The 97,355-nt window shown below is 41.6% G+C and carries 89 protein-coding genes and 11 pseudogenes; 51 read left to right on the plus strand and 49 right to left on the minus strand.

Going from position 1 to position 97,355, the window contains the following annotated elements:
* The 6 genes from F7734_RS14490 to F7734_RS14515 all read right to left on the minus strand — a co-directional run.
* Positions 1 to 682 (minus strand): hypothetical protein (locus tag F7734_RS14490; protein WP_155745380.1); only part of this gene is annotated, 682 nt, incomplete at its 3' end.
* Positions 683 to 688: 6 nt separating this feature from the next.
* A complete protein-coding gene (locus tag F7734_RS14495; RefSeq protein ID WP_155745381.1) occupies positions 689 to 1,135 on the minus strand; it encodes a hypothetical protein in 447 nt (148 codons plus the stop codon).
* A 45-nt stretch (positions 1,136 to 1,180) separates the two neighbouring features.
* A complete protein-coding gene (locus F7734_RS14500; protein ID WP_155745382.1) occupies positions 1,181 to 2,611 on the minus strand; it encodes an SIR2 family protein in 1,431 nt (476 codons plus the stop codon).
* Between the two features lie 23 nt (positions 2,612 to 2,634).
* Positions 2,635 to 3,486 carry an effector-associated domain EAD1-containing protein gene (locus F7734_RS61985; RefSeq protein WP_207714100.1) on the minus strand — a complete coding sequence of 284 codons (852 nt, stop codon included), beginning with the start codon at positions 3,484 to 3,486 and terminating at the stop codon, positions 2,635 to 2,637.
* Between the two features lie 156 nt (positions 3,487 to 3,642).
* On the minus strand, positions 3,643 to 4,269 hold the full coding sequence (locus tag F7734_RS14510; RefSeq protein ID WP_155745455.1) for a CBS domain-containing protein: 627 nt from the start codon (positions 4,267 to 4,269) through the stop codon (positions 3,643 to 3,645).
* 67 nt (positions 4,270 to 4,336) lie between these two features.
* Positions 4,337 to 4,912 (minus strand): Hsp20/alpha crystallin family protein, encoded by a 576-nt coding sequence (locus tag F7734_RS14515; protein WP_155745383.1) that lies wholly within the window; start codon positions 4,910 to 4,912, stop codon positions 4,337 to 4,339.
* Between the two features lie 255 nt (positions 4,913 to 5,167).
* Between F7734_RS14515 and F7734_RS14520 the strand changes: the two genes are divergently transcribed.
* From F7734_RS14520 to F7734_RS14530, 3 genes are all read left to right on the plus strand, one after another.
* Positions 5,168 to 5,638: a DNA-binding protein gene (locus F7734_RS14520; RefSeq protein ID WP_155745384.1), complete on the plus strand. Its 471-nt coding sequence runs from the start codon at positions 5,168 to 5,170 to the stop codon at positions 5,636 to 5,638.
* Positions 5,635 to 7,449 carry a pyridoxal-dependent decarboxylase gene (locus F7734_RS14525; protein WP_207714101.1) on the plus strand — a complete coding sequence of 605 codons (1,815 nt, stop codon included), beginning with the start codon at positions 5,635 to 5,637 and terminating at the stop codon, positions 7,447 to 7,449. The genes F7734_RS14520 and F7734_RS14525 overlap by 4 nt, the downstream gene beginning before the upstream one ends.
* 255 nt (positions 7,450 to 7,704) lie before the next feature.
* Positions 7,705 to 7,863, plus strand: a complete 159-nt coding sequence (locus F7734_RS14530; protein ID WP_155745385.1) for a hypothetical protein — start codon at positions 7,705 to 7,707, stop codon at positions 7,861 to 7,863.
* Between the two features lie 247 nt (positions 7,864 to 8,110).
* Here F7734_RS14530 and F7734_RS14535 read toward each other — a convergent pair.
* A pseudogene (locus F7734_RS14535) lies at positions 8,111 to 8,302 on the minus strand (putative PEP-binding protein); the annotation flags it as partial.
* Positions 8,303 to 8,950: 648 nt separating this feature from the next.
* Between F7734_RS14535 and F7734_RS14540 the strand changes: the two are divergent.
* Positions 8,951 to 10,228 carry a hypothetical protein gene (locus F7734_RS14540; protein ID WP_155745386.1) on the plus strand — a complete coding sequence of 426 codons (1,278 nt, stop codon included), beginning with the start codon at positions 8,951 to 8,953 and terminating at the stop codon, positions 10,226 to 10,228.
* Here the strand turns inward: F7734_RS14540 and F7734_RS14545 are convergent, their stop codons facing one another.
* A complete protein-coding gene (locus F7734_RS14545) occupies positions 10,229 to 10,390 on the minus strand; it encodes a hypothetical protein (RefSeq protein ID WP_155745387.1) in 162 nt (53 codons plus the stop codon).
* Positions 10,391 to 10,470: 80 nt separating this feature from the next.
* Here F7734_RS14545 and F7734_RS61990 point away from each other — a divergent pair, with 80 nt between their 5' ends.
* Positions 10,471 to 10,656 carry a hypothetical protein gene (locus F7734_RS61990; protein WP_155745388.1) on the plus strand — a complete coding sequence of 62 codons (186 nt, stop codon included), beginning with the start codon at positions 10,471 to 10,473 and terminating at the stop codon, positions 10,654 to 10,656.
* Positions 10,657 to 11,019: 363 nt separating this feature from the next.
* Here the strand turns inward: F7734_RS61990 and F7734_RS14555 are convergent, their stop codons facing one another.
* Both F7734_RS14555 and F7734_RS14560 read right to left on the minus strand, forming a co-directional pair.
* Complete coding sequence (locus tag F7734_RS14555) at positions 11,020 to 11,934, minus strand: ATP-dependent Clp protease proteolytic subunit (protein ID WP_155745389.1); 915 nt, start codon at positions 11,932 to 11,934, stop codon at positions 11,020 to 11,022.
* A 67-nt stretch (positions 11,935 to 12,001) separates the two neighbouring features.
* Positions 12,002 to 12,199: pseudogene (locus F7734_RS14560) on the minus strand (NADH-quinone oxidoreductase subunit L); the annotation flags it as partial.
* A 17-nt stretch (positions 12,200 to 12,216) separates the two neighbouring features.
* On the opposite strand from F7734_RS14560, the pseudogene F7734_RS14565 reads away from it, so the two are divergent.
* Positions 12,217 to 12,315, plus strand: a pseudogene (locus F7734_RS14565) (radical SAM protein); the annotation flags it as partial.
* A 129-nt stretch (positions 12,316 to 12,444) separates the two neighbouring features.
* Here F7734_RS14565 and F7734_RS14570 read toward each other — a convergent pair.
* The gene (locus F7734_RS14570; protein WP_243146888.1) at positions 12,445 to 12,726 is read right to left on the minus strand and encodes a peptidoglycan-binding domain-containing protein; all 282 of its coding nucleotides are present in this window, start codon (positions 12,724 to 12,726) and stop codon (positions 12,445 to 12,447) included.
* Positions 12,727 to 13,468: 742 nt separating this feature from the next.
* Between F7734_RS14570 and F7734_RS14575 the strand changes: the two genes are divergently transcribed.
* The 5 genes from F7734_RS14575 (at position 13,469) to hpt (ending at position 19,779) form a co-directional block, all read left to right on the plus strand.
* A complete protein-coding gene (locus F7734_RS14575) occupies positions 13,469 to 14,875 on the plus strand; it encodes an NB-ARC domain-containing protein (RefSeq protein WP_155745390.1) in 1,407 nt (468 codons plus the stop codon).
* Positions 14,876 to 15,373: 498 nt separating this feature from the next.
* Positions 15,374 to 16,651, plus strand: a complete 1,278-nt coding sequence (locus F7734_RS14580) for a hypothetical protein (protein WP_155745391.1) — start codon at positions 15,374 to 15,376, stop codon at positions 16,649 to 16,651.
* A gap of 442 nt (positions 16,652 to 17,093) precedes the next feature.
* Entirely contained in the window at positions 17,094 to 17,285 is a 192-nt protein-coding gene (locus F7734_RS14585) for a hypothetical protein (RefSeq protein WP_155745392.1), read from the plus strand.
* Positions 17,286 to 17,446: 161 nt separating this feature from the next.
* Positions 17,447 to 19,105 (plus strand): adenine deaminase, encoded by a 1,659-nt coding sequence (ade, locus tag F7734_RS14590; RefSeq protein ID WP_155745393.1) that lies wholly within the window; start codon positions 17,447 to 17,449, stop codon positions 19,103 to 19,105.
* Between the two features lie 146 nt (positions 19,106 to 19,251).
* A complete protein-coding gene (hpt, locus tag F7734_RS14595; RefSeq protein WP_155745394.1) occupies positions 19,252 to 19,779 on the plus strand; it encodes a hypoxanthine phosphoribosyltransferase in 528 nt (175 codons plus the stop codon).
* A gap of 5 nt (positions 19,780 to 19,784) precedes the next feature.
* On the opposite strand, the gene F7734_RS14600 is transcribed toward hpt, so the two are convergent.
* A complete protein-coding gene (locus F7734_RS14600; RefSeq protein WP_155745395.1) occupies positions 19,785 to 20,078 on the minus strand; it encodes a hypothetical protein in 294 nt (97 codons plus the stop codon).
* A 14-nt stretch (positions 20,079 to 20,092) separates the two neighbouring features.
* Here F7734_RS14600 and F7734_RS14605 point away from each other — a divergent pair, with 14 nt between their 5' ends.
* A complete protein-coding gene (locus tag F7734_RS14605) occupies positions 20,093 to 20,332 on the plus strand; it encodes a hypothetical protein (RefSeq protein ID WP_155745396.1) in 240 nt (79 codons plus the stop codon).
* A gap of 90 nt (positions 20,333 to 20,422) precedes the next feature.
* On the opposite strand, the gene F7734_RS14610 is transcribed toward F7734_RS14605, so the two are convergent.
* Complete coding sequence (locus F7734_RS14610) at positions 20,423 to 23,248, minus strand: cation-transporting P-type ATPase (RefSeq protein WP_155745397.1); 2,826 nt, start codon at positions 23,246 to 23,248, stop codon at positions 20,423 to 20,425.
* 1,072 nt (positions 23,249 to 24,320) lie between these two features.
* On the opposite strand from F7734_RS14610, the gene fusA reads away from it, so the two are divergent.
* Positions 24,321 to 26,366: an elongation factor G gene (fusA, locus tag F7734_RS14615; protein WP_155745398.1), complete on the plus strand. Its 2,046-nt coding sequence runs from the start codon at positions 24,321 to 24,323 to the stop codon at positions 26,364 to 26,366.
* Positions 26,367 to 26,445: 79 nt separating this feature from the next.
* Here fusA and F7734_RS14620 read toward each other — a convergent pair whose 3' ends face one another.
* The 5 genes from F7734_RS14620 to F7734_RS14640 all read right to left on the minus strand — a co-directional run bounded on the left by F7734_RS14620 (position 26,446) and on the right by F7734_RS14640 (position 30,795).
* A complete protein-coding gene (locus F7734_RS14620; RefSeq protein WP_155745399.1) occupies positions 26,446 to 26,685 on the minus strand; it encodes a hypothetical protein in 240 nt (79 codons plus the stop codon).
* 288 nt (positions 26,686 to 26,973) lie between these two features.
* Positions 26,974 to 28,044, minus strand: coding sequence for a Photosystem Q(B) protein 1 (locus F7734_RS14625; protein ID WP_155745400.1), 1,071 nt, complete (start codon positions 28,042 to 28,044; stop codon positions 26,974 to 26,976).
* Positions 28,045 to 28,322: 278 nt separating this feature from the next.
* Positions 28,323 to 28,649: a protease inhibitor I42 family protein gene (locus F7734_RS14630; RefSeq protein WP_166481918.1), complete on the minus strand. Its 327-nt coding sequence runs from the start codon at positions 28,647 to 28,649 to the stop codon at positions 28,323 to 28,325.
* 494 nt (positions 28,650 to 29,143) lie between these two features.
* Positions 29,144 to 29,608 (minus strand): hypothetical protein, encoded by a 465-nt coding sequence (locus tag F7734_RS14635; RefSeq protein WP_155745402.1) that lies wholly within the window; start codon positions 29,606 to 29,608, stop codon positions 29,144 to 29,146.
* 101 nt (positions 29,609 to 29,709) lie between these two features.
* Positions 29,710 to 30,795 (minus strand): C1 family peptidase, encoded by a 1,086-nt coding sequence (locus F7734_RS14640; protein ID WP_155745403.1) that lies wholly within the window; start codon positions 30,793 to 30,795, stop codon positions 29,710 to 29,712.
* A gap of 665 nt (positions 30,796 to 31,460) precedes the next feature.
* Between F7734_RS14640 and F7734_RS14645 the strand changes: the two genes are divergently transcribed.
* From F7734_RS14645 to F7734_RS14670, 6 genes are all read left to right on the plus strand, one after another.
* Entirely contained in the window at positions 31,461 to 31,928 is a 468-nt protein-coding gene (locus F7734_RS14645; protein ID WP_155745404.1) for an Hsp20/alpha crystallin family protein, read from the plus strand.
* Positions 31,929 to 32,015: 87 nt separating this feature from the next.
* Positions 32,016 to 32,702, plus strand: coding sequence for a helix-turn-helix transcriptional regulator (locus F7734_RS14650; protein WP_207714103.1), 687 nt, complete (start codon positions 32,016 to 32,018; stop codon positions 32,700 to 32,702).
* Between the two features lie 553 nt (positions 32,703 to 33,255).
* Complete coding sequence (locus tag F7734_RS14655; RefSeq protein ID WP_155745405.1) at positions 33,256 to 33,621, plus strand: hypothetical protein; 366 nt, start codon at positions 33,256 to 33,258, stop codon at positions 33,619 to 33,621.
* Positions 33,622 to 33,693: 72 nt separating this feature from the next.
* Positions 33,694 to 35,286 (plus strand): M36 family metallopeptidase, encoded by a 1,593-nt coding sequence (locus tag F7734_RS14660; protein WP_155745406.1) that lies wholly within the window; start codon positions 33,694 to 33,696, stop codon positions 35,284 to 35,286.
* A 100-nt stretch (positions 35,287 to 35,386) separates the two neighbouring features.
* Positions 35,387 to 35,902, plus strand: coding sequence for a hypothetical protein (locus F7734_RS14665; RefSeq protein ID WP_155745407.1), 516 nt, complete (start codon positions 35,387 to 35,389; stop codon positions 35,900 to 35,902).
* A 96-nt stretch (positions 35,903 to 35,998) separates the two neighbouring features.
* The gene (locus F7734_RS14670; protein WP_155745408.1) at positions 35,999 to 36,535 is read left to right on the plus strand and encodes a hypothetical protein; all 537 of its coding nucleotides are present in this window, start codon (positions 35,999 to 36,001) and stop codon (positions 36,533 to 36,535) included.
* A gap of 196 nt (positions 36,536 to 36,731) precedes the next feature.
* Here F7734_RS14670 and F7734_RS65275 read toward each other — a convergent pair whose 3' ends face one another.
* Positions 36,732 to 37,070, minus strand: a complete 339-nt coding sequence (locus F7734_RS65275) for an ATP-binding cassette domain-containing protein (RefSeq protein WP_279239716.1) — start codon at positions 37,068 to 37,070, stop codon at positions 36,732 to 36,734.
* 141 nt (positions 37,071 to 37,211) lie between these two features.
* Positions 37,212 to 38,375, minus strand: a pseudogene (locus F7734_RS14680) (IS630 family transposase).
* Between the two features lie 276 nt (positions 38,376 to 38,651).
* Between F7734_RS14680 and F7734_RS14685 the strand changes: the two are divergent.
* Entirely contained in the window at positions 38,652 to 38,843 is a 192-nt protein-coding gene (locus tag F7734_RS14685) for a hypothetical protein (protein WP_155745409.1), read from the plus strand.
* 108 nt (positions 38,844 to 38,951) lie between these two features.
* On the plus strand, positions 38,952 to 39,161 hold the full coding sequence (locus tag F7734_RS14690; RefSeq protein WP_155745410.1) for a hypothetical protein: 210 nt from the start codon (positions 38,952 to 38,954) through the stop codon (positions 39,159 to 39,161).
* Between the two features lie 578 nt (positions 39,162 to 39,739).
* Here the strand turns inward: F7734_RS14690 and F7734_RS14695 are convergent.
* The 3 genes from F7734_RS14695 to yedE all read right to left on the minus strand — a co-directional run bounded on the left by F7734_RS14695 (position 39,740) and on the right by yedE (position 42,916).
* A complete protein-coding gene (locus tag F7734_RS14695; RefSeq protein ID WP_155745411.1) occupies positions 39,740 to 40,285 on the minus strand; it encodes a tetratricopeptide repeat protein in 546 nt (181 codons plus the stop codon).
* 106 nt (positions 40,286 to 40,391) lie between these two features.
* Positions 40,392 to 41,282, minus strand: a complete 891-nt coding sequence (locus F7734_RS14700) for an NAD(P)H-hydrate dehydratase (protein WP_166481919.1) — start codon at positions 41,280 to 41,282, stop codon at positions 40,392 to 40,394.
* Between the two features lie 2 nt (positions 41,283 to 41,284).
* Positions 41,285 to 42,916, minus strand: a complete 1,632-nt coding sequence (gene yedE / locus F7734_RS14705) for a YedE family putative selenium transporter (protein WP_155745412.1) — start codon at positions 42,914 to 42,916, stop codon at positions 41,285 to 41,287.
* A gap of 690 nt (positions 42,917 to 43,606) precedes the next feature.
* Between yedE and F7734_RS65280 the strand changes: the two genes are divergently transcribed.
* The 4 genes from F7734_RS65280 (at position 43,607) to F7734_RS14720 (ending at position 46,806) form a co-directional block, all read left to right on the plus strand.
* The gene (locus F7734_RS65280) at positions 43,607 to 43,729 is read left to right on the plus strand and encodes a hypothetical protein (protein ID WP_279239717.1); all 123 of its coding nucleotides are present in this window, start codon (positions 43,607 to 43,609) and stop codon (positions 43,727 to 43,729) included.
* A gap of 665 nt (positions 43,730 to 44,394) precedes the next feature.
* Positions 44,395 to 45,957: a M6 family metalloprotease domain-containing protein gene (locus tag F7734_RS14710; RefSeq protein ID WP_155745413.1), complete on the plus strand. Its 1,563-nt coding sequence runs from the start codon at positions 44,395 to 44,397 to the stop codon at positions 45,955 to 45,957.
* A 71-nt stretch (positions 45,958 to 46,028) separates the two neighbouring features.
* Positions 46,029 to 46,241 (plus strand): hypothetical protein, encoded by a 213-nt coding sequence (locus tag F7734_RS14715; protein ID WP_155745414.1) that lies wholly within the window; start codon positions 46,029 to 46,031, stop codon positions 46,239 to 46,241.
* A 142-nt stretch (positions 46,242 to 46,383) separates the two neighbouring features.
* Positions 46,384 to 46,806 carry a hypothetical protein gene (locus tag F7734_RS14720; RefSeq protein ID WP_155745415.1) on the plus strand — a complete coding sequence of 141 codons (423 nt, stop codon included), beginning with the start codon at positions 46,384 to 46,386 and terminating at the stop codon, positions 46,804 to 46,806.
* Positions 46,807 to 47,913: 1,107 nt separating this feature from the next.
* Here F7734_RS14720 and bchE read toward each other — a convergent pair.
* The 6 genes and pseudogenes from bchE to F7734_RS14750 form a co-directional block, all read right to left on the minus strand.
* Positions 47,914 to 49,482 (minus strand): annotated as a pseudogene (gene bchE / locus F7734_RS14725) (magnesium-protoporphyrin IX monomethyl ester anaerobic oxidative cyclase); the annotation flags it as partial.
* Between the two features lie 15 nt (positions 49,483 to 49,497).
* A complete protein-coding gene (gene hemN / locus F7734_RS14730) occupies positions 49,498 to 50,895 on the minus strand; it encodes an oxygen-independent coproporphyrinogen III oxidase (RefSeq protein ID WP_155745417.1) in 1,398 nt (465 codons plus the stop codon).
* Between the two features lie 18 nt (positions 50,896 to 50,913).
* Positions 50,914 to 51,672: a heme oxygenase (biliverdin-producing) gene (locus F7734_RS14735; RefSeq protein WP_155745418.1), complete on the minus strand. Its 759-nt coding sequence runs from the start codon at positions 51,670 to 51,672 to the stop codon at positions 50,914 to 50,916.
* A 644-nt stretch (positions 51,673 to 52,316) separates the two neighbouring features.
* Positions 52,317 to 52,619, minus strand: a complete 303-nt coding sequence (locus F7734_RS14740; RefSeq protein ID WP_155745419.1) for a peptidoglycan-binding domain-containing protein — start codon at positions 52,617 to 52,619, stop codon at positions 52,317 to 52,319.
* 258 nt (positions 52,620 to 52,877) lie between these two features.
* The gene (locus F7734_RS14745; RefSeq protein WP_155745420.1) at positions 52,878 to 53,645 is read right to left on the minus strand and encodes a pentapeptide repeat-containing protein; all 768 of its coding nucleotides are present in this window, start codon (positions 53,643 to 53,645) and stop codon (positions 52,878 to 52,880) included.
* 208 nt (positions 53,646 to 53,853) lie between these two features.
* Positions 53,854 to 54,180 (minus strand): annotated as a pseudogene (locus tag F7734_RS14750) (metalloregulator ArsR/SmtB family transcription factor); the annotation flags it as partial.
* Between the two features lie 198 nt (positions 54,181 to 54,378).
* On the opposite strand from F7734_RS14750, the gene F7734_RS14755 reads away from it, so the two are divergent.
* Positions 54,379 to 54,603, plus strand: coding sequence for a hypothetical protein (locus F7734_RS14755; RefSeq protein WP_155745422.1), 225 nt, complete (start codon positions 54,379 to 54,381; stop codon positions 54,601 to 54,603).
* Between the two features lie 28 nt (positions 54,604 to 54,631).
* Positions 54,632 to 54,979 (plus strand): hypothetical protein, encoded by a 348-nt coding sequence (locus F7734_RS14760; protein ID WP_155745423.1) that lies wholly within the window; start codon positions 54,632 to 54,634, stop codon positions 54,977 to 54,979.
* 79 nt (positions 54,980 to 55,058) lie between these two features.
* Here F7734_RS14760 and F7734_RS14765 read toward each other — a convergent pair whose 3' ends face one another.
* Positions 55,059 to 55,295 (minus strand): pentapeptide repeat-containing protein, encoded by a 237-nt coding sequence (locus F7734_RS14765; protein WP_243146889.1) that lies wholly within the window; start codon positions 55,293 to 55,295, stop codon positions 55,059 to 55,061.
* A gap of 212 nt (positions 55,296 to 55,507) precedes the next feature.
* On the opposite strand from F7734_RS14765, the gene psbA reads away from it, so the two are divergent.
* The gene (psbA, locus tag F7734_RS14770; RefSeq protein WP_155745425.1) at positions 55,508 to 56,590 is read left to right on the plus strand and encodes a photosystem II q(b) protein; all 1,083 of its coding nucleotides are present in this window, start codon (positions 55,508 to 55,510) and stop codon (positions 56,588 to 56,590) included.
* 100 nt (positions 56,591 to 56,690) lie between these two features.
* Here the strand turns inward: psbA and F7734_RS14775 are convergent, their stop codons facing one another.
* On the minus strand, positions 56,691 to 56,912 hold the full coding sequence (locus F7734_RS14775) for a hypothetical protein (RefSeq protein ID WP_155745426.1): 222 nt from the start codon (positions 56,910 to 56,912) through the stop codon (positions 56,691 to 56,693).
* 178 nt (positions 56,913 to 57,090) lie between these two features.
* Between F7734_RS14775 and F7734_RS14780 the strand changes: the two genes are divergently transcribed.
* On the plus strand, positions 57,091 to 57,648 hold the full coding sequence (locus F7734_RS14780) for a hypothetical protein (protein WP_155745427.1): 558 nt from the start codon (positions 57,091 to 57,093) through the stop codon (positions 57,646 to 57,648).
* 197 nt (positions 57,649 to 57,845) lie between these two features.
* Positions 57,846 to 58,067, plus strand: a complete 222-nt coding sequence (locus F7734_RS14785; RefSeq protein ID WP_155745428.1) for a hypothetical protein — start codon at positions 57,846 to 57,848, stop codon at positions 58,065 to 58,067.
* A 116-nt stretch (positions 58,068 to 58,183) separates the two neighbouring features.
* Here F7734_RS14785 and F7734_RS14790 read toward each other — a convergent pair whose 3' ends face one another.
* The 5 genes and pseudogenes from F7734_RS14790 to F7734_RS14805 form a co-directional block, all read right to left on the minus strand.
* Positions 58,184 to 59,296: a CHAT domain-containing protein gene (locus tag F7734_RS14790; RefSeq protein ID WP_155745429.1), complete on the minus strand. Its 1,113-nt coding sequence runs from the start codon at positions 59,294 to 59,296 to the stop codon at positions 58,184 to 58,186.
* Positions 59,297 to 59,350: 54 nt separating this feature from the next.
* A complete protein-coding gene (locus F7734_RS65285) occupies positions 59,351 to 59,485 on the minus strand; it encodes a hypothetical protein (RefSeq protein ID WP_279239718.1) in 135 nt (44 codons plus the stop codon).
* A gap of 226 nt (positions 59,486 to 59,711) precedes the next feature.
* Positions 59,712 to 59,858, minus strand: a complete 147-nt coding sequence (locus tag F7734_RS14795) for a hypothetical protein (RefSeq protein WP_155745430.1) — start codon at positions 59,856 to 59,858, stop codon at positions 59,712 to 59,714.
* Between the two features lie 139 nt (positions 59,859 to 59,997).
* The gene (locus F7734_RS14800; RefSeq protein WP_155745431.1) at positions 59,998 to 60,183 is read right to left on the minus strand and encodes a hypothetical protein; all 186 of its coding nucleotides are present in this window, start codon (positions 60,181 to 60,183) and stop codon (positions 59,998 to 60,000) included.
* A 453-nt stretch (positions 60,184 to 60,636) separates the two neighbouring features.
* Positions 60,637 to 60,879, minus strand: a pseudogene (locus tag F7734_RS14805) (coproporphyrinogen III oxidase); the annotation flags it as partial.
* A gap of 102 nt (positions 60,880 to 60,981) precedes the next feature.
* Between F7734_RS14805 and F7734_RS14810 the strand changes: the two are divergent.
* Positions 60,982 to 61,101: pseudogene (locus F7734_RS14810) on the plus strand (6-phosphofructokinase); the annotation flags it as partial.
* 394 nt (positions 61,102 to 61,495) lie between these two features.
* Positions 61,496 to 62,263: pseudogene (locus F7734_RS14815) on the plus strand (Photosystem Q(B) protein 1); the annotation flags it as partial.
* Between the two features lie 100 nt (positions 62,264 to 62,363).
* Here F7734_RS14815 and F7734_RS14820 read toward each other — a convergent pair.
* On the minus strand, positions 62,364 to 62,969 hold the full coding sequence (locus F7734_RS14820) for an NUDIX domain-containing protein (protein WP_243146890.1): 606 nt from the start codon (positions 62,967 to 62,969) through the stop codon (positions 62,364 to 62,366).
* A 993-nt stretch (positions 62,970 to 63,962) separates the two neighbouring features.
* Here F7734_RS14820 and F7734_RS14830 point away from each other — a divergent pair.
* From F7734_RS14830 to F7734_RS14845, 4 genes and pseudogenes are all read left to right on the plus strand, one after another.
* Positions 63,963 to 64,625 (plus strand): phosphoribosyltransferase, encoded by a 663-nt coding sequence (locus F7734_RS14830; RefSeq protein WP_155745432.1) that lies wholly within the window; start codon positions 63,963 to 63,965, stop codon positions 64,623 to 64,625.
* A 186-nt stretch (positions 64,626 to 64,811) separates the two neighbouring features.
* A complete protein-coding gene (locus tag F7734_RS14835; protein WP_155745433.1) occupies positions 64,812 to 65,969 on the plus strand; it encodes a hypothetical protein in 1,158 nt (385 codons plus the stop codon).
* A 105-nt stretch (positions 65,970 to 66,074) separates the two neighbouring features.
* Entirely contained in the window at positions 66,075 to 68,441 is a 2,367-nt protein-coding gene (locus tag F7734_RS14840) for an ABC transporter permease (protein WP_155745434.1), read from the plus strand.
* Positions 68,442 to 68,447: 6 nt separating this feature from the next.
* Positions 68,448 to 69,503 (plus strand): annotated as a pseudogene (locus F7734_RS14845) (HlyD family efflux transporter periplasmic adaptor subunit); the annotation flags it as partial.
* Positions 69,504 to 69,974: 471 nt separating this feature from the next.
* Here the strand turns inward: F7734_RS14845 and F7734_RS14850 are convergent.
* Positions 69,975 to 70,736 (minus strand): ABC transporter ATP-binding protein, encoded by a 762-nt coding sequence (locus F7734_RS14850; protein WP_243146891.1) that lies wholly within the window; start codon positions 70,734 to 70,736, stop codon positions 69,975 to 69,977.
* A gap of 226 nt (positions 70,737 to 70,962) precedes the next feature.
* Here F7734_RS14850 and F7734_RS63450 point away from each other — a divergent pair, with 226 nt between their 5' ends.
* The 3 genes from F7734_RS63450 to F7734_RS14865 are packed head-to-tail and all read left to right on the plus strand — an operon-like array spanning position 70,963 to position 71,745.
* Positions 70,963 to 71,268 (plus strand): type II toxin-antitoxin system RelE/ParE family toxin, encoded by a 306-nt coding sequence (locus F7734_RS63450; RefSeq protein ID WP_347566204.1) that lies wholly within the window; start codon positions 70,963 to 70,965, stop codon positions 71,266 to 71,268.
* Positions 71,255 to 71,566: a helix-turn-helix transcriptional regulator gene (locus F7734_RS14860; protein WP_155745435.1), complete on the plus strand. Its 312-nt coding sequence runs from the start codon at positions 71,255 to 71,257 to the stop codon at positions 71,564 to 71,566. Before F7734_RS63450 ends, F7734_RS14860 begins: the two co-directional genes overlap by 14 nt.
* 14 nt (positions 71,567 to 71,580) lie before the next feature.
* Positions 71,581 to 71,745: a phosphoribosyltransferase gene (locus tag F7734_RS14865; protein ID WP_155745436.1), complete on the plus strand. Its 165-nt coding sequence runs from the start codon at positions 71,581 to 71,583 to the stop codon at positions 71,743 to 71,745.
* A 47-nt stretch (positions 71,746 to 71,792) separates the two neighbouring features.
* Here F7734_RS14865 and F7734_RS14870 read toward each other — a convergent pair whose 3' ends face one another.
* The 3 genes from F7734_RS14870 to F7734_RS14880 form a co-directional block, all read right to left on the minus strand.
* Positions 71,793 to 71,984 carry a hypothetical protein gene (locus tag F7734_RS14870; RefSeq protein ID WP_155745462.1) on the minus strand — a complete coding sequence of 64 codons (192 nt, stop codon included), beginning with the start codon at positions 71,982 to 71,984 and terminating at the stop codon, positions 71,793 to 71,795.
* 59 nt (positions 71,985 to 72,043) lie between these two features.
* The gene (locus F7734_RS14875; RefSeq protein WP_347566205.1) at positions 72,044 to 72,319 is read right to left on the minus strand and encodes a XisI protein; all 276 of its coding nucleotides are present in this window, start codon (positions 72,317 to 72,319) and stop codon (positions 72,044 to 72,046) included.
* A 266-nt stretch (positions 72,320 to 72,585) separates the two neighbouring features.
* On the minus strand, positions 72,586 to 73,281 hold the full coding sequence (locus F7734_RS14880; RefSeq protein ID WP_155745437.1) for a phosphoribosyltransferase: 696 nt from the start codon (positions 73,279 to 73,281) through the stop codon (positions 72,586 to 72,588).
* A 62-nt stretch (positions 73,282 to 73,343) separates the two neighbouring features.
* Between F7734_RS14880 and F7734_RS14885 the strand changes: the two genes are divergently transcribed.
* Both F7734_RS14885 and bchD read left to right on the plus strand, forming a co-directional pair.
* The gene (locus tag F7734_RS14885; protein WP_155745438.1) at positions 73,344 to 73,502 is read left to right on the plus strand and encodes a hypothetical protein; all 159 of its coding nucleotides are present in this window, start codon (positions 73,344 to 73,346) and stop codon (positions 73,500 to 73,502) included.
* On the plus strand, positions 73,499 to 75,517 hold the full coding sequence (gene bchD, locus F7734_RS14890; RefSeq protein ID WP_155745439.1) for a magnesium chelatase ATPase subunit D: 2,019 nt from the start codon (positions 73,499 to 73,501) through the stop codon (positions 75,515 to 75,517). Before F7734_RS14885 ends, bchD begins: the two co-directional genes overlap by 4 nt.
* Before the next feature lie 295 nt (positions 75,518 to 75,812).
* Here bchD and F7734_RS14895 read toward each other — a convergent pair whose 3' ends face one another.
* Positions 75,813 to 76,157 (minus strand): hypothetical protein, encoded by a 345-nt coding sequence (locus tag F7734_RS14895; protein ID WP_155745440.1) that lies wholly within the window; start codon positions 76,155 to 76,157, stop codon positions 75,813 to 75,815.
* A gap of 883 nt (positions 76,158 to 77,040) precedes the next feature.
* On the opposite strand from F7734_RS14895, the gene F7734_RS14900 reads away from it, so the two are divergent.
* The 5 genes and pseudogenes from F7734_RS14900 (at position 77,041) to F7734_RS14930 (ending at position 83,049) form a co-directional block, all read left to right on the plus strand.
* Positions 77,041 to 78,984 (plus strand): alpha-amylase family glycosyl hydrolase, encoded by a 1,944-nt coding sequence (locus tag F7734_RS14900; protein WP_155745441.1) that lies wholly within the window; start codon positions 77,041 to 77,043, stop codon positions 78,982 to 78,984.
* Positions 78,985 to 78,989: 5 nt separating this feature from the next.
* Positions 78,990 to 79,190 (plus strand): proline racemase family protein, encoded by a 201-nt coding sequence (locus F7734_RS65290; protein ID WP_155745442.1) that lies wholly within the window; start codon positions 78,990 to 78,992, stop codon positions 79,188 to 79,190.
* Between the two features lie 241 nt (positions 79,191 to 79,431).
* Positions 79,432 to 79,686, plus strand: a pseudogene (locus tag F7734_RS14915) (sodium-independent anion transporter); the annotation flags it as partial.
* Between the two features lie 769 nt (positions 79,687 to 80,455).
* Complete coding sequence (locus F7734_RS14925; protein ID WP_155745444.1) at positions 80,456 to 81,670, plus strand: calcium-binding protein; 1,215 nt, start codon at positions 80,456 to 80,458, stop codon at positions 81,668 to 81,670.
* Positions 81,671 to 82,002: 332 nt separating this feature from the next.
* A complete protein-coding gene (locus F7734_RS14930) occupies positions 82,003 to 83,049 on the plus strand; it encodes a cyanophycinase (RefSeq protein ID WP_155745445.1) in 1,047 nt (348 codons plus the stop codon).
* A gap of 441 nt (positions 83,050 to 83,490) precedes the next feature.
* Here the strand turns inward: F7734_RS14930 and F7734_RS14935 are convergent, their stop codons facing one another.
* From F7734_RS14935 to F7734_RS61995, 5 genes are all read right to left on the minus strand, one after another.
* The gene (locus F7734_RS14935; protein WP_155745446.1) at positions 83,491 to 86,136 is read right to left on the minus strand and encodes a cation-translocating P-type ATPase; all 2,646 of its coding nucleotides are present in this window, start codon (positions 86,134 to 86,136) and stop codon (positions 83,491 to 83,493) included.
* A gap of 1,193 nt (positions 86,137 to 87,329) precedes the next feature.
* Complete coding sequence (locus tag F7734_RS14940) at positions 87,330 to 87,761, minus strand: TPM domain-containing protein (RefSeq protein WP_155745447.1); 432 nt, start codon at positions 87,759 to 87,761, stop codon at positions 87,330 to 87,332.
* A 412-nt stretch (positions 87,762 to 88,173) separates the two neighbouring features.
* On the minus strand, positions 88,174 to 89,106 hold the full coding sequence (locus F7734_RS14945) for a CoB--CoM heterodisulfide reductase iron-sulfur subunit B family protein (RefSeq protein ID WP_155745448.1): 933 nt from the start codon (positions 89,104 to 89,106) through the stop codon (positions 88,174 to 88,176).
* Entirely contained in the window at positions 89,103 to 89,483 is a 381-nt protein-coding gene (locus tag F7734_RS14950) for a hypothetical protein (RefSeq protein ID WP_207714104.1), read from the minus strand. The genes F7734_RS14945 and F7734_RS14950 overlap by 4 nt, the downstream gene beginning before the upstream one ends.
* A complete protein-coding gene (locus F7734_RS61995; protein ID WP_207714105.1) occupies positions 89,483 to 89,662 on the minus strand; it encodes a 4Fe-4S dicluster domain-containing protein in 180 nt (59 codons plus the stop codon). Before F7734_RS61995 ends, F7734_RS14950 begins: the two co-directional genes overlap by 1 nt.
* Positions 89,663 to 90,275: 613 nt before the next feature.
* Here F7734_RS61995 and F7734_RS14955 point away from each other — a divergent pair.
* The gene (locus F7734_RS14955) at positions 90,276 to 90,761 is read left to right on the plus strand and encodes a rhodanese-like domain-containing protein (RefSeq protein WP_155745449.1); all 486 of its coding nucleotides are present in this window, start codon (positions 90,276 to 90,278) and stop codon (positions 90,759 to 90,761) included.
* Between the two features lie 29 nt (positions 90,762 to 90,790).
* Here the strand turns inward: F7734_RS14955 and F7734_RS14960 are convergent, their stop codons facing one another.
* Both F7734_RS14960 and petC read right to left on the minus strand, forming a co-directional pair.
* Positions 90,791 to 91,810: an NAD(P)/FAD-dependent oxidoreductase gene (locus tag F7734_RS14960; protein WP_155745463.1), complete on the minus strand. Its 1,020-nt coding sequence runs from the start codon at positions 91,808 to 91,810 to the stop codon at positions 90,791 to 90,793.
* A gap of 41 nt (positions 91,811 to 91,851) precedes the next feature.
* Positions 91,852 to 92,385 carry a cytochrome b6-f complex iron-sulfur subunit gene (gene petC / locus F7734_RS14965; RefSeq protein ID WP_155745450.1) on the minus strand — a complete coding sequence of 178 codons (534 nt, stop codon included), beginning with the start codon at positions 92,383 to 92,385 and terminating at the stop codon, positions 91,852 to 91,854.
* A gap of 350 nt (positions 92,386 to 92,735) precedes the next feature.
* On the opposite strand from petC, the gene F7734_RS14970 reads away from it, so the two are divergent.
* The 4 genes from F7734_RS14970 to F7734_RS14985 all read left to right on the plus strand — a co-directional run bounded on the left by F7734_RS14970 (position 92,736) and on the right by F7734_RS14985 (position 96,582).
* A complete protein-coding gene (locus F7734_RS14970; RefSeq protein ID WP_155745451.1) occupies positions 92,736 to 94,067 on the plus strand; it encodes an FAD-dependent oxidoreductase in 1,332 nt (443 codons plus the stop codon).
* A 346-nt stretch (positions 94,068 to 94,413) separates the two neighbouring features.
* The gene (locus F7734_RS14975) at positions 94,414 to 95,106 is read left to right on the plus strand and encodes an MBL fold metallo-hydrolase (protein WP_155745452.1); all 693 of its coding nucleotides are present in this window, start codon (positions 94,414 to 94,416) and stop codon (positions 95,104 to 95,106) included.
* A gap of 67 nt (positions 95,107 to 95,173) precedes the next feature.
* Positions 95,174 to 95,719 (plus strand): rhodanese-like domain-containing protein, encoded by a 546-nt coding sequence (locus tag F7734_RS14980; RefSeq protein WP_155745453.1) that lies wholly within the window; start codon positions 95,174 to 95,176, stop codon positions 95,717 to 95,719.
* The gene (locus F7734_RS14985; protein ID WP_155745454.1) at positions 95,716 to 96,582 is read left to right on the plus strand and encodes a sulfite exporter TauE/SafE family protein; all 867 of its coding nucleotides are present in this window, start codon (positions 95,716 to 95,718) and stop codon (positions 96,580 to 96,582) included. The genes F7734_RS14980 and F7734_RS14985 overlap by 4 nt, the downstream gene beginning before the upstream one ends.
* Positions 96,583 to 97,355 lie beyond the last annotated feature (773 nt).

Below are 97,355 nucleotides of genomic sequence, written 5' to 3' on the forward strand. Positions count from 1 at the left end.
CTAAATAATTGAGATAATTATCTCGAGTAGAAATCAATAAATTAACAGGAAGCTCAGTTAACACCTTATTCAATTCTTTTTCCCACAAAGGATGAGATTCAATATATTGCTCAAAATGGTCAAATATAATTAATTGATGTTTGTTTTGTAAATCTCCTATTTTATCTCGATGTTGCTTTACCCTCTCATAAAGCGAATCGCAATCCCAAGTATCAAAAATAATAGCTGGGCAGAAAAATGACTCTGAAGAGCTTGAGTCCTCGCTACTGATGCTTTTCCTCCAAGAAGGAATGAGCCCTTCTTGTATCATTAAGCTTTTGCCCGCAGATTTATCTCCCGTGAGTATTGTTAAACGACAATTTCTCAAACACTGAATAAAGTTGTATCTCTCAATAGGTTTCTCAATCGCTTCTTGGGCTGAATTGATGTCAAGAGGTGGTAATTCTATGTTACGGATTGGATTGTAAATATATTTTTTAAATTGTCGTTCAATTTTGTAAAATTCATCTGAACGAATGCTAATTAAAAAATTTACAGTTAAATCTACAGAGTTAATGATTTGAGCAAATTCTTGTACAAAAGGATCTTTTTCTTGAGGATACTGCTGAAAGTATTCTTCAAATTGATCTAAGATAATAAAAATTTGACCATTCCATTTTTCTCCCCCATTGATTTTTGTCAAAACTTTTTAATCACGATAAATAATAGATGGCAAAGCATATTTTTTGTCTTTTGCATCTTGCTCAATTTTAAGTTGAATTTCTTTCATTTTCTTTTTTAAAGATTCTAAAGAAACTTTCATTAATTTGGCAACCGATACTTGAACCTCCTCTAATAACTTAATTGACAAAGAGGGTAAATTTTCCTCTTGCCAGTTTCTGAAGATAACAACAACATCCTTTGGCATTCCAATATCTTGATTATTAATTTTTTGTTCCGATAATAGATATAAGTGATTAAAAACACCAGCTTGGAGAAGAGAGCTTTTTCCAACACCGCTTTCCCCATAAAGCACAGTCAGTTTATTGGCTCTTAAACAATCAATAATTTTCTGCCGCCACATTTCTCTTCCAAAAAACAATATTGCATCTTCTTGCTCGTAAGGTTTTAAACCTAGATAGGGTTTGTAACTCATAATTTGATCTCAATACAAAATTTTACGAGAGAAAATTGAAAAGGCTTATTTAGAAAAGTATTTTTCTACATAATTCTGTAATTCACTCAATAAATAATCAGAAGAACATTTATCGAGGAAAGTTATTCCCATTTGTTTCCATATGTCTGTATCACGCATATTGCCAGGTTTCAATCGACTAATTAACCAACCCTCAGGTCTCGGTTTACTAAGAGAAAACTTGCTTGGAAAAAATTGATGTAAGAGAGCAAATATGTTGACATCATTAGGATTACAGCCAAGGAAAAGAATATTACTATTCTCTAAATAGAGCTTCCAATCCTCAGGAAACTTTTCCGTTGGTCTTTGTAAATAATTTATAAAGTGAGACTCAGCTATAGCAAAACTATCGAACTCTTCCTTCGCTTTATATACAATCCCTCCGTACAACTTAAAGATAATGGGAGTTTTAAATAGTTGCTCTTCTTTGTTTGCTAATTCTTTTAGACTATCTTCATCATTTTGATTTCCATTACAAAAATAAGATTTATACAAAAAATTACCAGTAAATTTTAAGCGATCAATAAAGTAGTGTACAACATCAAAATCTAATTCTTTCTCAAAAGCTTTTTCTAAACCAACATCATAATTTGTTGTTAGTATAAAAAAATTAAACAAATTATTACTTTTAGCTATTTTTTTCGCCAAAGCTGCTAAGCTGTTTTGTACTTTATTGGGTTGATAAGGGTGTATATTATAGTTATCTCGGAAAATTTTTCTCACAGACTCTTTTAAACTATGCTCTCCATTATTTAAAAGACATTGAGATAAACAATGCATCTGTAATTTAGCAAATGCTAAATTTTGCTCATGTTCTAATTGTTTAGATTTCCCACAATTTTCGTTGATTTCCTGCCAAATAGGACAAGAGCTATCAGGTCTCTCTTCTAACTTAGCAGGGCAGACTTGGCAAGGTAGTCCAATAACTTTCTTGAAATCTTGATTATTGACTAATTGTTTTGCTAAATGATTAGCTATATCAATATCACTAGGTGGTAGATTTTCTGTGTTTTTATCGTAATAATCATTAATACCCGATCCTAGAAAAAAAATTAACTTTCCTTCCACTAAAGATTTACCTATTTTTTCTAGTATTTCTGGTGAAATTTCATCTTTTAATTCACAAGAATCTATATCATTTATGATAGAATTATGAAACTTGCTTAGCTTTAAATTTTTAGATTGCTTATCAAAAACCTTATCTAGCAATTGACTTAGCTCTCCTTTTCTCTCAAAATAATCAATTAATTGCTCAAATTCCGATTCAATTGTATTATGGGATTGCACAATTACTCGATCGTAATCAAGTTCAAAATAATCCTTTAGTAACAATTTCATTTCTTCTTTAGTATAAGCACTAAGAAGAGCGTCTCTAAATTCTTTTTTTCTTTTCTGTATTATAGATTCTATCACTTCTAAGTAACTTTGAGCTTTCATGACTGCCTCCTATTACAAATTATTTAGTTAAAAATTACAGATTTATAAAAATTTTGTAGTTTTAAATTGTGAGGTCGCTCTTTACAAGTAGCTTCTAACAAGTCAAGAATCTGTCCTCGCCTTTCAAAATAATCAATTAAATAAAAAACTTTAAATAAATAAGTAGTTCCTTGAACAATTGCATCATAATTAAGCTCTAAGTTTGTTGCTAGCATCATTTTTATTTCTTCTTCTTGATAAGCATTGAGGATAGCCTCCCGAAATTCTTTCCTTTGATTTCCATTTAATTGGATGTCGTCTTTTGCTGGCATTCGCACATCTTTTCTTATCAGTAATTGAGGAGTCAACTGTTCTGTAATTCCTGCTAAACGAATGGCGACACATCCTATTTTGTGAGCAAATTCATAGGACTTGCCTGACCCCAATGCACTGTAAAAGCCTGCTGCATATTCAATTGCTGCTTTATCTCCAATTGCCTTATCCATACTGATGACATAGGCAATGTGTTTTGTAATCTCTTTTGCTTGTAGGTATGTATAGCAACCGTTAAGTACAACACACTCTAAACTGTCAACAAATAGCTCAAACAAATTCGCTAAAGTTGCTCCATTGATTAGCTTAGCGTAACCGCTTTCATCCTCAAATACTAATCCCTCTTCTTCCCCGTGTCCTAAAAAATGCACAATCTGCGGATTGATAGTCAGCATCGCCTGGATGATTTCTTTTGATGTTACTGCCCAACGTTGTTCCAGGATAAATTGTTCTCTTTGTCGAGATCGCTCTAGTCCGATTTCGATTTCCCGCACCTCTTCCCCCAAACGCACAGGTGTTGTGCCAATGGGATTGGCTGCTAGAATCAAAATTGTTTTCCTCATAAAATTTATACTTCTGGTTTTCAGCCTACTTGGTTTAGGCGGAGTATTAGCTTCACCATAGGTAACAGAAACTCTGAGACGTTTTCGGCATAAAACACCAAAACAATCAATTAAAAATGCAACACAGAACCATAGACAAGAAGTGTTGTAATTGACTTACCCACCGCACCAGTTATCGTAAATTTGTCCTGTCATCGCCTCTGGAAACTCATCGCAAAATTCTTCAAAGGCTGTTTTTTCGATTCTGTTTGCACTTTGATGGGCTATTTCAGATTGTAATTCCTCAACGACATCCCAAGCTGCAGCACACTCTTCGGAACGAGGAGAAGTTTTTGCACAGACTTCACGAGCTTTTTTGATTGCATCTTGAAGTTCTTGTTCTAGCAAGATTGTCCGAGGGAGTTCAACAAATTTGCTTCTACGGATAATGTCAGTTAAAGAGATAATGCCTAAAAGTTCTCCTTGGATAACTGGTGCCTGTAGCAGGTGGTGATCGGCAAACAACCTGGCGACATATTCCACACCTAAATCAGGATTAACCACAATACAAGGCTTGGTCATGATTTCATGGACGCGGACTTTGCAAGGGTCTTTACCGAAAGCTATGACTTTATAGACAATATCTGATTGGGTAATGATACCATATGCATCTTGATTATGGCGACGCTCGACGATGAGCGCTCGCCAATCTCTTTCTTTCATCAGTCGAACTGCCTCAGCCACAGTTGCCGAACTGCGGATTGTGGCAACATCTTGAGTCATGATGTCTGCGGCTGTTAACATATCAACAGTCATGATGTTTTCCTTTCTATCGTCTTTGCGAAAACTAGACTTTTTCTGCTTTTGCTTCTTATGCAATCGGCTCGGTAGTCTTTTTATCTAACTCCTTGGTTGCTCGTTCTCGCATTGTTTCTTGTAAATGTTCTTCATGCAAGCGTCCTTCCGTCATAGCTTCCCGTGCTTTTTCTTGCACAGTTAGATCGACTTTGACGACATCGCGTTGAGATGTTTCGCGTTTTGGTAATGTTAAAGTCACTACACCATCTTTGATTTCTGCTTTGACTTCTTCATGTTTAACATTTACTGGTAATGCAATGATGCGTTGAAATTCTCCGTAACTAAACTCCGAATGATAAAAATCTTTGCTATCGCTGGTTTTTTCTTCTTGATATTCCCCTGCAATAGAAACAGAATTTTCACTGACTTGAATGTCTAAATCTTTTGCATCTATTCCCGGCACTTGTATTTTCAGAAGAATATCTTTGTCCAATTCTTTAAGTTCAATAGCTGGATTCCAAGCTATCCTTGACATTTTGGAAAATATATTATGTGTTTGTTCTGGATGCATCATTTCATCAAACAAACGGTTCATTTGTTGACGGAGAGCCCTGAGTTCTTTGATGGGTTCCCAATGTATTAAAGACATATTTAGACTCCTCTAATATACTTCTTGATTAAGCCTGCTTCTGACTCCATTATCAACTTAGAAAAAGAGTTTGAGGAAATTGTGAGGAAGACCAAAGGTAAATATGTTATTATGTTAAGAGCAGATAAATATTTGTAATGAAGCTGCACCTGTTCTTGGTCAAGAAAACTTTATCCTCACAAGTTCCTCATGTTGTTTTTCTACAATTCTATTCGTAAGACTCAGGATTAGACTCTATCAAGGAGTTTGAGTGTTATGAGGAAAATAAAACTTTTTGTAACGGTATTGGTTGCTTTTAGCCTCATGCTTCCTGCACGGTCTTTTGCTCAACCAGAAATCAGGGGGAGAGGGAGTGGTGGTTGTGGCCCACAGACGTACAACCGGATGTATAATCCTCAAACTGTTGAAACTTTGAGTGGGGAGGTAGTCAGCATTAACGCTACCATACCAATGCAAAGAATGGCTCATGGTGTGCATCTAACATTGAAAACATCTGAAGAAACTATTTCGGTACATTTAGGTCCAAGCTGGTACATCAACAATCAAGATATTCAGATTCAGCCAGGAGACAAAATTGAGGTGAAGGGATCGAGAATTAAATTTGCCAATCAACCAGCGCTCGTTGCTGCTGAAGTCAAAAAAAATGACACAGTACTGACATTACGCGATAATCATGGTTTTCCTGTTTGGAGTGGCTGGAGACAAGACGCTATTTGGATGAGATGATGAGCATAAGTGACGAACAGAACCCAAGAAATTTGAAAAGTTACTTGTTTTTTTCCCAAAAGCGCGAATTATGGCAGCAAACTGAATCCGATTCGAGTATGCTTGGTGACGCGACGAGCGTATCACCTGCAACGAAAGAGCCATGTTCTACGTACCCGGAAGTACCTGGTATTACTTATAAAAACTTTAAGCTATCTTCAACAGGCTTGACTCCCGAACAACGAACGGCGGCTCTAAGCCAATTGCAGAATTATCAGTCTGGGCAAAAAACTCACTTCCTCGGCTATCAAGTCAATCAAAGCTTCAATTACTCAGAAGACTTGAAGCAATACCTTAACTACCATATCAATAATGTCGGTGACCCTTTCCAAAGTGGAAATTTTACTGTCAATAGCAAATTTATGGAGCGTGCGGTACTGGATTATTACGCCTCGCTGTGGAATGCGCGTTGGCCACACGATCCTAACGATCCAGAGTCTTACTGGGGCTATGTCCTAACGATGGGTTGTTCAGAAGGTAACTTGTATGGTTTGTGGAACGGACGCGATTATCTAGCAGGTAAGTTTTTACTGAATGATCCTATGGTTGAAGAAGAAGCCAGAAAAGCTAGTTTATCAGGTGAACCACGCTCAGTACCGCGCCGCCTCATCTATCAACAAACACCGATTTTAGAAGAAAATCCCAACGCCCACATCCCAATTGCTTTTTATTCAGAGGACACGCACTACTCAATTATCAAAGCTATGCGTGTCATGGCTATCCAGAATTTTTACGAGATTGGTACTGAAAAATATCCAGATGAAAATCCACTAGCACCCGGTCAGCCCTGGCCAAAAGAAGTACCATCTCAAGGCGGTCATGATGGTCCTGGCTCGATTGATATTGAATTGCTGTGCAAGCTCGTCGAGTTTTTTGCTGCCAAGGGATATCCTATTCTTGTATGCTTCAATTACGGTACTACTTTCAAAGGTGCCTACGATGATGTAGAAGCAGCAGGCAAAGCTCTCCTTCCTATTTTGGGAAAATATGGTCTTGACAAGCGCAAGGTGTATTACGATCCTGAAGATCCGACCAAGTATGATATTCGCAGTGGTTACTGGTTTCATGTGGATGGTGCGCTCGGTGCTGCTTATATGCCATTCATTGAAATGGCGTATAACATGGGCAAAATCTCGCAGCGTGGACCAAACTTTGACTTTCGTTTGCCCTTTGTACACTCCATCGCTATGAGCGGACACAAGTGGATCGGCGCACCCTTGCCATGCGGTATTTATATGACTAAGACCAAGTATCAGCTCCGTCCACCTGACGATCCAGAATATATAGGTTCTCAGGATACTACTTTTGCTGGCTCTCGCAACGGCTTCTCAGCTATGGTTCTTTGGGACTACTTGGCAAAAAATTCTTATGAGGCACAAGTTAATAAAGTGCTTTATACGGAGAATATTGCTAACTATGCATACTCACAATTAAAAGTGCTGGAAGAAGAACTGGGCGAAGATTTGTGGATAGCACGTACCCCACTATCACTGACTATCCGCTTTAAGCATGCTTCAGACGATATTGTCTTTAAATATTCTCTATCGGGCGAGACATTGTATGTAAACGGTCAAAAGCGCGAGTACTCGCATATTTTCATCATGGCACACGTTACCACTGCCCTGATTGATGAACTGATCCAAGACTTGAGCCAACCAGGTGCTTTTTTAAGACAGGAAGAAGAACAGCCAGAACTTGAAACTGATATTTACGTGACTCACAAGCCGAAAAAACTTATCCACGTTCCACATACAGGTCGTGGCTTTAAATAATACTCGCTTGAAAAAGAGAGTGGTGAGTCAGGAGTCAGGAGTCAGGAATTTGACATCTTGCACCTTCTCAATAAAGGGGCGGTGGGCACTGCTTACCTTACAAAATTTAACCTTTTCAGCCTATGCTTTTCTCAAAAAAATAACGTATTTATGATTAAGTATTTTTGCTACTTTAAGGCAGGAAGTTGCAATTGTACTACTATGAAATTAAGTGATTATTAGTCATTAAGCTTGTTAGAGAGCAAGGAGGGTAGCATGAAACCTGTAGAGTTAAAAACGACAGAAGGCATTCATGTTGAAATAAATCCTAGTGCGGTTTCTGAAATAGTAGAAGTGCAAGAAAAACAGCCCGGATTTTTATTTTTGTTTGGACAAGAAGCGGAGTATGACATCCATAGGTTCTATATTAGGTAGAAGTTTGAGCGACATAGCATTTACTTCTCATTAAAAGGTTAGTGATACTACTCCTCGCTCTTTAAAGACAGAGATTTAGGCAAAATCGGAGTTAACTACTCCCATTCCACTCGAAGACTACCTATTTAAATGAACCACAAAGACGCAAAGAGTACCAAGAAAGAGGAAAAGCAGATCGGTAATGTTACAGCGAGAAGGGAGTAGGACTGACCCCGGATTTCTCACGAGTGAGAAATCCGCGTTTAACGATCGCCATTTGCACCATTTCTTTCATGCCAGCATCGCGTTCGTCAAATAAGTGGGCGACTAAACCAGAATCGCGATCGAGTCCTAAAGTGAGTTGCGTTAAGTCATTGGAACCAATTAAGAATCCATCAAACACTTCGCTAAATTGTTTCGCTAAGATGACGTTGTTAGGAATTTCGCACATGACGTAAACTTACCTGAATTCGACGTTAAGTACTTATGGATAAATATTTATATATTTTGTTAAGCAGCTAAAATCGCTGTAATCCATCACTGTTGCTTGTTTCCCGTTCAGAGTTCCTTTTCCCGATTAGATAATTTATTTTGCATGACTACTTACTAACCGAACGTTGATTGATTGTATTTATACCTCTTCCTAGGATTTTCACGAAGGTTTTGGCTAAGTAGTTTTGAAGTTATAAGTAAAATATTTTTTACTATTTATCTTATTCTTTAAGTAAATTTTTTGAACTACAACTCTTTTTGTCTATCTTTTGAAATTCTTTTAAAGAAGGAAAAATCTGGGTTCAGAAGCTGAACTAATGACAAATTTGTTAACTTCCTTTAATCAGTATAAACCCTCACAAGTTGCTCACATTTGCTCTTCAAAATAAAGATGTTCAAATTGAACATCTCTATCAAAGACTGATACTGATGAAGAAGACAGGTTCAAAACTCCGGCATCAATATTTACCGAATCAAGATTTAAATTTCTCAAACCTGTGATAGGCGGACAACTCTAAGTTACACAAATCACTATCAACATTAACTTGTAAGAAAACTTAGGTTTCTCCCCAATTTCTCAGAAAACTGGGTTTTAGTTGCTTACTGGAGGTCAATCTTGTTTAAGTCCCGTATCAAAAGAAACGCGATTGCTTTCTCATTTTTTGCGGCAGTACTGACTGTGTGCCAGTCAGCTTCTGCTCAGCTCAATATTGGGCGCTATGGTATCCAACCAGGACTGGAGCCAATATATCTCCAGTACCAGCTATTAGGGCAAGATCTTTCCAAGATGGAAGGCATTTCTGTATGTACTGTTGGATTTGGTCTCGGCTGCAACAAAACTGGAACACTCATGCAGCAATTACTTGAATCCAACAACAGACCTAGCTACTACGACCTGCTGATGCAAGCGGCTGGTGGGGAGGAAAACTTCCGGAATTTTGCTTCTTTCTACGGTAACAATCCTAATCTCCTTTATGTACCATACGCTTCATTCTGGCAAAACGATACCCCCGACATCTTAGACGGATATCCTTACCTTCTTGGAGGTGCAGTAAGTCGGACTCCTGTAGAAGGTCTGGGACTTGTCACCAAAAACTTCTACTGGGCACCACTACAAGGAGTTGGTAACTCGCTCGATCTTCGTAGTGGATTGCTCAACTTGAAATACTCATACGGACGTCTGTTGTTTGAGGAACTGGCAAAAATTCCCAATGCCCAACAGCAAATTCAGAGACTAAATTTGCCCTCAAATATCAGGCAGTTTTATTTGAGTCACCTCTCAAGTGGGTTGCGTGCGTTAAACACTGGAGATGAAACGCTACTCAAACAGAGTGTTCTTGATACACTCTCCTTACCATTCTCCCCTAATAGTGGGGAATTTAATCGCTCAAATATCGGCATTCCTCAGGAGTTTAATCAGCTGATTGGGTTAGATCTTCCAGGAGAGGTTTTTGTCACGGCATTTCCAGTATTGCCGACACTAGAAGTGGTAAGCCAAAGAATTCCTTCGATTTCTGTAGGAGATACTTTCGTTCAAGAAGATTCCAATAACGGATTCCCTGGTTGGCTCCTTGGCGGTGCTAGTCTTGCTGCACTTCTTGTTATTCTGTCTCTGAGTGGAGGTAGTTCCTCACATTCTAGACCCAATAATGCGATCGCAGTTACACCTGCCGTTGGCTCTGGGTCTAATCCCATTGAGTATGGTCCTACTCCTGTTGGCGGAAGAGTTCCCTCCGAGCACAACCAAATCATAGAGGTTCCGCCTGCTCCGAGCGTTACTCCTGTACCAGGAGAGCAATTTAAAAAAGTACCGGAACCGTCAGTCATAAAGCCCCTGATTTTGCTGATTCTTCTACTGTGCATACTCAACCGCAAAAAGGGTGTACGTACTTAATTAGGTTACATTTTCATCATAGGGAAGCATGGATTTCGTGATTTTTTCACGCTTGACAGAATCTGATTCTATGATTTTTTCCAAATTCTCCGAGATGCGGTTCTGAATATAGCTGCATCCTTCTTGAGATAACGGTTCGCGGACACCTCCCGGAACTGCCACGAGCAAATTCGTTTGTTATTTCTTAAACTAAGGTTAGTTGGCGATCGCTATACGCAGGCAGAGATGTACTCTTACTCACAATGCAACCTCTTCACGATCCACAGATTCCTTGGCCGTTACTGTACGTTCGCTCCTGGTTGAAAGAGCAAGATTTAATTAAGCCTTACAAGGCTTATAATTTAGGCGATGCAATTCATTCAGGCATTTTTCTCTCCCACAGGGTTTTTGACCATTTTATGATTTATGCTATCCCTATGCCCAATTGAGCCCCTCTGGGAGCGTTCTGTGATTGGTCATAAATTTGACAGAAAAATAACGGCTTACTTAAAAATCTCCTTTTTCCTTTTGCATTAAGGCTTTAATTCCCCTCCGCTTCTCGAAATAAGCGAACGTACAGCTGTTAGACGGGCAATTTTTCCTAGCCTGCGAAAGAAAGATTTGATGATTTGCTGGAGCCATTTAGGCAAAAAACTTGCCATCAAATTTATCTTGTACCAAATGGTGACTTTTTTTAATTAGAAAAGTATTGCTGAATGCTTGCCTATTGGGAAGCAATGTTCCCTCTCAGCTTTGAAGTAAGTAAGCACCTTGGTTCCTCTTAAACTGAGTTCTCAGGTAGAAGCAGAATCTTAGGTATTTTGCTGGATAGAGCTATTACTGTTGCGATTGCCTTCATCCTCAAAATTTGTTTCTACAAGTTCCTTCAAAGTTCCTACAAATGTTTGACGAAGATATTTATCTAGAAAACGTTCTAAATATTCCTCCGCTTCTTTAGGCTGTCTAACCACTGTAGAATTTTGACCAAAGCTTTGCTCTTGGAATATTTGACGTACTTCTTCGTAACCAATAACAAAATCATGTGACGGATAGTCAGATATAAGTTGCTTTACAAGTTCCTCCCTAGCTGAATTTAATCTTTTACCATATTCTTCAGCAACTTTTGTTAATCTATCAAGTTCTCCAAGACGTAAGGAATTAATCTGACCTGAAACTGGTGTTAGTAAACCTATGGCTATAGACTGAGCAATTTCTTCTGCTGTCTTTAATGTTATGAAATCACCGTTACTCATACTAAGATTTATAATAGAAAATAAACAATGTTTAAACATTTCTTCTGCTTGCTCCCTAATAACAGCTAAAGATTGTTTTATATCTAAACTTGATTCGTACTTAATATCACCCTCTTTCCAGACTTGTATGTCAAGAGGTCCTAATTCCCCAAAATCAGACATAACAATTTCATCAGCTGCAATAGCTAGCAAAGTTCCTGCACTTTTACAACCGCCAAAAACCAAAAGAATAATTTTTTGATATTTTCTCTTTAAAAAACTTGCTATTTTAAAAGCAGCATTAGCATCTCCTCCACCAGTTTCTACTATTAGAGCAATATTAGTCTTTTTATCTGAAATATTTCTGATTTTTTCTATTAAACTATGAGCATTTCGATAATCAATCCTACTATAAAATACAAACATATCAGCATCCAAGTCTTGAGAAACTTGTTGAAGATATTTTTGTATCGATTCTTTTTCTTCTAAAAACATATTTTTCTCCCTATCGTTGATAATTAGTAGTTGTAGCGCGAACAATTTCCACCTAGTATGCCTCAGCTTGTAAGCGGTCGATCGCGATGGGATATTCGGCGCGGATATAAATGTAACCTTGAGTTGCACCTACAGCGTAGGCGGCGATCGCCATTCCTTCCAAAACACGATGGGGATCACTTTCTAAAACGTTGCGATCCATAAATGCACCCGCTTCTGTGACCTCACTCGGTGTCATCTCTTGCAGTACATGGTAAAGCCGCTGTTTTCTAAGCTAAAGAAATGACAACTAAGCTAACTAACCCATCACTAGCATTTAGAGAAATTTCCTCTGGCTATCTCAACATTATGGGTTATATTGATTGCTCAAAAGTTAATGGCAACATTCTCAATGGAGTTTTCAGGATATCAAAAGCTACCTGAAAACTTGGGGAGCAAGATTCGGTAAAAATGAAAATCACTCTTTTCAAATCTCCACTCCCTACTTCCTATTCCTATTTTCTAGACAGTTTAGTTACCAATATTTGCGCCTAGAGCACGCCAAGTGTTAACACCCACTACCCCATCTTGAGTTAGCTTGTGCTTTGTTTGAAAATCTTTGACTGCATTTTCAGTTTTACTACCGAAGATAGCGTCAAAAACAAGATCGTAATTGTAATGGTTGATTAAAAGTTGTTGTAAAAATCTTACTCCTTCAGTTTTAGAACCTTTTCGGAGTGTTGGCATATCGTTAGATAACGTAGTACCAACAGCAGCAGCAGCATCATTTATGGGTTGATGTTCGGTTTTCATAGTTCACCTCTGTTACGTTACTAGTTATAGTTTGTATTTTGAAGCACAGATTCATCAACCGAATTTTAGGTTCTTAAAAAGAAGTTAAGAATTTCCTTGTATTTATTCGCTGAAGTCTTACAAATTCACAATTTTCGCCATTTCTGAATAAAAAATAAATCTTTAATAACCTTGGTGAAAATTGGTAAAAGTCCTTAAATTCGGTTAGGATTACTAAATTTTCCTCAAAATATTTGCCCTACTTATACTCCAGCTATATATTTAGGCAAGCAGTATTACAATCACATCCATCAACTGGAGCCAAAATTGTTATTTCATCAGAATTAGGCATTCCAACAGTTGAAGAAGTTAGCAGTTAACTGCTCCTATCTGAACACAAACCGTAAAATTACTTAATACCGAAATTAGACAAAAGCAGGTAACATAGAAGTCAATACTGCTCGGATAAGGAAATTGTAGGTTGGGTAAACCCGTGTGTGAAACCCAACAAATGCTGATAAATGTTGGGTTTCGTTCCTCAACCCAACCTACCTTAAATTTGAATTTTTAGCTTAACCGACAAGTATTGACATAAAAGTTTGTCGAGTTGTAGATAACCTTTAGTGCTTCGCTTCTTAAACCATTTCCCAAAACTTTTGTAAGTTATTTATTCTCTGCTAGGGTATCTTTTTTTACCCAATCTGAACAGATAATATCTCCCATTCATAAATGTTGTATTTACATACTTCTTCAGAGGTTTTCAATGCAGCCCCAAAAACGAAGCCGTAGACGTGGTGTGATCCTAACGCCTCAGGGATTTCAGAAGGTTCAAAGCGCAAAGTCTGAATTGGAAAGTTGTGAAAATTTCAATAAACGCTATACTCTTGCAGATTTGAGTGTTCGTACTGGCTTAGATCCAGATACCCTGGCAAAAGTATTTGCCTGTGAAGTCGGTGTAGATAAGCAAACATTGAAGTGCTGTTTTAGGGCATTTAATCTAGAGCTAGAACTCACTGACTACCAGCTTGCAAATTCAACATCTAAACTTTCAAATCAAACTACATGGGGAGAAGCGCCAGATGTCTCTCTTTTTTATGGACGAACTGAAGAGTTGGCAACACTAAAGCAGTGGATTTTAAATGAGTTTCCTGTGGAAAGGCAAAGCCAACGTTGTCGTCTCATCACCTTATTGGGAATGGGCGGTATGGGTAAAACCTATTTATCCGTGAAGCTAGTTCAACAGATTCAGGATAAATTCGAGTTCGTCATTTGGCGATCGCTATTGCCCCTTCCTTCTTTAAAAGACTTATTATCGGATCTGATTGTCTTCTTGTCCAATGGACAGGATACTGATTTACCAGACAACACGCATAGCAGAACCTCACGCCTGATTCATTATTTGCAACTCCACCGTTGCCTGCTGGTTTTAGATAATGCTGATATTGTGTTGCAAGAGCATACTGTCCAAAAGCGTGGTTATAGGAATTGTATGTGCTTTCCATACAAAGGAGATCGAGAGTATCGTGAATTCTTTAAAAGAGTAGGAGAAAGCACTCATCAAAGTTGCCTCATTTTAACGAGCCGCGATCGATTTAAAGAGATAGCTCCTTTGGAAGGAGATACACGACCGATTAGAGTGTTTTATCTCAAAGGATTGCAGGTGCCAGAAGTTCGAGCGCTCTTCAAAACCAAAGCTGCTTTTAAGGGTACTCGAGATGATTGGAGCAGGTTGGTAAAATATTATGCAGGAAATCCTCTTGCCTTAAACTTTGTTGCCGCCACAATCCAGCACTTATTTAATAACAACATTTGTGATTTTTTGGAACAACATATCATAGTTTTTGGTGAAGTGTTCAACCTGTTAGAAGAACAATTCAACGACTTATCAGACACGGCTAAAGAGGTTCTCAAATGCCTAGCTTTCAATCAGCGACCTTTATCCTTGTTAGAACTGCGATCGCATATAAAAATTTCTATCTCATCCCAAGTCCTGTTAGAAGCTTTAGAGTCTCTGACAGCGCGGTCGCTTATTGAAACAAAGGCTTCTTTCTTCTCACTTCAACCTTTAGTCATGGAATATGTCAATTCTCGATACATTCGAGAAAAGAGCACAAAAGCCCAGCAAATCGATTTTCTTAACAAAGAACCTCAGCTTCAAATTGTGGAGTAAAGTGTAACTATACCTAAAAGCGATCCGGATCTATAAGCATAAGCGAATTTTAACTAAAGTAGTTTTGAAGTTATAAGTAGTAAAAGATTTTTTACTATTTATCTTATTCTTTAAGTAAAATTTTTGGACTACAACTCTTTTTGTCTATCTTTTAAAATTCCTTTACAGAGGGAAAAATCTGGGTTCAGAATCTGAACTGATGACAAATTTGTTAAGTTCCTTTAATCAGTATAAACCCTCACAAGTTACTCACATTTGCTCTTCAAAATAAAGATGTTCAAATTGAACATCTCTATCAAAGACTGATACTGACGAAGAAGACAGGTTCAAAACTCCGGCATCAATATGTACCGAATCGAGATTTAAATTTCTCAAACCTGTGACAGGCGAACAACTCTAAGTTACAGAAATCACTATCAACATTAACTTGTAAGAAAACTTAGGTTTCTCCCGAATTTCTAAGACAACTGGGTTTTAGTTGCTTACTGGAGGTCAATCTTGTTTAAATCCCGTATCAAAAGAAGCGCGATTGCTTTCTCATTCTTTGCGGCAGTACTGACTGTGTGCCAGTCAGTTTCTGCTCAGCTCAATGTTGGGCGGTATGGTATTCAACCAGGGCTGGAGCCAATATATCTCCAATACCAGCTATTAGGGCAAGATCTTTCCAAGATGGAAGGCATTTCTGTATGCACTGTTGGATTTGGTCTCGGCTGCAACAAAACTGGAACACTCATGCAGCAATTACTTGAATCCAACAACAGATCCAGCTACTACGACCTGCTGATGCAAGCGGCTGGTGGGGAGGAAAACTTCCGGAATTTTGCTTCTTTCTACGGTAACAATCCTAATCTCCCTTATGTACCATACGCTTCATTCTGGCAAAACGATACCCCCTACATCTTAGACGGATATCGTTACCTTCTTGGAGGTGCAGTAAGTCGGACTCCTGTAGAAGGTCTGGGACTTGTCACCAACAACTTCTACTGGGCACCACTACAAGGAGTCGGTAACTCGCTCGATCTTCGCAGTGGATTGCTCAACTTGAAATACTCATACGGACGTCTGTTGTTTGAGGAACTGGCAAAAATTCCCAATGCCCAACAGCAAATTCAGAGACTAAATTTGCCCTCAAATATCAGGCAGTTTTATTTGAGTCACCTCTCAAGTGGGTTGCGTGCGTTAAACACTGGAGATGAAACGCTACTCAAACAGAGTGTTCTTGATACACTCTCCTTACCATTCTCCCCTAATAGTGGGGAATTTAATCGCTCAAATATCGGCATTCCTCAGGAGTTTAATCGGCTGATTGGGTTAGATCTTCCAGGAGAGGTTTTTGTCAGGGCATTTCCAGTATTGCCGACACTAGAAGTGGTAAGCCAAGGTATTCCTTCGATTTCTGTAGGAGATACTTTCGTTCAAGAAGATTCCAATAACCGATTCCCTGGTTGGCTCCTTGGCGGTGCTGGTCTTGCTGCACTTTTTGCTATTCTATCTCTGAGTGGAGGCAGTTCCTCACATTCCAGACCCAGTAATGCGATCGCAGTTACACCCGCCGTTGGCTCTGGGTCTAATCCCATCGAATATGGTCTTACTCCTGTTGGCGGAAGCGTTTCTTCTGAGCGCAACCAAATCATAGAGGTTCCGCCAGCCCCGAGCGTTATTCCTGCACCAGGAGAGCAATTTAAAAAAGTACCGGAACCGTCAGTCATAAAGCCCCTGATTTTGCTGATTCTTCTACTGTGCATACTCAACTGCAAAAAAGGTGTACGTACTTAATTAGGTTACATTTTCATCATCGGGAAGCATGGATTTCGTGATTTTTTCACGCTTGACAGAATTTGATTCTATGATTTTTTCCAAATTCTCCGAACTGGATTATGTCTACCTTGAGAAAGTCGCACAGGCGCATAAAGTAGCACCTAGCCTACAAAGACACTAAAGAAAACTCCAGTCGAGACTTACACCTTGACAGAGATAATCTAGCGTGGCTTCACTATGATAGAGAGTTTGTCACATAACGTATTTACGTTCCGTTGTGGTTGTTAAAAATTACTTCTCAAAATTGAGTGAGTATTAAAAATAGGCTAAACTGCGTGTAGAAGCAGGCAGAATATTAGTATCACTCGGCAACAAATCTTAATTTATTATTTGAAAACACAAAAGTCATCTACATGGGTTTTGTCAGAAGATATCAGATGGCGTTAAGGAGGTCCCTGTCATGGAAAAAGAATATATGGAGATTTTAGAAATATTAACTGATAAATTGACATTGTCTGCTATCTTAGAAATGCTAGAGCGAATATGTCACAAAAGAGCAGAAAACCTGAGAAATCATTGGCAAGATGAGACTTCAGCAAAGCTTTGGGAGAAAGCTGCTAAACAGATAGAACAGATAAATGTTGATGTTTGATTAAACAATAAAGCCCGGTCAATAAAAGGCAGCAGGTTCTGGATTGCTAAGGATAAAAGCAATGCAAGAGCGCCCCTACGACTGTGGTCTATTTACCTGAAAATGGCTGTAAAGTAAATGAGAATCTTTTCATCTCCCGTGGTTTTCCCGGAGGGTGGGTTATGGCAAACTTCAGCATTTCTGGAAACATCGTAGACGTTCTCCACAAAACCATATTTCCCGGAACAGTTTTCATCAACAACGGACGTATTCAAGCGATCGCCTACGGTGAGGCACAACCCAACGCACAGAAAAATGGGCACTCCGAAGACCAATATATCCTTCCCGGTTTTATTGATGCCCACGTTCATATCGAAAGTTCTATGCTCGTACCAACTGAATTTGCCCGTTTGGCAACGGTACATGGTACAGTAGCAGCAGTTTCTGACCCCCACGAAATTGCCAATGTTTTAGGGTTAGAAGGTATTCGTTTTATGCTTGCCAATGCTGCCCAAACACCGTTCACAATCGTGTTTGGTGCTCCTTCGTGCGTACCTGCAACTAGGTTTGAAACAGCAGGAGCAGAACTGACAGCCAAAGAAATTCGCGAACTTTTTGAGCAAGATGGCATCTCTTATCTCAGCGAAGTGATGAACGTTCCTGGCGTTTTAAACCGCACAACTGAGGTCATGGAAAAAATCCGTATTGCCCAAGAATTAGGATATCCAGTTGATGGACATGCACCGGGATTGTGTGGTGAGGCAGCACGTCACTATGCTGATGCTAAAATTACTACCGACCACGAATGCTGCACTTTGGCGGAAGCGTTGGATAAACTTGCAGTGGGAATGAAGATTATAATTCGTGAGGGTTCGGCAGCTAAAAATTTTGAGACACTACATAGTTTGATTGATTCCCACCCGGATCGATGTATGTTTTGTAGCGATGACAAGCATCCTGATGATTTGGTCAAAGGGCATATCAACGAACTGGTGCGGCGTGCTGTAGCATTAGGTCATGATGTCATGAATGTGCTGCAAATTGCCTGTGTAAATCCTGTCAGTCATTACAAAATGAATGTAGGATTGCTGCAAGTTGGAGACCCAGCTGATTTAATTGTGGTAAAAAATTTACAAGACTTTACCGTAGTGTCTACCTATTGCAAAGGGATTTTAGCAGCGAAATCGGGACAAGCTATGCTTCCATCTGTGCCAGTCACACCGATAAATCACTTTCTCGCTGCTCAAAAACAGGTGGCAGATTTTCGCATTCCTGCAAACGGCTCGACTGTGCGTGCGATAGCAGCAGTTGACGGACAGTTAACCACAACTGAAAAGCATTTACCAGCCCATATTCAAAATGGCGAAGTGACTTCAGATATAGAACATGATGTTCTCAAAATTACCGTTGTCAACCGTTACAAAAATACGCCACCTGCCGTAGGATTCATTCAGAATTTTGGACTCAAACGGGGAGCGATCGCTTCTAGTGTGGCTCATGATTCCCACAATATCGTGGCTGTTGGTACAACTGACGAGGAACTCTGCGCGGCGGTGAATGCGGTGATTGAGGCTCAAGGAGGTCTTGCTGTAGTAGATAACACTACTATCCAAGTGCTTAATTTACCTGTTGCTGGACTGATGAGTGATGCCGACGGCTATATGGTAGCAAAACAGTATGCTCACATGGATAGTTGGGCAAAACGCTTGGGTTCTCAACTATTAGCACCATTTATGACACTTTCTTTCATGGCACTGCTGGTGATTCCCGATTTAAAGTTGAGCGATCGCGGGTTGTTTAGTGGTAAAGATTTCCAGTTTGTTTCTCTGTGGATTGCTTGAAGGCTTCTTGTGAAAAGCCATAATCTATTTTACTGCCCAAATTGATGTTCTAAATGACAGTCAACCACTTTTCAAACATCTTCTTATCGGGGAGGGTTAATAAAGTTGATTATAGAGGTAAAATCTCGTATTTGGTTAAGATAGGTATGAAAAAACAACTAGTTCAGTTAATATCTCAAGAAGAGATCGCTGTGACAGTCAACCGACTAGCGAAAGAATTAGACAGGGATTATGAAAATCGCTCTCTATTACTAGTAGGAATACTCAAAGGCAGTTTTATCTTTCTAGCTGACTTAGTTAGAAAGATAAACACAACTATCTGTAATATTGAATTTATAAGCATTTCCAGCTATGGAGCCTCTACAGTCACTTCAGGACAAGCCACTATAATAATGGGTTTGCCAAAGGAAAAGGTAATGGGTCAAGATGTGATTGTTGTTGAGGACATTGTAGATACTGGCATCACCACTGCTACAGTCTTGAACTATCTAAAAAACTACGATCCTGCTTCCCTCAGACTGTGTACTTTATTAAATAAACCTGCCCGTAGGCAAATACCAGTCACTATAGATTATTTAGGGTTTACAGTACCCGATTGCTTTATCGTTGGCTATGGTATTGATTTTAACCAGGAGTACCGACAACTACCCGCAATCTACGCTCTAGAGGAATAGCTGAATTACTCAATCACTTGAACAATCGCCTCAAATCGATCGATTGTTGATTGTTCACCAGCCCATTCACGCCACTTGTTTAGGTAATTTCCTGGCGAAAACAGAATAAGAGAATACTCAATACTACCAAACGTAAAGAGTATTGACTTTCCCATCATCGCCTTCATAGAAATTAGCACCTTTACCAGTTGCTTTGCTGGATAAATTAGACTGTCAAAACTACTAACGTAGTTAGATGCTTCCAATTGAAAGTCATCTCCTCCTGGAGGAGGCTTTAGATGGGCATAGTGGTTCACCACTTTGAATTTAAGGGGTGATTAAAAAACCGCAAAGACGCAAAGAGCGCGAAGGAAGAGGACAAAAAGATGAGCCAGAACATCGTTTTACCTATCAATATGAAATGTTAACTGAAAAATACAACGCTAAAGATCTGATTGTTTTCTCAATTATGAAACTAGTGCAACATAAGATGAAAAAATTAAAACTTATTGAGCATTCGATCCACACGTTAGTACCTACTCATTCACAGTTCCTCTTGCTGATACGAGTGTAGATAGTGGGTTGGATGTGTGGTTGATTGCACACGCTGTCGTCTGTTTCACATCATAATACAGTAGGGGCGAACGGTTGTTCGCCCTTACAACTATGCATCAACAGTATGATTGGTCTTTCCTTTTTTAATGTTTAAATTTTTTAAATTCAGCTTTCTGATTTCATCAGCAGCTAAAACTAACGGTGGACACAGCAACAATACCAACAGTTGTAAGGGATTTAAATCTGTTGTCGCAAAGATTGTTTGTAGGGGTGGTAAGTAAATAATTGAGAAAATCAAAACCCACTCTACAAAAATCCCCAACCAAATTAGGCGGTTGCTGAAAAAGCCTAAATCAAAAATAGAAGTTCGTTCCGAACGACACGCAAAAACGTTACCATCTTGACAAGCGACAATCGTGGCTAATGTCACCGTTATTGCTTCATGGTAAATTGCTAGTGTTGATGCACTGGCAGAGTGAGATAAAATCGATGGGCTAAGGGCTTGTAAATCTACGATTCCATAACCATGACTCCACCAAACTAACAAAAATCCTGTCATTCCAACTAAAGCTTCAATTAGCCCCAAAAAACAGTAGGCACGAATGAGTAGAGGGAAATCCATCAAGGTTTGGGATTTTTTCCGAGGAAGTTCGTGCATGGTTCCTACTTCGGGTCGTTCTGCACCAAGGGCTAGGGCTGGAATCATGTCTGTTCCTAAGTCAATTGCCAAAATTTGCAAAATTGTTAAAGCAGGTGGAATTTTGAGCACAACCATCATCAAAAAGGGGAAGAATTCCGCTACGTTGGAAGACAAAATATAAGTGATAAATTTACGTATGTTTTGATACACTGCTCGTCCCTGCTCAATGGCGCTAACGATGGTTGCAAAGTTATCATCTACAAGCACAATATCAGCAGCTTCACGAGCAACATCAGTGCCATTTATACCCATTGCTATGCCAATATTAGCAGCCCGTAAAGCTGGTGCGTCATTAACTCCATCTCCGGTTACTGCAACGATATGTCCTAAATCTTTGTACCCTTGTACGATTCTTAACTTTTGTTCTGGCATCATACGTGCAAAAACGACTACAGACCGATATTGCAAAAGGCGGCGGAGTTGAGCATCCGAGAGGCGTCCTATACCTTCACCCGTGACAACTCTTACTTTACCGTTGACTAAGCCAATACGTCGGGCGATCGCCTCGGCTGTGAGTCCGTAATCTCCTGTAATCATAGTTACTCTAATGCCTGCTCGGTGACAACGGGCGATGGCTTCTGCTACCTCCGGGCGGGGTGGGTCAATCATTGCTGCTAAACCGATAAAAATTAAGTTGTTTTCTAATGCACGGTCATCTAATTCTAAAAGCTCTGTCCCTCCTTTACGAGTCGCAATACCCAAAACTCGATATCCCTGTCTGGCAAGGTGGTCGTTTGTGGCTGCAACCTCAGTTTTTTCGACCTCTGTTAATTCTCGGATTTGTCCGTTTTGCAAAATCCAACCACAACGTTGCAACACTTCTAAAGGTCCACCCTTTGTAAAACTTAAGTACGGAGACTGATTGGACCAAACTTCAGATAATTGCCAATCTAAAACAACGGTCATCATTCTTCGCTGCGAATCAAAAGGAATTTCGCGAACTCTAGGAGACTGATGTTGCAATTGTTCAAGATTTAACCCACCTTTAATAGCAGCGACTAACAAAGCGGCTTCGGTAGGGTCGCCAATTTCTTGCCAAGTGCTAATACCTGCAGGATGAACTAGTTTAGCATTAGAACAGAATGATGCTCCAGCTAATAAAAGCTCTACCTGTCCACGGTCAGCCGTTCCTGGAATGCGAACTTTTCCCTCTGGAATATAGCCTACACCTGTCACCTCAATAGTAGTGTTAGGAATCCATAAAGCGCAAACGGTCATTTCATTTTTAGTGAGCGTACCTGTTTTGTCAGTGCAAATAACAGAGGTAGCGCTGAGGGTTTCTACGGCAGAGAGACGGCGAACTAAAGCATTACGCTTTGCCATTCGTTTAACACCGATAGCAAGGGCAAGGGTGACGGTAGGTAAAAGTCCTTCGGGTACAAAAGCGACAATAATGCCGATCGCAAAAATGAAGCTTTCTCGCAGTTTCATTCCTACTAACAAGTTAGTCAGTAGGAACACTATAGCCCCCATGCTGAGAGCTATGGCGGTAATGACTCTGACTATTTTAGAGATCTGAATTTCTAAAGTGCTAACTTCTTGTTGAATGTTTGTTGTCAAGCGAGCAACGTGACCAAATTCTGTTTGCGCTCCAGTCGCACTCACAACTGCTCGCCCTCGACCGGAAGCAACAGTAGAACCTGCAAAGACTAAGTTTGCTACCTCAGCCGGACGTAAGTTTTCGGTTGTAATAGGTTCCGCGTGTCTGGCTACAGGCAAAGATTCTCCTGTCAGCACGGATACATCTATAGAGAAGTTTTGAGCCCAAATGAGTCGAGCATCAGCGGAAATGCGATCGCCTTCTTCCAACTCAATCACATCACCAGGAACCAACTCTCGCGCCCCAACAACTTTTAGTGTACCCTCCCGATAAACTCGCACCTGTGCTGGCAGAACTTTTTTCAATGCAGATAAAGCCTTATGAGCCTGGAATTCTTGAGAAAAACTAAATATAGCATTTATCCAAATAACTGCCCAAATTGCCCAACCAAGTTCCGGTGTCCCGGAGATAAAAGCTAAAGTACCAGCAACCCATAACAGCAGAGCCATGAAATGGATCAACTGTTCGATAAAGCATAGAAGCATGGGTTTTTGAGGCGGTTCAGGAAGTTCGTTAAAACCGTAATGTTTCAGCCTTGACTCAACTTCTACTTCCTCTAGTCCTTGTGAGGAAGTAGTTAAACTTTCAAACACTTCCTCAGCCGTTAGTGTCCATATAGGATGATGAATTGACATTATTTTCCAACTTGTTAACTAATTTTTGTTAAGAGCGGATTTATTTTGAAGTTAGAATTCACTTTGAGCCTTTCACTAGCTCATTTATAGACTGCGTATATAGGGATGATATCTCTAAAATTTGAGCGAGCAAGCACAATTAAAAAAACGTAAAATCAAAAAGAACAGTGAGGGCGAACCGCCTTTCGCCCCTACTATACGTAGATAATTGTCTTATTTATAACATCTATTTGAAGTAGAAATTTTGTAGAGACGTACCATGGCACGTCTCTACACCCTCAATTCGTATTATCCTTTTCGGAAAATGGCATAAGCCAATGTGAATCGACATAATTTGGCGGTAGGGCTTTGGCAGTTCGATCAGATAGAATTGCTAGCAATTTTTATGAACTTCTTGTCTCTTATAAAGCAGGATGGGGATTAGCAAAATACAGCAACACTAACGCTAAAAGCAGAACACCTAATTTGACGATTAGGTAAGTAGCAGCATCTGATATTAATAGATCTCGCATAATATTCAACCTCCTTAAATATTGCTCTAATGAACAATTTTAGGCGCTTTTACTTCACCACATTTATATTTTCTCTTAAAATCCATGATGAGTCTTCTTTTTATCAGTCAATGTAATATTTTTTATCTTTTCTGGCTAATAGATAAAATTTTCTTCAACATGAGTTGTAAGAGGATGTGTGTCAAGTCTACCGTTGTATCAAGATCCCCCCTAGCCCCCTTAAAAAGGGGGGAAAATCTAATTTGTATTGCTCACACAATCCTCACATTTTTTCTTTAATTTAAGAAATGTACCGTTTCTGTATAAAGTTGCAATACATTTGACCCCCTGGCTAACACTGCTCTCTCCATCAGACTTAGATGTACATTGTCTAGTTGATGAAAGGGAACGACAGGGGATTTTTGTAAGGTATGCTTTCATAAGTTTACTTACAGCAGATTGTAACTAACTGAGGTACAGGTTGTTGTAAGGGCGCAAGGCAAGAGCGCCCCTACTTATGTACTTCATTTACCTCAAAAATGCTGTATATAAATAAATCCCTATTTTAGGCATGACGTACTATGGTCTTTCGCACTAACATTCGCAATATTGGTATTTCAGCGCACATTGATGCGGGAAAAACCACTATCTCAGAACGAATTCTTTTTTACACGGGTAAAATCCACAAGATTGAAGAGGTTGGTGGCGATGGAGATGGTGCAACTATGGATTATATGGAGTTGGAGCGTGAAAAGGGTATCACCATTACTTCAGCTGCTGTCACTTGCTTTTGGAATGAGACGCAAATCAATTTAATTGATACGCCCGGTCATGTTGACTTCACGATTGAAGTTGAGCGTTCTTTGCGAGTGTTGGATGGAGCAATTATGGTGTTGTGCGGTGTGGCGGGGGTGCAGTCTCAGTCTATTACAGTGGATAGGCAAATGAAGCGCTATCGCATTCCGCGTCTTGCTTTTATTAATAAATTAGATCGGGTTGGCGCAAATCCTTTCCGCGTTGTTGATGCGCTTATAGAAAAACTCCATTTAAATCCTGTTGTGCTCCAGTATCCTATCGGTTTGGAGGACAAGTTTGAGGGCGTCATCGATTTAATTGAGATGAATGCCCATTACTATGAAGGCGAAAATGGCGAAGCTTGGGCGAAAAAGCCAATTCCTGAAGAGTTACAGGAACAGGCGCAAGTAGCACGAGAAAAACTTTTGGATCGCATATCTATCCATTCGGAAGCCATGATGGTTAAGTTGTTGAGTGGGGAAGAGGTTCCCAAACACATGATTTGGGATGCTATTCGTCAAGGAACGCTCAATCTTGAATTTACGCCAGTGCTTATGGGTTCGGCATTCAAAAATCAGGGGGTGCAGAATTTATTGGATGCGGTGACGCTTTATTTACCGTCTCCTATGGAACGAGAAGTTGTCACTGCTATGGATGTTTCGACGGAAAGGGAGGTGAAGGTTTATCCCGAACCAACAGATCCAGTTGTGGCGCTGGCGTTTAAGCTGATTGATGATGAGTTTGGTCAGCTGACTTATATTCGCCTTTATTCTGGAACTCTCAAACATGGCGATCGCCTTTACAATAGTCGCACGAAAAAATTTTTTCGTGTCAATCGACTGGTAAGGATTGAGGTGGATAAGCGACAGGAACTTCTAGTTGCAGAAGCAGGGGAAATTATCGGGTTGATGGGGGTGGATTGTGCATCGGGTGATACTTTATGTCCGCCGGGAATAAATTTGTCTTTGGAAGGTATATTTGTACCAGAACCTGTCATGACTATTGCTATTACTCCAAAAAGCCAGGAAGATAGCGATCGCCTTGAAAAAGCACTACACCGCTTTGTTCGTGAGGACCCTACCTTACACGTCAGCACCGATCCAGAATCCCATAAAACTTTAATGTCGGGCATGGGAGAACTACATCTGGATATTTACTTAGAACGGATGAAAAGAGAATACCATGCAGAAGCCTATATTAGTCCTCCCGCAGTTGCGTACCGGGAAACGATTTCTCAAGGAGCAACCTTTGACTATACTCTAAAAAAACAACCTGGTGGTACGGGACAATACGCCCACGTAGTCGGTCGTTTAGAATTGTGCAAAGAACCTTTTGTGTTTGAGAACCGGGTTGTTGAAGGTGTTATTCCCAAGCAATTTATTGCGGCATGCGAACAAGGATTCTACGATGGGGTCAAAACAGGATGGCTCAAAGGTTATCCAATTATTGGGGTAAAGGTTATTTTGGAAGGCGGTTCCTATCATCCTGTTGATTCTTCAGAAATGGCATTTCGATTTGCTGCAAGACAAGGTTTTGAACAGGCATTTGCTCGGACTAATCCTGTCCTTTTAGAACCGATGATGTTGCTCGAAGTGGAAACACCGAGTCAGTTTTTGGGACGGATACAAGGTCAACTGCTATCTCTCCGTGGGTGCTTGTTGGGTTCAGAAACAAGAGACCAAGATGTTATTATCCGTGCAGAAGTTCCTTTAGCAGAGATGTTCGGTTATTCCACCAAATTACGTTCCCTTTCTCAAGGGATGGCAACGTTTTCAATGGAATTTTTAGAGTATCAAAAGTTGCCTGAAAACTGGGAAAGCAAAATTCGTTAAAGCCCGAGTTAACTTCTTGTTAACTGTCAACAGTTAATTTATATAGAATATGAATTAACATTTAATAGGTTTATTTAGGCTATTTTAATATCAATACCAAAATTAAATAATCCACTTTTTTAAGACCATAACCAGTAGCAGTTCCAAGCGAACCTCCTAAAAGCTCGCAACTGTTATTAATGAAATTACTAGCCAGTTCTTCACAAAAGTTTTTATTAGCCTCTTTGTTGCTCATATCTCCTCCTTTTGTTAGTCTGTAATTCTTTGGATGGTCGCCAACTGCCGCTGGATCTGCAAGGTGGCTTATTCCTGTTAACACTTACTCGGTGGCAGTTCATTCAGGATTGGGCTCAAGCCGGGGGTTTGATCCAAGCAGTTGGCGATATTGTCCTGTTATTCTTTGTCAGAAGTCGGACTGCCAATCATTTGATTGCCATCTTGAACAACGTATACTCCGCCAGATCTCGGCTTGGAGCATAGCTCAACAACAGGGATTTTTCACAAAAAGCTTCCGTTCCCTATTCTTTTTTCTGTAACTGCATATAGTTGAAGTTCGGTGTGATGAAGATATTGTGGTAAAGCTTTTATCAAAGCCAAACTGATGTTCTCAACTGACTCGAAGCGCATCACTACTAGTCAGGATAAGTGGAAAGTGATGGGCATTGGGTGCATGCATCGCCTGAATTCCTAAATTAGCTCGATTGAGAATATCGGCATGAGTTCTAATGACTTGACCTGTGCTGTCTAAAATTGAGTGATGGAAGTTTAATCCATTCAGGTTGAAAGCCATTGTACTGACACCAAGAGCAGCAAACCAAATACCAACTGTTGGTAAAGCAGCTAGCAGAAAATGAAAAGTGCGGTGGTTTTGACTACCGAACCAAGGAATGAGCAGTCTTCCCAAAAAGCCATTATGTCCTGCCAAATAGTTGTAGGTAACATTAGATTGAGAAAATTTGTATCCTGCATTGGGCGATTCATTCTCGGTGGTTGTATGAATCAAAGTTGAGGTTACTAAAGAACCATGTAACACGCTTAACAAAGCACCACCAAAGATCCCAGTCACTCCTAACATATGAAAAGGATGCATCAGGATATTGTGGTCGGCTTGGAATGCCAACATGAAGTGGAAAGTGCCTGCAATTCCCAACGGTAAACCATCAGAGAAGCTTCCTTGACCAATAGGATATACCAGTAATACTGCCGTTGCTGCAGCTACAGGCGCACTAAACGCAACCGCAATCCAAGGACGCATACCCAAACGATAACTTAACTCCCCAAGTCGTCCTAGATAGCACCAAACTCCAATGAGAAAGTGCAGCACGATTAATTGATACGGACCACCATTGTAAAGCCATTCATCAACCGAGCTTGCTTCCCAAATTGGATAAAAATGAAGACCGATAGCCGCAGAAGTGGGCACTACAGCGGCTGTAATTATATTGTTGCCACCCATTAAGGAACCAATAACAGGCTCTCGAATGCCATCTATATCTACAGGTGGTGCAACTATAAAGGCGATCGCAAAACAGGTGATGGCTGCTATTAAAGTAGGAATCATTAGCACGCCGAACCAGCCAATGTAAAAGCGGTTTTCTGTATCCGTTATCTTGGCGCAAAACTTATCCCAGACTTGTACTAACTCTAATTCGCGCCGACGTTGAATGATAGTACTCATGACTTGTAACTCCTGTTTCAAAGTGTTGAAGCTTCTCTGTTTATATCAAGCTTCAACTTAGTGAATCAAAAGGCTATATAAGAAGTCTTTACAACTAAAATTCTATAAAATTCTATGGCAGCCGTCATAAACTAGTTAAATATCTTTGTAATTCTTCGACTTCAATTACAAACATCGCAGTGTTGGCTGTAGTTAATAAATATAGCAAATTAACTGAAGAATCAAAATTCTCCATAGAAGAAAAACGAGCGCATCTTCAAGAAGAAAATACTCAGAGATTATTCCACTACTTGAATAGTGGTTTCAAATCGCTCGATTGTTGATTCTTCGCCAGACCATTCACGCCAGTTTTTTAATTGTAGTTTTATTTGTCCGGGATGATTGGCTTGAAAAATGAATACACGTTGTCCACCACTGCCAATAGCTCCATGGCTGAATTGGTTAAATTGGTCGTTTTTCAGTTGCAATACCTGTGTACTCAAATTTGGTGTTGACCAACGATAACCTGTTGTTGGGTTTTCGTCTAAACGAATAACAAGCATTTGCCCTCGCTTCAAGGTGATTGTTTTACCGTTGTCGATACTGGAAAGAGTCACTTCAGACATAGATCTTAATTGGTGTAATAATTTGGATGGGTGCTTACATAATTTTAGTTGATTGTTTAATGACAGAGCCCGGACGTAAGTGTTTGGCATTTCATCAGGTAACTGTAATATCCAAGCTACCAAGAATAGAGAAAAGATATGGGCTAGAAACATATAACAATCTTATTTGAGATCCGAAAACATGAGACAAGGGGGATAAGGAAGAAGCTGTTTGTAATCCATTTAGGACTGCTATAGTAGCAATTTCTGCTAGTAGAAAGCAAAAAATCTACATCAGAAAATGGTGGGCATTGCCCACCCTACAAATGCGATCGTTTTAAAGTATAAAAGGAGAAAACTTCTTATCTTCTACCAATTCTTTTTAAGGATGCATAGAATGAGCCTGCATTCGTCAAGCTTTGTTTGTTTAGCCTCAGGTTTCTAGCCTGAGATCGATATTACGCAACCTCATACAAAATTGATATTAAGCTTCTAGTTTAAGATAAGGTTCAGTCCTACCAAACGTAAAGAGTATTGACTTTCCCATCATCGCCTTCATAGAAATTAGCACCTTTACCAGTTGCTTTGGCATGGGCTGCAATCATGTTAAATGCCACGATCGCACTGTCTGAATTGTCAGCAAATTTTCGCCAACCAACTCCATCCACATACATCCAGGCATTGCGCCCCTCAGAACAATAACTCCAAAGCCCAACTATTTTTTTGTTAGTTTGCCACCCAGCAGCAACGGCTTCTCCTTGGCTCAGAAATTGGCTGGGCGGTTCTTTAGTTGGACGCTCTTCTACTTGAGTGAGAACTGTACTAGCTGGAGGGTTTTGTGTAGGGTAATCAAAAATTTTATTTTCCTCACTCAAACCATTGCTAGTGTTTGTTACTGCAACAAATGAAGGAGGTGTTTGACAAGGTTCACAATTCCGCTCTGTTGTTACAGGAAGAATTACGTCAGGTGTTTCGCTCATGATAAATCTCCTTAATTCAAGAATCTAAAACAGTCAGTAAATTGTTCAAATCAATGCCATGTTGTGGGAAGAGAAAAATGTCATGAATGTACGAGTTGTACTTACCATGCATAGACTTCGGTGATCATCCCTTGAAGTTGGTAAACTGATACTAGGCGTTCTTGTTGTTTGGAGGCAGTTAACTGAGCTAACATATCCAGGTGAGCGTTAACACTAGCAGTGCATAACCTACGCCAACCAATTCCATCACTCAGATAAACATAGGAGTTAAGGTCGGAGTTATTTGTCCATAAACCTTGAACCTTCACATTATTTAACCAACCTGTCTCAACAATACCGTCTACTGCGTATACCCAGGCTTCTATACCACACTCACCGTAAGCAATTTTGAAAAAGCCTTGCTCGCCCCAACCAGTTCCCCAACTATTCTTACAAATCCAAAATCCTTGGCTGTCATCGTAACCCACTATCGAGATACAGTGTCCACCTGCTAAATTACCAGTGACATGACGATAGACCCCGCTCTTATAAGCAAAAAAATCGTCATAGACGCTGAAGCAAGCACTGAGCGCACCGCGACTCGACAACCACTCTTTCATCGCGGACACATCGGAAATTTTATGGTATCCACCAATCAACACAAGGCGGTTTTGCCAATCCGAACAAAGTTTACAATCTTGGTTACCTGGGGTGTAGGGGAAGCAATCCTTATCAACAATACCCTTTTTTGCAGCTTCCATTGCCTTGTCAGCATACCAACCAGTGTTACAGTTAAAGCCTTCTGATTTTGCGTAACAATAGAACAAATGAGCTTCTGATAGATTTACATTTAGATTTGGATTATTCCTCTGACGGCGGAATGTTGCTTCGATTGTCGCAATCGTACCAAAAGCAACACAAGAACCGCAGTTACCTTGATCCTTCATAGGCGTGACAAAGCCCCCCGCCCGTAAATCGTAAGAAGTTGGAAATCCAAAGACTTGACCGTAGGTTTTGGCTGTTTTGAAAGCTTCAGAGTTAAGGCGAGCAATTTGTTCGCGTTCTTGTAAAGATGGTTCGCCTGGAGCTGGTTGGTACCCTAAACGTAGTTTCTTTTCTTCATCTGATAGCTCGGAGACACTAGTCACACCTGCTTGCCAAGAAGCATTTGCTAACTCAATAGCTGCTTGCAGTTTTACAACATCCATAAACATCTCCTCAAAGCGAAAAGTGAGTTGAAATTGGATTGAGTGATTTGCACACGGCATTTTTGATAGTTGAAAAATGCGAGTGCTTGTGATTTTTAAAATAGAAGATATGAAATAAAAACTCCTCCTCCTTTCCCAAGAGGTAGCTACTAGCGTTTTTTTATCATGCACCACACCGAGTTGACAAAGACGCTATTTTGTTGTTAACGCTAGTTAAAGGATAGTTATGAGAACTAAGGCGATCGCTTCCTTAGTGCTTCTCTTTGCTATTAGTGATTCAAACAGCAGAGGTAGCAAGGGGGAGAAGTTTTTATGCACCATGATATACGCAGTTTATCACAGCTACCTAATTGAAGGATAAAATGAAAATATGAGGATGTTGTGAGAAAAAAGGAACAATGTTTAAGAAATGATTAAACAATCAAAATAGAGTGATATAAGTATAGGAATGCAATAATTTTTCATAAATGCATAGATCGCAACTACACATATTGATAATTATTAGCGCCTACCTGCTTTGATGAGTTCATACTTATTCCTCACAAAATCCTCATATTTTGTTTCTATGTTTAAAGTAGAGTTAGTGAAAATGGCTCTACAAAAACTCAGCATAATAAAAACTCTTTCAACAATCTTTGCAAAAATTCATATTAGGAGGAACCAATATGCCGATAACGCTTTGGCGACCTTTTCAAGATATTGAACACTGGGAACCCCTTCACGAAATCGAAAACTTACAACGTCAGCTTAACCAGATGTTTGAGAGCATCATGCCAACCAGTGATGAAGATGCTATTGCAGTAACATTTATGCCTTCTGCGGAAATGAAAGAAACTGATGAGACTTTATCTCTCAGATTAGAAGTTCCAGGATTGGAGGCAAAAGATTTAGACGTGCAAGTTACAGAAACTACCGTTGCTATCAAAGGCGAACGCAAGTCTGAAACCAAAGTGGAAGACAAAGATATGGTGCGCTCTGAATTCTACTACGGTAGATTTGAACGGGTGATTCCTTTACCTAGTCATATTCAGACCGATCGAGTTCAAGCAGAGTATAAAAATGGCATTCTCACGCTTACCTTACCTAAAGTTAAACCCGAGAAGCGCAAAGCTGTAAAAATTAACTTAAAATAAGCCGTGTGAGAACCTTAATTGAAAACGGGGAGTGAGGATGAGTAAATTATACAACTCCTCACTCCGTCATAGTGTTGAAGGGAAAATATGCCATCACAGCAAAGGAGTTCTTTGAGTTGCGATCGCACGAATTTCCCAGAATGCGATCGCTGTATCCTGAATTTACTGCATCTTGACTTGATGCAGACAAATCAGAATAACCAGAAATTCAGCCAAGAGCAGCAAATACTAACACAATTTAAGCAAATCTTGGATTTTATCGGGGCGATCGTTTTGGCGAGCGATGGGCAAGTGCAACTCGTGACTCCACGGGCAGAACAATTGTTGAGCCAGTATTTTTTACCCCGTCGCGATCCACACTTATTGCCAGAACCTTTACAATATTGGTTTACACATCAGATTGCACAAATCACATTTAATGAATATGTGCCATCTTCCTGTTTACCCTTGCAAATGAAGCAAGTAGGAAGTAAATTACTGGTGAGTCTCATTCCCTACACTATTAAAGAGCAATATTTCTTGCTATTAGAGGAACAAGAACCACAATCCTTCTCTATTGATGATTTGGAATTGCTTGGACTCACTAAACGCGAGGCGGAAGTGCTATTTTGGATTGCCAAGGATAAAAGCAATGCTGGAATTGCAAAAGTACTGGGTTGTTCTGAAGGAACAATACGAAAACATCTGGAGCATCTTTACGAAAAACTGGGCGTGCAAACTCGGACAGGTGCGGTAATGGTTGCTCTGACAAAGTTGGGATTATTCAAAGGGTAATTTGTCGCAATATCTTCATATCCTTATACGCAGATCGTCGTATTGACCCTAAAATCTATTTCAAGAAGTATTGAATTATATAGGAGTCCTATTTGATTTTTGTTGGCATAGCTTGTACTTGCGTTTAAAAAATCCAAATCCCAGGATTCGTCTAGCCAAGGATTGGGCCTCAGTACACTTAACAAGAATCAAATCAGAATTCTGCATTTAAGTAGCAGGGTGTCATTGGACTAAAAATGATTTAGGAAATGTAGGAGTAAAATGTCTTACACAAGAACATAGCAACCAAGTCCTTTTAACTTTAACAAAGCAGGGGGTGCTAAGGACAGAAGGGATTTGTTATGGACGCAGTGAGACTGTCGATATGAGTGCAAGACTTGAAGGTGTAAGGGGTTTAAGTTCTTCGTCATAATCTCCGCAGAGGGCGGTCAACAATAACGGTGTGGATTTAAATCTCCACGTAAAAAGTCAAAGCCTGAATGACTTTTAGCGATTGGGTGTTTCTCAGCTAATAAAAGAGAGTCAAGCAACATTTATGGAGGATTAATTCATCATGAGCGAGTTAAAAACTAGCAGCGAGCTTCTTCCCGAAGTTACGGAGAAGATTCATTTGGTCACATTAAAAGGTTTGACAGCAGACGCAATCGGACAGCAACACTACGGTTATGTTTTTGCAGGCAGTAGCGATCGCGATATGGTTTTGAAGGTAACTGGTTGGAACTTCACAACACCAACCCCACAGATTATACAGTGCCAGCCTCGTCAATCTGAAAATTTCGATCGCGGATGGTCCGATCAATTCGGGATTCAGGTCATTGAGACTGGACGTGATTTTGTGCGAATTCGCATTCGCAGGTTGGACTCAAACGGCGGTGGATGGGGACAGAATCTTCGGATCGACATGATGGTTATTGAATAACTACTGCAATACCATTTTTTAAAATTTAATTTTCAGGAATGCATTGCATAAACTTTACCAGGAGAAAAAATTATGTTTCATGAAGAGCCTAGTCTTCGCCATCGGGCTAACCGAAATCGCGTTGATGCTGTCATCTCAAATGGGAAGGCTAAATCTGCTGTAATTAGTTCATCTGAGAGCAAAACATTTCTAGAACAACGAGCAGGAACTTCTTTGGAATGGAATATTACAACTGGAACTCCTGCTGCTATAGTAGGAAAATTATCCACGCCGATAGCAGGTACGGCATCTGGAGCTAGTCAAACATTTTTGAGGGAAAACGCTCCTATTTTAGGATTGAGTGCAGACGATGTTGAAGAACTCTCTGAAATTGACGCCTTTGAGTGGGGTGGATTGCAATTCATTCGTCGCCAACAAACTTATGAGGGATTGCCTGTCTTTGGCGCTAACATTTTGGTAGGTGTAGATAACAAGAATCAAGTTCAAATGGTGACTAGTGGTCTACGCTCCCAAGTTGCTGTTAAATCTGGTGAGAAAGAGATCTCTCTAAAAGAAGCTCGCCAAATAGCCCTTAACGATCTTGGTGAAGATGTTCAACAAAGAAGTCACATCACCCATGAGACTGTTTTCTATCCAACTCAGCAAGGGGATGTGAAAGTTTACCACTTAACTGTTCCGACCAACCATCCTCTGGGTACATGGGAATACTTCATTGATGTCCAGAATGGAGAAATTGTAGATAGCTTCAATTCGATGAAGTTTCATTCATTTTACTTTGCTCCGAGAGCAAGGGTTTATCCTGAAAACCCAGAGGAAACAAAATTGACAACCGTGATGCTGCGAGATGTTAAGTCTCCTTATAAGCAATTGGATGGTCAATATTGTAAAGTCATTAATGAAGATGCTCCACCCGCCCAAGCAGACAATACTTATCGATTTGACTTTCCTCCTGACAATACACACTTTGATGAGTGTCAAGTTTACTATTCTGTAGAGAAAGTCTATCAATATTTTATGGATTTGGGATTTCGAGGATTTACAGTCAATAATCCCTATGGAAAAGCTCACAACGGACAGCTTGGTGCTAACGTCCATACTGGAAACAAATACGACAATGCATTTTACGATCCTGCTACAGGGCAGATCTACTTTGGAGATGGCAGTTACCCAGGAAATGACAATGGACTTCGCGATCTAGCTAAAGAAGTTGATGTAGTTGCTCATGAATTTACTCATGCGGTGATTGATGAATACCATCCTAAGATGTTTGGAAGTGAAGGACTGGCACTACACGAAGGATACGCTGATTATTTCGCTTGTTCTTTATTGAACGACCCGGACTTAGGGGAATATGTTGTACCTGGTCCGGAAAGAGATGGAATGATTCGCAATTGCGATAATGATTTGAAATATTCGGAGACATCAACAGAACCCCACGATCGCGGTCAAGCTTGGGCAGGAGCCTGCTGGCACTTGAGAAAAGCAGTCGGACAATCAGTGGCAGATTTTTTGATCTTTGGCAGTTTGCTTGTCTTGGGAACAAATGCACCAACCTTCAAATATGCCAAAGATATGCTTTTGCTAATTGACCAATATTGGTGTGGTGGCGAGTACAAAGCGACAATCAAGAGGATCTTTGAGACTGAACGGGGGATTCCTGTTTAACCGTTCGCTTTGGAAGTCTTAACTAGAGGGTCAATCAAATAGAACTAGGGGCGTGGTAACACCATGCCCTGACAACTAAATTCAGGTTCATTAAAAACTCATGCCAGTCATCATTCTCATGTCGTGTCTGGGGGTTATACTTGCTATGGCAATGGGTACACCCTATAACAATCCTTTTCTCACTCAAGATGGTTTCTTGACCGGAGCGTTAGAATTCCAAGATGGACAAATGGGCTTTGCAGGGTTTTCTGGAGTGGTTTGGACAATTTCACCTGATGGGAGTTGTCAGGCTGCTCGTTTTCTCAATGAGACTGTATCACCTCCCCATCAAACAGGTCAGTTAGATCGGCAGAACTTAGTTCAGCTTGCTAATGTCTTATCAAGTCAGAATTTTTCCGATCTGCCTTCTGAAATCCCATCTGAACCAACTCTCAATCCTCACCGTTTTACGATCCGCTGGGGAACAAAATCATCAACATTAACTTTGAAACCCCGTCAAAGTCTTGAAGATGCTCTGAGACAAATGCGAAATCAACCCGAAACTCCTCAATCAAGATTCTTTACTATTGCACAATTTATTAATCAGTTGCTAAGGGAGCATTGCGGTAATGATTAGGGCGATCGCCATCTCTTCATAAAATGAGTTGATAACCTTTTGTAACATCTTGATAAAAATTTGCAAACACTCTTATTTAATAAAGAATCTAAAAATATGAGCCCATCCTCTAATGAATCATCGAAGAAGAAAACTTCCGGTAGTTTTTGGGATTTTCTTAAAAATGAATGGGGTAGGTTGTCAAAAATATCTGTTTTCTTTCCAGGTTCTGGTGAACTGATAAGGCTCATCTTGATGAGGAATCCAAGACCTGTAGGAGTGTATGAAAGAGGGATTACTCCAGCATTTGTTTTAACCATTTCTACAATATGTACTATGTTTGTTATATACTATATATACAATCAGCAAGATGAACTGATAAATCAAAGTTCAAAATCTATTAGAAGCAGGGCAGAGTGTTCTTTTATTCAAGGTTTTTTTTGTTTAATTTTTTATATAGCAGCATATTTCGGTATGTACTCGCTGATTTATGAACCCCTAGAAATTAATGACGGAAATTATGGGAGGATAATTGGAGACATTTTTTTACTTCTTCTTTATACAGCTTCATTTACCTTGATAACTCGCAGCTTCACTTTATTAGCCATGTCGAAATTTTTGAAACAACAAAAACAACTTAATCAAAAAATATAGGTATGCTTACCTCCAAACTCTAAGTTTCGTTTAATCAAGTATTCAGTTGCAGAGTGTCAGAGATCATTTATAAAGTAAATCTTAAATTGCCAAATGTCTTGTGTAGGTTGGGTAGAATCAAGTGACACCCAATAATTCGATTAAATGTTGGGTTTCGTTCCTCAACCCAACCTACTAGCACATCATGGAAAGACAACTAGTTCATCTGATATCTCAAGAAGCGATCGCAGCGACAGTAAACCGACCCATCGGCCCATTGGCATAACTTAACGTGAGTTCGAAAAAATACATGACCGCTAGTCGGTACATCTAACCCACCCAAAATATTTAGCAAGGTTGATTTACCACTACCGGAAGGTCCTAGCAATACGACAAACTCTCCTTCGTAGAGATCGAGATTGATCGACCGTAAGGCATGAACTTCTATCTCACCCATTCGATAAACCTTTGTGATTCCACAAATATGAAAGATTGTTCCTGGTAATGTTACTGTGTTTGGGTAAGATTTTGTTTTGTGAAGTTTATTTTTCATCATTTTGCCCAATTAATTTTAGAGCAAATGCGATCGCTTTGCAAAATCGTAGTGCCAGAGGGTTCTCGTCCTCCCATTATGTTTTCATAGAGACTACCTTAGAAGAGCGTTTACTATATTGAGCTATTTTTGAGTGCTCCTCAACTAGTAGTCTGTCACATCAACTTTGCTGGGTAAGACACTTGGGTATAAGCGCTCCATCTTTCTCCGTGCATCAGTAGTCTTAAAGCGCCAATTTACACTGGCATAGACAGCATTCCGTTGTTGTTCCCAACTAGCGATTTCCTGCGACAACGTTTGTACGTCTTTGATCCGTCGCTCTAAACACTGTCGGGATAAAACAGAAAATTCAATTTCAACTTGATTTAACCAACTGGCGTGTTTTGGTGTGTAGTGAAACTCTAATTTTTGGATAATTCGACGCGCTTCTTGTGGCTCAAAAACTTCATACAAAGAGGCTGGATTATGTGTATTCAGATTATCAAGTACTAGACGAATAACTTCAGCTTCTGGGCAATAAACATCTACTAAATCCTTCATTTGTTTTGCAAAATCTACTTTTGTCCTCTGTTGTGTCACTTCCATATGTCGCCAACCTGCTAATGGTTGAAAGAAAGCAAATATATTGACACTACCATTTCTTTTATACTCGTAATCATATCGAAGATGTTGTTCTGGCTCGGCTGGTAAAGGTTCTCTGACATCTTCTAACAATTGATATGGACGTTCATCGAAACAAACTACCGGACGTTTTGGATCGTAAGGTTCGCCATATAAATCTAACAAATCTTCCATCCGTAAAACATACTCGGCATCCACCCTAGGTATACACCACTGTTCCTTTAGCCACGGCTTGACATCGTTTTTTTTAAATAGGAACGCACAGTTTCATAACTAACAGTATCCACAACATCTAAACTCACTATCCGGTCTGCTAAAAGCCGTAGTGTCCATCTTGTACGTCCATCCGGAGGTTCTGAACACGCTGTTGCAATCAGAAATGCTTCTTGAAAACCATCGAGTTTTCGTGGTTTGGGTGGATGCTCGCGATCGCTCAGCGTAGCCTCAATTCCACTGTTAACGTACTTGGCGCGGGTGCGCTCAACTGTCGAGATGCTGACTCGCAATCTGTCTGCGTTAGCGAAGCTCCTCCGCCTGGAGGCTCGCTTTGTCTGTCTCTCCCTCCCATGCCATCAAAAGTATATGGGCGCGGGTAATACTTCTGGCTTTACTTTTGCCGCACCTAATTAGCGATCGCAGTTTTTCTACTTCCTCCTTAGTTAAATTTACAGTATATTTTTTTGCCATGATGTCACCTTGACCACTTTTGTAAATAGCTTACCATAACATCAGCGCCACCCAGCAAAGTTGATGTGACAGACTACTAGTTCTGCTCTTGCCTCGTTGACAATATCTCCCCACGTTTTGCTAACTTTAGCGATCGCACCCTTTCTGGTAATTATAAGTTCCGTTTTTGCTTTTTACTTAAAAATCACTTTTTAAAATTGAAGGAGTGTTCAAAATAGACTAAACTGCATATAAGAAGTTAGCAGAATTTCAGATGCTTTTTATGAGGTAGATATCATGCAAAAAGAATATATGGAGATTTTAGAAACATTACTTGATAAATTGACATTATCCGCAATATTAGAAATGTTAGAGAGAATATGTCACAAAAAAGCAGAAAATCTGAGAACTCATTGGCAAGACGAGACTTCCGCAAAGCTTTGGGAAAAAGCTGCTAAACAGATAGAACAGATAAATGTTGATATTTGATAAAAATTAAGTATTTTTGCAGGGTGTAGTCAGCCAGTTGTGATTATACTAGCATTAAACTAAATAATTATTTAGTCATAAAGCTTGCTGGAGAGCAAGGAGGGTAGCATGAAACCTATAGAGTTGAAAACGATAGAAGGCACTCATGTTGAGATCAATCCTAATGCAGTTTCTGAAATAGTAGAAGTGCAAGAAAAACAGCCTGGATTTTTATTTTTATTTGGAAAAGAAGCAGAGTATGAAATCCATATGATAGACAAAGAAGTCTACCGAGTTACTCAGGGAGAACATGACAAATTGAAAAATGCCTCAGAGTGAGTTTTGGATCTCGCGTCAAAGAAGAGGCAACGAGTGCAGGGAGCGGGGAGCGGAGGGGAAACCCCACAAATAAATATGTTCGCATGAATTGGGGATGAGGGGTTTGGGAGCAGTTCCACGAATAAATTCGGGGGCGCTATACCTGTTTGCACCGTGGATCGGGGGCTTCCCCAAAAAGAGGACTTGGAGCAGGGAAGCTCACGAGCAGGGAGAAAACCCACACCTTGTCTTGAACTGCACCCCGCACCTTCCCCAAAAGAGGACTTGGGCTTTTAGAGGGGAGTAGGGAGAAAAATCCACAACACAACCTGCACCTTGCCCCTGCCCCCCGTTGTTTCTTCCTTCCTGCAAAGGTGCCCCTGCATGATGGTTGGTCATTAAATGGTGTGGTTTGAAGGTTGTGCAATATCGATTTTGGCAGTTTTTGACCCTATTTCTTCAAATTTTGTGAGAAATCTGGGGTAAGGTTCTTTCTATGCATCTTCATATGGAAATGGTGTAATCAGTTAAGCAATCCTGACTGCCTGATAGATTTATGCAAAAGGTAGTCAGGTAAAAACGCATTTCAAGTACTCGCATCATTCATACAGTTGTTCTGCTATGTTCAGTTCTGCGATCGCTTCCTGTTCATTACCCTGTCTTGCTAAAGCCAATCCTAAATTGAGGTGAGTTTCTGCAAGATAAGGATCGAGCGGAACGGCTTGACGAAATTCAGCAATTGCCTCATCGACTTTACCTTGTTGATACAAGACGACTCCTAAATTGTCGTGTGCATCGGCTAATTGAGGTTCGAGGCAAATTGCTTGACGGAATGCAACTGCGGCTTCCTCCCATTTATCTTGTTGACAGAAGACGACTCCTAAATTGTAGTGAGCATCGACACAATTAGGGTTGAGTTGGATTGCTTGCTCAAACGCCGTCACTGCTGCTTCCAGTCTGCCCTGGCGGTAGAAGGCAAGCCCCAGATTAGAATACAATTCAGCCATTTCTGGATCAAAACTGATTGCCCGTTTGAACTCTAAAATCGCCTCCTCGAATTGCCCTTGTTGATACAATATTGTTCCTAAATTAGAGTGTGCTGCTGCCAGTGGAGGATTCGGAGAAATAGGTTGTTGGACTTTCATAACATACTCCTTCTTTAATCAGGTCTGTGTAACTTTTGCGGATTCAATCGCTAATCTCGAAAGTTAATTGCTGTTTACGCCAAAGCGAAAGTCTCAGCTGATATCGTCAGATATGCTGAACTGCTAGTGGTTGAGTCCATTGGCTGTAGTATTGTGCTAAGACCATTGGGAATTGATCGACCACCTGTCTAACTTTGGTTGCAGGAGTTGGTTGAGCCATTTGTCCGGCGATGCGGTTAATCCGACAAGCCATGACAGCCGCTTCTTTGTGGCTCAATCCAGCATAGACGAGGGCTGAAACTAAACCCGTAATGGTATCTCCCGTTCCCCCAATTGGTTCTAAGGTAGGAACATTAGGTTGATCGATCGTGGCAACAATCTGCCCAGCGATCGCTACATAGTCAGTTTTGCCTTTAACCAGCAAAAGTTTTGCGGCACTGTTGAGTTGGAATGCAGTTTTAATTTGCTCAGGAACAGCACTGGCATCCGAGGCAAACAGGTGATGGGAAATATAGGCTGGATGCGTAGCTTGTGGGTCAGCCAGAAACGCGATTTCCGAGGTATCTGGTGTGAAAATGTCAAACTCTTGAGCTAACCCAGCTCCTTTAGCCGCATACATTCCCCCAGCATCGGCAATTAGAATGGGTCGTTGAGGACAGCCTGGAATGGCTTGACAGAGTTTTTTTAACAGTCCCATAATCGGTAGACAATAGTGCAAAGTCAGTACTTGCGGCGAGAGGGCAACAATGTTTTGGGTAAGATATTGAAACAGTGCCTTGGTGCCTTTGCCATCCCCAATATCACCTGCAACTAGAGCATAAGGTGGATCTAAACCTAAACTTGTGGTGACAGCTAAGGCAGCACCGATCATAGCACCCGTTCCTTGAGTGCGAGAGAATCTGCGTCCTTCTGCCATCAGTACATCCTCATCCCGTTGAACTGCACCCATTGTCAGTGGTAAGGATGGATCGGGGACACTACCAAACAGGAGCAGCATAATTAGGTTTCTCCTTGTTCAAGCTGAAGGGACTCTTCGTAAGCACGTTGCAGCATTGTCGCACAGAGGGTATAGCCCAAGTCTCGTGGATGAGGAGCCCGAGCGAGCGGTTTGTCCACCATTTCGGCATGAAGATACGGAATATCCGGACACCCTCCACCAGATATGTTGACAATTGCTCCTGTTTCTTTTTCATAGGAAAGTTTCATATTCCCGGCTTTCACCATCACCCACTGACCAAAATCAGTGACTTTAACGATTTCGCATATCCGGGTACTTCCTTTGCTGATAGGCAGGATTTTGACATAGGTGAGGCTTTGCTCCTGCAACAACCGTTCAATACCTTGCTGCTGCACTAAACTGATTTCTAGCGCTAGATCGCAACCCATTCGCAGTTCAGGAGGAGGCGCAACTAGCTTCACATCATACCCAGTTGTTTGAATTGCCTTTTCTGCTTTCATGGCTGAAGCAACATCGGGGAAGATAATTATGCCATCTCCTGCAAAGATCTGTTTCTGTGGTTGAGCTTGAGGTTGCATACTTTTCAGTTGCAGGAACCCCAAAACCAGACAGAAGCCAAGCCCCAAGAGGACAGCCATTAGGCCCCAACTGCCCAAACCTGCTGAACTGGAGGCGATGGGTAGACGATGGGCGATCGCAGCTCCTGCAAAATACCCGAGGATTGTGACCGTAGCATCAGTATCACCTTCACCAGCGCGGATTAAATTTCGCAGTGGGCAACCTTCCAGAAAAGTTCCGGCTAAACCCACTAAAGCTAGACTTAAGAACGTCCAAACATATTCAGTCCAGTGTGTCATGGGCAGCGCGATCGGTTGGTGAGTGAAGCCCCAGTGATAGCCAATTCCAGTTGAGTTAAAATTTCCAGCTATATAGTTAGTGAACAGAGCCGCCATTAAGAAAGCTGCAACACCACTGAACAATTGGAAATCTTTGACCAAAAAGATATCGCGCCATGCTCCAATTGAACAAAATCGAGTCCGCTGTACCATCATACCAACCAACAGCCCTAATCCCAGACCGAGAAGTAGTGGTGTATGTTGAGATCCAGGTCCTGCGGTACTAAAGGCAATGAAAGGAGGATGGCTTACCAGCAGAATTAGCAACCCCATTGTTACCAAGGGGGTGATTAGACCCACTACTGGAGCTTGGTTAGCGTTAGTCCCTAGAGAAAAACCTTGCTTCAAGAAGAATGTCCCCGTTCCGATTCCAGTTACGAATCCTGCTAGGGCGATCGCACCATTGAGATCGCCCCCAGCGATGCGAAGTATAACTCGAATGGGACACCCTAAAAACACCAGCACACCAATCATGACAAACGCACCCAAGATAAAGCGGAGAATGGGAGAAGAACCCCCACGCGATCGCCATTCTCCCATCGCTAGAGAAATGCCAAATGCCCCCAGGACAAATCCAATGATTTCAGGTCGGATGTATTGTGCTAGAGGGTTGTGGTGCAGTTGCAGCGCACCAGCCGTATCCCGCAAAAAACAGGCTGCACAAATGCCCATATTCGGTGGATTTCCCCAGTTGACGGCTAGCGCCCCCAATGTACCAAACAGAATTCCTGTTAGGATAATCCACCTGTTTGAGGTCAAGAATTGTTTGAGATTCATCTTCTCTTCTTCCTTCTACTAAGAATGAGGAGTTAACCCGTGAGAAGGAGAAAAAACTACTGGTCAGATTTTTTACCTCATTCTCAGAGGTTTATATGAGTAGAATTAAGCAGTCAGGATGCTAAGTGATTTTACTTGCATACTAAATTTATAAAAAGATGTTGAGGAACTTGTGAGGAAATAAAAGGCTCTTGCGTACTTAGCGTGCTATATTTATGGAAAAATCAGCTTAGAATTCTTTTCTAGACTGCATTACAGCCATTATGACCTTGATAACAGTGTTCTTTTCTAAAATTGAAACTAGAAGTGTCTGTAAGTCTTGCAAATAAAGCATAATTATAAATTTTCATGAAAATTTAGCACGCTATATACGAAAGAACCAGCTTTAGGAAGATTAGCAGAATGGCAAGCACAGCGAGAAGGAGTTGCAATACAGCGACCCAAACAAGCAACCTTAAAACAGGCACGAAAGCGCATCCAAGCAGCGCTTGCAGCCCACCATCAGGCAGAGGCAAGGGTAGCTCAAGCACGAGCAGCACTAGAACAAGCGCAACGGGATAGTCAACGTGCCCAAGAACTACAAGCATCTGGGGTCATTCCCCGCAAAGACCGAGAAATTGCAGAGTTAAACGAAACTTATCACAGCTACCTAATTGAAGGTTAAAATATACAACTTCTCACTCCGTCATAGTGTTGAAAGGAAAGTATGCTATCACAGCAAAGGAGTTCTTTGAGTTGCGAGCGTGCGAATTTCCCAGAATGCGATCGCTGTATCCTGAATTTACTGCATCTTTACCTGATGCAGACAAATAAGAATAACCAGAAATTCAGCCAAGAGATACCAACCTACTTATATAGTTTTTTATCGTTTTTTAGCTAACCTTTGCTTTTTTTAGCTAAATGTAGCGAACGAATCAATGATGGTAGCCGCATCGAAAGAAGGTCAAAGAACTGGTGAGGCAAGATTTGAACTAATCCTCAATAAGTAGACAATCTATATGTTCAATCCTATACGCGGATCATCGTATTGTCACCAAAATTTATTTGAAGGAATATATAGAGATAAATCAATCGAAAGCTCAAACCCAGAATTAGAAATAGTCTTGATAGAGTTTATTATTAATCTAGTCATATCCTATATGCTACACTAAATATAAGAACAAGCAAAAATCCTGGCTTCCATTAGAGAATTCAGTTTCAGAATTTAGCTTGCTAATTCCTATGTATAGCGATCGCTGGTAGGAGCTTAAAAAAGAGATGATTGCAACAAGAATTAAACAGGAAGTAAAATTCCAGTGAGCCACTTGAGTTCATAACGATTCGAGCGCAATTGTCTCAAAAGAACAGAAAACAGAAACAAATTGTTCCTTTCTATTTCCTTTTTATTGAAATAGGAAAGACACGCTCGCTCATCTCTTCAAGGTGATAACAACTCAATAATTTATTGTAATTTTTGCATAAAAATCAGGAGAAAAAATATGGTTTTTCAAGATTCACCGCGTTTAATTCCTCCTTCTCCAGTCTTGAAGGAAAAAATCTTAAAAACCAAACAGCATTTAAGCGAAGGTCGGGAGTTGCCTCAAAAAGAAACAATTGATATTCTCGATTTACAAACCCTTACCTTCATCACGAGTCGTCGCAGGCGCACCCACAATGCTCGGTCTATCATAGCTCCAGTTACGGGAACTCGTCGAGCGCTAGTATTGCTGGTTGACTTTTCTGATAACCAAGCTAAGCAAACCCAACAATATTATAAAGATATGCTATTCTCCAGTGGTACTTACTCCACTGGCAGCATGCAAGACTTCTTTAAAGAAGCCTCCTATGGCAAGCTAATTTTAACGGGTGAAATTAGCGGACAGGGGTCTACAAAGGGCTGGTATCGCGCTCCAAATCCCTATACTTACTATACTAATAATAACTATGGCGTAGATACTTACCCTAGAAATACTCAAAAGTTAGTTGAAGATATTGTCGATCTCGCTGCACCTTACGTTAATTTTAAAGATTATGACAATGATGGTGATGGTGTTGTAGATGCTCTATTCATTATTCATGCCGGTCCAGGAGCTGAAGCTACTGGCAATAAAAACCATATCTGGTCGCATCAATGGGAGATTAATCCAAAAACTGTTGATGGTGTTATCGTTAGGACTTACTCAATCGAACCAGAAGATGGACGGATTGGAGTATTTTGCCACGAACTTATGCATGTTTTTGGGATGCCTGACCTTTACGATACTGATTACTCTTCAGAAGGTACTGGCTCTTGGGATTTGATGGCGGCTGGTAGCTGGAATGGCAAATTGGGCGATACACCTGCTCATCCAACAGCATATTGTAAAAATAAGCTGGGTTGGGTAACTCCAATAGTAATTTTTAATGCTAAACAAACTATAACCCTCAAACCTTACGCGACTAATGATGGGCAGATCTATAAATTGCCTATTGGTACAACTGATAGTAAAGAATATTTTCTGCTATCAAACCGCAAAAAAATAGGCTTTGATAGTCAGCTTCCGGGCGAAGGTCTCATTATTGAACACGTTGATGAGACCAAGACTAACAACACTGACGAAACCCATTACCTAGTGGATATTGAGCAAGCTGATGGTAAGCAGGATTTAAATAAGAATGCAAATCGGGGTGATGCCAACGATCCATTTCCCTACGGTAATAACAAGTCGTTTCTGGTAGATACTGTCCCAAGCAGTAAGGCTTACAGTGGTGCAGATTCCAAAATCAAAATTACGAGTATTCAACGTGCGGGTGACAACATTACTGCTGACGTGGAAGTCGATTTTCGTGATGTTGATGAAAAAATTTGGATATACAACAAGAAAGTGTTAGCTACTTTCGTAAATTACACTAGTCAATGGGCATGGGTTAACATCGAAACTGTGGGCTGGAGGCGCATCAAAGATGGTTCTGCAGATGGTGTAACAAATATCTTTACTGCTTGTTGTAATGCAAATGCAAATGGTCGTCAGATTCACGCTTACATCGATAATACCTATCTCTATACAATATACTTGTTGTAGTAGGTGAGTTCACAAACTTTTCACGTCTGTCTTCCTTTGTGCTTCTTAACCTTTAGCAGAGGTGCTTAACTATGCAAGATTTACCCGTTCCGGAACCAATGACTAAGCTTTCATTGTCTGAATCTGTAAGAGGACTACCGATTCCTAAAGCTTTGGGAGAACGCACTGATTGCGGGAGTGAGACACCAGTTCCCCTCCCCCTCGATCGACTTATGGAACTCGCTGGAACTACTGCTGAAACATTTCCAGTACCTCAACCGCTTGAGCAACTAACGAATAATTGACGATCGTGCTCCTAAGAAGCTCTATTCGTTAGGTGAAACTAAGCTTATAGGATTGGTTAAATCTATGAAGATGGAATTGGTGTGAGCCTTATGCTGCAAGCTTCCTCCAATCCCATTTTCGTTTTGATGAGGATAATCTTTTATGAAGGGATTGATTTTATTTCCAAGTTTGATAATTCTCTCATCTTTAACGATCGCGATTAACAGTTTTGCCTATCCTCTAACTACATCTAGTCTCAGTCATATTAACAATCGACCCCAGACGATGAAAGCAGGAGTTCAAAATATGATGGCAGCTCCTAATCAAAGCAAAATCCGTGGCAGAGTGCTCAAAATCGATCGCTCCCCGCAGTTTAGCGATAAGTGGAATTTGGAAGTAGAAGTCCTGATGATTCAACCTATTCAAGGCGGTACGTTTGCTGAAGTTGGACAAACGGTTCAAGCATTTACAATTTGCGAACAAACTCCTTTCACACAGAATGATGTCATTTCTGCTACAGCAGAATACTTGGGCGATCCTAGTAGAGGAACGTTTCGCTTAACTCAGATTCAAGTCGAGCGATAGTTATGAACGAGGTATTATGCCAGCCTGAGTTCGATATAAAAAATGTTATTGACATATATAATGACCGAGTTAGAGGTACGTCCTAAATGATACAACTGGCGCAACTGACAATATGAGAAGCTGGTTACTAATCGTGAAATTTAAGGTGCTACTGATAAGGGTGCGATCGCCTTGCACTCTGTTTGCCAGATCGAGAGCGACCACCATTTAACTAGATAGCCACAATGGTCTAAGTCGTACTATCAAATGGATGAGACTGTATCATTGGCAAAACCTTGATTTTGAATCCACCGATACTACCCTGGCTTAAAAATTTCGCAAATCCCTTGAAAATTTGCATTATCAGCTTTTTACTATAGCCAGTGTGGATTCGCCAGCAAAGCATCAAGCAGTACTAATACTTAAGCTATTTACCCTGCTGCTACCGCTAGTACACTACCGAAGAGAAATACAGTTACCCAGTTGAGAGGGATTTTGCGTTTGGAGTCTGTTAACACGTTACTTGCAGTCATTAAAAATCCTCAACCACACAGATAAAGGGGATGATAAGAGAGTGGGGTAGGTGAGAGCATAGGAGAGTGAGAGAGAAGTAAATCGCTTACCCTCTCACCCTCTCGCCCTCCCACTCTCTCACTACCAGGCAGTCACAACTGACTCCAGGAGACTTGCGATCGCGGGGTCTTGGTATGTTCCATTACGATACGTTGCTCGCACCGCCTCCGTTATTTGCTCAATAGGAGCATTCCTGAGGCAGAAGGCATCAGCTCCTGCGGCAATGACATCTGAGAGAAGCGATCGCTGTTCCGGCGTAACCAGCACTAGAATTCTGGAAGAGGTGACATAGGAATTTGCCTGAACTTTCCGTGCTGTGCGAATGAACTTAACCAGATCCATATCAGGGAGGGTGCCATCGACGACAGCAACATCCACATCAATCGATTCCAACAGCACTAAACCCGTTTCAGCATTAGTAGCTTCGCTAGCGACTTCAATGCCCTCTTGAGCGCGTAAATTCATCCGTAAATTAATACGCGTTTGTTCCTCTGCCTCAATCACCGCTACCTGAATCACCTCATGGGAATGCGATTGGATTGGAGGCGGGCTCGCATCGCACTCCGACAAGTCATTTGGTGCCCCACAGGCGGAAATTGTGCCCACAAAATCGATATCGGCAGGACGATCGTGCTTCAGTTGCGCCATTTGTTCGGCTGTGAGAATTTTGGATTCATCAAAGCCAAACTCAATTTCGGTGTGTAGTCCTTTCTGCTTCACTCGCTTCAAGTTGTAAAAGCGTTTGTTAAGCGTGGTTTTGACAAATGCCCAGAGACAGCCCAGCAAGTAGCGTCGTTTAAACGGATCGGGTTCCAACCAGTATTCCAGGAACTTCCAAGAATAGAAGCGGGCATAGTTTCGCAAAACGCCTTTTAGCACTTCTTCCCGCGTCATGTTATCGGGTTTAACGATCGGCGTAACAAAGTTGTAGTGAGAATAATCTCGAATCTCAACTTTATCGGCTAAATCCTGAAACAGCTCGGAGAAGGGCCAGGGCGTGTACATATTCCAGTTGGTCATATCGGCTTTCCAGTCCCGTGCCATTTGATAGGTTTCTTCAATGGTTTCGGGATTTTCACTGGGCAAGCCCATGATGAACTGCACTTCTGCCAGAATGCCATTCTCGCGCAGGAGTTGAACGGCTCTTTTGTTATCCGCGATCGTTGTTTCTTTACGAAATAAATTGAGATTCAGTTGAGCGGCGGCTTCCGTTCCCAAAGAAACATGCACCAATCCGGCTTTACGATACAGCGGTAATTCCTTTTCATCCCGTAGAATGTCGGTAACACGGGTGTTGATGCCCCAATGCACATTTAGATTGCGATCGATCAACTCATTGCATAGTGCCACGAATCGCGATTTGTTAATCGTCGGTTCCTCATCTGCCAAGATGAAAAATCCAACCTGATGCTCCTTCACCAACCGTTCAATTTCATCCACAAAGTTTTTGGGCGATCGCGATCGATACTTGCGCCAAAACTTCCATTGCGAACAGAAACGACAACGAAACGGACAACCACGTGAATAGTTGGGCACAGCAACGCGCGTATTCAAGGGAGTGTAGATGTATTTGCTCCAATTTAGTAGCGTCCAATCGGGGGTGAGCGTGTTCAGATCTTTGATCGGTGGGTGAGCAGGTGTCGCGACAATTTTGCCCTCTTCCAGGAAAGCAATTCCTAATATTTCGCGACGATCTCTTGCATCGGTGCCAGTGGCGATCGCCCGCAGCAAATTAACCGTAATCTCTTCCCCTTCTCCCCGAATGATATAATCTATCCACGGTGCTTCATTTAACACCTCCCGATACATATAGGTTGGATGAACACCTCCCATCACTGTTTTTGCTTCTGGGCAGACCTCTTTTACCAATTTCAACGTGTGTTGAGACTGATAGATCATAGGTGTAATTGCCGTTGCCAGCACAACATTCGGTTGATACGTGCGAATGATTTCTGCTAGCTCTGCATCAGCGATGTAGTTGGTCATGGCATCAACGAAGTACACCTCGTTAAAACCTGCTGTCTTTAAAGCTCCACCAACATAAGGAACCCAACTGGGGGGCCAATTCCCCGCAATTTCTGCTCCCCCCGAATGGTAATTCGGTTGAATCATCAAGATACGCATTCTTTACCTTCCTGCTCAAATGGCTCTTGAAAAACTAGAGGGTGTATTCTGCTTGAGATAAGCGTCAAACACGGATGCAATATTGCGAATCAGCAAGCGTCCGGTAGGAGTCACTTTAATGTAATTGGGGGAAAGCCGAATTAATCCATCTGCTTCTAGTTGGCGCAGTTGGAATTTTTCGCGTGCAAAATACGTTTCAAAATCCAAATCAAAGCCGAGGTGATATTTTTCTTCAATGTCTTCCGGTGAAAGTTGAAACTGACACATCAATTCCATAATTACCGTGCGGCGAATGATATCATCTTGATTCAGAGTCACACCTCGTTCAATCGGTAATTCTTCTGCATCGATCGCTCGATAAAAGTCTTTCAGGCGTTTGTGATTCTGCACATACACATCGTTCAACATACTGATGGAAGTCACGCCAAAACCAATCAAATCAGATTCCGGCTTGGTAGTATATCCCTGGAAGTTGCGGTGCAGTTGTCCTTCTCTTTGGGCAACAGACAGTTCATCATTCGGTTTGGCAAAGTGATCCATGCCAATGTACTGATACCCGTGTTGAGTCAACTCCTCGATCGCCATTTGTAGAATTTTGAGTTTTTCATCTGCCGAGGGTAGAGCATCTTGAGGAATGCGACGCTGTATGGGTTTGAGCCACGGCACGTAGGCAAAGTTGAACGCGGCAATGCGATCGGGATTGAGTTGGATCGTTTTGCAAATCGTGGTGCGGAATGTCTCTAGCGTTTGAAATGGAAGTCCATAAATTAGATCTACATTCACGCTCTCAAACCCTACATCCCGACTCCACTGCATCACATCAAACAACATGGATTCTGGCTGCACCCGGTTCACCGCTTCCTGTACCTTTAAATCAAAGTCTTGAATGCCAAAACTGATCCGGTTAAAACCCAAGTTCTTCAACAAGGTTAGATAACTTCGATCTAATGATTTGGGATTGACTTCAATTGAAATTTCAGCGTTTGAATCGAAACGAAAGTGTTGGTGAATCGCTGCCCACAGTGTTTCAATTTGACTGAAAGAAAGATAGTTTGGCGTACCTCCACCCCAGTGCATTTGGTGAACAATGCGATCGCCATCAATCAGTTGAGCCATTTGCTGAATATGCCGCATCAAATAATCCAGATACGGTTCAGCAATTTGTTTGCGCTGTGCGACCACTGTGTTGCAACCACAGAAGTAACAAGCACTGTCGCAAAACGGAATATGGCAGTAGAGTGACAGTGGCGTTTTTTTGTAATTGCTAACAGCGATCGCGGCTCTAAAAGCAACAGTTTCAAACTCTGATTTGAACTCAGTTGCAGGGGGATAGCTGGTGTAGCGTGGTACAGGCTGGTCGTATTGTTGGAGCAGTTGAGCGTCAAATTGAACGGTAGGCAGCAAGTGTTGCATGAGTGAGTTTTCTCCTGTCTAAATGCTGTATTCAATAGCAGGCTCTTTTGCAGAACCATGTGGAGGTCTCTCTGTTGCACCGGGAATTTCCTGACGAGTGAGCAGGTCAAATACATGCTCCCCAATTAAGGCTTTTACATCGGCTTCTAATTCATGCACCACATCCCGATTGAGATGAAAGGCATAATTGGCTTCATCCACAATGCGTTGAATTTCTGTCTCGCTCAGGGGGAGTGAGTTCAGTGCAGCCCGGAATTTCTCTTTGAACGTTCGCTTGGCTTCAATAGTTGGTAGTTGCTCAAACTCGTGCAGCGCGGTTCCCCGATCGGCAGGTAAATTCAAGGCAGAGCGAACAATATTTTTCAATGCCTGTCCGCCTGAAAGATCGCCCATGTAACGAGTATAGGCGTGAGCGATCAGGAGAATGGGATTGGTGTTAGCCACGTCGCGGATGCGATCGACGTAAACCAGCCCTGCAGGTAAAGGAGCAATTTGTTCGCGCCAATTGTCGCCGTAATAAAACGCCAGGTCTCGCTCTAGATTGGCAGTACGATATAGCTCGGGAAACACAATAGGGGCGATCTCAGGACGAGCGCGGTGGCGTTCAAGCTCGGTTTCCAACGTACTGTAGACCAAATACAAGTTTGCCAGCAACTTGCGGAAGGGTTCCCGCTCTACAATACCTTTCAAGAAGCACTTCATAAACGCAGTGTTTTCAGCGGCGGTGTGGGAGTGCTTAGTTCCCTCTCGCAGGCGTTGAGCTAAATCTTGACTCATATCAAATCCCTCAATTTCAAGTGGTGGCAGTGTTAAGCAGTGCTCTGTAGGCAACGCGCAGTGCATTGACTTTCCAGACACAGTTTTGCCAGCCGGCTGACTATAAAAACTATATAACTAAATAGTAATTAAAAAAATTAGACTTTTTATATCTTAACAAGGTTCAGTAAATCGTTGGTTTTAGTCCTTTCGGGAAAAGCTTTGGTCAAATTGACGCAATTTAGTATAGCTTTATATCACGCATTGGGGCTTTCGGACAATCCGTGTCCCAAAATTAATTGCAACACAAGTACTGGTAGAACGACAGACTTGATTCTGGAGAAAAATTTGATTTAGATACGAAATCAAAATTAGCAGAAAATGATGCGATCTCCTCTCCCAAAAAGTTACACATTTCTAAATTTGAATTGGTACGGGCGGGACGCCCGTACCACAAGATTAGATAATTTATTTCTTGGATATCCCTCTGACAAATTCAGGTCTGTAGAAACGCTCTGTTTGAGCGTCTTTATACCGTTTCACTTTAATCACGCTACATTTAACTTCTCTAAAGACGCGCTGTTTGAAGCGTCTCTACTTTATTGATTTGTATCATTCTTTTAGTGAAATGGTATGACATTAGCAAATTTGGCTCTGAGAGCGATTTAGTAAGTGTATTTGAAGATAGCATCACCCAAAGCTTTCCACGTTTCAGGACCAGTTATTCCATCTACTTTTATGTCAGGCGATGGAAAAGGAAAAATGGCGTTATAATTCTGTTGAAATTCAGTTATTATTTGTTTGCATTGGCTATCATACTTGGCATCAAACTTTACATTAGTAGAGATAAGAGATGGTCGTCCCGGTTGTTGACTGAACCAAAAGATTGAAGCTAGCAACTGTTCAAGGAAGCGAACAGAGTCTCCACTGTCACCTTCTCGTAAGCTTGGTAATTCTGGTGTTGCCATTATATTATCCTCTTTCAATTTACAAAATCAGCAAATATTTCAATCTCGACATTTTGAAGTTTAGTCAAAAAATTTGGGGAAATTGTGAGGAAAAACTGTACTTTTTAAAACTTAAAATTTGGAAGAGGCGGGAGCATCCCAATTTGGCAAAAATAGATTCTAAAATTATTTAGACTTCTACAAAACTGCGATCGAGGTAAAAATATATTCTATTAACAATCCCTAACTGTATTACCATAGTATTTTCAGCGTGTGTTTTCAGATTGTATAAACCGAACCATCTGGCATAGTAACTCCAGTCAAATCAACATCTGTCAACACAGCACCTGTTAAATCGGCATCTCTCAAATTTGCTTTGCGTAAAATTGCTCCTGTGAGATCGGCATAACTCAAGTCGGCTCCTTGTAAGCTGGCTTCACTCAGATCGGTTGGTTTCATTCCCTGTTGTAGCGTTCGATTCAAATGGGCACGGCAGAGTTTTGCACCATCCAGATTGGCTCGATATAAAACCGCGCCACTTAAATTGGCGTAGCACAGGTCTGCATTGCTTAAAATCGCATGACCCAGATCCGTAATTCGATCCGACGTAGGACGCAAATCTGCTTCAAACAAATTGGCATCTGCTAATCTGGCATGAACTAAGTTTGCACCACCCAAAATAGCTTTACTCAAGTTCGATCGCTCTAGATTGGCATGGCTCAATTTAGCACCGCTTAAATCTGCCTCTCGCAGAATGGCTTCGTACAAATCTGCTTCACTCAAATCTGTTCCCCAGAGGATTGCCTCGCTCAAGTCTGTCCTTCGGAAACTGGCTTGGCTGAAGTCCGTTTTGCCCAAGCGTGCTTGCCGCAAATCTGCCTGGTTGAGGTCCACACCGTGTAGGCGAGCGTTATGCAAATCAACCTCGCATAAGTTCACTCTTTCAAACGATCGCTCTCCTGCTATGTACCGTCTCAATAGTTCTTCAACGGTTATATCGATTGTTGTTAATAGAGGTTTTGTTTGAAAAGAAGTTAACTTAGCCATTGCCCATTCAAGGTAAATATTATTCTGTAATTCACTTATAGAAGAAGAATTTGAGGAACTTGTGAGGAAAAGCGAGCGCATCTTGCCAAAACTCACCCAGTTTCTAGCGTTGAGAACTGGATGCTTGCTCTTCTGTTCTAGTTTTCTGTAGTTTAGTACTTTTCTTTGAAGCACTACCATTTGATTGAAGGGCAGCGGCTTGCAGAAAAGTTTCTGCCTGTTGCCGTAGGCGATCGCCAATTTGACCACAAGCTAATTCACAAAACTCGAATACCAGGGGGTCGGCAATTTCATAATAAGCACTAGTTCCCTTTGCCTGACGGGAAAGAATTCCTGCTTGCGTCATCACTTTAAGATGTTTAGAAAGATTCGCCTGTCCCAATCCTGTCTCTTCACATAGCTCCATGACATTCATCGGTCCTGACCGAAGGCATTGCAGAATTTGCAATCGACTCGTCTCCGAGAGAATTTTGAAATAATCTGCAACAGCTGCGAGGACAGCGATCGGAACTGATGGTTTAGCAGATTTAGGCATTGGGCTGGGGGAAATCGTAAAAGTTTAATAACTATATAGTAGTTTAACTCAATTATTCGTTCTTGTTGCAGTCGTTAGCCTTTATGAGCTTGTGAGCTCGTGAGGGCAATAAGCATGATGGCATTTTGAGTAGCATGAAAAGAGCTAGTGGACTAAGGAGTCAGTTTACCAACCACGGGCAGAAGGGAGGGTGAGAGAGTGGGCCGTCCCTACGATGACAACTGGGAATATAACATTGATCCCTTAGCTTTGTGTTCTATGTTTGATCGCTGGCTCGATTATTTTGGCAAAAATGACAATAGCGATCGCAATGAAGTGCTGACGATTTGCAGACGTATAATTCCAAAGCTAAGGCAAAATCTAGCGGCCAAACGCTTGCTGCCAAGCTCCAGGACTGGGCAGACAGCGAAAACCGTAGCCTAGGAATGTGAGAAATTGAGGCAGTAGCAGTATGACCAACACAGGACAATCACCAAGCATTGAGGAACGACTTAGCCGCCTAGAAACTCTGTTTGCCAACGTTGGCGAAAAAGTTGTAGAACATGATGCCACCATCGATGTACTGGTAGCAAATATCCAGGAATTAAGCGAAAATCTCAGAAATCTAAGCGAACAGACCAACCGCAATATCAACAATTTGGCAGAGCAAGCAGCCCAGGATCGACAGCAAGCAGCAATTGAGCGCCAAGCTTTTCGGGAACAGGCAGAGCGCGATCGCCAAGAATTCCGAACCGAAATTCGACAAATTTGGGAATATTTGCGCGATCGCAATGGCGGTAGCAGCCCACCTACAAGTTAGATTTTATCAGCGCTAACTTCCATCTATCAAATGCTTTGTCTTGGGTTGTGCAAATTTGTGCAACCCTTATGTGTGAAGCCTAGGCACTTGATGCAGTGCGGGTTTGCCGCAAATCTGCCTGATTGAGGTTCACACCGTGTAGGTGAGCGTTATGCAAATCAACCTCGCATAAGTTCACTCTTTCAAACGATCGCTCTCCTGCTATGTACCGTCTCAATAGTTCTTCAACGGTTATATCGATTGTTGTTAATAGAGGTTTTGTTTGAAAAGAAGTTAACTTAGCCATTGCCCGTAAGGGCAATAAGCGTGATGGCATTTTGAGTAGCATGAAAAGAGCTAGTGGACTAAGGAGCCAGTTTACCAACCACGGGCAGAAGGGAGTGTGAGAGAGTGGGCTGACAGGTGCTTGGGATACACATCAACTATTTACTGTTGACAACCATATAGTTATTGAGTTATAAGTGATAGAGCAAGTAAAACTTGCCGACATCTTCCATGCATTCTTACTCAATTCATACGGATTAAACCATGACAACAATCTTGGAACGCCGCAGTCGCGGCAATTTTTGGGAGCAATTCTGCAATTGGATTACTAGCATTGAGAATCGGCTGTATGTGGGTTGGTTTGGAGTATTGCTGATTCCAACAGCATTGGTAGCAGCAATCGTCTTTATCCTGGCATTTATTGCCGCACCTCCGGTTGATATTGACGGTATTCGCGAACCCGTCAGCGGCTCTTTGCTCTATGGCAATAACATCATTACAGCCACCGTTGTGCCGACATCCAATGCGATCGGACTACACTTTTACCCGATCTGGGAAGCAGCTTCTCTGGATGAATGGCTCTACAATGGTGGTCCTTATCAAACCATCGTCTTCCACTTTCTCATTGCGGTTTATGCCTACATGGGTCGCCAGTGGGAACTCAGTTATCGTCTGGGAATGCGTCCTTGGATTCCGGTTGCATTCTCGGCTCCGGCTTCTGCGGCAACGGCTGTACTGTTAATCTATCCAATCGGGCAAGGGAGCTTCTCTGATGGGTTAATGCTGGGCATTTCTGGCACATTCAACTTTATGATTGTGTTTACAGCTGAGCATAATGTATTGATGCATCCATTTCATATGCTAGGTGTCATCGGTGTTTTTGGTGGTGCTTTATTTTCAGCGATGCATGGATCGTTGGTCACCTCTTCTCTCCTTCGCGAAACAAGTGAAACTGAGTCACAAAACTACGGTTACAAGTTTGGACAGGAAGAAGAGACTTACAACATTGTGGCTGCACATAGCTACTTTGATCGTCTAATCTTCCAATATGCCTCTTTTAACAACTCGCGATCGCTCCATTTCTTTCTAGCAGCTTGGCCTGTAATTGGTATTTGGTTTGCATCTCTGGGTATTAGCACCATGTCATTCAACCTGAATGGGTTCAACTTCAACGGCTCGATTTTAGATAGCCAGGGAAGAGTAGTTCCCACCTGGGCAGATATCCTGAACCTTGCCAACTTAGGAATTGAAGTTATCCATGAACGCAATGCTCATAACTTCCCGTTAGATCTGGCTTCCGGTGAAGCACAACCAGTCGCACTTGTAGCACCTGTAATTTCTAGTTAATCTGGGTTGCTGCTTTCATTTTACGTCTTTAATGAGTGCTTAATGAACAGCGTCCGTTATCGGGCGCTTTCTTTGCATAGGCGGTTTCGCGATCGCCAAATTAATGCTGTTTCAACCACCATTCCAATAAAACAGCACGACATTGTAAGCAAATAACTTCCTGCAACAATTGGTAAACTCCAGTTGAGTTTGTGGAATAAGTAGCTGCAACAAACTCAGGTAGTAATGTTGTGTGCTTCTGAATCTGAACCACAAAGCTATAGAGTTTTTGGTTGGAGAAGGAACTATTGATTGCCCATCCTTGAGCATTCAAGGGAGCCAATTGATGAATCGCTGCTGCATCAATTCCAAGCTCTCGCTGTACTGTGGCGATCGCACTTTTACCCCCCTGAACGGTTACACAATATCTTTTTTCATTTCATTACAATAGTTCTCTATCTATAGCCAATTTCAGTATTATAAAGGTAGTAATCTCTCGTTAGTGTGTGAAGGAGAGAAGTATGAAATATAAATTAGACAACAATTTGTTAAGAAAGCTATCGTTTGAAAAGAAGATAGAAGAACTCAAGAATGAAATTGCAAAAATTAATGAACAAATCAACTCAAGTAAATATTCACTGTCAAATAATTACACTCCTAGCAAAAATTACTCTTTAGAAGATATCTCGCTCAGAAACTACAAGTTACGGCTTGAAAGTAGGATAGAGGAAATTGAGAATGAAATTGCAAAAATTAATGAAACTGATATCAAGGAACGTCAGATTAAATCTTATAAGTGGATTGATGAGAAAAATAATCAGCAAGAGGATTATATATCTCTTGAAAATAAGCCTTCAAATTTGTATTCAGACTCTCATTTCGGATATTCACAATACCAAAAAGTAAATCCAAATGGCTCTAAACCTTCATCCCCAGATAAGCCTAAAAATACAATTTTGTTCTGGTTGATTGCGCTTTTGCTAGTCATATATTTCTTATTCCACCAAGGCTCAAATGAAAAACAACAGCCTAAGCAACAAGATTATTCACAAGATATATCTGCACTATCAAGTGAATAAATAGTAATGAGCGCCTATGATTCCTGAACGCTTCACACGCTGCTGATGGGAATGCGATTGCTCCACAACTAACTAAACTACTTTACTCATAGTTGTTAACAAATTTTGCTAAAGTTGGCAACAATTTTTTGTAGATTTATCAAGAAATGGATGTTTTAATTTCTTTTCTAAAAGGTATTCCTTTGGTTACGGCCCCATTGACACTAATTGCATTTATCGTAGTTGTTTTGCTAGCAGCTTTAATTGCAGTCCTTAAATATACCGGGGGACTTAATAGAGCGCTAGAGTTACTACTTAGAGATACCTCTCTTCGACCAGAAGATGTAGTTAAAATTATTAACTGTCACAAAAGAGCAGAAAACCTGAGAACTCATTGGCAAGATGAGACTTCAGCGCAGACGTTAAGAAATTTGAGCTAGCACCTCTTACTGCTGAAGATGTTCGTAAATTAATTTATTTGGAATGAATACCTCAAGCTCTAAAATCTAAGCTAGAAGACACGGTGGAGTGCGAGCACTCCACACGCTATCATTCATTAGCCATCTATAAGTTGGCTGTCTGTAAGCATTATAGTTGAGTTGCTTTCGAGAGAGAAATCGGAGAGATATCCAAAAAAGCTACTGCTACTTTGGTTTGGGATAATTAATGTACCTTTAACAGTGATATATTGACCTTTTCCAGAAAGAGTTTTTCTACTTATATCTTCTAATTCTTTTATCCTGTCTGCGGGAAAATAGCTAATTAAAGAATAATTTCGATATTCTCCATCGCCATATATTGTTATACATTGACTCATTTTTTGTTCGCCAAGAACGGGTGGTAGGTCATCTAGCTTGTATGGAGGATATATACAATCATGAATTGAATATTGGTTTATATAGCCTTTAATAGTAGCTATTTTATTATGATAAACATTTTGGGTAGCTGTTGGATTAACTTGAAAATTTTTCAGCAGTTCAGTTGCAGTAAGCTTGGTAATTGTATCTGGATTTGAAGACTGTTTTAAAGTATTAGAATTATTTCTAAATTTTATTTTTGGAGTTAAAAACTCTGGTATACCATTGAGGTCAATATTATTACGACCAAATTCAAAAGCATCTTTATAGTTTCTTCCAGCACTAAGAGCATCATAAAATGCTACAGAGAAATTAATCGCAGCTTTATCTGTAATAGCGCGTTCCATACCGATAACACAGTCAATATGCTGATAAATTGCCTCAGCCTGAGCTTCAGAGTAGCAAGCATTAAGTAGTACACATTCAATTGAGTTTTTACATAACTCAAATAGGGTTGCTAGTGAGTTTGTACTAACTAGTTGCACTTGACCAGAGTTATCTTCTAAGACTATGCCACTTGGCTGAGAATTCCGATGGAGAACATCTCGCTGATGCTGCCCATAATTCTTCTCAAAATCTACATGATTAGTTTTTGTAGCGTGACCAGAAAAATGTACAATCTGTGGCTCTTTATCTAATAAAGTACGACGCAAATCATCAATCCGAACTGCCCACCTAGTGATTAATTCAAATTCTTCTCTTGCTCTTGAGCTAGGACGTTCCAATGCAGCTTGAATTTCCCGCACTTCCTCGTCTAAACGGATCTGAATTGTATCTTTTGGATTAGCTGATAATATTAAAATTTTTTTCATACTTTTGATTAACCTACGCCACGATTTCTAGTTCAACATCTGGATTATTTTCAGCTAAGGTCTTGAAGGCGATCGCAATCGCACGAGGGTCAACACCTTGGTTGTGACCTTACGCTTACCTTTTTTTATTAGCGTTTGCAGATGAGAAACTTTATCCTCACTTAAGTCCACAATGTACTTCTTTGCCATGTTATTTCCTAATTTTTAAGTAGCTTATCAATAACAGGGACTACCTAGCAAAGTTGCTTTGGTGGACTACTAGGGCAAACGCATCTTATTTTTAGAATGCTTACTGGACAAAGGTTTCAGCCATTGTTGAGTTTTGTTGCTAAAACTTAAAACTCTTATGATACATGGCTTTTAGAATTTTAATGCGTTTGCCCTAGGGTGAGGTATGTCAAATACTGTCCAGATTTTAACTTTTTGATGCCACTGCTAAAGTAACTGTAGCTCCGCCAGCACCAACACTTAATAATAGAGGATGATTTGTTAGAACTCCCACTAATCCTAATAAACCAAATGACGCTGCTACGGCAATAATAGCCATTTTAACTGATGACATAAGTTATCCTCCTTGAATGAGAATTTTAGTTAGTACTCACAAACTTCAAATATTAAATGTGATGAAGTCTCGCGCAATGTTCACGTTAGTTGAGTCTGAAATCAAGCCAATTAGCTCATTAGCGAAGAAAATTCCTCTGTCAATTATCGTTTCCAGCTAACAACAATCTCGCATTTGGATCATTTGGCTGGTAATCACCATAAAGTGTATCATTACCTCCAAACCCAAACAGATGATCGCTACTGCCATAGCCAATTATGGTGTCGTTATTTGCAGTTCCATAAAGCTGTAAATCAGTATTTTCAGAACCTGTGATGGTTGCCATAGCGTTTTCCTCCTACAAGACCATATGATTGATTTGTTCAATTTCAATGCTAATTTCTGAAACCTTGATTTAATCAAGATTTGAGGCTTTATTTCTAACAGAAACTAAAATTTATAGACGAAAAGTGGAAACTAAAACCCTGTAACCCTTTCAGCTATTGAATTCTCCCAAAATGACAAAAGCGGGCTAAGTTGGCAAAACTAGTTTACTCTCCTGCACACCTTACGGTAATCTTTGAGCGGACAGGAGTAAATCCTACTAAGCTCATATTCTTTGTACGATATTTCTGTGAGAAACTTGTGAGTATACAAAAAATTTAGGTTCTTCGGTATCTAGTTATGCCACATAGTTGAAAACAGCAATGCGATCGCGATTCAGTTGGATTGCCTTGTAAGAACGCAAGACAATCCAGTTGACTGTTCATAGTAAATATCTCATTGCTGAAAAATGTTGTTATTTTTGGGCAAAAGTCTTATTTACCCAATCTTGAGGCTGGAGAAAGATTTCAGTGAGCTTTGCTTCGGGTGTACTTGGTTCTGGCTCGTAGCAGTATTCCCAGCGAGCTAGAGGTGGTAGAGACATCAGTATGGATTCCGTTCTGTCATTGGTTTACAGACCGAAAACTGTTCCCCTATCGTATACCAGATTAAACTCTGCATATCGACCCCGACGATAGAGCTGAAACTGGCGTTGGCGATGTTTAGTAGAAATTGGTAACGTTTATAATATTGATGCACAAACCTTTAATTTAACTATATTACTAAATAGTAACTAAGTAAATATAGTTAATAATTCTTCATTCTCCACAACCTCGCATGCCTTGGCAACTGGAGTTTTGTGGCTATTCCTAAAACAATTGATAATGATGTAGCACTCACGGAAAGGTCTGTTGGATTTGATACTGCTGTCAACACAATTACACTCAAAGCTGCCATGTTCAGGATACTCTAATACTAGAAGTAACTCAGAAACTTTTGCTACTGTTAACTGTTTTCGTTCATCTAACTGCTTATAACCAGTTTCAGTTCCGAAAATTTTTCAAAATTTTGACGCTCTGCTCCAGTTTTTTCTTTTGGTTCGGAGAATCTTTATAAGCCAGTAATTCTCGGTAGTAATTCCAAAACTCTGTCAGGAAGTTGTCCAAAATCTCTTGATGGCAAGCAACAAACGGAGTCAATTTTTTGTAGTGTCGTCCTTCATGCACCCAACACAGAGCTAAATTATTGCAAAGAAGCAAGCAAAAAATGCTAGACGAAATCTATCTTCCTCAGATGGCTCCTCGGATGCAGAGTCAAGAACATCACCAATATGCCTCTACAATGGTGGTCCCTATCAAACGATCGTCTTCCACTTTCTCATTGCGGTTTATGCCTACATGGGTCGTCAGTGGGAACTCAGCTATCGTCTGGGAATGCGTCCCTGGATTCCGGTTGCATTCTCGGCTCCGGCTTCTGCAGCAACGGCTGTACTGTTAATCTACCCAATCGGGCAAGGGAGCTTCTCTGATGGGTTAATGCTGGGCATTTCTGGCACATTCAACTTTATGATTGTGTTTACAGCTGAGCATAATGTATTGATGCATCCATTTCATATGCTAGGTGTCATCGGTGTTTTTGGTGGTGCTTTATTTTCAGCGATGCATGGATCGTTGGTCACCTCTTCTCTCCTTCGCGAAACAAGTGAAACTGAGTCACAAAACTACGGTTACAAGTTTGGACAGGAAGAAGAGACTTACAACATTGTGGCTGCACATAGCTACTTTGATCGTCTAATCTTCCAATATGCCTCTTTTAACAACTCGCGATCGCTCCATTTCTTTCTAGCAGCTTGGCCTGTAATTGGTATTTGGTTTGCATCTCTGGGTATTAGCACCATGTCATTCAACCTGAATGGGTTCAACTTCAACGGCTCGATTTTAGATAGCCAGGGAAGAGTAGTTCCCACCTGGGCAGATATCCTGAACCTTGCCAACTTAGGAATTGAAGTTATCCATGAACGCAATGCTCATAACTTCCCGTTAGATCTGGCTTCCGGTGAAGCACAACCAGTCGCACTTGTAGCACCTGTAATTTCTAGTTAATCTGGGTTGCTGCTTTCATTTTACGTCTTTAATGAGTGCTTAATGAACAGCGTCCGTTATCGGGCGCTTTCTTTGCATAGGCGGTTTCGCGATCGCCAAATTAATGCTGTTTCAACCACCATTCCAATAAAACAGCACGACATTGTAAGCAAATAACTTCCTGCAACAATTGGTAAACTCCAGTTGAGTTTGTGGAATAAGTAGCTGCAACAAACTCAGGTAGTAATGTTGTGTGCTTCTGAATCTGAACCACAAAGCTATAGAGTTTTTGGTTGGAGAAGGAACTATTGATTGCCCATCCTTGAGCATTCAAGGGAGCCAATTGATGAATCGCTGCTGCATCAATTCCAAGCTCTCGCTGTACTGTGGCGATCGCCGCTTCTGTAGAACTTTGTCCTTCTGCAACCCGTCCACCTGGAAAATCCAATGTAACCTGTCCAACACCAGGACGATAGCTCGGATGCGGTAGTAGAATGCGATCGCTTTGAATGGGCAGAACAATCACAGAGTCTGCCTTTTCAATGCGCCAGTATTCTAAAATCTGTCCCCGATTGTCTTGCAGATGTTCGCCGACCAACGTCAGCCAACGAGAGCGTAGTTCAAGGAAGCGATCTTGCACTTGCCAACCGGGTTCGGACGAGGATTGCATTTGCAGTTCTAACACTTGTGAGGCAATTGATTTCGGCACATAATTATTTATTTTCATGACTCATCCTATAAAAACTTTAAAGATTACTATACTAAACATATAGCCTTTCTCAGTCTCATGAGGTACACCCCCCTTTCATCCCCCCGATGCCTTGGGGGGATGAAAGGGGGGTAATTTTCGTACCTCTGCGGTTTTTTTATATCTTGCCCTTAGGTTAAAACCCAGTTTCTTTAAGTTGACGTAGGAAAAGGCTTATTCAAACACATCATTCACCCCGTCTCCTGTCACTGCAACAACTTCACCTGAGTCTTTATAAGCCTGCACCAGTCTCAGTTTATGTTCAGGAGATATGCGAGCAAAGACTAAGCCCTATCCAGTTAATTCCAGACACCGTTTGATGAGTTCAAAATTCTTCCTCACAATATCCTCATATTTTGTTTCTATCCTTAAAGTAGAGTTAATTGTACCATCCTTATGAAATAGCTCTACAACAACTCAACATAATAAAAATCTTTTCAAAAATCTTCTTAAAAATTAAGATATAAAAGGAGAAAGAGAAGGTGAACCTCAAACAATTCTTGACCTCAAACTGGCGGATAATCCTGACAGGAATTCTGTTTGGTAAGTAAGTGGGCGCTAGCCGTCAACTAGGGAAATCCACCAAATATGGGCAGAGGAATTTAATTACGCTGCTCCTGGGCAAATTAAAACTGCATTTCAACTTAACAACGCCGCAAACAGCAAAATATCTCTCGTGCAGGCAGTCGAGCCAAATCGGCTTGGGATACGGCTTGGAAACAACTCACTCAATCAAAGTCTTAGGTATAGATAATTTCCTTTTGTTTGCTGGCAATTTGTCAAGGAAGCACGCGCTAAATTGAGTCATTCCAGCGAGCAAGCAATTTTCGTCACCGACACTGTTGCACCTCAAGAAACTGATTGGCCGCAGTTGCAAGTGGTCTCAGTCGCCCCTTTAATTGCTACAGCTATCTAACGCTTCAAAACTGATAGTTCAATGAGTGACCTATTTTAAAAGCGAGGAATAAAAATATGCTGAAAAGATTCCGCAATCGTACTGAAGCAGGTAAAATACTAGCTACCAAGTTGACAGACTATGCCAATCGTCCAGATGTTCTGGTGTTAGGGCTTCCCCGTGGCGGCGTTCCCGTAGCATTTGAAGTGGCAAAGGCACTTAATGCGCCATTGGATGTTTGCTTGGTCAGAAAACTAGGTGTTCCTGGACACAAAGAACTCGCAATCGGTGCAATTGCTACTTCTGGAGTCCGTGTTATCAATGAGAATGTTGTGCATTTGTTGAGAATTCCAAAACAAACCATCGATCGGGTGGTAGCAATGGAAATGCAGGAATTGGAGCGCCGTAATCGCGTCTATCGCGGTAATCGTCCGTTAATAGAAGTAAAAAATCATACTATAATTTTGGTTGATGACGGTATTGCTACTGGTTCCACCATCCGGGCGGCGATCGCCACATTGAAACAACAACTGCCTAAAGAATTGATAGTAGCAGTGCCAGTTGCGCCTCCTTCCACCTGTGACGAACTTGAAGCGGAAGTGGACAAGGTTGTGTGCGTGGTGATGCCAGAGGCTTTGCATGCCATTGGGATTTGGTATGAAGATTTTGAACAAACAAGCGACGCAAAAGTCTGTGAAATATTGGCAAGACACAAACTGCTGGTAGCGAATGACTCATAAATGGAAGTTGAGTCAAAGGTATTACACCCCTTTGTCCGCGAAGACCCCACCTTGCACGTTAGTACAGATCCAGCATCCCATAAAACCTTAAGCATCATCAAAATCCTTCCAAAATTAAAAGACGGAAAGTGAAATTGCATTTTTCTCAAGATTGAACGTTCTCAATCGTTAAATCGGAGTTGACATATGAGTTTATTATCCATTGATGAAATCAAGATATTGTTAGAACAACCGCAAGAACTGTGTGTTTCGATTTTTATGCCGACGTTCCGGGAAGCAAAACCAGAAATGCAACAGGAGCCGATTCGGCTGAAGAATCTGCTGCGAGAGGCGGAGGAAAAATTGATTCAGAGTGGGATGCGTTTTTCTAAAGCTCTAAAACTGCTACAGCCTGCCCAAGAACTACTTGACGAGCGTCATTTTTGGCTGCATCAGAGTCATGGACTGGCAATCTTTGGCTCTACAGAAATATTTCGTTACTACCATCTACCGCTTGATTTTCCAGAATTAGCGATCGTTGGTAACCGCTTCCATATCAAGCCACTATTGCCTTTACTTATCAGCGACGAACAGTTTTATGTTCTAGCTTTGAGTCAGAAGCAGGTTAGATTACTTCAATGCACTTCTAACAGTGTAAACGAGATCGAGTTAGAAAATGTGCCCAAGAGTATTGAAGAGGTCTTCAGTTACTACGAGTCTGAAAGACAGAGGCAGTTTCGTGGCGCTACCTCGACAGGAATCCCCGGTGCCCGAGCAGGGGTTTTTCACGGACAAGGTGTTGATACGAGTTACTTCAAAGATGATATCAGGCAATTCTTTCATTTAATAGCTCATAGGTTGCAGAAACAATTGCAGGATCAAAAAGCACCTTTAGTGTTAGCAGGAGTTGAGTATCTCTTACCAATTTATAAAGAAGTCAATCGTTACGCCTATTTGGTAGACGAAGGCATTACAGGCAATCCAGAAGAATTGAAAGCGGAGGAATTGCAAGCTAAAGCCAAGGCAATTGTGGAACCAATGTTTCAACAAGCTCAACAGGATGCCATTAAACGCTATCGAGAATTAGCAGGTACAGGACTAACATCCAATGATATTAAAGAAATTTTGCCAGCAGCGTATTACCAAAAGGTTGATTGCTTATTTATGACTCTTGGGTGGGAGCAGTGGGGCAATTTTGCTCCGGATACTAATACTGTGAATTTGCATACCAGTGTTGAACCTGGTGATGAAGATTTATTAAATTTGGCTGCAACTCACGCTCTTTTAAATGGTAGCTCAGTTTATACTTTAGATTCAGTAAATATGCCTGATAAGGCATCATTGGCTGCCATATTCCGCTACTAATTAATAATTAGACAGAGCTAAGAATTAATTATGCGTTACCCGAAAGTCTTGGTAGGGGCGCGGCGGCCTTGCGCCCTTACATCTTTTTCGGAGAGGTCTATTGCGATGAAAGCTCTCGATAAAAAACTGCTGCGTGACCTTTGGCATATGCGCGGTCAAATGATTGCCATCGCCCTCGTTGTCGCCTGTGGAATCGCTAGCTTTATTTCAATGCTGAGTGCTTACGAATCCCTCAAACTTTCTCAGGCTACTTATTACGAGCAATATCATTTTGCCCAAGTCTTTGCCCAACTAAAACGCGCCCCAGAATCCCTCCAACTCCAAATTAGAGCCATTCCTGGAATCACACAAGTGCAGACGCGGGTTGTTGCAGATGTCAGCCTTGATATTCCCGGACGGAGTGAACCAGCTACGGGACGGTTAATATCGATACCAGAACGGCAAATGCTAATGCTTAATGACCTTTTTATCCGCCAAGGGCGTTACATCCAGCCAGATAGAGATGATGAAGTCTTGATCGGTGAAAATTTTGCCAAAGCGCATCGGCTAAATGTAGGTGATACTGTAGGTGCAGTTATTAACGGACGATGGCAAAAGTTGCGGATTGTAGGAATAGCGCTTTCGCCAGAGTATATTTACGCCATCCAAGGAACGGGGGATATTTTCCCCGATAATCAGCGCTTCGGTGTTTTTTGGATGGGACGTAATGCTTTGGGAACTGCCTTTAATATGGATGGTGCGTTTAATGATGTCACGCTGACGCTGATGCGGGGGGCAACAGAAGCAGATGTTATCGTCCGGCTCGATCGACTTCTGGAAGGGTATGGCGGATTTGGTGCCTATGGACGCAAAGACCAGCTTTCTAACCGTTTTTTATCGGAAGAAATTACCCAATTGCAAGGAACTGCAACGATAGTACCGTCTATTTTTCTTGGGATCGCAGCATTTTTACTGCATATCTTGCTTTCTCGCCTCATTGCTACCCAACGCGACCAAATCGCCGTATTGAAGGCTTTTGGTTACAACAATTTGAGTATAGGCTGGCACTATCTAAAGTTTGTGCTGGCAATTGTTTTCATTGGTGCAGCTGTTGGCACTGCCTTGGGATTGTGGTTTGGTGTTGCGGTCACTCATAACTATACCCGGTTTTTCTCCTTCCCAGTACTTCGCTATGAATTTGGTATGGCTCAAGTGATGGGGGCTATTTTGATTAGTGGTGGCGCTGCGGTGATTGGTGCTTTCATGTCTGTGCAAAAGGCGGTTTCTCTACCTCCAGCTGAAGCAATGCGTCCCGAACCACCTGCCCGCTTTCGCCCTACCATCATTGAACAGTTGGGATTTCAGCATTTGCTCTCACCGATAGGTCGAATGATATTGCGAAATCTGGAACGGAAACCAGTGCAAGCTTTTTTGTCTACTCTCGGGATAGCTCTTGCCGTTGCCATGTTGGTTGTCGGTCGCTATTTTGTCGATGCTATGGAACACATGATTGATGTGCAATTCCGCAATGTCCAACGTGAAGATGTGACAATTGTCTTTAACGAGCCGCGTCCTTCTCGCGTGCAGTATGAAGTTACCCATTTGCCTGGTGTTTTGCAAGTCGAACCATTCCGTGCCGTACCAGCTAGGTTGCGCTTTGAACATCGTACCTACCGAATTGCCCTGACAGGGCTGGAACCAGGAGGAGAACTGCGCCGTCTAGTAGACAGGATGCTGCATACTGTTTCTTTACCACCTAATGGGGTTGTGCTGACGACAAAACTAGGGGAAATTCTTGGCGTTACACCAGGGGATGTACTGACGGTGGAGGTATTGGAGGGAGCTAGACCTATCCGTACCGTTGCTGTGGCTGGGTTGGTAGATGAGCTGATTGGTGTTGCAGCGTACATGGATATCCGCGCATTGAATCGGTTGATGCGTGAAGGCGGAACTATCTCCGGTGCATATTTGGCTGTTGACTCGTTGCAAATGGATAAGTTGTATGGACTCTTAAAACGGACACCAGCAGTGACAGGTGTCTCCGTCCGGGAAATGGCGATCGCCCGCTTTCAAGAAACCATCGCTGGCACCCTCAGTATTTTCACTACTGTCTTGGTAATTTTTGCTTGTGCGATCGCCTTTGGAGTCGTCTATAACGCCGCTCGTATTGCTTTGTCAGAACGCAGTCGGGAACTGGCAACACTGCGCGTGCTTGGTTTCACTCAAGCAGAGGTTGCAGTCATCCTCTTGGGCGAACAGGCAGTTTTGACGCTGGCTGCAATTCCTCTGGGATTTGCCCTTGGGTTTGGTTTTTGTGCTTTGATGTCTTTTGCTTACAACTCGGAACTTTATCGCTTCCCCTTAATTGTGACGAAAGCGACTTTTGCCTTTGCGTTTGTTGTGGTGGCGAGCGCAGCTGTTATCTCTGGGCTAATTGTTCACCGTCAGCTCACCCATCTCGATCTCATCGCTGTCCTAAAAACTAGGGAGTAAGGACATATGAAGCTACTACCATTGCCCAAACAACCAACTGACCGCAAACCAGATACTGAGGGATTGAAGAAGCGTCTGCCCAAACTCTCACCAAAGCAATTGGTCTATTTTGCGCTCGCCCTCGCCACCTTTGCATTCATTGTTTGGGCATTTCGTCCTACTCCCGTTCCAGTAGATACCGGGCGTGTTACTCGTGGTGAACTACAAGTGACAGTCAATGCAGAAGGCAAAACTCGCGTGCGCGATCGCTTTGTGGTATCAGCACCCGTTGATGGTCGCCTTACCAGAATAGAACTGGATGAAGGCGATAAAGTTGAGCAAGGAAGCATAGTTGCCCGTATTGACTCCCTTCCCCTCAATGCTACAGTAAAAGAAGCCTTGGGAAGACTAGCAGAATGGCAGGCACAGCGAGAAGGAGTAGCCACACAGCGACCCAAACAGGCAACCTTAGTACAGGCACAAAGGCACATCCAGACAGCACTTGCAGCCCAGCGTCAGGCAGAGGCAAGGGTAGCTCAAGCACGGGCAGCACTAGAACAAGCGCGACGGGATACTCAACGTGCTCAAGAACTGCAAGCGACTGGGGTCATTCCCCGCAAAGACCGAGAAATTGCAGAGTTAAATGAAACTACTAAAGCCAAAGAATTGGAAGCAGCAAGGTTAGCAGCAAAATCTGCCACTGCTGAAGTTGAGGTAGCGAGAGCAGCTTTGACAGTATTGCAACAACAGCAAAACGATCCAGATTACTTGCTTAAGGTGTACGATGCCCGTATTGCCAGCGTGGAGGCAGAACTCTCAAAACTCAAAGATGAAGCCGCCCGCACTGACATTCGCTCACCTGTTCGCGGACAAGTGCTGCGGATACTCCAAAAAAGCGCCCAATATGTAACCTCTGGTACTCCTTTGTTAGAAATAGGCAATATCTCAAAGCTGGAACTAGTGATTGACGTGCTTTCAGTAGATGCTGAGAAAATTCAGCCAGGAGACACCATTTTAATTGAACGGGGAGCCGATGCTCAGCCAATCATGGCGAAAGTAAGACTGGTGGAACCTTCTGCATTCACCAAAGTTTCTGCTTTGGGAGTTGAGGAACAACGCGTTAACATCATTGGTGATTTTGTTGACACGCCTCGTTTCTTCGGTGATGCTTACCGTGTTGATGTGCAAATTGTGATTTGGGATGGTAAAAATGTGCTAAAGATACCACTGAGCTCCCTTTTTCGCTGTGGCAAATCCTGGTGTACTTTTGTTGCTAAAGATGGCAAAGCTGCTCTTCGTTCGGTTGAAATAGGACAGCGTAGCGATTTTGAAGCTGAAATTCGTCAGGGACTTCAAGAAGGCGAAACCATCATTCTCCATCCCAGCGAAAAAATCAATGATGGTAGCCCCATCACTTTCCAAGGCATTCAAGCGGTTAGTATTAGAGCCAATCGAATTCTCAACGATGAAAATCGGGACTTTGCCTCAAGTTGCTTCGTTCAGTTAGAAGTTTTACCTAAAGCAACTTTTAACAAGCAACAAGACGACTCTTTCTCACCACTCCAATTGTGCAGGTGCAACCTTAATTTCATTACACTGCACGTTGCTAATCTGACCACTTCGCATTGTTACCACTCGGTCAGCCATTGCCGCAATCCCAGCATTGTGCGTAATTACCGCAGTTGCAGTACCCAGCTCGCGGTTGACCTCCTCCAACGCTTCTAGTACTAATTTACCTGTTTGGAAATCTAATGCACCCGTAGGTTCATCGCACAGCAACACCTCCGGGCGCTTGGCAATAGCACGGGCAATAGCTACCCGTTGTTGCTCACCTCCAGACATTTGGGCGGGAAAATGATTGATGCGATCGCCCAATCCCACTAACTCTAATGCTTGTTCCGGGCGAATCGGATGTCGCGCAATTTCAGTAACCAATGCTACATTTTCTTTAGCTGTGAGACTGGGAATTAAGTTGTAGAACTGAAAGACAAAACCAACACAGTCGCGGCGGAAACGAGTGAGTTCTACTTCACTGGCATGGGTCAAATCACGGTTGCGAAAAAATACATGACCGCTAGTCGGTACATCTAAGCCGCCAAGAATGTTCAGCAGGGTTGATTTACCACTACCTGAAGGTCCTAGCAAGACGACAAACTCTCCTTCATAGAGATCGAAGTCAATCGACCTTAGGGCGTGAACTTCTACCTCACCCATGCGATAGACCTTTGTGATTCCACAAATATGAAAGACCACTCCTGGTGATGCTGCTGTGTCTGGGCAGGATGTTACTGTTTTGTTAAGTTTATTTTTCATCATTAACTGTTGATATTTTTATAAAGAAGTAGGTTGAAAACCCTTGAGGAAAAAGCACGTAGTGCTTATAGTCTGCACGTCTCGTTTCCTCCGTTGCCTTAATATAACAATATTGATATATTTAGAGAGGATGCTGTGCCTGAAACCCATGTTGTTTTCTACCAAGAAGAGGAAGGGGAAGTTCCTGTCCTTGAATGGCTGACGCGACTTCTGAAGGAAGACCGCAAAGGTGGGCGCAAACTGTGTTGCTCGAATCAAACAACTTGCAGCATCAGGATACGAACTCCGTCGTCCGGCGGCAGATTACTTGTGCGACGGAATATACGAGCTACGGGCAAAGTATATTCGCGTGCAATACCGCATCTTGTACTTCTTTCACGGGCAAAATGTGGCGATTCTCGCACATGCTATTACAAAGGAGGAAGCAGCTGTACCTCCAATTGATATTGAACGGGCGATAGCACGAAAGCTTTTATTTGAAGAAAACCCAGAAGCTCACACTTACGTAGAGGAACAAGAGGATGACCAAGACTAGTGATGCCATAAAAATCATTGACAGAATGACTAGCAGTGACCCTGAGATTGTTGCCTTAGTAGAGGAAGCTTCCATGAATGCTCTTGTGGCACAACTGATTTATGATGCCAGAACAAAAGCAGGGTTAACACAGAAACAGCTTGCTGAACTTATTGGTACAAAACAGTCTGCGATCGCAAGGCTTGAAGACGCTGATTATGAAGGGCACTCCCTTTCAATGCTGCAAAAAATCGCTCACGCTCTCAATCAACGGGTCGTGATTCAGCTTGCTCCAATAGAACACGAGCAAAGTGCATAGAGCGCTCTAGTAGCGTGCTGTTAGTCGAACTTGAAGCGGAAGTGGACAAGGTTGTGTGCGTGCTGATGCCAGAGGCTTTGTATGCCATTGGTATCTGGTATAAAAATTTTGAACAAACGAGCGATGCAGAAGTATGTGAAATATTGGCAAGACACAAACTGTTGGTAGCCAATGACTGATAAATGGAGGTTGCGTTAATGGATTGCATATTAATACCAAATCCATTTTATACATCAACATTTATCTCTTCTATTTGTCTAGCCGCTTTCTCCCAAAGCTTTGCTGAAGTTTCATCTTGCCAATGAGTTCGGAGATTTTCTGCTTTTTTGTGACATATTCGCTCTAGCATTTCTAAAATGGTAGATAATGTCAATTTATCAATTAATGATTCTAAAATATCCATATATTCTTTGTGCATCATAGTTATCTCCTGAACATTAGCTATGTCTCCTAGTATAGCTTTACAAAACTTGTTCATTAGCTAACTGCAAAACCATCAAACTGCCGCATGAACGGCGAGTGATATGCCAACACAATGTCGTCTTTTGCAACTCCTCGCCTTACAAATTCATCCGCAAATCCAATCTCAGTGCCATCATACTGTATCCAAATCTTGCTATCTTTAATATCGATATGTACCGAACACCCGTAAATTGGACGCTCGTCTTTCCATCCTGCACTAACAACTTGATAGCGATCTCGTTCTAAATCAAAAACCACTGAAAGGTCAACCAAACCAATGCACCGAGTCACAGAAATCCAGATTATTTCAATTTGATGCGATCGCCCAATCCCACTAACTCCAACGCTAGTTATTTGATGACTTCAATTGTCACCTCAGTCTCAGAGGTAACTCCATCCTTAGGCAAAACTATTCCTTTCCAAATTTTGCTTCTCCTAGATTCATCAGCATAGTCTTGAAAATGTTGATTAACTTGTTTGTTTGTCGCAAGAATATGAAGAGTGTGAGTACCTATTTCATCCTTAATCCAAAATTGACAAGTAAAAATATTGTTGGATTATGGTGAGGCGGTTGGCATAAAATTTGACCCCTCAAAACTTTTCAAACATCCTCTTAAAGTAGATTCCTCAAGTAGGTGACGTACTTGCTCATCAGTAATTTGCGAAAAGTGATCGTACCAAATAGCAATGGTATACATCGGTTCTGGCTGTATTAGACAAACAACTTCATCAACCTCAGTTTTTAGCTGTTTGCAAATGTCTGGTGGTGCAACTGGAACTGCCACAATTATTTGCTTTGGTTGTTCTTGTTTGAGAACGGCGATCGCAGCACGAATTGTTGAACCAGTAGCGATACCGTCATCTACTAAAATAATGGTGTGATGTCGTAAATCTGGTAGTGGACGCTGACCTCGATAAGTATGGTCGCGGCGTTGCAGTTCTCGTAATTCTCTAGCAGCAACTTCGTCAATTGTTTTACTAGAGATATTTAAATGACTAATGACATCGTAATTTAAAACTCGAACACCATCAGAGGCGATCGCTCCTATAGCCAGTTCTTTATGACCAGGTAAGCCAAGTTTTCTGACGATGCAAACATCAAGCGGTACGTGCAATGCTTTTGCTACTTCATAAGCAACAAGTACTCCTCCACGCGGTAAGCCCAAAACAATGACTTCTGGGCGGTTGTAGGCTGATAGTTTCTGGGCTAACATTTGCCCTGCTTGAGCGCGATCGCGGAGTTTATTCATCATAACTCTCACCTCCGATTTAAGCTGCCAAATCTTTTTGCCCCGAACAAGAGATTTTTGCTTTCGTGAGTGTTAGTAGATCATCACTTTATAATTTAGGGAAAAAGTTTGAGGAAGTTGTGAGGTCTGGCGTGCTAGTTCACTCTGTTGCTGAAGGTAGGATAATAGCTTTATTGCTAATCATCGCCCATGTGTCACAAATATTCGAGGCGATCGCGTCATGATTTTATCAACTCACTCATCTGGAATTTCCACTTTTCCTCTGACAGCCATTGTCGGTCACGAGGCGATTAAATTGGCGTTACTGCTAGTTGCTGTAGACCCGGATTTGGGAGGAGTGGTGATTTCCGGTCGTCGCGGTACAGCTAAATCAGTTATGGCTCGCGCTCTCCATGCGCTGCTTCCCCCTATTGAAGTCGTTCGCGGTTCCTGTTGCAACTGCGATCCCAATACACCCCAGGAGTGGGATGATGAAACTGTGAGAGCAACAGACAGAAAAAAGAAGGATGAACGAGATGATTTCTCCCTACTTCCTACAAAAGTCATCCCCGCTCCTTTTGTCCAAGTTCCTCTTGGCGTGACTGAAGATAGATTATTGGGTTCAGTGGATGTGAGTCAATCGATTCAGCAGGGAGAGACGGTATTTCAACCGGGATTGCTGGCACAGGCACACCGGGGTATTTTGTATGTAGATGAGATTAATCTACTGGAAGAACATATCGCCAATCCGCTCATGGCTATTTTAGCTGAGGGGTACAACCACATTGAGCGCGAGGGCATCAGTTTTCAACATCCTTGCAAACCTTTATTTATCGCTACTTACAACCCAGAAGAAGGTGTAGTGCGAGAACATTTACTTGACCGAATTGCGATCGCACTTTCTGCTGATGAGGTTTTGAGTATAGATGAGCGCGTTCAAGCTGTGGAGCAAGTTATAAATTACGCAGAGTCTCCCCAAAAATTTCTCCTGCAATATGTCGAAGACATCCAAGACCTCAAAACCCAAATTATCCTAGCGCGAGCATTGCTAAAAGATGTGCAAGTAAAACGCGAGCAAATTGCCTACTTAGTTAACGAAGCTATTCGCGCTCAAGTACAAGGACATCGAGCCGAATTGTTTGCGTTGCGAGTTGCTAAAGCGAGTGCTGCTTTGAATGGGCGGTTACAAGTGAATAGCGAAGATTTACACTCCGCAGTTGAATTAGTCATTGTACCCAGAGCAACGGTCATTGAGTTGACAGTAGAACAACCGCCCCCACCCCAACCCCAACCAGAACAACCAGAGCAAACAAACACCGAAACTCCGGAGAAAACAGAACAAGACCAACCGAGTATCCCCGAAGAATTTGTCTTTACGCCAGAAGGAGTTATCCTTGACCCCTCCGTGCTTCACTTTGCGAAAATTGCCCACCAAAGACGGGGTAAAGCCGGTGGTCGCGGGCTGATTTTTTCCCAAGACCGAGGACGCTATGTCAAGCCGATGTTTCCCAAGGGAACAATTCGGCGGATTGCAATAGACGCTACCTTACGGGCTGCGGCTCCACACCAAAAAACACGTCACCTACGTCAGCCCGGTCGTCGGGTCATTATTGAAGACGACGATATCCGAGTCAAGCGATTAGCCCGCAAAGCTGGAGCGTTGGTGATTTTTGTTGTTGATGCTTCTGGTTCAATGGCATTGAATCGAATGCAATCGGCTAAAGGTGCGGCTTTGCAGATGTTAGCCCAAGCATACCGCAACCGCGACCAAATTGCCCTAATTCCCGTCCGGGGTGAGCGAGCAGAGGTGTTATTGCCTCCTACCCGGTCGATTACCGCCGCTCACAAACGCCTAGATTATTTACCTTGTGGTGGGGGGACTCCCCTCGCTCACGGTCTCGTTCAAGCAGTGAGAGTTGGAGCGAATGCGATGCAGTCCAAAGATATTGGTCAAGTTGTTATTGTACTGATTACCGACGGTCGGGCGAATATTCCTCTATCGCGTTCCCTCGGTCAATCGTTTTTGGATGAAAAGAAACCAGATGTTAAAGGGGAAGTGCTGGATATTGCTGTTAAAATTCGGGCATTAGGAATGCAAGTGTTGGTTATTGATACAGAAAATAAGTTTATTTCTAGTGGATTGCCTAAGGAGATAGCACAAAGGGCAGCAGGTAAATATTATTACTTACCTAAAACAACAGAACGAAGAATTGCTGCGATCGCCCAGGGGGTCATGGCTGATATTAAAGCTGGTATTTGACAATCGAAAGCGCGATCCTGGGATGAGAAACATTTATCCCTTTTTTGTCACTCTCGCCGTAGTATAATCAGTGGCAAGCCCTAGAAGCGTTGCCTGTACTATGGTAGACCCTCGTCAACCAATACCCACAGTCCTTTGCAGGAGGTTGTATTACTACCAGGAGTAAAGATGCCTGTGTTAGTGGAACAACCAAGTTCAATTGGTGTTGTCCAGCTAATAATGCGAAGTCAACAAAAACAAATAGCGATCGCTCTTTGAAACTAAAACTTCTTTACACAGGCCTGGAAAATAAAAATTAATATCTATTACTCCTTCCTAAAAAAGGATTTCGCTCCCGAAGAATGTATTCGCAGCGCCTTTGATGACGGTGGGAGTGAATCATACACTGGCGGTAGCGACGCATTCGTGCTCTTTCCCATCTTTCCGCACGCCAATTATTCCCAGAGTTATGGTCACGATAGTCCCAAGGAGGACGATGAGTCGGATTGCGACGCTCAATCTGGACTATCGTATATTTTTTATCAGATTTACTTGTGACAAAGGTTTGCTCTGCTTGAACTGGACTAGCAGTCGCTACTATGGTAGCCAATAATGTGATACCAGCAACAAAGAAGGTTAAAAATTTTTTACTGGTGAACATACTACCACCTCCCTTAGCAGGGGTGGAACGGAATTCGTGAAGCTAAGTACTCATGCAAAATGAAATATACACATCTGTCATTGCGTAGCTTGCTTTCCCTTTCCTCGAAGCGATTCCCAAGGGTGAGGGGTATGGAGCCAAGGGCAATACTTGCAGAGTATTGCTATTCCTTCAAAAAGGGTTTTGAAGGTAGGGCAAGGGTTTGAACTAAACCAAACTTACTCCTCAGAGCATAAATACTTTTGCACAATCACTTACTTTTTCTTCTATTACATTATATCAAATAATAGTGAGGTTTGCTGTCCTTTTTGGAGGGTAGATGCGATCGCCAAGGTCTTTTCTTTCCATAATTATGTAAGGTGTAAGTAGGTCGGTATGAGAAAACGTAACTGGGAATGGTCGTCCTTAGTCATTTGTCATTGGTAAGGATTCTAGTGGATTTACATTTTGTAATATAGTTCGGTTTATTCCCACCCACCTACTTAGCGATAAATTGTCTGCTACTAATTCATTCTCTTGTTAGTTTCTGCTAGAAGACGCAAGATAAAATAATCGTAGGAAGCCGCCGAAAAAGTTCTCAGCGATTTGTGGCCTCTAAATATTTGGATATGTCATTTCCTCATAAAATCCCCAAATTCTTTTCATATACTGAAATAGAGAAAGGATGAAGAGTGATGTCATATACCATCTTCAACTTTTGGTCAAACTCTATTTGGAAAGAAACCTAGTAAATTCAGGGTGTAACGCTATAACTGGCTGGAATAAGACCGAAAGGATATAAAGTGAAAAAAGTGAAAATCGGTCACTTGTTGTCAAGTCGATCTCTATTTGTATTTAGTAACGCCGAACTCACTCTAAATAATCGTTTTGTAAGGAGTCAATCATGGTTACTGCGATCGCTCAACCAGCACAGATCGATTCATCTTCTACCCAACCATCTACCCGGAATGGAATGGGAGCTATTGTTTATGATGGGGGGACTACCTTCAGAGTTTGGGCAAAATTTGCATCACAGGTTTATGTAGAAGGAGATTTTAACAATTGGTCTCAGACAGCAACTCCCTTAGCATCTGAAAGCAATGGATATTGGTCAGTAGATGTTTCAGGAGCTAAGCCCGGTCATTACTATCGCTATGTGCTGCATAATAACGAAATTTTCCATCGTGCAGATCCCTATGGAAAGCACGTAATCGATCCTCGCGATCGGACGAAAGCAGCGAATGATATAGGCAAAGTTGAAATCAAAGCTCCCTTTGATTGGGGCGAACATCATTTTACCATGCCAGCCTGGAATGAATTAGTTATCTACGAACTGCACGTCAGTTCTTTCAATGCTCGTAAAGGTAATAAACTACCAGGAATTTTTTACAATCTTATCCAGGCAAGTCATGCTAATTCTGGTGAAGAACAGCTAGGAACTTTCACTAGCATCATTGAAAAATTGGATTACCTCAAAGACTTGGGAGTCAATGCAATCGAACTCCTGCCAATATTTGACTTTCCAAGTACAACATCTCTTGGATACAACCCCAATTTACCTTTTGATATTGAAAGTAGCTACGGTTCTCCAGAAGACTTTAAAAAATTTGTCATGGCTGCTCACGATAGAGGCATTGCTATCATCTTAGATGTGGTCTACAACCATTTTGATTCAGGTATTTACGATCGGCCATTTCCAAGTCTTTGGCGCTTTGATGGCTGGCATCAAGGAGAATATGGCGGTATCTACTTCTACAATGATAGGCGTGCTAACACTGATTTTGGTCCCCGCCCTGATTTTGGTCGAGACGAGGTACGCCATTTTATCCGAGATAATGCCTTAATGTGGTTAGAAGAGTATCAACTTGATGGCTGGCGATTTGATTCCACTGTAAACATTAGAAACGCCAAAGGAAATAATAACGACCCCAGCAATGATATTGCTGAAGGATGGGGTTTAATGCAATGGATCAACAACGATAAAAATAACAAACAGCCTTGGAAAATCTCCATTGCTGAAGATTTGCAAAATAACGAATGGATTACTAAAGATACAAGGACTGCAGGCGCGGGGTTTAATTCTCAGTGGGGTAGTTCATTCTACTGGTCAATTTACAACGCACTTGCCAGTCCACTTGACAATTCTCGTAACATAATTGACGTGCAAAATGCAATTTTACAACGGTTTGAGACAGATGCCTTAAAACGAGTCATCTATAGCGAAAACCATGATGAAGTCGCTGAGATTAATCATAAAAAACGTCTCCCAAATAGAATAGATGAGAATCAAGCAGATAGCTTCTATGCGAAAAAACGCTCTACATTAGGAGCCGTGTTCACTTTAACTTCACCAGGTATTCCGATGATTTTCCAAGGTCAAGAATTCCTGGAACAAGGAGCTTGGAAAGATAATGTTCCACTTGATTGGGATAATTTATCGAAATATCCGGGAATTTATAACTTGTATCGAGACTTAATTCATTTACGCCGCAACTGGTATAATAACACGTGCGGCTTGCGCGGACAACACGTACACGTTCATCATGTCAACGACAAAGACAAAGTTATCGCTTTTCATCGTTGGGAAAATGGTGGGTTTGGAGATGATGTTATCGTGGTTGTGAATCTGAGCAATCAATCTTACGATAGCTACAGCATTGGGTTTCCTCAAGGAGGAATGTGGTGGGTACGCTTCAACAGTGACTGGAACGGCTACAGTCCTGATTTTGAAAACCATCCAGGGTATCACACCAAAGCTTATCCAACTCATGTAGGAGACCCCGACCATATGCCTTACCGAGGAAATGTGGGCATTGGTCGCTATAGTGCCCTTATTCTGTCGCAATAGTTCAAATGGATCGTTGTCCTTGTGGTACAGGTACTTCCGCTACAATGGCTACACTGCACGCCAAAGGTGAACTGCCACTGGGTGTTGAGTTTACAACTGTGAGTATAATCGGTACTCAGTTTCACGGAAAACTGATTCGGGAGATTCAAGGTAAGCGCTCAATAATCTGGGGTAAATCGCTCATCGACAAGCCTCAAACGACGTAAAATCGTTCCCGAACTGGTAGTTCGCCCCGATTTATTGAGCGGATACGACTCAAGTAAGTAATTTTTTAGCGGTTGACCCTGTTTTTACGGGAAACGCTTATATAACTGGTATTCAGCAGTTTCTAGTTGATCCAAACGATCCACTCAAATATGGTTTCTGTTTAGAAAGCTGAGATTTCTCTACCCTTTTTGACGATGATAGAGGGAAAGATTTTGAGGTGTTTACACGGAATGCCTACCTAACAAATGCGATCGCCCAGAAGTAAAACATTTAGTACTGGTGTGTAGTGCAGTTAACTTTATCGATGGTAGCGCATTAGAAACACTCAAGAGTTTGATTATTGACTTAAACACGAGCGGAATAGGATTTTATATGTCTGAAGTCAAAGGTCCAGTGATGGATCGGCTTGCAAAAGTTGGATTTGTAGATGAGCTAGGAATAAGTCATATCTTTCTCACTACCGACCAAGCGATGCAAGCATTGAATTGTGTTTGAATGCTTATACTTACAAAACGCGAAGCGGAAGTGTTATTTTGGATTGCAAAGGATAAAAGTAATGCTGGAATTGCAAAAGTACTGGGTTGTTCTGAAGGAACGATACGAAAACATCTAAAGCCTCTTTACGAGAAACTGGGCGTGCAAACCAGAACAGGTGCGGTAATGGTTACTCTGACAAAGCTGGGATTACTCATAAGGTAATTTGTTGCAATATCTTCATACTTTTATACGCAGATCGTCGTATTGCCACCACAATCTATTTCAAGGAGTATTGAATTATAGCAGTCCTAAATGATTTACAAACACCTCTTCCTTTTCTTCCTTGTCCTCCTTGTCTCCCTTGTTTAGCTCTCAAATAGGATTGCTATATATATACTAGTTTTTGATTTTTGTTGGCTAGTTTAAGTATAAAGTGAGCTTCGCCAACTATTTTTACATATTTAAAAAGCTGTAATTTTGAAATTATTTTTGTTTCCTCACAAGTTTCTCATATTTTTTTATTAAAAAGATGAGAGCGAATACAGAGCAAAATTTGTACAGCTAATTTTACAGTATCATTGTGTAACCACCAGCATTCCCAAAGGTTATGGGCGAGGCAAAATTTAGGCGAAACTTTACTGTTCCCTGGTTGCGTTAGCTTCCTGTAGGGTAAAGTATTTCTTAATACTAGGGCAGCAATTCCAAAAAATGGGATTATTTATTTCCCAGTGACAACAAATATTTGTGTTCACCAATATTTGAAGCAAGTTCAAAGGAGGAATGAGATATGTCTAACGATGACCTAATTCTCTCTAGCGCACTTCAACCAAGTGATTCTATCGATGGACGTTCCCAAAAAGACTGGTCTGTTGATTGGTGGAAATATATCTATCGCACTCCAGCTAATGATAACCATCCTATTCTCGATCAAAGTGGAGAGAAAGCCGACACAGGTCAATCACCTCCTGTATTCTATCTTGTAGGCACTTTTAATGCATCAGGAGAAGTTACGCGCAACGTTGAACTACAACCAAACAAGGGATATAAATATCTCTTTTTTCCCACAGTCAACACTCAATGGGATGCTGTTCAACTACAAACATCTTTTCCTCAAGTTGTACCAGCTAATTTAACTAATGCACAAGTCCAAGGATTTACTCAAGCCGTGGCAGATACGGGGTTAAAAAAAAACGGCGGAAGCCTCTTTGCGTCTATTGATGGTGTATCTGTGGGCAACTTAAAAGCTTATCGACAAACCTCTGATGTTTTCGACTATACTCTCCCAGGAAATAATCTCTTAGGGTTGCCAGCCGGGGAAATTACAGGTTCCTTTGCTGATGGTTTCTACTTAGGTATTGACTTAACTGCTTTACCGCCGGAGGAACATACTTTTAACTTTGGAGGAGTTTTTAATCTAGCAAAAATAAATATACCGAACAATCTGAAGCTAGAGGCATTAGAGGGATTATTCCAAAGTTTTGGAGAATTCTCGCAAAATATCACTTATAAAATTTCTTTCGATCTGAACAAGATAGTCGGCACTAATGATAAAAATACTCTTACCGGAACCACTGGATGGGACGACATTAGCGGACTCAATGGTCAAGATTACATTATTGGCCTAGAAGGCAATGACGTGCTTCGTAGTGGGAATGAAGCCGATACTTTAATTGGCACAAATCCCAAGAATTGCTGTCCTGGTTACAGGGAAATTGATATTCTGTATGGTGGGGATGGCACAGATATTTTCGTGTTAGGAGATGCCAAAAAAGTTTACTACACAGGAAATGGGTTGAAGGACTACGCCCTCATCAAGGATTTCAGCCCCGATGATACGATTCAGCTTAAAGGAAATACTTCTTATGCATTAAGCAAAAAATACTCACTTGGAGGCAAGAGTGGCACGAGTATTTTCCTCATGGGTACTTCCGAACTCATTGGATTTGTTGAGGGAGTAACTGGTTTGAGTTTGACGAGTAACGACTTTACCTTCGTCTCTTAATAGAGAACGATAGCTACTCCGGCAATTATCTGATGGCGACAGCTACGGTAAATCTAGGATAAATTTTGTAAAAGCGATCGCGTGAGTGTCATAGATCCTGCTTGAGTTTCCCCGCGATCCAAAACAGTCAGGAATTCGCCGAAGACCACTGGCTGATGGAAGACGACAAAGGCTCAAACCGCCGTGTCAAACTCCACCCCCTTCGCTGGGACTTTCGCTCCAGTAGCATCGACTCCCTTCTTAATATCAAAATGTTCAGACAATATATTAGAGACTCCAGTTGCTAAAATTACTAATTCTCTAGTGTCATCTTTCTTAATAAATATTTATCTATGACAAGAAAATTTCAAAACCTCACTCAAACAGATAATGAGAGTGATAAATTTGACTATAAATGTGAATGTAGAACTGTTAAGAGTACTTCTGCAAAACCAACTCCTTGTATTCTGCTGATTGGTGGTGCGGAAGGAGGAACTTCGGGAGAAGATTCCGCTACCCAATGGTTTCTTAAACGAGTAGATGGGGGAGATTATTTGGTTCTTCGTTCTGGTGGAATCGGCGAACAGGCTGAATGGATCTGCAATTATTATCAAAAATTTGTCAGTTCAGCAGCAGAAATTTCTATCGACAGCCGAGACGCAGCCAATAATCCAAAAGTTATTCAATTCATCCGCAATGCTGATGCTCTATTTATAGCTGGTGGTAATCAGAATGAATATGAAGATTATTGGGAAGGCTCGACCTTAGAAGAAGCAATTAACTACTTAATTAATTCAAAAAAAGTTCCCATAGCAGGAACCAGTGCTGGAATGGCTATTCTAGGAGACTATTATTATGCACCAGCCCATCAGGGTGTGTTGAGTTCAGAAATTTTGAATAATCCTTTTCATCACAATACAAAAGATATTTATTACAGTGACTTTATTAAAGTCCCAATTCTAAAAAATGTGATAACTGATACGCATTTAGATAGAATTAACCAAGACCATCCAGAAACAAGATATGGGAGGCTTTTTGGATTTCTAGCTAGGGTCGTTTATGAAACAAATAATCAAATTCCGGTTTATGGTATTGGTTTAGAAGAAGGTGCATTTGTTGCTATTGATGAAAAAGGAATTGCTATTGTTTTTGGCAATGGAACATCTCAAGGGCAAGATGCCTATTTTCTGCAAACTAAAGGCGCACCAGAACAAATTAAACCAAATTTACCCTTAATTTGGAACAATAATGGACAAGCTGTTAGAGCTTATAAAATTTCTGGAACTCCAGAAGGAAGTGGACACTTTGACCTAAATAATTGGTCAATCGCGTCTGGAGGGAGTTGGGAATACTGGTTCACCACTAGTGGAATGTCTGGTTTCAAAAGAAAGACGATTTAGTTGTAACTAGTTGTCATGACGAATTCGTTACCAGAAGCAGTATGGTGGGGAGCATCCTGTTTTGGCAAAAAAAATGCCCTCAGAATACAATACTGCGTAGGTTTTGCGTGGAAATACGAAAATAGGTAGGTTGGGTTGAGGAACGAAACCCAACATTTACAGGCATTTGTTGAGTTTCTCCACGGCGATCCAAAGCCACAAAAATTCTTATTCGAGTAGTATTGCCTCAGAATAAAATTCGGCTCTTCCGTACTTAGTGGGCTAAATTCTTGTGAAAATTAGCTTGTAATCCTTACTGGGCTTTCATTACAGTCATTATTGATATCAATTCAGCATTAAGGATAAAATGCGTGACTATAAGCGACTGTAAGCCTTGATTTTAAAGGAAAGTTATCGACTGTAATTGAAAATTAGTCCACTAAGTACGGAAGATCCCCTATCTTAAACTTCCGAATGACTGTGATTGGTTACAGCTAATCTCCTCTTTCGAGAAGGTATTTTCAACAACTCAAACCAGAAAAAGCTCATGACTCCAGCCACTAGACAAATAGCAAGATCGATTGGATGTAGATATGAGAAGCGGAAGAGGTGGCGTAAAAACGGGACGTATAGCACCATCCACAAAAAGACTAACCCACCACCAATAACCCACCAAAAAGCTGGATTAGGTGACTTAAATGTTGTTAAATTGACACGATTTGAAGAACGTTCGCTAGCAATTAATCCTAAGTTAGCAAGTAGCAATGCTGTAAAAGTCAAAGCACGAGCATCTAATTCTCCTTGTCCGCGATACAAGGAAATGAGGTAAATCAGTAAAATGATTGTTAAAATGCCTACACCTTGAAGTAAAGCTAAACCTAAGTTTTGTCTGCCAAATACAGGTTCAGTGGGATTGCGAGGTGAGCGGTTCATGACATTGGGTTCTGCGGGTTCCGCTTCCAAAACTATGGAACAAGCAGGGTCAATAATCAAATGCAGAAAAGCAACATGAACGGGTAGCATCACTAAAGGTAACTTTAACAACACTGGAATTAAGGACATTCCCGCGATTGGGACATGAATGGCAAGTAAATAAGCCATTGCCTTTCTGAGATTGTCAAAAATCCGTCGTCCCAATTTGACTGCTTGCACAATCGTTGAAAAGTCATCCTCAAGTAATACGAGGTCTGCTGACTCCCGCGCTACATCTGTACCGCGTCCGCCCATTGCAATACCAATGTGTGCAGACTTCAAAGCTGGTGCGTCGTTAACACCATCGCCTGTCATGGCAACAATTTCACCATTGGCTTTCAGGGCGTTGACTATTCGCAATTTTTGTTCTGGCACGACTCGTGCAAAAATGTTTACACTAGAAATACGTTGTTGCAGTTCGCTGTCATCCATCTCATCTAGTTCCGACCCGGTAACGATTTCGCCCATTTGCAATAACCCAACTTGTTGAGCGATATTTTGGGCTGTACCGGGATAATCGCCTGTAATCATGACAACTCTCACACCAGCAGTGTAGCATTCTTGAATTGCTTGTGCGACTGTTGGACGTATAGGGTCAGCTAGCCCGACTAATCCCACAAATTCAAAAGCAAAGTCATGTTGGACATCGGGTAAACAATCGGCACTAAAGGCGGGATGGGGGGGAAAGAAAGCAGGTGGTGGATCTTTGAGAGAAGCTTTGGCAACTCCTAACACTCGTAAACCGTCATTTGCCATTTGGTTGATTTGAATTGCTAGCGCATGCATTTGCTCTGATGTAAAATGACACAAATCAGCAACGGCTTCTGGCGAACCTTTAGCCGCAATGATGCAGTTTTCACCGTCAGCTGTTTGCCAAACTTGAGACATTGCTAGCATCTGTGGTGATAGAGGGTACTCTTTTAGCAGTGTCCAGTCATGGTGTATGTGTTCTGTTTGAGCTAGATAGCGATTCCCCAGTTGCTTGAAAGCTTTTTCCATTGGGTCAAAGGGGTCTTTATGACTGGCGAGGATGCTAAACTCTACAAGCTGATGAACTTTCTCTGGTAACGGTTCTTGGGCATGAAGGTTTAAATCGTAAATGTTTTGATGCACGCTGTTTTGATTCCAAGAGCATAACTGTTGTACAGACATCTGATTAAGAGTCAGCGTCCCTGTTTTATCAACACATAAGACGGTAGTAGAACCTAAAGTTTCTACTGCAGGTATGCGCCTGGTTAAAACTTGTTTTTGAGCAATTCGCCAAGCCCCCAAAGCAAGGAAAATGGTGACAACGACAGGAAACTCATTGGGTAAGATTGCCATTGCTAGGGTAATTCCAGCTAGCGATCCTTGAAGCCAATTACCCCTCGTTAACCCATAGACCACAACGACCACAGCGCAAATGGCTAAAGCAGCGATCGCTAAATTCTTTACCAACCGTGCCATTTCTTTTTGCAGTGCGGTTTGTTCTAATTTCAATCCTTGTAATGCTTTACCAATTTTACCAATTTGGGTGTGGCTACCAGTTGCTTGTACCTTGGCAATTCCTTGACCTTGTACGACTAATGTACCAGAATAAACAAAAGGTAAATTATCGCCACCAGGACGGGTAAATTCATCATTCGCCCTGACCTCAACCGCGATTTTCTGTACTGGTAAAGACTCTCCTGTTAACAAAGATTCATCAACTAAAAGGTGGGTGCAATCAAGCAGTACTGCATCCGCAGGAACGCGATCGCCTTCTGCCAAAAAGACAACATCTCCTCGTACCACTTCCCGACCTGCAATGCGCTTTTTTTGTCCGTCTCGAATCACTAACGCACGAGGACTAGAAAGGTCTTGCAATGCTTCGAGCGCCCTTTCAGTTTTCGTCTCCTGATAAAGGCTAATGCCCATAATAAAGAAAACGAAACCTAGTAAAATCAAAGCTTCTTGCATATCGCCCAAGGCAGTATAAATTGCGCCACAGGCAACAAGTAGTAAGAAAATAGGGTCTTCGATAATCTCGCGAGCGATTCCCCAAAAACTTCGCCGCTTGCTGGAGGGGAGTTCATTATAACCTTCTCGTTTCAGTTTAATCGCCGCTTCCGATTCCGATAATCCGTTCATCGGGTTGGAATTGAATTGATGTATCATATTTTTTCCTCGGATACAACAAATCTAACTTGCGCTTTAACAGGTTAAGAAATAAGCAGTAGTTCAGAGTTAGATCCTATGGAAAAACTTTGAGGAAGTTGTGAAGGTAACTTACAGTGTAACTAAAGGCTTTGACTGACTTCCGAGGAAGCCAAACTCTTATTAAGAATTCCTTGAATTCTTGATTTTTTCAATGTACAACGTATTTCAGGTAAATGAAGTACACCAGTAGGGGTGAACAACCGTATGCCTACGAACGTCGGCACGCTACGCGAGCGCCCTTACAGTAATGCCCATCACGCTCTATTGGCGCGGGAGGAATGGCGAAAATTTCTAAAGAATCCGGGATCGTTAGTGGTAAATGAAATATAATCAAACTGTGGAGTTACCAGCCCCACTCGCGAAGGCAGCGCATCCTCCCCAAGGCATCGGGGAGGGTTGGGGAGAGGGGTCTTATTCATCTGTTGCATTCTTTTTTCAAATTGGTATTACATCATTCCAAATTTACATCTCGGGCATAAATTTCCATGTATTTCCATATCAAAATAATTGCCACACTGAGTACATTTCTTACGAAGGTCAAACGGGAATTTTGTCTTTTCTGCCTGTTTGAGTAGACATGCGAGACATACATCTCCTTGGTCTTTTATGTCAAGTAGTTTGCCACACTGAGTACATTTTTTCTGAGCTAACAATGGTAAGCTAGTCAAATATTGACATTCTGAGTATAACCCATTAGATAACTCCGAATGATAAAACTTTTTATCACAATCAGCACATTTTTCTTTTTTCCGAGAGGATATTTGAGCTTGGCATTGTGAACATACTCTATCAGATAGTTGCCAGGGGAAGAACTCTTGACTGCAGTAGGTACATTTTACTTTTCTTAACGAGGGTGTTACGTATTGGCATTTGGGACACATCCCATTAGTCAATTGGGACTCAAAAAACCATTCACCACAATGAGCACATTTTTCTTGTGAGCGAATTTGACAATTTGGACACACCCTATTAGTCAATTGGGACTCAAAAAACCATTTACCACAGTGTTTACATTTTTCTCTATTTAAGTATATTTTTAGTTGTTGGCAGTCTGGACACAACCCATTTGACAGTTCTGCTTTTGCAAACTCTTGATTGCATCTAGTACACTTTTGCTTGTGTCGCCCTAAAAAACTAATCATCTCCGCCTCCTACATAGGACATTTCCATCCCTCAAATCTGACACGACCAGATTTTGTGCTGTTTTTTCCGAGTTGCTCAAATGTGACGCGAGTGTGGTTTCGTCTACTTTTATCTTGTCCTTTCTTGCCAATTCCCCAATAATTAAACAGTTCAATTGCAAATTTTTTTGGAGAAGCCGCAGGGACAGTTTCGCTGACAGTGACAACCGCCATTTCTGTACCATTTTTCGCCTCTAATTGAGAAATCATCTGATTAATTTGAGTTTCTGTCTCATTGCTGAGGATTCCTGCCATATCAGTTACCCAACCACCATACTCCTGTCGGGGATTCGGCACTTCTTGAACAGTCAAAGCCAGACTAGAAAGGGGAAAAAGAAACATGGCAGAGGAAAACAAACCCACCCAAAAAACGCGTTTTGGTTTGAGGAAATTAAATTTCATTGCTTTAGCCTCCAGCAGATAACTGTTATGGTATTGGTCATAGCCAAACTTCCAAAACTTGTGGAGTTATTCTTTAATTTTTGTGAAAAAATACGGCTTGAACAGATAAATTCCTATCAAAGAGATTTTTGAGTTCTTTTTTTAACTTAGATAAGGTCTGGTAGAAGGTACGCTTAATTACAAGTTGGATGAGGTTGAAATCTGCTTGTAAATAAAAACTGGCAATTTGCGTTCTTATTGCTCCTACCTTCATTAATTTATAGGCGAAAACTTTGAGGAAGTTGTGAGGAGAAAATTTGTAATTATGACTGTAGCAGTCCATGTAGAGCCAATTCCGCCTATATGTTCATTACGTTGACGTTAATGTGATGTCCGCTGTCCTGGAAGTCACTATAATTTACTCACAAGTTTCTTAATTAGTCGTATTTTGGATGTTGCCGACCGGATTTTGTATACGGAAAATGGGTAGGTCACTCAAGATGATACCCAACTTAGCTAAAATCGGCTTGGTGGAAACAAGGTGCTTATCCATACCCAGCTTCCCTGGCTTAATCCCCAACGCCAGCCCAATTAATTCTGTAATATAAATCACTGGCAAAGAATAACTAACATTGTACTTTTTCTCAATATCAGGCTGTCTCAATTCCAGGTTGGTAGAACACAACGGACAAGCCAAAACAATGCAATCTGCACCTAGGGATTTTGCTTCATCCAGTAGTCCCTTCGTCAGTGACAAAGCTACGTCTTCCTTCGGGATTAAAATGGAACCACCACAACATTTCGTCTTGGATCTAAAATCAACTACCTCCGCACCACAAGCTATAGCTAATTTATCCATCGACATCGGGAACACAGGGGAGTCCCATCCCGTGATATCTGTTGGTCTAGTTAACAAACAACCATAATAACAAGCAACTTTCAAACCCATCAGAGGCTTTCTGACTTTACTAGAAATATCCAAGTCATTTGCCAACACATCTACTACATTTCTGACTTTTATGTTGCGATCGCCAACAGAAATCCCCATAGCTGCAAGAATCGAGGAGATTTTATCCCGTTCTTGCTCATTCTCCAACGCTTTCGCCGCTTTCGCTGACTTATTGTAACAACCAGAACAAGCTGCCAACAGATCTGTATTTTGATTTTGCGCCAGAACCACATTTCTAGCCGCTAAAGCCATCCCCACATCATGGGAAACACCAGTAGCGATAGAACCGCCACAACAAGACCAGTCCTGAAGTTCTTCAAGTTCAATTCCCAACTCTCGCATCACGACTTTGGTGGATAAATCGAACTCCTTTGCAGTGGTATGCAAACTACATCCCGGATAGTAAGAATATTTCATTTTTTGCTCACCTTGGATAATGCTTGACTAAACTTTTGAGGGTCTTTCACCTTGGCTGGTAATAGGGACAATTTACCCCTAAGAGCTAATTGCACTCCTAAGAGTGCCTGTTGTCGCATTGCAGGTAAACCGCCATATTTGTGTATCAACTCAGGTTCAAAAAGAATGCCTCGTTTCTCAATTAACTCTACAAATATCTGATGGAAACGAGTAGAGTCGTTGTTTATACCCTCACGAATAGCGATCGCCTTCACCGCTTCAATCACATCTGATGGTCGAACCCCACGGGGACATCGAGAGGTACAGATTTGACAAGAAGTACATAACCATAGGGTATTACTTTGCAGTACCTTTTCCCATTCCCCTCGTTGCACCATCAGCACCAGACTTCTAGTTCGTCATCTTCCGACTGCACCGTGTTCATGACTTCCCTGGGGGAATAATCATTAAATTCGGCTGCGGGACAAACCGCAGTACACACACCGCAATTCAAACAGGCATTCATCCCATGCTGATATAAAATATCTTGCTTTAGCTCGTTAAATAATTTGCCCATAAATAACCCCTCGCGATTGCATAGTGGTTGCGGAGGAACATCGCCTACTGCCCTCCTATTCCCCACCACAATGTTTCTGAGCGTGAATTTAATCAACAATAAATCACTTATTCACAATATAACAATATAGTGATTTAAGTTCAAGTAAAGTTGGGGATTTTTTTTCAACCTATGTAAAATCATCAACACTAGACCATTAATATATATGACTATATAGTAATGTAATCGAATTTCAAAAACATCTGGCGTTGGGCATCACGTTATTCCGACAACTCTCTGCTCTATAAATAAGTATATATACTTGTTTATTTAATTGCTGATTTAGGGAATAAAACAGCCAATACTTGTGGGTTAAGCGTAAAAGTACGAAAATACGTAGGTTGGGTTGAGGAACGAAACCCAACATTGATAAGCATTTGTTGGGTTTCACTATCGTTCAACCCAACCTACACAAATTCTTATCCGAGCAGAGGTTTTAAAGAATAGTGGAAATTAGCCAATGACTTTTAAGATAGTTCTAGAATGCGATCGCATTCTAGATTGTGAGACTAAGCAATGGGAGTATGGCACGATCGAGGGTAAGGGAAGAATTGTCATAGGGAAATACTAGCTCATGAAAATCCGGTATTTTTTATTTGTAATTTTACTTGGGTTCGGGATATTCATTTATGCCTTTCTGGGTGTTGGCTATGACTCGTCAGCTTTAGCATCCCCCATCCCAGTAGTCTCTAATTCCAACGTTGACTGGAAAACAGCAGTGGATAGTTATCTCAAATCCATCCCTGAAGACTATTACGCAGTGGGAAAAGTTGAAGGATTGAAACAGATCCTAAAACGAGATAATATTTTTTTGGTGGATATCAGAGAACCTTCTGAGTATGCGTCTGGTCATATTGGTAACGCTATCAATATTCCCCTACGGGCATTGGTTCAAAACCTAGACAGGATTCCCAAAAAACAACCTGTAGTAGTTTACTGTTCTTCTGGTTATCGTTCCGCAATGGCGGTCATGTCCTTACATCTTTTGGGCTATGACAATGTGCGAGGTTTCCCACCTAGTATAAATGGTTGGAAAGCCGCAGGTCAAGATAATTCGTAATTGCCGCAGCAAATTTAGCTTATCATATCCTATCCTGGGCCAACTTCGTTTGAGCCAGGGTAGTTCACATTCTCTTCCCAACGACGCGCACCATTTGCACAACGAATATCTCGCCAAATTTGAGTAGCAGCTAAAGCACCATCTCCAGCCGCAATCACAACCTGATTCAACCCTACTTTCAAATCGCCAATCGCAAAAATACGCGGATGAGAAGTCCGACACATCTTATCTGTTACTAGATTACCCCCTTTCATCTCTAGGTTTATCCCTTGTAGATACGTGTGATGATAGCGGGAACCCATTGAAATTAGACCTGTTTCTAACTCAATCATCGAACCATCTACCAACTCCACACCAGTCATTTGGTGATTTTGTCCTAGGAATTGTTTAATCGGTGTCTTCACTAAGGGATAACCATGTTCCCGAAGTTTGTAGCGCATTTCGGGACTCACTTCAAAACTTCCGTGAGTAAACACGGTAATGTAAGGTGTAAACCAGCTTAAGTTAAACACCATCTCTTCAATACTTGCCTCACTACCTGCGAAGAAACCACATTTTTTATCCGTCATCTCATAGCCATCGCAGACCATACAGACATGCAAGTTATACCCGGCATACTCGTAAACATTTCGCATTTCATCTAAAGGTGGCAGATAGTCAATAATACCACTAGCAGCAATCAAATACCGAGAGCGAAACACGGCATCAACACCATTTACACGCCCCACCTTGACCTTGACAGCAAAGGTTTCTCCTTCATCGACTACTTCCTCAACATAAGCATTGAGGAAATCACCATCGAGGGAGGCATAATGTTCCTTCCCGTTTTGCAATAAAACCCTACCAGGGGTATTTGGTGATAAGCCCAGATAATTGTGCAATTCTTGCATCCAGAAAGAACGAGCTTTACCCTTGTCAATAATTAAACTAGAAAGACGAAAACGCTGTAAGTAAATACCCGCAGACAATCCCCCAGCACCACCGCCGACAATAATTGTGTCATAGATTTGGTTAAGCTGTTGGTTAAAGTTTTTCTTAGAAAATTCCATGTTATTGAAAATTCGCTTGATTTCTTGTTGAACGATAATCACTAAACCCACCAAGGTTTTTCCCCAGTGCGGGGGTCTATTTCCGTCCAGGGAGAAATGCTGATATAGTCCCCTTCAACCTTGACACCAACAAGCTTTAGAGGAAGAGGTGCAGGACCTCGCACCACTCTCCCATCAGCATCATAGCGAGAACCATGACAGGGACATTGGAATTGATTGTCATTGGGATTCCAAGGGAATGTACAACCTAAATGGGTGCAGTTATCGACAATTCCCCAAGGGTGCAAACTACCATCTGACTGTACTGTTAAATAAGTCGGTTCTGCTGCTAATCCCGCTACTAAGGCACGAGTCCCAGGGGTTTCACCCAAAATTTGGCTAGCTGGAATCACATCTCCGTTAATATCCTTAGCAAGGATAGAACCATCTTCGCCCACTTCTTTTGGGGGAACAAAGAATTTAGCCGCAGGATACAGTATATTGCTAGCTGTGGTGGCGACAACTGCACCCGTGAGGAAGTTGAGCAATTGTCGCCTCGACATTGAAGGGCTTTCTAAAGGAAGACTTTCTGACATGATTTTACACCTCCGGTAAATGTTTATTTAATTATTATATCACTATATGGTAATTAAATGAATTGTTAAATTATTTAATCGTTATAGCCTTTCTCAGTCTCATGAGGTACATCCTCCTTTCATCCCCCCTTTGTAAGGGGGGACAGAGGGGGGTAATTTTTGTACCTCACCAGGTTGAAATTTGCTGGAATCACTTTTAGGGGTTGACTTGAATTTACAATATAACTGTATTACTATCTGATTAAGTAGTGTCACAAAAAGTCCCGAAAAGAGCGTGGGAATAGAGAGTCGTTTGATGCTGGCACTTTTCCTCGATCCTACGCCAGTTTTTAGCAATCGGAGTAATCAAAATGGTTCACATTGTCGTACTGGGTGCGGGAATAGGGGGTCTACCAACAGCTTACGAACTGAGACATTTGTTGCCAAAATCCCATTGCATCACGCTAATTTCTGACAACCCAAAATTTACTTTTATCCCCTCCCTACCTTGGGTAGCCTTTGATTTGACACCATTAGAAAATATTCAACTAGATATAAAAAATTTGCTTTGGGGACGGGGTATTCATTGGATAGAAGGAAAAGTGACAGCCCTTGACCCGAATGCACAAACCCTTCATGTTGCAGGAAAAATCATTAATTACGACTACGCAGTCATTGCAACGGGAGCATCTTTAGCACTGGATGCAGTACCAGGATTAGGTCCAGAGCAAGGCTATACCCAATCTGTATGTAATCCCCATCACGCTTTATTAGCACGCCAGAAATGGCGAAAATTTCTGGAGAATCCGGGACCGTTAGTGGTGGGAGCAGTACCGGGAGCAAGTTGTTTTGGTCCGCTATATGAGTTTGCGCTGCTGGCGGATAATGTTTTGCGACGACGGGGTTTGCGTCACAAAGTACCGATGACTTTAGTTACACCAGAACCTTATGCAGGTCACTTGGGAATTGGGGAAATGGCAAATTCAGCCCAGTTGGTGACTCGACTGCTAAAGCAACGAGATATTGAATTAATTGAGAATGCAGCAATTTCTGAGATTAGCCCCCAAAAGATTACCTTAGCAGATGGTCGTATTTTACCCTTCCAATATTCAATGGTACTACCACCTTTCCAGGGCGCGTCATTTTTGCGATCGGCAAAGGGATTAACGGATGCGAAAGGGTTTGTGCCTACTTTACCTACATACCAACATCCAGACTTTCCCTCAATTTATAGCTTGGGTGTGGTAGTGCAGTTAACTCCAAAAGAATTGACACCTGTACCCATTGGTGTCCCGAAAACTGGACAAATGACAGAAGCAATGGGAATGGCTGTTGCTCACAATATCGCTAGGGAATTAGGAGCGATAAAAACAGGACCAGTAAGACCTACCCTGGAAGCAATTTGTATGGCAGATTTTGGCGATACCGGGATCGTTTTTATTGCGGCTCCAGTATTGCGAGATCCTGTCACTGGAAAACGGCGGTTTTCTGTAGCGAAACGCGGTCGTTGGGTGAGTTGGATCAAGGTAGCTTTTGAGAAATTTTTCTTAACTAAGATGCGCTTGGGAATGTCTGTACCGTGGTTTGAGCGTTGGGGTTTACGGATTTTAGGTTTATCTTTAGTCGAACCAATTCCAAATGAGTTGATTTCAGATTCACAAAGCATGAGTGTAGAACACATTTGTAAACTTACAATGCGATAGCGCTAGCTCGAAAGTCTTTGGGGAACTTTGTTCTGAGCTAGCACTCATGTTCATCCTACAGCTTGGACAGTTAGTCAGGATTCAACACTGCAAGGGCTCTCGAATTTTTGTAGTAGGGGTAAACCCGTGTGTGAAACCCAACAAATGCTTGTAAATGTTGGGTTTCGTTCCTCAACCCAACCTACGTAATTTCATTGTTTAAGCTTAACTGACAAGTATTGAGTCACGATTAACTGAGATTTTTTTACTAGCGTACTAAATATAGTCGGCACTAACACTAGACAATCACGTTTTATTACCATATAGTTATATCATGTAAAAACGAGATTATCTGGAGTTAAGCATCATGTTATTCCGACAACTATTCGATCCAGAAACCAGTACATATACTTATTTAATTGCCGATGTAGGAACTAAAACTGCGATTTTGGTCGATCCGGTGTTAGAACAGGTGGAGCGCGATCGCCAATTACTCAAGGAACTAGGACTAACTCTAAAATACTGTCTAGAAACCCACATCCACGCCGATCATATTACTGGAACGGCTAAACTCCGCCAGATGACGGGTTGTTTGGGAATCGTACCAGAAAATGCTCAAGCTAGATGTGCAGACAGGTTTATGAAGGATGGTGAAGTCTTGGAGTTGGGGAGTGTGAGGGTAAAAGCGATCGCAACTCCCGGTCATACGGATAGCCATAATGCCTATTTAGTGAATGGGACTCACTTGCTGACTGGAGATGCACTGTTAATTCGTGGTTGTGGACGGACTGATTTCCAGAGTGGGGATGCAGGGATGATGTATGACTCCATCACGCAAAGATTGTTGACATTGCCTGACGAAACCTTAGTTTATCCCGGTCATGATTATCGTGGGAACACAGTTTCCACCATTGGGGAAGAGAAACAGTGGAATCCTCGATTTGTGGGACATAACCGCAGTGAATTTATCCAATTGATGGCAAACCTAAATCTACCTAATCCTAAAAAGATGATGGAAGCCGTACCCGCTAACCAGCGTTGCGGTCATGTTGCTGCTTAATCAAATCCCACAGAAACTCTGCTTGTCTCTGCGTTAAAAAATCCTACATCCTTAAGTATAAAAAGTTATGACTACTTCTCGCTTGAATAGATTACAAACCATTGATGCTCAAACTCTGAAAACATTAATTGAGCAACAAGCTGTCACACTGATAGATGTTCGCGAACCTGCTGAATATGCAGGGGAGCATATTCCCGGAGCAACCCTGGTTTCCCTTTCCAAATTCGATCCGCACAAAGTACCCCAAGATGAGGACACCCAAGTCGTTCTCTACTGCCGTTCTGGGAATCGCTCAACAATAGCAGCTCAAAAGCTGTTTGATGCAGGTTTTGCAAAAGTCACCCATCTTGATGGGGGTATAGGTGCTTGGAAAGAAGCTGGTTACTCCACCAAAATTAACAAAAGTGCTCCTGTGAGTTTAATACGGCAAGTGCAAATTGTCGCAGGTTCTTTAGTATTAATTGGCACGTTATTAGGAGTATTTGTTTCTTCTTGGTTCCTGCTTCTCAGTAGTTTTGTGGGAGCGGGATTAATATTTGCGGGAATTACAGACACTTGTGCATTAAGAATGCTACTAGCAAAACTTCCTTATAATCAACGGAGCCATGTATGAGCTGGATAATCGGGCATTTATTAGCTGCTTGTATTGGGGTTAGCTTGGGTTTGATTGGTGGTGGTGGTTCGGTATTGGCACTACCGATTCTCGTTTATGTCATGGATGTAGCGCCAAAACCTGCGATCGCCATGACTCTTGTGATTGTTGGTACCGTGAGTTTGTTAGGAGCAATTCCCCACTGGCGAGCCAAGAATGTCAACTTGAAAACTGCGTTGATTTTCGGTTCTGCAACAATGCTGGGGGCATTTGTCGGGGCAAAGATTGCCACATTACCAGTAGTGACTGAAGCTTTCCAAATGATGCTGTTTGCAGTCATGATGTTGCTGGCAGCCATGTTTATGATTTGGCGCAGCTCTTTGCCCATTGCAGCAGATGACAAGCTGGCACTTTATCCCCAACCCGTCTGCAAGTATTGCTGGTTGTGGTTAATGAGTGAAGGCTTGGGGGTGGGTGTACTGACTGGGTTAGTTGGTGTTGGTGGTGGGTTTGCGATCGTTCCTGCTTTAGTACTGTTGGGAAATGTACCCATGAAACAGGCTATTGGAACATCATTATTAATTATTGTATTTAATTCAGTTGCCGGCTTTCTGGGCTACTGGGGATATGTTTCTTTAAATTGGAACTTGATGTTATCCTTCACTGTGGCTGCTAGTGCAGGAACAATTTTCGGTGCCTACTTATCTCAGTTTGTTCCGGCGCAAAGACTTCAGAAAATTTTTGGTTATTTTTTGCTTGCGATCGCGGCTTTAGTTCTGGTGCAGAATCGTCATCTACAGCCGAAAAAAGTCTCAAATTTTACTCATATTAGGATGGTAGTGCAGCCTAAACCATCCTCTAAGATATCAAGCCCCACATCTTAATCAAAGAACTCCAGACTAGAGCGTGTTTGCGTTAGACATAAGTATGTATTTTTCTGCTCTCGTGTCAAAAACGCTCAAGCCTATATACAACAAGGCTTTTCCGACCCAGGATGCAGGTTTTTACAAAGAGATCGGCTCAACCTCAAGAAAGTTGTGAGGGCAACTTCAACTGTAACTAAACTCTCAGATTGGGTAAGCGTTCAGGGGGTAGAAGGGCGATTGCCTCCCTTCCGCTTCGCGAACGCCAGGGGAGTATTGGCAGCACTTGAGCAGAGGTATGAGGTAAAGAAGTGAGTAGGAATGGACTAACCGTAAGACCTGAGTTCGATGTAAAAAATGTTATTGACATATATAATGACCGAGTCAGAGGTGCGTCCTAAATTATACAACTGGCGCAACTGACAATATGACAAGCTGGTTGCTAATCCTGAAATTTAAGGTGCTACTGATAAGGGTGCGATCGCCTTTTTATTAATGCCGAGTATTTCCTCACAAAATCCTCATATTTATTATTTATTGTAATTTTTAAGAAGAAAAGGATTACTTGAGTAAGCTGTCGCGCATCTAAATTGTACTTTGTGGAGCTTGAAAGCCTTGCTGTGAGGTTTTCAGGTTTAAAAATTAAGTGCGTCTCAGCTTATTATCTAAGTAAGCTACTACAACCCTAGATAAAACCTTTTAACTCCAATCTTAATTTATATCAATTTAGAAAGACGAAAAAATAGACCAAAATTAATGGTTCAGATAACTTATCCTGATGTCTCTATATTAAC

The sequence above is a fragment of the Scytonema sp. UIC 10036 genome (genome assembly GCF_009725235.1).

What these genes read in the sequence shown, in the direction of transcription:
- F7734_RS14515 (WP_155745383.1), bottom strand. Translation starts at nt 4,912, where the DNA reads ATGTCTTTAATACATTGGGAACCCATCAAAGAACTCAGGGCTCTCCGT.
- F7734_RS14880 (WP_155745437.1), bottom strand. Translation starts at nt 73,281, where the DNA reads ATGATGAATAAACTCCGCGATCGCGCTCAAGCAGGGCAAATGTTAGCC.
- F7734_RS65285 (WP_279239718.1), bottom strand. Translation starts at nt 59,485, where the DNA reads ATGGCAAAGAAGTACATTGTGGACTTAAGTGAGGATAAAGTTTCTCAT.
- F7734_RS14860 (WP_155745435.1), top strand. Translation starts at nt 71,255, where the DNA reads ATGACCAAGACTAGTGATGCCATAAAAATCATTGACAGAATGACTAGC.
- F7734_RS14950 (WP_207714104.1), bottom strand. Translation starts at nt 89,483, where the DNA reads ATGGTGCAACGAGGGGAATGGGAAAAGGTACTGCAAAGTAATACCCTA.
- F7734_RS14980 (WP_155745453.1), top strand. Translation starts at nt 95,174, where the DNA reads ATGACTACTTCTCGCTTGAATAGATTACAAACCATTGATGCTCAAACT.
- F7734_RS14820 (WP_243146890.1), bottom strand. Translation starts at nt 62,969, where the DNA reads ATGAAAATAAATAATTATGTGCCGAAATCAATTGCCTCACAAGTGTTA.
- F7734_RS61995 (WP_207714105.1), bottom strand. Translation starts at nt 89,662, where the DNA reads ATGGGCAAATTATTTAACGAGCTAAAGCAAGATATTTTATATCAGCAT.
- yedE (WP_155745412.1), bottom strand. Translation starts at nt 42,916, where the DNA reads ATGAATCTCAAACAATTCTTGACCTCAAACAGGTGGATTATCCTAACA.
- F7734_RS14500 (WP_155745382.1), bottom strand. Translation starts at nt 2,611, where the DNA reads ATGAAAGCTCAAAGTTACTTAGAAGTGATAGAATCTATAATACAGAAA.
- F7734_RS14700 (WP_166481919.1), bottom strand. Translation starts at nt 41,282, where the DNA reads ATGCTGCTCCTGTTTGGTAGTGTCCCCGATCCATCCTTACCACTGACA.
- bchD (WP_155745439.1), top strand. Translation starts at nt 73,499, where the DNA reads ATGATTTTATCAACTCACTCATCTGGAATTTCCACTTTTCCTCTGACA.
- F7734_RS65275 (WP_279239716.1), bottom strand. Translation starts at nt 37,070, where the DNA reads ATGATGAAAAATAAACTTCACAAAACAAAATCTTACCCAAACACAGTA.
- F7734_RS14765 (WP_243146889.1), bottom strand. Translation starts at nt 55,295, where the DNA reads ATGCCATCACGCTTATTGCCCTTACGGGCAATGGCTAAGTTAACTTCT.
- F7734_RS14640 (WP_155745403.1), bottom strand. Translation starts at nt 30,795, where the DNA reads ATGGATGTTGTAAAACTGCAAGCAGCTATTGAGTTAGCAAATGCTTCT.
- F7734_RS14660 (WP_155745406.1), top strand. Translation starts at nt 33,694, where the DNA reads ATGTTTCATGAAGAGCCTAGTCTTCGCCATCGGGCTAACCGAAATCGC.
- F7734_RS14685 (WP_155745409.1), top strand. Translation starts at nt 38,652, where the DNA reads ATGCAAAAAGAATATATGGAGATTTTAGAAACATTACTTGATAAATTG.
- F7734_RS14800 (WP_155745431.1), bottom strand. Translation starts at nt 60,183, where the DNA reads ATGGCAACCATCACAGGTTCTGAAAATACTGATTTACAGCTTTATGGA.
- F7734_RS14690 (WP_155745410.1), top strand. Translation starts at nt 38,952, where the DNA reads ATGAAACCTATAGAGTTGAAAACGATAGAAGGCACTCATGTTGAGATC.
- F7734_RS14900 (WP_155745441.1), top strand. Translation starts at nt 77,041, where the DNA reads ATGGTTACTGCGATCGCTCAACCAGCACAGATCGATTCATCTTCTACC.
- F7734_RS14525 (WP_207714101.1), top strand. Translation starts at nt 5,635, where the DNA reads ATGATGAGCATAAGTGACGAACAGAACCCAAGAAATTTGAAAAGTTAC.
- hemN (WP_155745417.1), bottom strand. Translation starts at nt 50,895, where the DNA reads ATGCAACACTTGCTGCCTACCGTTCAATTTGACGCTCAACTGCTCCAA.
- F7734_RS14715 (WP_155745414.1), top strand. Translation starts at nt 46,029, where the DNA reads ATGCAAGATTTACCCGTTCCGGAACCAATGACTAAGCTTTCATTGTCT.
- fusA (WP_155745398.1), top strand. Translation starts at nt 24,321, where the DNA reads ATGGTCTTTCGCACTAACATTCGCAATATTGGTATTTCAGCGCACATT.
- F7734_RS14930 (WP_155745445.1), top strand. Translation starts at nt 82,003, where the DNA reads ATGACAAGAAAATTTCAAAACCTCACTCAAACAGATAATGAGAGTGAT.
- F7734_RS14520 (WP_155745384.1), top strand. Translation starts at nt 5,168, where the DNA reads ATGAGGAAAATAAAACTTTTTGTAACGGTATTGGTTGCTTTTAGCCTC.
- F7734_RS14635 (WP_155745402.1), bottom strand. Translation starts at nt 29,608, where the DNA reads ATGAGCGAAACACCTGACGTAATTCTTCCTGTAACAACAGAGCGGAAT.
- F7734_RS14735 (WP_155745418.1), bottom strand. Translation starts at nt 51,672, where the DNA reads ATGAGTCAAGATTTAGCTCAACGCCTGCGAGAGGGAACTAAGCACTCC.
- F7734_RS14945 (WP_155745448.1), bottom strand. Translation starts at nt 89,106, where the DNA reads ATGAAATATTCTTACTATCCGGGATGTAGTTTGCATACCACTGCAAAG.
- F7734_RS14760 (WP_155745423.1), top strand. Translation starts at nt 54,632, where the DNA reads ATGACCAACACAGGACAATCACCAAGCATTGAGGAACGACTTAGCCGC.
- F7734_RS14570 (WP_243146888.1), bottom strand. Translation starts at nt 12,726, where the DNA reads ATGAAAACCGAACATCAACCCATAAATGATGCTGCTGCTGCTGTTGGT.
- F7734_RS14955 (WP_155745449.1), top strand. Translation starts at nt 90,276, where the DNA reads ATGAAAATCCGGTATTTTTTATTTGTAATTTTACTTGGGTTCGGGATA.
- F7734_RS14985 (WP_155745454.1), top strand. Translation starts at nt 95,716, where the DNA reads ATGAGCTGGATAATCGGGCATTTATTAGCTGCTTGTATTGGGGTTAGC.
- F7734_RS14555 (WP_155745389.1), bottom strand. Translation starts at nt 11,934, where the DNA reads ATGTTTTTAGAAGAAAAAGAATCGATACAAAAATATCTTCAACAAGTT.
- F7734_RS14630 (WP_166481918.1), bottom strand. Translation starts at nt 28,649, where the DNA reads ATGTCTGAAGTGACTCTTTCCAGTATCGACAACGGTAAAACAATCACC.
- F7734_RS14575 (WP_155745390.1), top strand. Translation starts at nt 13,469, where the DNA reads ATGCAGCCCCAAAAACGAAGCCGTAGACGTGGTGTGATCCTAACGCCT.
- F7734_RS14720 (WP_155745415.1), top strand. Translation starts at nt 46,384, where the DNA reads ATGAAGGGATTGATTTTATTTCCAAGTTTGATAATTCTCTCATCTTTA.
- F7734_RS61985 (WP_207714100.1), bottom strand. Translation starts at nt 3,486, where the DNA reads ATGAGGAAAACAATTTTGATTCTAGCAGCCAATCCCATTGGCACAACA.
- F7734_RS14585 (WP_155745392.1), top strand. Translation starts at nt 17,094, where the DNA reads ATGGAAAAAGAATATATGGAGATTTTAGAAATATTAACTGATAAATTG.
- F7734_RS14940 (WP_155745447.1), bottom strand. Translation starts at nt 87,761, where the DNA reads ATGAAATTTAATTTCCTCAAACCAAAACGCGTTTTTTGGGTGGGTTTG.
- ade (WP_155745393.1), top strand. Translation starts at nt 17,447, where the DNA reads ATGGCAAACTTCAGCATTTCTGGAAACATCGTAGACGTTCTCCACAAA.
- F7734_RS14835 (WP_155745433.1), top strand. Translation starts at nt 64,812, where the DNA reads ATGAGTTTATTATCCATTGATGAAATCAAGATATTGTTAGAACAACCG.
- psbA (WP_155745425.1), top strand. Translation starts at nt 55,508, where the DNA reads ATGACAACAATCTTGGAACGCCGCAGTCGCGGCAATTTTTGGGAGCAA.
- F7734_RS61990 (WP_155745388.1), top strand. Translation starts at nt 10,471, where the DNA reads ATGCAACCTCTTCACGATCCACAGATTCCTTGGCCGTTACTGTACGTT.
- F7734_RS14510 (WP_155745455.1), bottom strand. Translation starts at nt 4,269, where the DNA reads ATGTTAACAGCCGCAGACATCATGACTCAAGATGTTGCCACAATCCGC.
- F7734_RS14740 (WP_155745419.1), bottom strand. Translation starts at nt 52,619, where the DNA reads ATGGCAACACCAGAATTACCAAGCTTACGAGAAGGTGACAGTGGAGAC.
- F7734_RS14970 (WP_155745451.1), top strand. Translation starts at nt 92,736, where the DNA reads ATGGTTCACATTGTCGTACTGGGTGCGGGAATAGGGGGTCTACCAACA.
- F7734_RS14610 (WP_155745397.1), bottom strand. Translation starts at nt 23,248, where the DNA reads ATGTCAATTCATCATCCTATATGGACACTAACGGCTGAGGAAGTGTTT.
- F7734_RS14710 (WP_155745413.1), top strand. Translation starts at nt 44,395, where the DNA reads ATGGTTTTTCAAGATTCACCGCGTTTAATTCCTCCTTCTCCAGTCTTG.
- F7734_RS14645 (WP_155745404.1), top strand. Translation starts at nt 31,461, where the DNA reads ATGCCGATAACGCTTTGGCGACCTTTTCAAGATATTGAACACTGGGAA.
- F7734_RS14975 (WP_155745452.1), top strand. Translation starts at nt 94,414, where the DNA reads ATGTTATTCCGACAACTATTCGATCCAGAAACCAGTACATATACTTAT.
- F7734_RS14840 (WP_155745434.1), top strand. Translation starts at nt 66,075, where the DNA reads ATGAAAGCTCTCGATAAAAAACTGCTGCGTGACCTTTGGCATATGCGC.
- F7734_RS14960 (WP_155745463.1), bottom strand. Translation starts at nt 91,810, where the DNA reads ATGGAATTTTCTAAGAAAAACTTTAACCAACAGCTTAACCAAATCTAT.
- F7734_RS14850 (WP_243146891.1), bottom strand. Translation starts at nt 70,736, where the DNA reads ATGATGAAAAATAAACTTAACAAAACAGTAACATCCTGCCCAGACACA.
- F7734_RS14795 (WP_155745430.1), bottom strand. Translation starts at nt 59,858, where the DNA reads ATGTCATCAGTTAAAATGGCTATTATTGCCGTAGCAGCGTCATTTGGT.
- F7734_RS14625 (WP_155745400.1), bottom strand. Translation starts at nt 28,044, where the DNA reads ATGAGTACTATCATTCAACGTCGGCGCGAATTAGAGTTAGTACAAGTC.
- F7734_RS14495 (WP_155745381.1), bottom strand. Translation starts at nt 1,135, where the DNA reads ATGAGTTACAAACCCTATCTAGGTTTAAAACCTTACGAGCAAGAAGAT.
- F7734_RS14530 (WP_155745385.1), top strand. Translation starts at nt 7,705, where the DNA reads ATGAAACCTGTAGAGTTAAAAACGACAGAAGGCATTCATGTTGAAATA.
- F7734_RS14870 (WP_155745462.1), bottom strand. Translation starts at nt 71,984, where the DNA reads ATGCACAAAGAATATATGGATATTTTAGAATCATTAATTGATAAATTG.
- F7734_RS14665 (WP_155745407.1), top strand. Translation starts at nt 35,387, where the DNA reads ATGCCAGTCATCATTCTCATGTCGTGTCTGGGGGTTATACTTGCTATG.
- F7734_RS65290 (WP_155745442.1), top strand. Translation starts at nt 78,990, where the DNA reads ATGGATCGTTGTCCTTGTGGTACAGGTACTTCCGCTACAATGGCTACA.
- F7734_RS14925 (WP_155745444.1), top strand. Translation starts at nt 80,456, where the DNA reads ATGTCTAACGATGACCTAATTCTCTCTAGCGCACTTCAACCAAGTGAT.
- F7734_RS14935 (WP_155745446.1), bottom strand. Translation starts at nt 86,136, where the DNA reads ATGATACATCAATTCAATTCCAACCCGATGAACGGATTATCGGAATCG.
- F7734_RS14655 (WP_155745405.1), top strand. Translation starts at nt 33,256, where the DNA reads ATGAGCGAGTTAAAAACTAGCAGCGAGCTTCTTCCCGAAGTTACGGAG.
- F7734_RS14780 (WP_155745427.1), top strand. Translation starts at nt 57,091, where the DNA reads ATGAAATATAAATTAGACAACAATTTGTTAAGAAAGCTATCGTTTGAA.
- hpt (WP_155745394.1), top strand. Translation starts at nt 19,252, where the DNA reads ATGAAAAAACAACTAGTTCAGTTAATATCTCAAGAAGAGATCGCTGTG.
- F7734_RS14895 (WP_155745440.1), bottom strand. Translation starts at nt 76,157, where the DNA reads ATGTTCACCAGTAAAAAATTTTTAACCTTCTTTGTTGCTGGTATCACA.
- F7734_RS14830 (WP_155745432.1), top strand. Translation starts at nt 63,963, where the DNA reads ATGCTGAAAAGATTCCGCAATCGTACTGAAGCAGGTAAAATACTAGCT.
- F7734_RS14695 (WP_155745411.1), bottom strand. Translation starts at nt 40,285, where the DNA reads ATGAAAGTCCAACAACCTATTTCTCCGAATCCTCCACTGGCAGCAGCA.
- petC (WP_155745450.1), bottom strand. Translation starts at nt 92,385, where the DNA reads ATGTCAGAAAGTCTTCCTTTAGAAAGCCCTTCAATGTCGAGGCGACAA.
- F7734_RS14745 (WP_155745420.1), bottom strand. Translation starts at nt 53,645, where the DNA reads ATGGCTAAGTTAACTTCTTTTCAAACAAAACCTCTATTAACAACAATC.
- F7734_RS14650 (WP_207714103.1), top strand. Translation starts at nt 32,016, where the DNA reads ATGCCATCACAGCAAAGGAGTTCTTTGAGTTGCGATCGCACGAATTTC.
- F7734_RS14670 (WP_155745408.1), top strand. Translation starts at nt 35,999, where the DNA reads ATGAGCCCATCCTCTAATGAATCATCGAAGAAGAAAACTTCCGGTAGT.
- F7734_RS14790 (WP_155745429.1), bottom strand. Translation starts at nt 59,296, where the DNA reads ATGAAAAAAATTTTAATATTATCAGCTAATCCAAAAGATACAATTCAG.